Origin of the sequence: Pseudarthrobacter sp. NamE5 (genome assembly GCF_005796225.1) — a bacterium.
Classification (GTDB): Bacteria; Actinomycetota; Actinomycetes; order Actinomycetales; family Micrococcaceae; genus Arthrobacter.
In genome coordinates, this window is sequence record NZ_VAHO01000004.1 from 115,344 (window position 1) to 229,547 (window position 114,204).

Sequence of the window (114,204 nt, forward strand, 5' to 3'; positions counted from 1 at the left end):
CTGGTTGCCTGCCTTGGCTCCGCCACGGGCTTCGGCCAGCTGCAGCGCTGCCTCGAGCGCGTACTCGTCAAGCTCTGACAGGATGCTCTCGTCGCGGTCAGTGGTGTAGCCCTCACCGTTGAGGTGGCGGTCAAACTGGGCGTCCGGTACATGCTTGACCAGGACGACGATGTTCAATGTATCTTCCACTGTATTTACAGCAGCCTTCCATGCTTGTGGACAGCCAGCCGGGTGAGGTCATGGCCGCGGAATGCCCCGGCATACGGGTAGGTCCTAGCTAACCACATAGACGCCCCGCTGCGCCCTCTTCCGTTAACGCCTGTGTCAGGGCGCCGATTGAACTTCCACGGCAGGCCACGCGGGATGCAATAACGGCGGCGCCCCCGCCTTCTGTGGGGACGCCGCCGTCGTCCTGCCCAGCCTTGGAGAGGGAGAAGCGCTAGCTGGCTGCTGCGCCCAACGTGACGTCAAGCGTCTGTTCCTGGCCGTTGCGCAGGACGGTGATCTTCACCTTGGAACCGGCCGGCTGTTCGCGGACCGCCGCCGTCAGTTGCTCCGGTTCACCGACGGTGAGGTCATTGAACCTGGTGATCACGTCGCCCACCCTGATCCCGGCCTTGGCCGCTGCGGAATCGGGTTCCACAGTGGCGACATCCGCCCCCACCGAGAACTCCGACGACGAGTTGGACGCCGTCTTCGGCTTCACGCTGACACCCAGCTGGCCGTGGGAGGCCTTGCCGGTGTCGATGATTTCCTGAGCCACGCGCTTGGCGTGGTTGATGGGGATGCTGAAGCCGACGCCGATGTTGCCGCTCGTGGAGGACAGCGGGTTGGATCCTGCTGAGGCGATGGCCACATTGACGCCGATGACGTCACCGTTGCTGTTGACGAGGGCACCGCCTGAGTTGCCCGGGTTGATGGCTGCGTCGGTCTGGATCACGTTGATGGAAATCTCGCCCTGTCCCGCCGACTGTTGGTTCTGACCGCCATTTGGAGGCGCGAACTGGAAACCGCTTTCGCCGTCGCCTTCGGCGTTGTCGCCCTCCTTTGGGGCTGCTGCAGAGGCAACGCTGATGGTCCTGTTGAGCGTGGAGACAATGCCGTCAGTCACGGTTCCGGTGAGGCCAAGGGGTGAGCCGATGGCGATGACGGTATCGCCCACGTTGAGCTTCCCGGAGTCACCGAGGGTGGCGGGGGTGAGTCCGGAGGCGTTGTCCACCTTGATGACGGCCAGGTCGGACAACGGATCGGTGCCGACGAGCTTGGCGCCGATGACCCGGCCCTCGCTGGTCCGGACCTGGAGCGCGGCGTTGGCGGTCTGCCCGTCGAGGGTGACCACGTGCGTGTTGGTGAGGATGTGGCCGCGGTCATCCAAAATGATCCCCGATCCCGTACCGCCGGATTCTCCGCTTGAAGCGCTGATGGTCACGACACTGGGCGAGGCCTTCACTGCCGCTGCAGTGATTTCGTTGACGGAGTCCTGGTTGTTGACGATCACGGTGCCGGGCTGGCTGTTGCCGGTGGCAGTGGTGGCGGCGCCGGCATTTCCGAAGAGCTCGGCCGACCCGACCGTGGCTACGCTTCCTCCCACCAGTCCCGCAGCGAGGATGCTGGCCACGAGGGTTCCGACGCCGAACGTCGCCTTCCGCCGGGGCGCATCCTTGGGGTTGTAGGCAAGGCCGGGCGTGCTGTTGTAGTCCTGGCCGCTCTGCCAGCCCGCCTGATGAGCACGGCCCGAATAGCCGTAGCCGGGTTGGTTGGGGTGGGTCCCGCCGTGCCCGGGGTGGACTGGCTCCTGCTGTTCCGGCGTGTGCTGCTCCGGGGTTTGCAGCTGGCCGTAAAAGGGCTGGCGTTGGGGGTAAACAGGGCGCGCCCCGGGAAGTACCTGGGTGGGATTGTCACCCTGCTGATCCAGCCGCTCCGTTGGACTATGCCGCCGGCCGTTCGCAGCGCTGCCGTCGTCGGCCGCGTCCGCCCGCTGCGCCCCGAATGCGGCTTCCTCCGGCGCACCCTGCTGCTGAGCCCAGGGATCCTGCCGCTCATGGCCACCGTTCCGGGGAGCCGGCCCGGGCGTCTGGTTCTCGCTCATGGGACTTCCTTTCATCCTTGTCTGCTTTAACTATGGACTCCCCGGCTGGAACAAGCTCGGATGTTTGCTGAGAGCTTGCTGAAGACCTGCCGCTGCGTTGATTGAGTCTCCTGCTGCACCTTTGTTTCGGCCCCTGCAGCGTTTCGCTTTTGGCATATTCCACTCGTTGGACGGGTTGTGGGGTGCACCATAGAATCAAGATGAATTGCCACAGCGACCTGCGGCTTCACACCAAGCGTGGGGGCGCTGTTGGATTCTGAGACGACTGATTCGTCCCGAATCGGTGTCAGGCGTGCTGAAGGGTTGCACATGCGGTCAAAGTTCATACGTATCCTCGCCGTGATCGGCCTTACCGGCCTGCTGGCGGTACCCGCCGGCGCGGCATGGGCTGAGCCTCCGGTCACCTTGGATCCGGCCACCAAAATTGTTGATTCCGCTGGCGTCCTCGGCTCCCAAAAGGGCGAGGTCCAGGAAGCCATCAAGAAGCTGGGAACCGAGCATGCCACCGTGCTGCATGTCGTTACGGTCAAGAGGTTTGAAAACCCCGCAGACCGTGAAGCGTGGACGGATGCCGTAGCCGAGAAGGCCGGCCTGGGTTCCAATGCCTTGATCTTTGCCGTTGCCACGGAAACACGCCAGTACACCCTGAACAAGGGTGGCAGCAAGATCACCAATGCCCAGCTCGAAAACATCAAGAGCAAGGCCATTGGTCCGCAACTTGCCAACGAGGATTATGCGCAGGCGGCGATCAACGCTGCAGCTGCCATCGGTGATGCCGCGGGCGGCGGAAGCGGCAATGTTCCCGGTGACGGTGCCGGGGCGGCAGTCCTGGTGGGTGCCGGTGTCGTGGCGGCTGGTGGCGCGGGTGCTTACCTGTACCTCCGGAACAAGCGCAGGAAGGCAGCCGGACAGCAGCCCACGGCCGGCTTTGGCCAGCAGGAGGGCCTGGTGGATCCCCTGGCCTCGCTCAGCATCGAGGAACTGCGCCGTAAGAGCGGCTCACTCCTGATCGAGGCCGACGACGCCATCAAGTCCAGCGAGCAGGAACTGATGTTCGCCCAGGCACAGTACGGGGACTCCGCCGTCGGAAACTTCACCAAGGCGCTGGCTGAAGCCAAAGCCCACCTGAGCGAGTCCTTCAAGCTGCAGCAGCAGCTGGATGACCACATTCCTGACACTGAAGAGCAGCAGCGGGCATGGTTCGGGGAGATCATCCGCCGGTCCGAGGCCGCGCTGGCCTCCCTCCAGGAACAGAAGGCCGATTTCGATTCCCTGCGCGAACTTGAGAAGAACGCTCCGCAGGCATTGGCAACCGTCAATGCCGGAGCCCGCCAGGCTGACGCAAAAATCGCCAGCGCTGAGAGCTCACTCGGCAACCTGCGCTCCAGATATGCCGAGAGCGCCCTGGCGCAGGTTTCGGACAATATCCTGCAGGCCAAGGAGCGCCTGGCCTTCGTGCAGAACGCCACCGCCACCGCCCAGCAGAAGCTCAGCGAGGGCGAAGGCAGCCTGGCAGCAGTGGCCGTCCGGGCCGCCGAAGAGAGCCTCCACCAGACCAACGTCCTCCTGGATGCTATCGCCAAAGTCTCGTCCAACCTGGATGAAGCGCGCACCCGTCTCGACTCCGCGGTCGTGGACACCTCCCAGGACCTTGCGCAGGCACGAGCCATGATCCAGTCGGGCGCCCACGCCCACCCGGAGCTTGTCGGGCCGGTCGCAGGAGTGGAAGCGGCCCTGGCCCAGGTCAAGTCGGAAATTCAGGGCGGAAAGATCGACCCCATCGCCACTCTGCAGCGGGTGGAAACAGCACACCAGTCGCTGGACCAGGCCCTCACCGGCATCAGGGACCAACAGGAACAGTCCCGCCGGGCACAGGCATCGCTGCAGCAGACCATCATGTCCGCACAGGCACAGATCAGCGCCACCTCCGACTACATCACCGCCCGGCGAGGCGGCGTGGGAACCGAGGCGCGTACCCGGCTGGCAGAGTCGCAGCGGAATCTGGACTACGCACTGTCCATCTCACGCACCGATCCGGTGACGGCACTTACCTACGCCCAGCAGGCCCACGCTCTCGCGGCACAGGCAGCCCAGTTGGCCCAGGCTGATGTGGACCACTTCGGCGGCTACGCAAACCAGGGCTACGGCCGCGGCGGCATGTTCGGCGGAGGCGGCGGCGGTGGCCTGGGCGGTGCCATCCTGGGCGGCATCCTCATCAACTCGATCCTCAACGGCGGCGGACATGCCGGCTGGGGCGGCGGCCACAGCGACGGCGGCGGCGACTTCGGCGGCGGCGATTTCGGCGGTTGGGGTGGAGACTCCGGCGGCGGCGGCGACTTCTAGGTTTCCAAGGCCCTGCCCTTCAATTCGGCGGCAGGCACACGGCAACACCACAACTGTTCACTGATTTCAGTGGTCACCACAGAGCAGGACGAAAGGGTAACACCATGGTTAAGCAGTCCATTTTCGGCCGGATCGCGCAACTGGCAAAGGCGAATGTCAACTCCTTGCTGGACAACGCTGAAGATCCCCAGAAGATGCTGGACCAAATGGTCCGGGACTACACCAACAACATCGCCGAGGCTGAATCCGCCGTCGCGCAGACCATTGGCAACCTCCGGATGCTTGAGGATGACTACAACGAGGACATCAAGAACGCCCGCGACTGGGGCAACAAGGCTCTTGCTGCGTCCCGTAAAGCCGATGAATTCCGCGCCAGCGGCGACATGGTGGACGCCGAGAAATTCGACAACCTCGCCAAGGTGGCCCTGCAGCGCCAGATGGCTGCTGAGAACGAAGCCAAAGGTGCGGAGCCTGCCATTGCGTCCCAGCGCGAGGTGGTGGAGAAGCTCAAGACCGGCCTTGACCAAATGAAGAACAAGCTGAACCAGCTGACCAGCAAGCGCAATGAACTGGTGGCCCGGTCTAAGACCGCAGCAGCGCAGTCCCAGGTCCATGACGCCATCAAGAGCATCGACATCCTGGATCCCACCAGCGAGGTGGGACGCTTCGAGGAGAAGATTCGCCGCGAGGAAGCAAAGGTCCGCGGCCAGCAGGAGCTGGCAGCCTCAAGCCTGGACGCCCAGTTCAACCAGCTGGAGGACCTTGGTGAGCAGGTGGAAATCGAAGCCCGCCTGGCCGCGCTGAAGTCGGGTAATTCGTCAAAGCCCGCTATTGGCGCATCCGGAACTGTCGGCTCCGCGTCCACGGTGGAAGAAGCCGACTTCGACAAGCTGTAACAGCACACAGGTGAGGGCCAGGACCGGAGGTCCTGGCCCTCACCCGTTCTCCCGGTGTGTAGCGTGGAGGCATGGCTCCCCCCATTAAGACGTCCCTGGTCTGGCTCCGCGACGATCTTCGCTTGGACGACAACCCGGCACTGGCCGAAGCCGCAGCCATCGGCCTGCCGCTGACCGTCGTCTACATCCTTGATGAAGAGTCCGAAGGAATCCGGCCGCTGGGAGGAGCCACCAGATGGTGGCTCCATCACTCCCTGGCTGCACTAAGCGCTTCGCTTGAGGCCAGTGGCTCACGGCTGCTCCTTCGGCGCGGACCGTCCGACGTAGTGATCGCGGAACTGGCGGCCGAAACCAATGCCAGGCACCTGTTTTGGAACCGCCGGTACGGGCGGCCGGAGCGCACTATCGACGCCGGCATTAAAGACTGGGCCGGCGGGAACGGAATTGACGCCTCCACTTTCCAGGCCAACCTCCTGTTTGAGCCCTGGACCATCCGCACCGGAGCCGGAGGACCGTATAAGGTCTACTCGCCGTTCTGGCGGGCCTGCCTCGCATCCGGCGACATACGTGAACCCTTGCATGCCCCTTTCAGCCTGCCCCGACCGGCTGCCTCAGGACCTGGCCTCCCGGCCAGTGACGCCCTCAGTACCTGGAAGCTGCTGCCCTCCTCCCCCGACTGGAGCGGCGGGCTCGCCGCGACCTGGGAGCCCGGCGAGGAAGGCGCCCTCCGCCGGCTTGAAGACTTCCTGGCCGGCCCGATCGAGCACTACGCCACCGGCAGGAACACTCCTGGCACCGAAGGAACCAGCCGGCTGTCCCCACATCTGCGTTTCGGTGAGCTCAGCCCGTTCCGGGTTTGGCAGGAAATCAGCCGCCGGTTTCCCCGGAAGGTTCCGGCCGACGTCGCAACTTTTCGTTCCGAGCTGGGCTGGCGCGAGTTCAACTGGCACCTGCTCTACCACAACCCGGACCTTGCCACGCGCAACTTCCGCCCCGCCTTCGACAACTTCCAGTGGGGATCCCTGAGCGGGGAGGAACTTGCCGCCTGGCAGCAGGGCAGGACCGGCTACCCGTTGGTGGACGCCGGAATGCGCCAGCTCTGGCAGACAGGGTGGATGCACAACCGCGTGCGGATGGCCGCAGCGTCCTTCCTGGTCAAGAACCTCCTGACTGACTGGCGGGTTGGGGAGGAATGGTTCTGGGACACGTTAGTGGACGCGGACGGGGCCAACAACCCCGCGAACTGGCAATGGGTGGCAGGTTCCGGCGCAGATGCCTCACCGTACTACCGGATCTTCAACCCGGTGACGCAGAGCAGGAAGTTCGACGCCGACGGCAGCTACCTGCGCGCCTTCCTACCGGAATTGAAAGCCCTCTCAGGGAAGGAGATCCACGAACCGTGGACCGCAGAGACGGACGGCTACCCCAAGCCCCTGGTAGAACTGGCCGGGTCGCGGGAACGCGCGCTGGCGGCTTACCAGAAGCTCAAGGACGGGTAGCTGGAGCTAGCGGCTGACCTTGCCCATCAAGGAAGCAATGGGGCGAAGGAAGAGCGGCCGGGCCAGGAACCAGGCAGCCACCATCACAGCAACAGAGGCCAGGAAAACCCAGAAGCCAAACCAGCCGTCGTCATCCCGTGCGCCGTACATATGGTTGAGGTTGCGCAGGGCCCCGGTGGCGAGCACCAGGAACACGTGCACCACAGTGAAAGCAACGAAGTAAATCATCACCGGGAAGTGGACAGCGCGTGCCCATTCAATGGGGAAGGCCCTATTGAGTCCTGCCGCCTTTTTGGGCCATGCACCGGACATACGCAAACCGGTGATGAAGGCCAGCGGCGCCGCGATGAAAACCGTCACGAAGTAGGAAAGCAGCTGGAGCGCGTTGTAATTGATCCAGCCGTTCTCGGTGGGCCAGTCAAGGGATGCGTACTGCAGGGCTGCTGAGAGGGCGTTGGGGAAGACATCCCAGTTGGTGGGAACGATTCGCATCCACTGCCCGGTGGCAAACAGCAGGACTGCGAAGATCAGTCCGTTGAGGATCCACAGGGCATCCAGCGTCAGGTGGAACCACAGCTCAAGGGTGATCTTTGTGGGCGGGTTCTTCGTCTTGATCAGGCCCTTGTTGTTCCGGGTCCAGTGCCCGCTGGGCCGGGTGGTTGTCCGCACCTGCCACCCGGTGCGGATTATCAGCAGCAGGAAGAACGCGTTCAGGAAGTGCTGCCAGCCCAGCCAGGCGGGAAAACCAACAGGGGCGGTGTCCGGAAGCTCCGAGTGGCCCGGATGGTCGGCCACGAAGGATGACACGGCGGGCAGGCCCATCAGCCACTTGGCGACCAGCACCACGAGGACCAGCCCTGCCAGGACGGCAGGAACTCCCCAGTAGAGTCGCGACCGCTTGCCCGCCGCGGTACCGGGCTTCTTCGTGGGTGTGGACATCGAACAACATTCCTCTCGAGAATGACTGGCCAAGTGCTCACGAGGTGTGAGGCTCTGCGAAAGAGAATACTAGGAACTGCCCGTATCCAAGGAAACAGAAGACCCCGGCCGGCTGCTGGCCGACCAGGGTCTTCATATAGTTGCGGGGACAGGATTTGAACCTGTGACCTCTGGGTTATGAGCCCAGCGAGCTACCGAACTGCTCCACCCCGCGTCGCTCAACCAACACTACCTTATTTCACGCGCCGGTTTTTCCACTTGGCTTTCGGCCCTGGGGAATCCTCGAGAGTGTTGCGTCACCTGCCGGCCCGGGCCCGGCAATAAGCAGAAAGTCCGGACACTGTTCCAGTGTCCGGACTTCTATCAGTTGCGGGGACAGGATTTGAACCTGTGACCTCTGGGTTATGAGCCCAGCGAGCTACCGAACTGCTCCACCCCGCGTCGCAAGAACTACTTTACCGGCACGCGAACACCAGGCCAAATCGAATAGGGGTGATCTCCGTCTCGAAAACGGAAACGGCACCTGCTCCCCGGAAGGAGCAGGTGCCGTGTGCCGTCGTCGTGATCAGCTGGTTGGTGAGGGCGAGGGAGCAGCCTCAGGCGCGCCTGTGGCTGCTGGAGCCGGGGTCGCCTCCGGTGCGGCGACCGGGATCTTGGCTTCCGCCTCCGTCGCCCGCTTCAGTGCTGCCGAAATGCGCTCCTGTGCCTCGCCGTAGGCGGCAAAGTCGCCGGCTGAAAGGGCTGCCTGGCCTGCCTGGATGGCGGCATTGGCTTCGTCCAGCGCCGCCTTCAGTTCAGCCTTTGCGTCAGCGCCCGCCGGTGTTGTCGGCGCGGCGGGATCAGCAGGCGCCTGTCCGTTGTTGTCCGAGTCACCCGCGGCGGCCCCGGAGTCGCCGCCGAAGAGCTGCTTCAGGGCCTCGTCGAGCGTCGGGGCAAAGCCCACCTTGTCCCCGAAGGCCACCAGGACGCGCTGCAGGGTGGGGTAGGACGTCTCACCGGTGGACTTGAGGTATACCGGCTGGACGTAAAGGATGCCGCCGCCTACCGGAAGGGTGAGCAGGTTTCCGTTCAGGACGTCGGAAGCGCCCTGGCGCAGCAGGTTCAGGGCTTGGGACACCGTGGGGTCCGAGTTGAACTTGTTTTGCGCCTGCCCGGGGCCGGGGACCTGGATCTCCGGCGGAATCTGCAGCAGCCGCAATTTACCGTAGCTCTCGGCCTTGACGCCGGCCTGGTTACCGGCATCCGAATCTGCCGCGAGGAAGCCGTACAGGACGTTGCGTGCGTTTCCATTGACGATCTGCGGAATGAACGACGATGTCAGCTGGAAGGCCGGCTTGTCCTGGTCCGGCATTTGCAGGGACATGTAGAACGGCGGCTGCTTGACCCCGCTTTCCGAGTCAACGGTGGGATCGTTCGGCACGCTCCAGACATCCTTCGTCTGGTAAAAGCTGGAAGGATCCGTCACGTGGTATTCCCCCAGCAGCTGGCGCTGGACCTTGAACAGGTCCTCCGGGTAGCGGACGTGGCTCATGACGTCGCCCGACATCTCGGAGTAGGGCTTGAGCGAGGTGGGGAACACCTTCTGCCAGGACTTCAGCAGCGGGTCCTGGTCATCCCACGCGTAAAGCGTTACCGAACCATCGTAGGCATCGACGGTGGCCTTCACGGAGTTCCGGATGTAGTTGACCGTGCTGTTGGGCAGCGCGACAGTACGCCCGGATGTGGTCTGCGAATCCGCGGTCGCATCCGAGAGCTGTTCCTGCTGCGAGTACGGGTAGTACTGGCTGGTGGTGTAGCCGTCCACAATCCATTTGACCCGGCCGTCGACCACTGCCGGGTAGGCGTTGCCGTCCACCGTCAGGTAGGGAGCAACCTTTTCCACCCGCTCCCGCGGGTTGCGGTCGTACAGGACCTGCGACTCGGGGTTCACACCATCGGACAGCAGCAGGTCGGAGGACTGGAACTTGATGGCGTAGAGCACCCTGTTGAAGAAGCTGCCCACATTGGGCCCGCCGTTGCCCTTGAAGGTGTACTGGGTCTCCCCGCCTTCCCGTCCGGACGGGCGGTCCAGTTCACGCGGCGCCGCACCATCGGGCGCGCCGACGATTGAGTAGTCCGGCGAGGACTCACCGAAGTAGATCCGCGGCTCGTACGTGGAATCGTCACCAAGCACGCCGTTTGACGGGATGCCGGACTGCAGGAAGTCCGGCTTGCCGTCCACGGTGAACTTGTTGCCCTTGGCCGCCACCACCCCATAACCGTGGGTGTAGACAACATGCTGGTTAAGCCAGCCCTGCTGGTTGCTGGTGACGTTTGCCGGGTTGAGCTCCCGGACAGCGATCACGGTGTCCTGGATCTTGCCGTCCACTTCGTAGCGGTCCACGTTGAGCGCCTCCGGGAACTGGTAGTACGGGCGGTACTGTTCCAGCTGCGAGAAGGCATCAGAGATCAGGTTTGGGTCCAGCAACCTGATGTTTGCCGTGGTCTGGGCATCCGGTGCCAGGGCTCCGGTGCTGGCCGTGTTGGTGGCCTCGTACCGGTCCACCTGGATCTTGTCCAGGCCGTAGGCAGCACGCGTGTTTTCGATGTTGCGCTCGATGAATTCCCTTTCCAGCGTCTCTTCCGAGGGCCGGACCTGGAACTGCTGGATAACCCACGGGTAGACACCGCCGGCCAGGATCGAGGTGATGACCAGCATGGCGGTTCCGATGACGGGCAGGCGCCACTTGCCGATCACAGCGGCCACGACGAACAGGATGGCAACGAGTACCGCAGCCACCGCAAGGATGGCCTTGGTGGGGATCACGGCATTGACGTCTGTATAAAGTGCGCCGGCCCAGCGGCCGCTGTTGCTCTGCACTGCTGTGTAGCGGTCCAGCCAGAAGTTGATGCCTAGAAGCACCAGGAATGCTGCGCCTGTGACTGCGATGTGGATCTGTGCGGCGCGGCTGGTGAAGACGCCGCGTTCCATCAGGCGGATGCTGCCGTACAGGTAGTGCGTGAGGATACCCGCTATTCCTGCGATAACCACAACGCTGATCAGGAACCCGGTGACGAAACCGAGGAACGGAAGAGTCATCAGGTAGAAGCTGATGTCCAGGTTGAATTCCGGGTCCGGCTGCCCGAAGGGCTCCTGATTGAAGAACAGGAGGACCTTCTGCCATTGGCTGGCGGCCGCGCTCCCCGCAAAGAGGCCGAAGAGGACGGGCAGACCGACCATGACAACGCGGCGGACCGGTTCCAGCTGCGCCTGGTACCGGTTGAGGTTGTCCCGGATCTCGGAATCGGGGGCGTATACCGGCCTGGCGTTGTAGGCGATGCGGATCGCAAAGAAGACCGCAAGGAACATGACGGCAAAACCGGCAGCGAAGATGCCGATCCGGACGAGGTTTTCCGTGAGGAAGACCTCGATGAATCCGAGCTGCCGGTACCAGAGGACATCGGTCCAGACGTTGGCAAAGAAGATGAAGCCCACTACCACCAGGGCGACAACGATCAGGGTGGGCGTCAACGCCCCGCGTCGTGAAGGGGGCCTGCCTGTGGACATGGTGCTGGCGGGACGGGACAAACTGGGTACCTCATAGCTGGTCGTCAGATTATTCGAAGCGTGTGTGCGAGCGACGTCCGGCACCGGTCAAACGGCTGGTTTCGTCCGTCATTATTTGCCACGAGTGGCGGTAAAGCTTAGTTCCTGTCGAATCTAGTTGCGCCCAGTCTAGTTGCTCGAGCACGCCGGGAGGCCTGACGTGTCCTGGCCGCTGGCAACCCGTTCGACGGCGTCGCGCGCCCCGGCCAGGTTCTCCACCTTGACCACCTGCAGCCCTTCGGGGATGCGCCCCACCACTTCCCCGCAGTTTGCGGCCGGCGCGAGGAACAAAGTGGCGCCCGCGGACCTTGCCCCCTGCAATTTCTGTTCAATTCCACCGATAGGCCCGACCAGTCCGTCCGGGGAGATGGTGCCGGTCCCGGCGACGTGCTTGCCGCCGGTCAGGTCGCCCGGGGTAACGGTGTCAATAATGCCAAGGGAGAACATCAGCCCGGCGCTGGGACCCCCTACTTTCTCCAGGGATATTTCGACGTCGAACGGGAAGGTGAAGAGGTACTTCAGCATCACTCCAAGGATAAAACGGCCCTCGCCGTTGTCCTTGGGAGTGACGTCCACGGTGACCGGCTGTCCGCCACGCTCCACCATCACAGACACGGGTGCGCCTTTGCCTGCCGCCAGCTCTTCCTGCACAACGGCCAACGACGTGATGTCTTTGCCGTTGATGGTTTTCAGGATGTCCCCGGCTTCGATTTTCCCGGCCGACGCCGAGCCCTCCGAAAGGTCCGCGGCCTGGAGCTGCTGGCCGAAGGGAATATCGAGTTCGTTGAGGGCGGAGGCCACCGCATTTTCCTGGCTGGTGGTCATGGCCACCGAGCTCTGCTCCTCAGCCTCTTCCTTGGTGGTGCCGGTGGGATAGATCAGCTCCACCGGATGAACGGCCTTTGCCGGGTCAAGCCAGGCGGAGAAGGCGTCCATGATGTTGACCGGCCCGTTGGGTCCGCCGTCCACGTAGACCGTGGTCAGATCCAGGTTCCCTTTGGCGGGGTAAATCTCCCGGCCCGTGATGCTGATGACGGGGCTCCCCTGGCTCTGCCCCAGGGTGTTGTAGGTGGGGCCGGGCGACTCGACGACGTAAGGGACAGGAAGTGTACCGACGGCGATCCCCAGCCCCAACGCGGCCAGGCCCGACAGAAGCATTGCCGACACCTTCCTGTCCCGCGGCTCTAATGCCTCTGGAGCCGAACCATGCGAAACCTCTTCGCCGGCAGGGCCGCCGTCGACCCTTACTTCTGCTGTTTTCGCAGGTAAAGGGTGTGTGAAGAGTTCAGGAGCGTGGTCCTCGGAAGGGTGGCCGCCGCGGGTTGTAGTCACCCAACCAAGACTACGCGGTGCCCCGTGGAACAACGCCCTTGCCCTGGTCTTTGCCCAGAGCGAACGGCAACGCCGTGCGGCAGACAGCCGGGTGCGGCCGCGGTACCGTGAAGGTTGACAGTCACACCGACGATCGGCGGGATCATGACCTCCAATCCACTCAATCCATCCAACGGGGATGACACCCCCAAGGATCCGTTGACCGAGATGCTGCAGAACCTGATGGGCGGCAAGGGGATGGAGAATTTCGACCCCGCCGAGCTGGCCAAAGCCGCCGGCCTGCCAAATGATCCCAACCTGCTGGCGCAGATGTTCTCCCAGGTGCAGGCGATGATGAGCGCCCCGTCCGAGGGCCCGGTGAACTGGACTCTGGCGCACGACAATGCGCGCCGTGTTGCTGCCGCGAGCTCGGATCCCTCGGTGACGTCCCAGCAGTCCCGAGACGTTGATGAGGCCCTTCGCCTGGCTGAGCTTTGGCTGGACCCCGTTACGGACCTTCCCGCCACTGGCCTGATCGGACGTGCCTGGTCCCGGGCGGAATGGGTTGAGGCCACGCTTCCCACCTGGAAGAGGCTGACGGAGCCGGTGGCCAACAGCATCGCCAACGCCCTCTCCTCAGCCATGACGGAGCAGATGCCCGAGGAAATGAAGTCCATGATGGGCGGCGCCTCCTCCATGCTCCAGAACATGGGCGGCGCCATTTTCGGGATGCAGCTGGGCCAGGCCATCGGTGCCCTCTCCGCGGACGTCGTCAGCTCGACTGACATCGGCGTTCCCCTCGCGGACCTTGAAATGGCCCTGCTGCCGGCCAACGTCGCCGCCTTCGGCGAAGGCCTGTCCCTTGCCGAGAACGATATCCTCCTCTTCCTCGCCGTGCGGGAAGCAGCCCACGCCCGCCTCTTTGTCCAGGTTCCATGGCTTCGCGGCCACCTCCTCGGTGCCATTGAGGCTTATGCCCGCGGAATCCACATCGACACCTCCCGGATCGAGGAACTTGCGCGGGACCTCGATCCCAGCAACCCGGAGGGCATCCAGGAGGCCCTTTCCCAGGGTGTGTTCATGCCCCAGCGGACCCCTGCGCAGGAACAGGCCCTCGAAAAACTGGAGACGGCGCTGGCACTGGTGGAGGGCTGGGTGGATGAGCTCACCGCAGCAGCCACGGAGCAGGTGTTGCCGTCCGCGGGCGCGCTGCGGGAAACCGTACGGCGCCGCCGCGCAACAGGGGGGCCGGCCGAGCACGCCTTTGCTTCACTCGTGGGCCTCGAGCTGAGGCCCCGCAGGCTGCGTGATGCGGCGACTCTGTGGGCCACCTTGAAGGAAGAGCGCGGCATCGACGGCCGGGACGCCATCTGGCAGCACCCGGACCTGTTGCCTACTGCCCAGGACCTGGACGATCCCAAGGGCTTCAGCGGACGCCGCAAACTGGCCGAGGCAAGTGACAGCGAAGTGGATGACGCCCTGCAGAAACTGCTTAACGGCGGCTTCGACGCTGCTCCGGCCGCAGGCGCGGAAAGGGAAAGCAGCGCCGGGGGCCAGTCTGAGGACGGTACCGGCAAGGACGACGGCGGCGATGGGCTTCCCGACGAAGGTCAGGCAGGCCAGCCGAAGGGTTAGGACGCGGCGCCGGCGCCCTGCACTGTTGCCTGCTCTGCTTTAGTCGGCATCAGTGCCGGGCAAGCCGCGCCCCGTGGCAAAGGAAACGCCTTCCAGGAACGCCTTGGCCCGCTGCGTTTCGGGGTAGGCATCAAGCAGCTTCCAAAAGGCGGCGTTGTGCGCGGCAACCAGCAGGTGGGCCAGCTCATGCAGCAGGACGTAGTCGATCACCCATTGGGGCATCGGGCGGAGCTTGTCCGACAGTCGAATGGTCCCCTCCGCGGGGGTGGCTGACCCCCACCGCGAGTTCTGGTTGCTGACCCAACGGACCGATGTGGGCACGGCGCGTCCCCCGAGGTACCGTGCCGATAAGTGCGCGGCGTGTTCGGCGAGGGCGAGATCGGAGGCTGGGCGCCTCCTGCCACCAGCGGCCCGCCGCTCCCCCTGGCGCTGCAGCTTGGCGACCATTTTGTGCACCCAATCGGCCTCCTGGGCGGCCGTAAACCGCGCAGGGATGGCAACTACCGCCGTACCGTTTTCCCAGAAGGCTGCCACAGTGCGGGTGCGCCGGGCGGAACGCCGCACCACCACGGGCGCTCCGCCGTCGGTGGTCAAGGGAGCTCGTCCTGGTTGCGCCCCTTTGGTCCTGTCGGCGTGACCGGCCCTCACAGGGCGGTGCTTTCCGAGAGAACCCGCAGAACGTCTTCCCCGTAGCGTTCCAGTTTTGACGGTCCTACCCCCGCCAGCGACGCGAGCTCTTCAAGGGAGGCGGGCCGCGCCTCGGCGATGGCGGTCAGCGTTGCATCGGTGAACACCACGAAGGCCGGCACCTCCGCGGAAAGGGCAACTTCCCGGCGCCAGTTCCTTAGTGCATCGAAGGTCTGTTCCTCATAACTGGGCGGACAGGAGTTGCAGCGCCCCACCTTGCGTTCGGCGCCTGTGGCGAGCATGCTCCCGCAGACCCTGCACACGGCAGGAGCGGCAGCCTTGCGGCGGGACACCGTTACTTTTCCCCTGGCGCCTGAGACCGCCACCGAGTCAGGACGCAGCCCGTCAAGGAACCTTGAGGGTTTCCGATTGGCCCTGCCGCCCGGCGTTCTGGCAGTGGACCACGAGAGATGCAGGTGCTCACGCGCACGGGTAATTCCGACGTACAGAAGCCGGCGTTCCTCATCCACGGATTCGGGTGAATCAGCAAAAGAGATTGGCATCAGTCCTTCGCTGAGGCCTACCAGGAAAACCGCGTCCCACTCCAGGCCCTTCGCCGCGTGCAGGGAGGCAAGCGTCACGCCCTGAACCGTAGGGGCGTGCTGGGCAAGCGAACGTTCCTGGAGCTCGTTCACGAAGTCGGCAAGACCAAATTGCGTGCCGCGGGACTGGACCAGTTCATCGGCAAGTGCCACCAGCGCTGCCAATGACTCCCAGCGCTCCCGGAGGGCGCCCCCGCTGTGGGGTGGTAAGTCCGTGTAGCCGAGTGAGGAAACGATGTCCCTGACCAGCTGGCCGAGGGGTTCAAGAGCGTCCGTTTCTGCAGCCGCCCGGGTGGCCGCGCGCAGCTGCAGAATGGCGTCCCGGACCTCCTTGCGGGCGAAGAAACGCTCTCCTCCCCGCAGCTGGTACCCGATACCGGCGGCAGCCAGGGCCTGTTCGTACGCCTCGGACTGTCCGTTCGTGCGGAACAGCACAGCCACCTCGCTGGCGGCGGTGCCGGCGTCAAGCAGTGCCTTGATCTTCTGCGCAACAGTGGCGGCTTCTGCTTCATCGTCGGCGCACTCTGTGAACTGCGGTGCGGGACCGGCCGGCCGCTGGGCAACGAGCTGGAGCGGAGATGCCCAGGCGGCGTCGGCCGTCGGGCCGCCGCTGCGGCGGTTCGCAAGCAGGTCATTGGCGAGTTTCACCACCTGGGGCGTGGAACGGTAGTCCCGGACCAGCTTGACGACGTTGGCCTTCGGGTAGCGGGCCTTGAAGTCCAGCAGGTGCTTTGGCGAAGCCCCTGTGAAGGAGTAGATGGTCTGGCTGGCATCACCCACCACGCAGAGTTCGTCCCTGCCCCCGAGCCAGAGTTCCAGGAGCCGCTGCTGCAGCGGGGAAACGTCCTGGTACTCGTCAACCACAAAGTGCCGGTACTGTTCGCGGACTGTAGCAGCCACCTTCTCGTCCTCCTGCAGGATGCCCACCGTGATGAGCAGAACATCCTCGAAGTCGATGACGTTGCGGTCCGTCTTCACGTCCTCGTAGGACTGGAAGACACGCGCCACGGCAGTGAGGTCGAATCCTCCCGGGGTTCCCCTCCCCTGGGCGTTTTCGAGATAGTTGGCCGGTGTCAGCATGGACACCTTGGCCCACTCGATTTCCGAGGCAAGGTCCCGGATGGAGGCTCTGTCGGTGCTGAGCCGGAGCCGGCGTGCAGCCTCGGCCAGCATCTGCGCCTTGTGGTCCAGGAGTTGCGGCAGGGTTCCGCCCACCGCCTGCGGCCAGAAGAACTGGAGCTGGCGCAGGGCTGCGGCGTGGAAGGTCCGTGCCTGCACGTTTCCGGCGCCGAGGTCCCGGAGCCGGCTGCGCATCTCGGCGGCCGCACGGGCTGTAAAGGTCACCGCCAGCAGCCGCTGGGGTGTGTAGACGCCGGAGTGGACACCGTAGGCGATGCGGTGCGTGATGGCGCGGGTCTTGCCTGTCCCCGCGCCGGCCAGGACACACAACGGGCCGTTCAGCGTGCTGGCAACTTCCCGCTGCTCCGCGTCCAATCCCCCAAGGATGCGGTCCTCCAGGGAGGCTGCCGCGTCTAAATGTTCTGTAGTCACTTCTGCTGCTCTTTGTCTCGACTACCGCATGCTGGAGTCTGGTGGATTAGTGCTGGTCTCAGGCGCCGGCGCGGTCCTGGATCCGGCCGCCGTACCAGTGCTCTATCAAAGAGCGGGCAATGGAGAGCCGGCTGGAGATGGTGATCTCACCGCTGAGCACAGCATCCTGGAGTTCCTCCCGGCTGAACCAGCGCGCCCTGGTGACCTCAACGCCGTCGGGCCTTGCCTCGGCGTCTTCGGTGACGGCGGTAAATCCAAGCATAAGGGAGGCAGGGAAAGGCCAGGACTGCGAGCCGAGGTACTGGCACGCGGTGACCCGCACTCCCACCTCCTCGTAAATTTCGCGGACCACTGCCTGCTCAAGCGACTCGCCGGGTTCCACAAAGCCCGCCAGCAGGGAGTAGTTCCGGGCATCCACCGGCCCGCCGCCGCCCAGCAGCAGCCTGCCGTCCGGGCCCACCACGGTGACGATGATGGCGGGATCTGTCCGGGGGAAATGTTCCGACGAGTCTGCCGGGCACCGCCGGACCCAGCCGCCGGACTCCACCTTCGTGGGCGTTCCGCAGCGCGGACAGTGCGTGTGCCCGGCGTGCCAGTTGGCGATGGCGCTCGCTTCAACAAACAACGCGGTATGGGTTTCAGTCAGCGCTGCAGCCACATCGCGGAAACCGGCCCAGCGCGCGTCCGACGGCACGCCCGCTGTCCCGGGTGCAGCCGGCTCAGGCAGGACGAACAGCAGCAGGCCCGTTCCGGCCGGAAAGTCTGAATCCGGGAGGGCGGATCCCAAGTAGATGATGAATTCCGGGGCACAGTTGGCAGCGGTGAGGTTGTCCAGCAGTTGCCGTGCGCCCGTGACGAACAGGCCCCCGCCCTGCACCAGGCCCTGCCGCCCGGACAGGGCAACCGCCTGCGTTCCTGCTTGGGCCAGCAGGTCGTCCACGAATCCCGGGGCCGCGCGCTCAGCCGATGCACGGTCCAGCAACGCCGGCCTGACAGGAAGCAGGGTGTCCATGAGGTGGTTGGCGGGCAGCGTTGCCGGCTGCCCCTGCTGGACGGGTGAAACAGACTCCGCGTGGCTCATAGATCCACCGTACTGACTGGGGCTGACAATTGATATTTTCGTCCCTGCCCCTGTGGGCGTCGTCTCCCCTATTTCCAGGTATCTGGAGACTCGCCGCCGCCGGACCGGCTTCTGGGACTGCGGGCAATCTACCGTGGAAACGTGAGAAGAAAACCGATTGAACTGGCAGCCGTTGCAACCGCGGCAGTCCCCGGACTGACCCCAACGGCCGTTAGCTCTGCCCCGGACGACCCCGCGGACTTCGACTCTGCACTGCTCCTGGACTCGGAGGGCAAGCGCTGGCGGGTGAGGTCGCCGCGGCATGCCGAGGCCAGTGCCCGGCTGGAAACGGAATACCTGGTTCTGCGGGCCTTCTCCCCGGCCATCCGCGCGGAACTGCCCTTCCTCATGCCCACGGTGGCCGGCAGCGTGCGGCTGGGGACCTTGAGCACCTTCGTGTACTCCCACCTTGCCGGGAGCACCCGCAGCGTGGAAGAACTCACCGCGGGCCCGGCCGCGCTGGCCCGGGAAATCGGCGTCGCACTGGCAGCGATCCATGACCTGCCCCGGGAACTGGTCAGCAACGCCGACCTGCCCAGCTACACCCCGAACGAATTCCGGCAGCGCAGGCTGAATGAACTGGACCAGGCCGCCACCACCGGAAAAATCCCTCCCGCACTGCTGCTTCGGTGGGAACATGCGCTGGAGGATGTCTCCTTGTGGCGCTTCAACCCCTGTGTGGTGCACGGGGACCTGCACGAGGACAACCTCCTGGTGGAGGGCCACCGGGTCACTGCGGTGACGGGTTGGACCGACCTTAGGATCGGTGACCCTGCGGACGATTTTGCCTGGCTTGTCGCTTCAAACGAGCAGGACTTCGTGGACGCCGTCGTGGATGCCTACACCTCCGGCCGCCGCGACACTCCCGACAAGCACCTTCTGCGGCGGGCAGCACTGTCAGCTGAGTTCGCCCTGGCGCAGTACCTCGTGAAAGGAATAGCCGCCGGCGATGCCTCCATGGTTGCCGAGGCTGAAGAAATGCTGACTACCTTGGCGGGCGACATCGAGGAGCACGGCGGGCAACCGATCAGCGTGGAACCCCTGCCCACCACGGCGGCTGCTGCCGCAGCTGTCACGCCGGTCCATGCGGCGCCGGCAGTGCCTGCAAGCGCCGCGCCCGACAGCGTCCCGGGCATGCGCGCTGCCGACGAAGCGATGCCGGCTTCGGTGCCGGCCGTGACCGTCCTTCACGTCCCGGCCCAGCCCGCAGTACACGTAACGCCCATTCCGGTGACCCCGAGTCCCGCGGCACCGGGTGCCGGACAAGTGGCGCCCGTACGGAATGCCGGCGAAGGGTCCGACGGCAACGACGGCAACGACGGCAACGACGAGAAGGGCGGCGCGGCCGGCAGCAACGCCGGTGGTACCAACTCCGGCACGAAGACCGACGTTGCCGCCTCCCCCGGGGGCTCGGATGATACTTCCACTGCCGTCCTGACGATCGTCGACTCGAAGAAGACCTGACTAAGTCAGCATGAAGTACCGGTTCAGGGCCCCGTGAGGGCAGCCGCGACGATCTCCTCCAGTTCAGCGGCAGTGCCCAAATCGTGGGGCCGCACGACGTCGTTGTCAGCAACGTAGAAGAAGGCCGCCCGAACCTCTTCCAGCGGCACGCCCTTCAGCCGTGACCACGCCAAGCGGTACACGGCAAGCTGCACCGCCCTAGTTTTGAGCCGGGCACCGGACGGGCGCCTTCCAGTCTTCCAGTCCACCAGGTCCCAGCGGCCGTCGGCGTCCTGGAAAACGGCATCAATCCTTCCGCGGACCACAACGTCTCCCACCCGCGTCTCCACGGGCACCTCGACAAAGGCAGGCGAGCGGTCTGCCCAGGGGGACGAACGGAAGGTGGCAACCATGGCGTCCAGATCGTATGCCGCATCGATGTGGTCGTCCGAGCCCGGCGCCTCATCGAGGTCGAGCATGCCGGCTTTACCAAAGTACTCTTCCACCCATGCGTGGAAGGCCGTCCCCTTCCGGGCAGACATGCCAGGTTCCCGCGGCACCGGCCTGCGGAGCCGGGCCAGCACCGCCGACGCGTTCTCGTCCAGGTCCACCAGGGTGGAAGCGGAGATGTGAGTGGGAAGGTGGACGTCCTGGCCGGCCGACCTCCTGGCCCGGCGTTCCAGCAGCAGCGCTGCTTCCCGCGCCCAGCCGGCAGCCGGCCCCGGGAGATCGGGGGTCGGGACAGGCGCCGTTCCTCCGGCAGTTCCGGCGCCGGGCAGGGCCGCAGGCAGCCCCTGTCCGTCAGCCTTTATTGCCTGGAGTACCCGCGCAGCGGCCAATTCCATGGCAACGCGACGGCCACCTGCCAGGCGCAGACGCTCCCCCGTACGGGGATTCACTGGCCCCTCCAAGGGGTCGTAAGGCCACCCCGCCGCCTCCACGTCCAGTGTCAGCGGGCTTGTCTCAGGCAGCGAGGACTCCTCCATGGACAACAGATGAATTACCGCGGATGCTTTTGAGAGTTCACTGGCCTTTGTTGCCAGCGGCTCCAGCTCAGCAAGGAAGGGGGACATGTCCGCCCGCCCTGACCTGGATCCCACCCAGGCAGCACTTGAGGCCCACAGCACGTGCTTTGCCCTGGTGTAGGCAACGTAGGCCAGCCGCCGTTCCTCCGACTCCGCATGCGCCTGGACAGCGGCCTTGAAATCCTTTTCCGCATCGAGCCAGCCTTTCTGGTCAGGCTGGTCGAGGTCCCACTGTGGCAGGTCGGCACGGTCACCGCGCAGCGGCCAGGGCAAGGCGGCGGCACCGCTGCTCCAGCGCGAATCACGGTCACTGGGAAAATCCTTGGCATTCAGCCCGGGCACAAAAACCACATCCCACTCCAGGCCCTTGGAGGCATGGACGGTAAGGAGCTGCACGGCTTCACGGTTGACGTCGCTCGGTGGCGCTTCCAATCCGTTCTCTTCGGCAGCCGCGGCTTCGAGCCACGACAGGAAGGCAAGGATGTCCACGCGCTGGGATGTCCGCAGGAACCCGGCGGCCGCGTCCTGGAAAGCATCAAGGTTGCGCCGTGCCTGATGGATGCTGATACCGGGCCTGGCGGCTACCTCGATGTCGAGCAGCATGGCCCGCTCCACTTCGCCGAGCAGCGTGGTGAGGTCGTCGCCCAAGTAGCCCCGCAGCTGGCGCAGCTCCGCCGCGAGCCGGATCAGCCGTTCCCGCGCCATGGGCGTCAGGGACCTGCCGTTGGAGGAGGTCCAGTCTTCCCGCGGCAGCCAATCCAACGCCTCCACCAGGCTGGCGCCGTCAGTAAGATCACCTTCCAGCACGGCCGGCTCCATGTCGGAAGGCTGGTTGTCATCGGGTGCCGCCTGGCCGCGCCGCCGCGCCAGCTGGCTGGACCAGTCACGCAGTGCCATGAGGTCGGCCGGGCCTATGCGCCAGCGCGCCCCCGCCAACAGGCGCATCAAGGCGTCTGAACGGCCGGGGTCTGCGAGGACCCGGAGTGTTGCCACAAGGTCCATGATTTCCGGCGTATCAAGAAGTCCCCCGAGACCGACGATCTCGTAGGCAATCCCGCGGGCCTCCAGTTGGCGCCGAATAGGCTCCATCTGCGCCCGCCGTCTGCAAAGGACAGCAATTGCCGGCGGAACAGGTGAACCGTCGGGCTTCAGGTCGAAGTCCGTCACCCGGTACTTCAGGACGTCGTCTGCGAGCGCGGCGGCTTCCTCAGCATCGCTGTTGAACCGCCCCAGCACCACCGCTCCCGCCACGGCATGCGGGCTCGGCTGCAGTGGCGGCACGTCAGGTACTGCCTGCCCTCCCCCGCCGGCCGGTCCGCGCTGGGCCGCTGCCCGCGCCAGCGTTTCGGACATTACATTGGCAGCGGCAAGGATGGACCGGCCGTTCCGCCATGCAGTTGTGAGGTACGACGTGGGCGCAGGGGACCAGCTTCCAGCGGCCCCTTCCCTGCCGTCCCCGGCTGTTGAAGCCTCTGCTGTCCCATTCCCTGATATCCCGTTCCACACGGGGAACTCACGCACGAAATGGAAGAGCTGCCCTGCCGATGCGCCCCGGAAACCGTAAATCGACTGATTGGGGTCACCCACTGCGGTTACGGCGTGGCCGCCGCCGAAGAGCCGCGAAAACAGGACCAGCTGGGCGTGGGATGTGTCTTGGAATTCGTCCAGCAGTACCACCTTGTAGCGCTGCCGCTCCATCTGGGCAGCCAAGGGAACGTCCTGCGCCACACGGGCGGCAAGGGCCACGAGGTCACCAAAGTCCAGGGCACCACGCGCCCGTTTGGCGGCGGCGTACCGGCCAACCATGTCAGCCACACTGGCCCTGGTCCTGAGCATTCCAGCGAGCTCGGCCGCCGCCTGTGGAGGATTCTTTTTCTTGGCTGCAAGGTAAGGGACGGATTCGAAGTCGGAAAGCCGCGCCATCAACCAGGCTTCGACGTCCTCAGGTTCCTGAAGGTGCTCAGCACATTCTCCGGCAAGCTGGATGACTGCCTTGACCAAAGTGGACTTGGCTGCACGGAAGTGCCCGTACTCGCCGTCATAGGCCTCGACAACCTCGCTGGCCAACTGCCACGCCTGGGCGCCGCCGAGCAGGACTACATCCCGCTCCACTCCAAGGCGCAGCCCGTAGTCTGACACGATGCCGCTCGCAAACGAGTGGTAGGTGGACACTTTCGGTTCCAGGGCGTCACCGTTGACAACTCCCTCCGGAAACAGCTTGTGCCCGCTGTCCGGCCCCCTCCCGTCCCGCGCGGCCAGTTGCTGGAGGGCAGCCAGCTTTGCCCGGATCCGGGAGGCCAGTTCGCCGGCAGCCTTCCTGGTGAAGGTCACACCCAGCACTTCTTCCGGCCTGACCCAGCCGTTGGCCACCAGCCAGACCACGCGGTCAGCCATGGTGGCCGTCTTGCCGGACCCTGCCCCTGCGATGACCAGCCGCGGCGTCAACGGGGACGAAATAATCTCCGATTGCTCCGGTGTTGGCACATTCTTCTCGCCAAGGAGGACAGAAAGCTCCTCCGGGCTGAACCACGGTTCCGGCGGGGCATCCGCCCCACCGGAGCCCGGAGCGGACAAGATCTGGCCGGAAGGGAGCACAGCAGCAGAGCCGGCGGCGGCAGGGACTCCCGCGGAACGGCGCGCCGCGGAAGAGGACTTTACGGTGAAGGCATCCTCCGGATTCCGCACGTCCTGCCTCATTCGGTCACCTGCCTTCCGCGCACGCACAACGGGCATACCTCGGGCAACCGGCAGCCGCGGCCGCCGTGGCTGCCTTTTGCGGGATCATGCCGCGCTTCAAACGAACTGCCTGCCATCAGGGCGGCAGCTTCCGTCACCATGTCCATGGCCCAGTTCTCCTGCGGGTCGATAGGGTCCTGCTGCTGGATTGAGGGGTTCTTGGCCCCGGTTCCGAGTTGGGCCAGTACAGCCCCGCCGGGAAGCGGGTCACCCGGGCTGCCCTGAGCGTCCGTGAAGCCCCCCGCCAGTACCGCAGCCTGGTACGCGCCCAATTGGGGATGCCGTGACAATTCCCCCTTGCCCGGTTGGCGCTTCCCTGTCTTCAGGTCCACGATGACCAGCCTTCCTTCGCGGTCGATTTCCAGGCGGTCCACCTGGCCCCGCAGCACCGCTTCCCGCTCGGCAGCATCATCAACCGGAACCTTTCCCAGTGCCACTTCGAAGTCCTGTTCCACGCCCAGCAGGCTTCGGCCCTCGCTCCGCATGAGCACCACGTACTGGGCCAGCTTGCGCACCATGGACTCCGCGCGCTGGAAATCCAACCGGCCCTCCCAGTTGTCCTTCATTCCCAGCGCAGGCCAGCGCCGGACCAGCTCCTCCACGTACTCGGCCCCGGAAGCGTCAGGCATCTCCTGGGCGATGGCGTGCACCAGGGTTCCAAGGCTTCGCGCGAAATCCGTTGCTGCTTCGCCTCCGGCGGCCTGGATAAACCAGTCGAGTGGAGACTTCTGTACCGTTTCCACCTTCGAAGGCGAAACGAACACTGTCCCACCCGGCGGAACCACTGCTGCCTCTGTCGTCAGGGGCAGCAGCCCCCACCAGCTCTGCGGATGGGCCCCCGGCACGGGTGGCTCAGCCCTTGCCAGGAATGCCAGGACCCTGGCAGCTTCCCCGGCCTGCGCCGCATCCCTTCCTTCCAGCTGCGCGTGCTGTCGAAGCTCGGCAACAAGGGCCCGCAGGGTCATGGGCCGCTCCACGGCGGTGAAGGCCCTGGCTTCCTGTCCCGGCTCCAGCGGTGCAACGTAGTCGAGGAAGGAGGAGGGCTGGTCGTCCTCAGACGAAACCGCAGTGCAGACAAGCAGTTCCCGCGCCCTGGACACTGCGGTGGAAAAGCTGCGGAGTTCGTCGTAACGGATATCACGCAGCCTGCTCAGCGGGTCCCGCTGCAGGGCATACTCCGCTCCGTGCTCCACGGCATCGCTGTACAGGGTGCTTCCCAGGAGTTCACCGCGCAGCCTGGTATTGGGCCAGACACCTTCCTGCAGCCCTGCCACGATGACCACCGGCCACTCCCGGCCTGCTGCGCTGGCGGGAGTCAAAAGCTCCACGGCGTCGTCCACCTGTGCCCGGGCCGCAAGCGTGTCCATTGGAAGCTCCTGGTTCAGGAGATATTCGAGGAACTGCTCGGGTCCGGCGCCGGGCATTTGGTCCACGTAGCGCTCAGCGGTGTGGAAGAGGGCCATCATGGCGTCCAGGTCACGGTCCGCCCGCGCTCCGTGCGGACCGCCGGAAAGCGCTGTTTCGGTCCAGGCACCTGCCAGTCCGGTGGAGTGCCAGAGTGCCCAGAGGACCGATTCAGCGTTTGCGCCAGGTTCCGCAGCAGCGCGCCTGCCGGCCTGGATCATCCTCGCCGCGCGGCGCGCCGCCCTGCCCTCGATTCCAAGGGTGGAAAGGGCACCGGGTTCCAGCAGCGCTTCCACCAGCAGCGCGTCACTGGTCCGGCCGCCGCCGCCCTGGATCTCTTCCTTCCGCAGTGATTGCCGGAGGCGGCGGAGCTCGATTGAGGTGGCACCGCCGATCCGGGAGGTCAGAAGCGATACCGCGGCCTCAGGAGTCAGCAGGTCCGGATCCAGGGCGATGGCGAAGGCGTCAAGCAGCGGCCGGACCGCCACCTCATCCCGGACGGCGGATTCGGCTACAGGTACCCGGACTGCGATTCCCTGCCCCGAAAGGTAACGCTGGAACTCGCTCACCTGGGCACCGTTGCGCACAATGACGGCGAGGTCCGCCAGGTCGCGGCCGTGATTGATGTGCTGGTCCAGGATGCGCTGGGCAACGTACCGCAATTCGTGCACAGCGGAAGGAACCAAGTGTGCCTCAACTGCCCCCTGCTGCCGGCCGTTGTGGACCTCTCCCCCCGGAAGCTGTTGGCAGGGAAGCTGCTCCAGGCGCCTGGCCAGCTGCCCGCCGGCACGCTGTGATATGCGGTCGGCAACTCCAAGCCAGGCCCGGGCAACCGCCGGAGCGTGCCGGTGGGCGTACTGCAGCGGGCGTTCCAGTACAGGGGACTGCGGCGACAGCAGCTGGGGCAACTCAGCCACCAGATCGGGCCTTGCCCCGCGGAAGCCCTGGACAACAGTGTCCGGGGAAAAAGCAACGAAGCAGTCCTTTCCGGCTGCGATGTCAGCGAGCAGTTCAAAAATCGCAGGGTTGGCTTCCTGAACGTCGTCCACCAGGATTACCTGCAGCCGGTCCCGTTCCGCGGCCAGGAAAGCGGGAGACTCCTGGAAAATCTGCCGGGCGGCTGTGATGATTCCGGCAGGGTCAAAAGCCTCGGGCATCCGCAGGTCCAGAACATCCCGGTACTCCGCGTAGAGGGCGGCAGCAGCAATCCAGTCAGGCCGGCCGCATTCCCGGCCGAGCCGCACGAGGTCGCCCGGGGTGCGGCCTGATTCGATGATGCGGTCGAACAGCTGGCGGACTTCCTGGCGGAAACCCCGGGTTTCCAGTGCTCCTTCAAGGTCGGCGGGCCAAGGCAGCTCCAGTCCGGGAAGGCGGTGCCCCTCGAGGAGTTCCCTGATGATAAGGTCCTGCTCAGGACCCGAGAGGAGCCGCGGGGGCCGGGCCAGGGGAAGGATGCCTTCCGCCTTGGCGCGCCGGATCAGGTCAAAGGCGTAGGACGCCCAGGTCCGTGCGGGCGTGGTGCTCAGGCTCCTGTCCAGCCTGGCCGTAAAACGGTCACGCAAGGCGTCCGCCGCCAGCCGGCTCGGGGCCAGGATAAGCACCTTTTCCGGATCCACGGCGTCCCGTACGACCCGTTGGACTGCCGCCTCCACGAGGACGGTGCTCTTCCCCGTACCGGGAGCCCCAGGCAGCAGCACCGGGCCGCTTCCTTGGATGACGTCAACCGCGGACTGCTGGTCAGGCGAAAGCTGCGGCTGTACGGCATGCACCTGGCGCGGGGGCAGCAATCGAAGCCCGGCGGCGAAATGCCCGGCAGGATGGGCTGCAGGACCTTCTTCTGCACCAGCGCCTGTGCAGCCGGCAGTGACCGGGACTGCCAAGGGGCCGTCCCAGGATTCGTCACGAGGGCCGGTAAAGGGCATTGTTACTGTCACAGGGATATTCCACCATCGGGCACTGACAATCCGTGCAGCCGCCGCTCCAGCGTACCGGCAACGTCGTCGATCCTGTCCAGGTCGGCCTCTGTTGGTGCCCAGCGGGCAGTCGAAAGATCAACCCACCAGTGCCCTTCACCTGTCCGTTCGTCGTCGGCGTAGTCTCCCCGAAGGGGTGTTCCTTCGGCAAGGTAATGCCGGAGAGCTTCAACGTCATGTCCCTCAGGCGGATGCCCGCTCGCTTTGAGAATCCGCCACCACGGGACGCCGCTCCCATAATGGCTCATCACTGCCCCAACCTGCCGGGGACCGCCTGAGCCCAGCAACTCAGCGACGTCCCCGTATGACACAGCGGACCCGGCGGGAACCATCCTGACGATCGCCAGCACCGCCTCCACGTAGTCCATCCGCATTGATCCAATGTAGCCGCAGTGGCGCTCCCCGGAATTGTCGGTGGTGCCCTTTAGCGTTGAGGCATGAGCACTTGGAACACCCTCCCCCGCGCCGCCTTCGACCTGGAAACCACCGGCCGGAACTCCCGGGCTGCGCGTATCGTCACAGCTTCCGTGACAGTGGTGGACCACAAGGGCGATGTCATCAAGGAGCATGAGTGGCTGGCCGATCCCGGTGTGGAGATTCCCACGGAAGCCAGCGATGTGCACGGTATCACCACCGAGCAGGCCAGGCGGGAAGGAAGACCGGCCGATGAGGTCACAAGGGAGGTCGCGGCCGTCCTGCAGGGCCTTTTCGACGACGGCATTCCAGTGATTGCCTTCAATGCCAGCTACGACTTCACTGTCCTTGCTGCAGAATCGGCCCGTTACGGCGTCCGTCAGCTCTCCCGGTTCCCTGTCCTGGACCCGTACGTCATGAACAAGCAGGTGGACCGCTACCGCAAAGGAAAGCGGACCCTGACAGCACTCTGCGAGGAATACGGAGTGGTCCTGGACAATGCACATACCTCGGCTGCGGATGCCCTGGCCACCCTGCGCGTTCTGGATGCGATGGCCGGGAAGTTCCCAAAGCTCATGATGCCGGCCAGCCAGCTTCATCAGTTGCAGGTGGATTGGGCGGTGAGCCAGGCGGCGGATTTCCAGGGTTACCTTCGCAAAACCAAGCCGGCCGCCGTCATTGAAGGCGATTGGCCGGTACTTCCGCCGCAGGATGCGGAAACGGGAGGGTTCTAGCTTCCCCCGGAACTTTACTTTGCGAGGCAAGTCACAGTAATAAGAGTTCACGAAGCAGCAACGAGTTCAGGGGTATCAGTTCGCCGGCAACGGGTTACGGCATCCATTGCAAAGGCGCAAGCGGGTCAACGCCGAATTTGATTCAAAGGATCGGCGCTCCTGATGTTTTTCGTTCAGACAGGAACGCGCTTCGCCTGAGGTGAGAGAATAAAGTTTTGCGGTCACCCGTGACTTGCCGCGCTCGAACAGCGCCGGGCAGGTGCCAGGCGCCACCAGCGCAGCCTTGCGGCCCGGTTGACTTATGACTCAATGAAAGTGACAACCTGATGAAAATCAAAGCGATGAAGTGGCTGACTACCGCTCCCGTTGCACTTGCCCTCGCCGTTTCCCTGGCGGCCTGCGGCTCAGGATCCTCGCAGCCAAGCGGCTCCCCCACTGATGCCCTCGCGGGCAGCGACCAGCAAACGCTGGACAAGTACACCACTGACAACGTCACACCGATCGACCAGATCGACAAGACCAAGCTCGGCCTCAACACTGAGGGCAGGCTCGAGGTAGGCACCCTTTCGGACGCCCCGCCGAACATCTTCATCGACCCCTCGGGCAAGTTCACGGGCTATGACAATGAACTGCTGCGCGCCATTGCCGGCAAGCTCGGCCTCGAGGTCGAATTCGTTGCCACGGACTTCTCGGCCCTCCTTTCCCAGGTCCAGACCAAGCAGTTCGACGTCGGATCTTCCTCCATCTCCACCACCGAGGCCCGGCGCCAGAACGTCGGCTTCACCAACGGCTACGACTTCGGATTCATGGCTGTCGTGGCCAGGACCGACAGTGACATCAAGGGCTTTGACGATCTCACTGAGGACCTCCGCGTTGGCGTGGTCCAGGGCACGGTCCAGGACGACTACGTCACCAACACCCTGAACATGGAACCGATCCGCTTCCCGGACTACGCCACTGTTTACGCCAACGTGCGCAACGGCCAGGTTGACGCCTGGGTGGCCCCGTCCCAGCAGGCCGAGGGCCAGGTCAAGGAAGGCGACGGTACCGCCATCGTCGAGTCGAAGGTCAACACGGAGAACTTCACCGCGTACGCCGTGGCGAAGGACAACCAGCCGCTGATCGACGCCCTGAACTCCGGCCTGGACGCTGTGATCGAAGACGGGACCTGGTCCAAGCTGACCAAGGAATGGTACCCGGATCGCGAGATGCCCTCTGACTGGAAGCCGGGCAGCAAGGCCGCCACGGTTCCCCAGAGCTGATTGAGCCGGGACGTTTATGGATCTCTTGGACCAGCTGGCCGACACCTTCTTCAACTGGGAGGAAATGGCCAAAGTCATCCCCGCCCTGCTGATGGTGGGCTTGCCCAACACCCTGATACTTGCCGTTGCTTCCGGCGTCTTCGGATCGCTGCTGGGGCTCGGGCTGGCCATGATGGGGATATCCCGCAATGCGGGTGCACGCTGGGTCGCGCGCATCTACACTGATATCTTCCGTGGCCTGCCCGCCATCCTGGTGATCCTGGTGATCGGTATCGGCCTGAGCCCGATAGCGCGTGAAATCACCGGTTCTCGTAACCCGTACCCCCTGGGCATCCTGGCCCTGACGCTGATCGCGGCCGCCTACATCGGTGAAATCTTCCGCTCCGGTATCCAGAGCGTGGAAAAGGGGCAGCTGGAGGCGTCCCGGGCGCTGGGGTTCAGCTACGGCAGTTCCATGCGCCTGGTAGTGGTGCCGCAGGGCATTCGGCGGGTCCTGCCCGCCTTGGTGAACCAGTTCATCTCGCTGCTGAAGGACTCCTCGCTGGTGTTTATGCTCGGGCTCGCTGCCTCGGACCGGGAGATCTTCCGGATCGGCAACGACGCCATGGCCAACACAGGCAACCTGTCCCCGCTGGTGGCCGCGGGCGTGCTGTACCTGATCCTGACCGTCCCGCTCACGCACTTCGTCAATTTCATCGACCACCGGCTGCGTACCGGCAAGCCGGAGAAGAAGGAACCGGATGAGCTGGCAGCACCTATCGGCAAGGGGGCACAGGCATGACGGAATTCGCATCCGGAACCCTGACCGGCAAGAACCTGCACCTTTCCTTCGGCCACAACCACGTTCTCCGCGGCATTGACCTGCACGTGGAGAAGGGCACGACGGCTTCTGTCATCGGTCCGTCCGGCTCCGGCAAGTCCACCCTGCTGCGGGTCATGAACCGGCTCATCGAGCCGGACCAGGGCGACATCCTCCTGGATGGCCGCTCGGTCCTGAAGGACAACCCTGACGAACTCCGGCAGCGGATCGGCATGGTGTTCCAGCAGTTCAACCTGTTCCCGCACAAAACGGTGGAGGAAAACGTCTCGCTGGCCCTCCGCAAACTGCGGAAGCTGCCCAGGGAGCAGGCCCGGGCCGAAGCCTTGGAGCAGCTGGACCTGGTGGGTCTTAAGCACAAGGCCGACTCGCGCCCGGCAAACCTTTCCGGCGGGCAGCAGCAGCGCGTGGCCATCGCCCGTGCGCTGGCCATGAACCCGGAGGTCATGTTCTTTGATGAGGCCACCTCGGCCCTGGACCCGGAGCTCGTCAAGGGCGTCCTGGCGCTGATGACCGACCTCGCCAAGGGCGGCATGACCATGGTGGTGGTAACCCACGAAATGGGCTTCTCCCGCAACGTCTCGGACAACGTGACGTTCATGGATGCCGGTGTGGTGGTGGAGTCCGGACCTCCGGAACAGATCTTCACCGCTCCGCGGACGGAACGGCTAAGGGGCTTCCTCTCGGACGTCCTCTAGCCCCGCACATGGGCATAAAGAAATCCCCGGTTGCACTGCAACCGGGGGTTCCTTTGTCTGCGCCGGGATGAGCCCGCCCGCAGGATTCCCTGGCCAGCCTTGCGAGGCCAGTGTGGGGACCGACGGCGGGGACTAGCCTTGCGCCGCAGCCGCAGCCTTCGCGGCGGCCGGCAGCGCGTCGTAGATCCGGTTCATGGCAGCGTCGTCATGGGCGCCGGAGAGGAACCAGGCCTCGTACACTGACGGCGGCAGGTAGACGCCGGCTTCCAGCATCGAGTGGAAGAACGGTGCGTAGCGGAAACTTTCCTGGGCAAGGGCGTCCGCGTAGTTGTGCACCCCGTGGGCGGAGGTTCCGAACGCCACCGAGAACAGGTTGCCGGCGAACTGGATGGAATGGTCCACCCCGGCGGCGTCCAGTGCGGTGGACAGGGCGGAGGAGAGTTCCAGTGACCGGACATCGATGTAGGAGTACACATCGCGGGTGGCGTGGGTCAGGGTGGCGACGCCGGCCGCCATGGCCACCGGATTTCCGGACAGGGTGCCGGCCTGGTACACCGGCCCGGTAGGGGCGAGATAGTCCATGACGTCGGCACGCCCGCCGAGGGCCGCCGTCGGCATTCCCCCTCCGATGACCTTGCCGAAGGTCAGCAGGTCAGGGGTCCAGGGGTCAGCTGCGTCCGGTGCCCCGCCGGTAAGGCCCCAGTAGCCCGAGTAGCCTGTGCGGAAACCGGTAAGGACCTCGTCCACGATGAGTAGTGCACCATGTTCGCGGGTGATGCGGGACAGGCCAAGGTTGAAGCCTTCTGCGGGTGTGACGACGCCCATGTTGGCGGGCGCGGCCTCGGTGATCACGGCCGCGATGTTGGGACCGTGGGTGGCGAAGGCTTCCTTGACGGCGGTGAGGTCGTTGTAGGGCAGCACCAGCGTCTCGGCTGCCGTGGCCTCGGTGACACCGGCGGAACCGGGCAGGGCAAGCGTGGCCACGCCTGATCCGGCTGACGCCAGCAGCCCGTCGAGGTGGCCGTGGTAGCAACCGGCGAACTTGATGATGAGATTGCGTCCGGTGAAGCCCCGGGCAAGCCGGACCGCCGTCATGGTGGCTTCGGTGCCAGTGGACACCATGCGGAGGCGTTCAACGGCGGGAACGCGTTCCATCACGATCTCGGCCAGGTTGGCCTCATCCGGGGTGGAAGCACCAAAGGACAGGCCCCGCTCCACGGCGGCATGCACGGCATCCAGCACAGCGGGGTGCGCGTGGCCCAACAGCGCCGGGCCCCAGGAGCAGACGAGGTCCACGTATTCCTTGCCGTCGGCATCCGTGAGGTACGGCCCCTTGGCGGAGACCATGAAGCGGGGGGTGCCGCCCACTGATCCGAAAGCCCGGACCGGCGAGTTGACCCCGCCCGGCATCAGCTGGCGGGCGCGGTCGAAAAGTGCCTCATTGCGAGGGTTGCTGGAAGTCATGTTTCCTATTCTCTCAGTTGGCTGGCCGGTCAATTTTCGAGCAATTCAGCCACACGGGGAGCCACAGCGGTACCCATCAGCTCGATGGAGCGCATCATGGCGGAGTGCGGGAGTGGGCCGTTGCTGTATTTCAGGTCGAAGCGGTCCACCCCCAGGTTCTGCTTGAGCTGAACGATTTTTTGGGCCACGGTCTCCGGCGAGCCCACATACAGCGCACCTTCGGGAGCGCACAGTGCTTCAAACTCGCCGCGTCCGGCGGGTCCCCAACCCCGTTCGGCTCCCAGCTTGTTGCGCAGCTTCAGCCAGTGCGGGAAGAGTTCCTCCCGGGCCTGCTCGTCGGTATCGGCCACATGCCCGGGCGAATGGGTGGCCACCTGCTGCATCGGATGGCCGTACTTGGACATGGCTTCGCGGTACAGATCCACCAGTGGGCGGAAGGCCCGTGGCTGGCCGCCAATGATCGCGAAGATGATGGGGTATCCGTACTGCGCGCAGCGCAGCACGGATTCGGGTGTACCGCCTACGCCGATCCACGTGGGCAGCAAGTGGTGTTCCAGGGGCGGGTAGACGCTCAGGCCGGCAAGGGCGGGCCGGGTCCGGCCTTCCCAGTGCACCGGCTTCTGCGCGCGCACCTTGTCGAACAGCTCGAGTTTCTCCTCGAACAGAACCTCGTAGTCCGCCAGGTCGAAGCCGAACAGGGGAAAGGATTCGATGAATGACCCGCGCCCCAGCATCACTTCGGCTCGGCCGTTGGACATGGCGTCAACGGTGGAGAAGCGCTGGAACACCCGGATGGGATCGTCGGAGCTGAGGACGGTCACGGCGGAACCGAGCCGGATCCGGGTGGTACGGGCAGCGGCGGCCCCCAGGAAAACTTCCGGGGCAGATACCGCGTAGTCCTTGCGGTGGTGCTCCCCCACGCCAAAGGCATGGAGTCCGACCGCGTCCGCCAGTTCCGCCTGTTCCAGCAGCTGGCGCAGCACCTGGGCATGCGCCAGCGGGCTGCCGTCCGGGTTTTCGCCGACGTCGCCGAAGGTGTTCAGGCCCAGCAAAATGCGGTCCCGTCCCACCGGCTCGGCGGGACCGGAAGGGACTCCGGTCATCGGGACTCCTTCAGCCAGCCGGCAAGCGCCGCCGCCCAGTAGGTCAGCACCATGTTTGCGCCTGCGCGGCGGATGCCGAGGACGGACTCGGTGATGGCGGCGCGCCGGTCAATCCAGCCGTTGGCTGCAGCGGCTTCGATCATCGCGTACTCGCCGGAGATCTGGTAGGCGGCCACCGGGACGGGACTCATCGCGGCGACGTCCGCGAGGATGTCCAAGTAGCTCATGGCAGGCTTCACCATCACGACGTCTGCCCCCTCAGCCAGATCCAGTTCCACCTCGCGAAGGGCTTCAGTACGGTTGCCGGCATCCATCTGGTAGGTCCGCCGGTCCCCCTTCAGCTGGGAATCTACGGCTTCGCGGAACGGTCCGTAGAAAGCGGACGCGTATTTGGCTGCATAGGCGATGACGGAAGTGTTGGTGTGGCCCGCCTGGTCGAGGGCGGAACGGATTGCTGCCACCTGCCCGTCCATCATTCCGGAGGGCCCCAGCATGTGGGCGCCGGCGTCTGCCTGGGCTACCGCCATCTGTGCATAGATCTCCACGCTGCGGTCATTGTCCACGTAGCCGTCGGCGTCGAGCACTCCGCAGTGGCCGTGGTCGGTAAATTCGTCCAGGCACACGTCACTCATGATCACCATGTCATCACCTACTTCTCCGCGGACGTCCCGGATGGCCTTGTTCAGAACGCCCTCCGGATCCAGGGATGCCGATCCCTCGGGATCCCTGCTTTCCGGGATGCCGAACAGCATGATGCCGCCCAGGCCCAGCTCCACAGCTTCCGCCGCCGCCCGCTTCAGGGTGTCGGTGGTGTGCTGGACAACGCCCGGCATGGACGTGATGGGATTTGGTTCCTGCAGGCCTTCGCGGATGAATGCCGGAAGAATGAGTTCCGCCGGCGCCAGGCGGGTTTCGGCGGTCAGCCGGCGCATGGCCGGCGTGGTGCGGAGGCGGCGGGGGCGGTGGCTGGGAAAGGTCATGGTTTGTCCTTCGCGTTGGTGTCGGGAAGTTCGGCTGAAGCGGTGGCGGGGCGCTGCGCTCCTGGTCAGGGCGGAAGTGGCCCCGGCCGCGGCAACGGTTTGACCAGGGGTTTCGGCTCGGCCTGCGCCGGAGGTTCAAGGCCTGCCACCGCTTCCGGGACGAGTGCTGCTGCAGCGGCGGCAACAAGCCCTTCGGTGGACGGCTCTGCCGCGATGGCAGCCACGGGAATGCCGAGGACGGAAGCCTGGTCCGCCGTCGACCGTCCAATGGCCACGAAGCGGCAGCCATGCAGCGGGGAAAGTCCGTGGATGCGCCGTGCGGCACTCGGCGAGGCGGCGATCACTGCGTCGATCCGCCCCGCTGCCAGTTCCGCAGCGGCGGCTGCAGGGGTCAGCAATGAGTACGACGGCGGGTGCACCCCTGCTTCCCCATCCTCCGCTGGGATGGCCAGCCTGCGCTCCGCTGCCGCCGGGTAGTCGACGATCCGGTAGGCGGTCACGACAGTAACGCTGCTGCCTGCAGCTTCCAGCCCCTCCGCAAGGCGCGGGGACGCAATGTCCGCCTGGGGCAGGAGGACATTGCCGGCTCGGTCAGGCCAGGCAGCGAGCAGGCCTTCGGCGGATTGGTCCTCCTCCCCGGGGGTCAGTGCCACCGCCAACCCGCGGTCCTCCAGCTGCCGGCGCGTTGCCGCCCCCACGGCTGCGACGCGGGTAGCCCTCGGAACCCACCGGGGCAGCGTCAGTCCCCGTTCGGCGGCCTTGTCCGCAAGCACGTAGACCGTGGTGGCGCTGCTGGCCACCAGCCAGTCGAAGGCCCCCGCACCGAGGGCGTCGAAGGCCACGTCGAGCGAGTGCTGGTCCGGGGCGCGCTCGAAGTCGATCAGGGGAAGCAGCAGGACCTCGGCACCCGCACTGCCCAGCGCGGCGACCAGTTCCAGCGAGCGCTCCGGGCTGCGCGTCACCAGTACCCGGGCACCGGCCAATGGCCGACGCGGCGACTCAACCTGGCCCTGCATGCTACTGGCGCCCTGGACCGGAAGGCCGGGCCGGCGGGTTAGGCACTGGCATCGGCGGAATCAGGAAGCCTGCAGGTCCGCGATATCGGCAGCGCCGGCGGCGAGGAGCACCTCGGCCAGCTCAATGCCCAGCAGCGTGGCACCCACTTCCGTCAACCCATCGGTGGCCCGCTTGTTCCGAACCGACGCTGTCCCGTCCACGGCGCAGACCACCGCCTCAAGGTGCAGCAGGCTGCCTTTCCGGTAGGCGTAGGCGCCCACGGGAGCGGCGCAGCCGGCTTCAAGCCTTGCCAGGAGGGCACGTTCGGCGGTGACTGCAAGCCGGGTGTCGGGGTCGTCAAGGGCGGCGAGGGCCTGCGCAAGGACTTCCCGTGAACCTTCGGCCGAGCCTGCCCTTGGCGGGGCGTCGGCGGTGCGGCACTCGATGGCGAGCGACCCCTGTCCCGCGGCGGGCAGCATGATGTCCGTCTCCAGGAACTCACTGACGGTGTCCAGCCTGCTGATCCGCTCCAGGCCTGCAGCGGCGAGCACCACTGCATCCAGGTCGCAGGACTTGCCCGGAACCACCTGGGTGGTTGAGTTGCCGGGCAGTCCCGGTACCCGGCCCAGCCGCGTGTCCACGTTGCCCCGGGTATCCACGATGTTCAGGTCCGGCCGGGCGCTGCGAAGCTGGGCTGCCCGACGGGGCGATCCGGTGCCCACCATTGCGTTGGGTGGCAAATCTGCCAGCTTCAGTCCATTGCGGGCGCACAGGACATCACGGACATCCACCCGCCGCGGGGTGGCCGCGAGGCTGAGCCCCACCGCCGGCCCGGTGGGCAGGTCCTTGAGCGAGTGGATCGCAACATCGCATTCATTCCGCAGCAGCGCGTCACGCAGGGCGGCAACGAAGACGCCGGTACCCCCCATCTGGGACAGGGAGCCGGTGAGGACGTCGCCGTCGCTTTTGATGTGCACGAGCTCCACCGGAAAGCCTCCGACGGCGGCCAGCTGGTCCGCGGTCTGCTGCGTCTGGGTGAGCGCGAGCTTGCTTGCCCGGGTACCGATGCGGACCGTCACTGCTGCGGCGCTCCCGCAGCAGGCGCCGGCTGCCCGGCCCCGGCTTCGCCGGGGTAGGGATCGTGGCCGGTTCCCACGGTGGTGTCGGCCCCGGCAATGGTGGGCTTTTCGCCGCGGAAGTTCCCGCAGCAGCCCGGCCGGCAGACGTCGTACCAGGGGCCGAGCGCGGTCACGGCCGGGCGGTCGCCGATGTTGTTGGCGACGGTACGTTCCGAGATGAGGTCCACCAGGCCGTTCACGAACGAGCGGTGGGTGCCCGGTGTGGGGACGCGGGTGGCGGCGAGTCCAAGGTTGGCGCAGGTTTCCAGGGCCTCGGTGTCCAGGTCCCAGACAACTTCCATGTGGTCGCTGACGAAGCCCAGCGGCACGATGACAATGCCTTTGACGCCGTTGCCGGCCAGTTCCTCAATGGCATCATTAATGTCCGGTTCGAGCCACGGCACGTGCGGTGCGCCGGACCTCGACTGGTACACCAGCGACCACGGGGCAGTCATGCCTGATTCCACTTCCACCCTCTGCATGACGGCCGCAGCGGTGGCCAGGTGCTGGGCAACGTAGGCCGAGCCCTCTTCGAATTCGCGGGGTTCGCCTTCGGAACGGCCTGCCGCTTCCGCATCCCGGGTGGGGATGGAGTGCGTGGCGAACAGGACCTGGACCTTTGCGTCGGGGGTACCTGCGGCGGCCAGCTTCGCCTGTACTTCGGCCATGCCCGCAGCAGTACCCTCGATGAAGGGCTCCACGAAGCCCGGGTGGTCGAAGTACTGGCGCACCTTGTCCACCTCAAGCCGGCCGTCGAGTCCGGTTTCCGTCAGGGCCATGCCGATGTCCTCGCGGTACTGGCGGCAGCTGGAGTAACACGAGTAGGCACTCGTGGTGAGCATCAGCAGGCGGCGGTGGCCGGCGTCGTACGCATCCTGGAGCGTCTGCGGGATAAACGGAGCCCAGTTGCGGTTACCCCAGAGCACCGGCAGGTTGATGCCCCGGGCTGCGAGCTCTGCTTCCAGGGCAGCCTTAAGCTCGCGGTTCTGCTGGTTGATGGGGCTGATGCCGCCATTGGCCCGGTAGTGGTGCGATACCTCTTCAAGCCGCTCGTCCGGGATGCCCCGGCCGCGGGTGACGTTCCGGAGGAACGGGATGACGTCCTCCTGGCCTTCCGGCCCGCCGAAGGAGGCGAGGAGAACGGCATCGTAGTTTTTGGGAGCCATTCGTCCCGCTTCGGTCACCGGGTTCACGGCCGTGCCGGGCGTGCCCTGCTGTCCTGGCTGGCTCATGCGAGCACCTCGGCTACCTCTGCCGCGGAGATCCGGCGGCCGGTGTAGAAGGGGACTTCCTCACGGACGTGGTTGCGGGCCTCCGTGTTGCGAAGATGGCGCATCAGGTCCACGAGGTCCACGAGCTCGGGCGCTTCAAGGCCCAGGATCCACTCCCAGTCGCCCAACGCGAAGGAAGAAACCGTGTTGGAGATGACCTGCGGGAATTCCCTGCCCAGGAGGCCATGTTCACGGAGCATTGCGCCCCGCTCTTCCTCCGGCAGGATGTACCACTCATACGAGCGGACGAACGGGTAGACGCACAGCCATTCCGCGGGCGCAACGCCGCGGGAATAGGCGGGAGTGTGGTTCTTGGCGAACTCGGCCTCGCGGTGCACTCCCATGGCGGACCAGACCATCTCAGTCCCGGCGAAAAGGTTGCTGCGGCGGATATCGCGGATCGCCTGCTGCAGCGCTTCCGGCTTGGGCCCGTGGAGCCACACCATCACGTCTGCGTCCGCGCGCATGGCGGAGACGTCGTAGCTGCCGCGATGCGTCACGCCGGACTGGGCAAGCCGTTCCAGCAGGGCCTCGAAATCAGTGGCGGCATCGGCACTGCGGATCAGGGTTTCGGAGCGCTTGAATACCGTCCAGAGGGTGAAAAACTGCTCGGCTTGTTCTTCGGTTTTAGTGACAGATTCGGCAGAAGTGTGGCTCATGGTTACAAGTTTGCCCCTTAGTACCCGTCAAGTCGAAACCAGCGACTTCTACAAGCGGTAGAAGTGTCAAACGTCACACTGAGCCCTCCTTCATCTCCCGGCTTCTGCGACCCGCCGCGGCAGCCAGGCTAGGGTTTGCGGACGCGAAGGTAGGCTGCGCCGGCGGCGGCAGCTACGCCCACCAGCCCCACGCCGAGCCCGACCATTCCGCTTTGCAGCCCGGGCTGTGCGCTCGAAAAAGACCCAACGTTTTGCCCGCTGCTCTTGGGAATGCCTGCCGCCTGCGGCGTGCGTCCGGTCTGTTGCTTTTGAGCTGCGGAAGAAGGCGTTCCGGCCGCCGGCGCCGGCAGTTCAGACGGTGCAACTTCCTGTCCGTCCGCATCCGATTGCCCGGCAGCAGTTCCTGGAACAGTTGCTGTTCCAGTGCTCTCGTGGGCCGTGCTGGATTGGCCGGCAGTGGACTGCCCGGCCTCTGAGGGGCTGGTCCCGGTTTCAGGGGAGGACGGCGCACCGGCTGCACTCAACTGCGCCGGGGCTTCACCTGCGGGGGCGCCCTCTGCCGGTGCTTCCGGGGCGGGGGCTGCAGGGGCAGTACGCGCCGACGGGGATTGTCGGGTTCCCAGGGTTACGGAAGGCACGGGTTCAGTCGCTGTCGTAGACGGCGCCGGTACCGGGAGTGCGGGCCCGGACGTTGTTGATACGGCGGGGCTGGTCTCGGGAACCGCGGTGGCGGACGGGGCCGACGAAGCTTTGACTGCCGGGAGCAGCGCCGCCGGAACTGGGAGGGCGGCAGCGGGCGGCGTCTGTTCTGGAACAGGAGAAGGGGCGGCCGTCTTCCGGGAAGGCTTGGCAGCCTTGTCCTTTGCTTCCTTGCTGTCCCGGTTCTGGCCGGGGGCGTCCTGCCTCGCGGAGGCGGAGTTGCCGCTGACAGTGGGTTTCCCCTCGTCACCTTGGGACGCCGGGACGCCTGCTGCCAGGACCAGTACCGCTCCGACCGCAGCAGCTGCAGTGCCGCGTCGGACTCCCCCATGGATACCGGTCCGGGACATGAAAAGTTCGGACCTGTGTTTCGCCATAGTCATCGACCCTAACCAGACCGCAAGGGGAAATGAAAGCCGGCACTCCCCCGTGGGGCCGCATGCCTGCAGGGCATGTGGGAGCTTTTCCGCCGCTGACCAGCGGCAACTCTCAGCTGGCGAGCTTTCTGATCTGTTCCCGGGTGTCCGACACCACGGCGGCCAGCCCGTTGCCCGCCACCCAGCCTCCCACCACGGCCAGGTTTCCAGCCGCCGCGCAGGACTTTCGGATGCCTGCCACGCGGGACTTGTGCCCGACGGCTGCAAATGGCAGGGAGCCCCGCCACCGGACAACGTCCCAGTCCAGCACGTCCTCCTGCGATATGGGGACCGTCAGCAGAGCCTGCGCGTCCCGGAGGGACGCGGCCAGCAGTTCTTCATCCGTCTCCGGGCCGCCGGGCTGCTCTCCGGCCCCGTCTATCCGCCCGTAGGACAGCCGGACAACATGCCGCCCAGGTCCGGCCACCGCTGCCAGCCAATCCCATTTGCCGGTGGCATGGGTCAGTGCCTTTGCTTCGATGCCGGGAGTCTGCGGCGCCACCAGGACGCCTGTGCCGCGGGGCCGCCGATCCAGTTCGGGCTTGTCCAGTACCAGCGTGACGAGCTTGACGTCCGGACCCGGCGTGGGGCGTTTTCCTTCCAAGGCGGGTATCACCTCCTCAAGCAGTCCGACGGCGGCCGGACCGTCCACTGCCACCACCAGCCGGCCGGCGTCGAACGTCTCTCCCGCTGAGCTGACACGCCACCCCTCCTGGGTACGGGCAACAGACGTTGCGGGCGCAGCGGAAAGGAGCGTGACCCCCCGCCCGCGAAGGTCGGCGACCAGCGCAGTGATGAGGGTATGCATCCCGCCTTCCAGTCCGGCGACGGCGGAGCCTGCCTTGGCAGGACCAGTGGGCACGGCGTTGTCCCCGCTGCGGACCGGCGGTCCGCCGGGCGCACGCCGCTGGTCTGAGACAGCGGCGGCCAGGGAGCCGTGGCGCCGCAGCCCGTCCCGCAGCCCGGGGGCCACCATGTCGACGTCGAGCAGTCCGGGATCTGCGGAGTGGACACCGCCCACCACGGGAGCCACCAGTCGCTCCAGGACCCGGCCGCCCATCCGGGCCCTGACCAGGGCGGAGACGCTGATGATGTCCGCAGCTGTGCCCACCGAAGCCGGCAGAAACCTGTCCAGGGACGCCCGGAGGGAACCCGCAAGGCCGAGGGTGCGGCGGACTTCGGGGTCCCAGGGATTCGCAGGAATGCCAAGGACGCCGGTCCTCGGCAGTTCGCGCGGGCCGTCCGGCAACTGCACCCAGGCTCCGCCGGGCCGCGGCGGCACGATCCTGGCGGCGAGGCCAAGTTCGGCGGCGAGCTTCTCCACTGCGTCAGACCGGGTGGCGAAGGATTCTGCGCCACTGTCGAGGGTCAGTCCGGCCACAATGTGGCTTCCCACGCAGCCGCCCCATTCCCGTCCGGCTTCAAGGACGGTGACCGTATGTCCGGCGGCAGCAAGTTCCCGTGCTGACAGCAGGCCGGATATCCCCCCGCCCAGCACCAGGGCGGTTCCTGCTTCTGCCGTCTGGCTGCCCACCGGCCTACTCCGGGGCGATGGAGTGGATGAGCTCCACCACGCGGGTCAGTACCGCGGGGTCGGTCTCCGGAGGAACACCGTGGCCGAGGTTCACCACGTGCCCGGGAGCCGCGGCACCTGCGGCAAGGACGTCGCACACGTGGGCTTCCAGGATTTCCCAGGGCGCGGGCAGCAGGGCGGGATCGATGTTGCCCTGCAGCGGCACCGTGCCGCCCAGGCGGCGGTTTGCCTCGTCAAGCGGAAGCCGGTAGTCGACGCCAACCACGTCCACCCCCACGTCGCGCATGGCCACAAGGAGCTCGGACGTGCCGGTGCCGAAGTGGATCAGGGGCGCGCCAAGATGCCGTACGTGGTCCAGGGCGCGCGTGGACGCCGGGGCCACGTATTTGGTGTAGTCCGCCAGGCCCAGCGAGCCGGCCCAGGAGTCGAAGAGCTGGGCAGCGGAGGCGCCGGCCTCGAGCTGCGCCTGCAGGAACATCCCGGAGGCATCCGCGGCCCAGTTGGCCAGGGCCGTCCAGGTTTCCGGGTCGGCGTGCATCAGGGTGCGCGGGCCAAGGTGGTCGCGGGAGGGCCTGCCCTCCACCATGTACGCCGCCAGGGTGAAGGGGGCTCCGGCAAATCCAATCAAAGGGGTTTTGCCGAGTTCCGCAACAGTGAGGCGTACTGCTTCGCGGATGGGTTCCAGCGCTTCCCAGGTCAGCTGCGGCAGTGCGGCTACGTCCGCGGCGGTGCGGACAGGCGTGTCCAGGACAGGTCCGACTCCCGGCACAATGTCCACGCCGACGCCGGCGAGCTTCAACGGAATGACGATGTCAGAGAAGAAGATGCCCGCGTCAACGTCGTGGCGGCGGACGGGCTGGAGCGTGATTTCCGAGGCCAGTTCCGGACGCAGGCAGGAGTCCAGCATGGCGACGCCTTCGCGCACCTTAAGGTACTCAGGCAGGGAGCGCCCCGCCTGCCGCATGAACCAGACAGGGCGGCGGGAAGGCTTGCCTCCGCGATAGGCCGTGATCAGCGGGGAATCTGCAGTGCGGCCATCCATCAGCGGGTGGTCTGCAGCGAGGGCACCGGCAGCGGACGTGGCAGGGCTGGAAGTCATGCTTTTGATTGTGCCGAAAAACAGCCCTAAAAGATAACGACAACGTGTCATCCCCGACCCCTGCGGTGGCGCCGTGGCAGGAATCACAGGCCGTGCCCGCGCCTGCAGGACCCGGGAGTTGTTCTACCGAGTAACGAAAAAGCTATGATTGTGCTGCTGTGGTTCTTTTTTCATTGGTGGCTACACACGCCGACATCGATCTTGAGACCGTTGCTCAGTTGAGCAACGGTTCCTCCGGGATCGCTACATCCGCCCTCTCCGGATCGCCGGCGGTCACGGGTGCAGTAGTCCTTGCCACCTGCAACCGCTACGAAATTTACGGCGAAGCTCCCAGCGCCGTCGATGTTGAGGCTGCGCGGGCAGCGCTTGTAGCAGAGATCAGCGAAGCCAGCGGGCTCAGTGAGCCCCTCGTCTCCCGTTCGTTCAGCACCCGCACCGGCCCGGACGTCAGCCAACACCTCTTTGCCGTCAGCGCCGGCCTCGACTCCGCCGTCGTTGGGGAACGCGAAATCGCCGGCCAAGTGCGCCGCGCACTTATAACCGCCCAGCACGAAGGTACGGCAAGCGCCGGCCTGGTCCGGCTGTTCCAGGCCGCGTCGAAGACCGCCAAAGATGTAGGCGCCCAAACCGCCCTCGGTTCACGCGGCCTTTCCATCGTTTCCGTCGCCCTGGACCTGGCTACGGACCTTTCCGAGAATCCGGACTGGTCCAGCAAGAAAGTGGTGGTCTTCGGGACCGGCGCCTACGCAGGAGCCACCATGGCGCTGCTGCGTGAGCGTGGCTGTACGGACATCTCCGTCTTCTCTTCCTCCGGCCGGGCCGAAGGATTCGTTGCCACCCGCGGAGGCACTGCCCTGGATGCGGAATCGCTCAGGCCGGCAGTGGCAGCGGCAGACGTCATGATCGGCTGCAGCGGTTCAGATACCAGGGTGGAGGCCGATGAACTGGCCGAAGTCCGCGCCAACTCCCCGCAGCCGCTGATCGCCATCGACCTTGCGCTGACCCATGACTTCGATCCCGGCGTCGGCGAACTCGACGGTGTTGAACTGCTGACCCTTGAGTCGGTCCGCCTCGCCGCGCCGCAGGAGCAGGCCGAGTCGCTGGCCCAGGCAAGCGGAATCGTCAGCGGCGCCGCCAAGGCCTTCGAGCAGGAGCGCGAGGCACGTTCCGTCGATTCAGCCATAGTCGCGCTGCGCCGGCACACCATGAACGTCCTGGACTCCGAAATGGAAAAAGTCAGGGCCCGCCACGGCTGCACCGCGGCCGCGGAGGAAGTCGAGTTCGCACTCCGCCGCATGGTGAAGCAGCTTCTCCACGTGCCCACCGTGCGTGCCCGGGAGCTTGCCGCCAACGGTCAGCAGGACGATTATGTGGCCGCCCTGGAAGCCCTGTACGGCATCACCGTGGAGCAACCTGCAGCCGCCTCCCCGCAGGCCGAGTGCCCGGTGGACCACCGCGGCCGCGAAACTGCCTGACCACGCAGTACCCGGGCAACCCTTTCTCACCCGATGTGCTCTATCCGGCAACCCTCTCTCACCCGATGTGCCCTGTCCGGCAACCCTCGCTCACCCGATGTGCCCTATCCGGCAACCCTCTCTCACCCTCCTTCGGCACAGTGAGGGAGCGTCCTTCAGCAACCAGCGTTAGCTGATAGAGGGTCTGGAAAAAGCCCGCATTAAGTGAGAGAGCGTCGCTTGGTGGGGGTCAGTAGACGGGCTTGTCGGGTTCCACCTCGCGCACCCACGCGAGGATACCGCCGTCGAGATGGCTGACCCGCTGATAGCCGGCCTTCCGCGCCGCCGCGAGCACGTTCGCCGAGCGGGTGCCGGCCTTGCAGTGAAACACGATGTCCCGGTCCTGGGGAAGTTCATTCCACGCCTCCCCGGCCAGGATCCGTCCCTGCGGGATAAGCTTTGCGCCGTCGATCCGGACGATGTCGAACTCGCCGGCTTCACGCACATCGACCAGCTCGAAATCCTTGAGGCCGGCCTTGCGGGACGCGAGCATGGTGGCCAACTGGGTTGCGGTCACGGTGTGCTCGGTGTCCGCCTGTTCCGCCGGTGCTGTGCCGCAAAAAGCGTCGTAGTCCGTCAGTTCGGTGATCGGCTCCGCGGCCGGGTCCTTGGAGACGCGGATTTCCCGCCAGCTGCCGCCCAGGGCGTCGAACAGCGCCACGCGGCCCAGCAGGGAACGTCCGACGCCGGTAATCAGCTTGACTGCCTCCGTCACCATCAGCGATCCTACGGCAGCGCACAGCATCCCGAAGACGCCTCCCTCGCCGCATGAAGGAACGGAGCCGGCAGGCGGTGCTTCCGGGTACAGGTCCCGGTACGTGGGTCCGTGCTTCTCCCAGAACACGCTGACCTGGCCGTCGAAACGGAAAATGGATCCCCAGACGTAGGGCTTCCCCAGGATGGCTGCAGCATCGTTGACCAGGTAGCGGGTGGCGAAATTATCCGCGCCGTCAAGGATGAGGTCGTATTCCGCAAACAGCTCCAGAGCGTTTGATGCCTCCAGCCGGAGGTTGTGCAGCCGGACATCAACCAGCGGATTCAGCTCCGCGATGGCGTCGCGTGCCGATTCGATCTTGGGACGGCCCACATCCGCCACACCGTGGATAACTTGGCGCTGCAGGTTGGTGAGGTCCACGGCGTCGTCGTCAACGATTCCCAGCGTTCCCACTCCCGCGGCGGCCAGGTACAGGAGCGCCGGCGACCCGAGACCACCCGCCCCGATGACGAGCACTTTCGCATTCTTGAGCCGCCGCTGTCCGAGTGCGCCGATCTCGGGAATGATGAGGTGCCGGGAGTAGCGCTCCACCTCTTCGGGAGTGAGGCCGGCTGCCGGTTCCACCAGTGGATCCAGGGAAACAGTTGAAACATTTGCGGTGAATGTCGAAGCCATACTTCAATGTATGCCCCGGGATACCGCCGGGTCATATTACCCCGCAGTAAAGTGGAGGTAACTGCAACGGAAAGAAGGACAACTGTGGTCCAAGAAGCACGGGCTGACCGCCCGTCCGCCACCGAACCGCAAACTCCCTCGCGTCCGGCAGGCCAACGGTCCGCCCGGCTTCCGCGTGATGAGCGGCGTGCCCAGCTCCTCACGGCGGCCCAGGAGGTCTTCGTGGCCAACGGCTACCACGGTGCAGCCATGGACGAGATCGCCGAGACGGCACACGTCAGCAAACCCGTCCTTTACCAGCATTTTCCGTCCAAGCGGGAGCTGTACCTGGCCCTGCTGGAAAGCCACCTCGCGTCCCTGACCGAGCTCATGCTGGGCGCCCTTAACTCCACTACAGACAACAAGCAGCGCGTCCAGGCCGTCATGCGTGCCTACTTCCAGTTCATCGCCAATGACGACCAGGCCCACCGCCTGGTTTTTGAATCGGACCTCATCAATGATCCAGATGTCAGTTCACGTTTGGAGACGTTTAACAGGACGTTCGCTGACGCCATCGCCAGGGTCATCGCGGAGGACACCAAGCTTCCCCACCTGGAGGCGCAGCTCCTGGGGCGCGGGCTGGCCGGGATGGCGCAGGTCAGCGCGAGGTACTGGCTTGAAACGGACGGCAACCTGGACCTGGATGTGGCCAGCGACCTGATCTACCGTTTAGCTTGGCGCGGAATCTCTCGCTTCCCCAAAGAGTCCTAGACTACAAATAAGACATCATCAACGAACTTTGACTGGCTGGGAGGCCCCTGTGGAAATTAAGATCGGCGTGCAGAATGTCGGCCGCGAGATTGTACTTGAGTCAGCCCAGGATGCTGAGTCGGTGGCCAAGGTTGTGGGAGAAGCCATCAACGAAGGCAGCGAGCTGCGCCTGAAGGATGACAAGGGACGCGTGATCATTGTTCCCGGCAATGCACTGGGCTACGTGGAGATCGGTGCCGAGGAAGTCCGACGCGTAGGGTTCGGCCAGTTCTAGTCCCCCTGCCGACGTACGTCCACGCATTCCGAGGAGACCCATGCTGTCGCTGACCATCGTTGTACTGGCCGCCGCAGCCGCAGGCTTCATTGTCTGGGCAAACGACAAGCGTCACGCCAAGTACGGGGCAGGCCTGCCCGCCGGAATTGCTGTAGCGACCGCGGTGTTGACCTGGATCATCCTGATGGCCGCCGGTTTCGGCTACCTGCCGGGGCTGACCTGGCTTCCCTGGGTCCTGCCCATCGTCACGGGAGCTGCGGCGGCAATAGCCGCTGCCGTTTATTGCGGCCGCACCCGTGCGCGCCGTGATACCGAGCGGCTTACGGCTATCCTCCGCGGATAGGATTCCGGCAAAGGGCCGGCGCCCATTGGGAGCGCGGGCAACATATGCATAAAGCAGTGGCCGCCGCCCCAGCCGGGGCGGCGGCCACTGCTTTATGAAATTCGGGAAACCCGGACGTCAGAGGAACTCCGCCCGGCCTTCCATGGCTGAGGACGCCAACGCGTGTTCGCGGCGGGGTATCCTGCCGGCGGCCCTGGCCAGCCTGCCGGCGATGACCGCATGCTTGAAGGCCTCCCCCATCAGGGCCGGGTTTTGCGCCCGGGTCACCGCGGTGGCCAGCAGCACGGCATCGCATCCCAGTTCCATGGCGAGGGCGGCGTCCGAGGCCGTGCCGATGCCCGCGTCCAGCACCACCGGGACGGATGCGCGGGACACGATCAGTTCGATGTTGTGCGGGTTGAGGATGCCCAGGCCGGTGCCGATGGGAGCTCCGAGCGGCATCACGGCGGTTGCTCCAAGGTTCTCGAGCCGGAGCGCCAGAACCGGGTCGTCGTTGGTGTACGCGAAGACTTTGAATCCCCGGTTGACCAGCTGCTCGGTGGCGTCCACGAGCTCAACAGCGTCCGGCAAGAGGGTGTGTTCGTCGGCGATGACCTCCAGCTTCACCCAGTCGGTTTCAAGGGCCTCACGGGCAAGTTCTGCGGTGAGGACAGCGTCCCGGGCCGTAAAGCATCCTGCGGTGTTGGGCAGCACCCGGATGCCGTGGTGCACGAGCAGCTGGAAGAGCGAGCCCGTCTCGCTGGGCGAATAGCGCCGCATGGCCACCGTGGTGAGCGAGGTGCCGGAGGCCAGGAGCGCGGCGCCCAGGCCGTCCAGGCTGGGGGCTCCGCCGGTGCCCATGATGAGCCGCGACGGCAGGTGGACGCCGTCGATCATCAGCGCATCCTGAAGGTCCGGCAGGTTGCCGGCGGTAATGGTGCGGGTTCCAGTCATGGTGGTCAGCCTCCCTGTACTGCAGTGACAAGTTCAACGTCATCGCCCTCGGCGAGCGCCGTGGTGGACCACTGGCTTCGGGGCACCACCTGGGCGTTATGTGCCACCGCCACGCCAAGCTTGCGGCCGTCTGTGGCCTGGCCGTCGGCAGCCAGGCTCCGCCCGGTCACCTCGCTGACCAGGGTGGTGATGGAGGCGCCCGAAGCCACGGTATGCCCGGTTCCATTCAAAGTGATGTTCATGCTGTCTCCTTGGTGTTGAGCCCGGTGCCTGCTTCCGTCCGGCGGACGGCGCCGCCGGAAAACCGGGCCGGGTTGAAGGGGGCCCAGCGCTGGTCCTCCGTGCCGTACAAAAGATCCCGGCAGATCGCGGCCGCGGCGGGGGCGAGCAGGACGCCGTGACGGAAGAATCCCGTGGCGATGATTAGCCCTGCCACGTAAGGGGGCTCTGCAGGGCCTTGCCGGGCCCGCCCAGGCTGTCGCCCTCCGGCACTCCCGCCGGCCGGTACCCGGCCCAAGAGCGGGGCATTGTCGGGTGTGCCCGGCCGTGCGCGGGCCGTGCATTCCATCAGTTCAAGCTCAGCGACGGCAGGCACCAGGACCTGCGCATCCCGGAGAAGCTGGTACACACCGCCTGCCGACACTGCGCCGGCCGAGGAACCGCTCTCCTGCCCCATCGCATCCTCCCGCTGGGTGGCCCCGATGACCACGGTGCCGTCCTGCCGCGGGACGATGTAGACCGGAACGCCTCGGACCAACCCCCGGACCGTGGCTGTCACCAGTGGCCGGAGGTGCGCGGGCACCGTCAGCCGCAGGATATCCCCGTGCACCGGCCGCAGCGGCAGGTGGAGGTTATCAGGAAGCCCGGCCAGTTCCGCTGCCTGCAGTCCGTTGGCCACCACAGTCTCGCTGGCCAGGACGGCCGCCCCGCCCTCCAGGTGCACCCCGGCAACGGCTCCGTCCTGCCACAGCAGGCCCGCCGCCCTGTCCAACACGGCATAACCGTCGACGGCGCCGGCCATGAAGGGTGCGCCTCGTCCGGTTCCGCCGGGGTCCGCGCTGAGAACACGGCGGAGGCACTGCAGCAGCAGCCGGGGATCCACCTGGTGGTCCGCGGGCGTATCCAGGGCACAGGCAATGGCCGGGCTCAGCAGGGCTTCGCGCCGCCGTGCTTCTCGGATGGTGAGGGGTTCAACCGCGAGCCCGTTGGCCTGCTGGACGGCGCGCAGGTCCAGCAGCGCCTGCCTGTCCGCGGCGTCGGCACCCACGGCGAGGGTCGGCGTCGCGAGGTATCCGGGGTCGGTGCCGGCAGCACGGGCGAGGTCGGCGGCGAAGCGGGGCCAGCGGGCGGAGGCGTCCAGCATGAGTTCCAGGAGGTCCTCCTCCTGGTAATGGAGCTCGCTGACGGGGGCAAGCATCCCTGCTGCAGCCCAGCTGGCGCCCGAGCCCGGGGCATCATCGATGACCACCACCGACCGGCCGGATCTCTTCGCCTCCCAGGCGATGCTGTGTCCTATGACTCCGCCGCCAATTACTGCCACATCGGCGGAGATCGTGCAGCCGGGTTGGTTAAGGTTGCGGCTCGGCATGACTGTTCCTTCCCTACGCCGGTATTAGCCGGATCAGGTCAAGCGGTCGGCTCTGACGCCCTCTCAGCCCGGCGCTTTATGACAGCCGCCGCGGCTCCCGCAGTACGAGGCAAGTCTAAAGGAACTAGGCTGGCTCCCATGAATGTGTCCCACTCCCCTGCCGCTTCCGCAGCCCCCGGCACCGACGCCTTTGTCAGCGCGGAAGGCAGCTCCAGCCTGCACGCGGCCCGCCTCTATCTCTGCACTGACGCACGACAGGACCAGGGCGATTTCGGGCAGTTCGTCAATGCTGCCTTCGAAGGCGGCGTCGACATCATCCAGCTCCGGGACAAATCCATTGAGGCAGCCGAAGAACTGGAGCTGCTGGCCGTACTAAAGGAAGCCGCCCTGCGCCACGGACGGCTGTGGGCCGTGAACGACCGGGCGGACATCGCAGTGCTGTCCGGGGCACCGGTGTTCCATATCGGCCAGAAGGACCTGCCCCTGCAGGCAGCCCGTACGCTGCTCAACGGCAATGCGGCCATCGGCCTCTCCAGCCACAGTCCGGAGCAGGTGGACGCTGCACTGGCCGCTGCCGCGGGACCGGCAGCACTGGACTACTTCTGCGTGGGACCGCTTTGGGCAACGCCTACCAAACCCGGCAGGGCCGCCGTCGGGCTTGACCTTGTGAAGTACGCCGCCGCAGCGGCTGCAGGGGTCGAAGCTGCCGGGACAGCTGCTGCGCGGGCAAAGGGCCGCGAAGGACAGCTCGACGGCGGTGTCCCCTGGTTCGCCATCGGAGGGATTGACCACGGCAACGTGGAACAGGTGGTGGAGGCCGGGGCCTCCCGCATAGTCGTGGTGCGGGCCATCACGGAAGCGGACGATCCCGCAGCCGCGGCCGGTTCCCTCTGCGCGGTGCTGGACGCCGCCCACGCCTAGTGTCCAGCTGGAAGCGAACACCCGGCCGGCCCGGGTCCATGCATTATCCGGACAATTCGGGCTAGTCTGATTTTCGTGTCACATCATCGGCTGGCTCCCAACGTCCATGAGCACACGAACGCCCTCGAGGAGGCGTTGGGTGCGCTGCGGACAGAGCTTGAGCTGCCGGGCGAATATCCTGCGGACGCCGTGCGGGACGCCGAGGCCGCTGTGTCGGCTCTGCAGCTGCCGGCCTACGACCTGACGGCGGTGGAGTTCATCACCATCGATCCTGCCTCCTCCACGGACCTGGACCAGGCGCTTTTCATCGAACGGGACGGCAGCGGCTACCGGGTGCTGTATGCCATCGCCGATGTTCCGGCATTCGTTTCACCCGGCGGGCCGCTGGACGCGGAAACCCGGCGCCGTGGCCAGACCTTCTACACCCCGGACGGCCGGATCCCCCTGCATCCGGAAGTCATCAGCGAAGGCGCCGGAAGCCTCCTGCCGGGGCAGGACTGTTCAGCGTTCGTGTGGGACTTCAGGCTGGACGATGGCGCCGAGGTCACCGTCGTCAATGTGAAGCGCGCCCGGATGCGCAGCCGCGCCAAAATGAGTTACAAGGGTGCGCAGGCGGAACTGGAGTCCGGCAACGCCTCCGCCGTGCTGCTCCTCCTTAAGGAGGTGGGGCTCAAGCGCGTGGAGCTGGAGCGCGCGCGGGACGGCGCAAGTCTGAACATGCCGGAGCAGGAGATCGTCCAGCTTCCCGACGGCGGCTACCGGATCGCCGCTGCCCCGCAGCTGCCGGTGGAGGACTGGAACGCACAGATCTCGCTGATGACCGGGATGGCCGCCGCCCAGCTCATGCTGGCCGGAAAGGTGGGGATCCTGCGCACGATGCCTGCGCCGGATGAACGTTCCCTGAACCACTTCCGGCTGCAGACGGAGGTGCTGGGCAGGCCATGGGACGGTGAGGTCAGCTATGGCGAGTACCTGCGCAGCCTTGACCCCACCGATCCCCGTCAGCTCGCGATCCTGCACTCGGCGGGGATGCTTTTCCGCGGGGCCGCCTACACCGCTTTTGACGGAACTGTCCCGGAAGATGCCGTGCAGTCGGCGATCGGCGCCGCTTATGCCCACACCACTGCGCCTCTGCGCCGCCTCGTGGACCGCTTCGTGCTGGTGGCCTGCGAGGCACTGAGCAACGGTGGAGAGGTACCGGGCTGGGTCCGCGACGCGCTTCCGTCGCTTCCCGAGATTATGGCGGGCTCGGACCAGCTGGCATCCCGTATGGAGCGGCTCGCCTTGGACACGGTGGAGGCGGCGCTGCTGGTTAACCACGTCGGGCAGGAGTTTGATGCCCTGGTGATCTCGGGGTCAAAGCCGCAAAAAGAGAACGGCAACGGTGGCAACGGCCGGAACGGCAACGGAAACAGCAACGGCAACGGTGGCTGGGGGATCATCCAGATTGCAGAACCTGCCGTCACCGCCCGTTGCGCGGGTGAACTCGAGGCCGGAACCAGGGTCCGCGTCCGCCTCATCTCCTCGGACATCGCAACCCGGAAAGTCCATTTCGAACTGGTTGCGCCCCCGGCGTGAGTCGCGGCGGCTGCTCCGCCTGCCGGCGGGCACCGGGGAAAAGCCGGGATTCCGGGCGGTTGCGGCTAGACTGAAGGGGTAGATATGGATGCCCGGTCGTTGATTTCCCTTATTTGAAACCAACAAGCCCGCCCCTACGCGATCTTGAGTACCACCCGCTGGTCACCAGTGCCAGCATTTAGATAGCCCGCGATCGGCTTCCACTGGAATTGCTTGCGCGCTCGAGCATGCTCCGGGACGGCTGCCCAGCCGCTCCGTTGAGCAGGCAGCGCCCTGGCCCAAATGAATAAGGAAACTCCCCAGTGAGTGAATTGCACACCCACCAACTTCTGACCGACGAGACCGGCACCGAGACCATTGAGCCGGAAGAAACCATTATCTCGGATGAGAAGCCCCACGAGATCGCGGAAAAATCCTTTGCGGACTATAACGTGCGCGCAGACATCGTGGAGTCCCTGGCTGACGCCGGAATCACGCACCCGTTCCCCATCCAGGCCATGACCCTGCCGGTGGCCCTGTCCGGGCACGACATCATCGGCCAGGCCAAGACGGGAACCGGCAAGACCCTGGGCTTCGGCATTCCCGCGCTCCAGCGCGTGGTGGGCCAGGACGACCCCGGCTACGAAAAACTCGCAGTCCCCGGCGCGCCGCAGGCCCTGGTAATCGTGCCCACCCGTGAACTCGCGGTGCAGGTGGCCAACGACCTGCAGACCGCCTCCCGCAAGCGCAATGCCCGAATCGCCACGATCTACGGTGGCCGGGCCTACGAGCCCCAGGTGGAGGCACTGAAGAAGGGCGTGGAGGTTGTGGTGGGCACCCCGGGCCGCCTGATCGACCTCTATAAGCAGAAGCACCTGAGCCTGAAGAACGTCAAGATCGTCATCCTCGACGAAGCGGACGAGATGCTGGACCTGGGCTTCCTGCCTGACGTTGAAACCCTGATTGCGGCGACCCCGGCAGTCCGCCAGACCCTGCTGTTCTCCGCCACAATGCCCGGCCCCGTCATCGCCATGGCACGCCGCTACATGACGCAGCCCACCCACGTCCGCGCGGCCGATCCGGAAGATGAAGGCCTGACCAAGCGCGACATCCGCCAGCTGATCTACCGCGCCCACAGCATGGACAAGATCGAGGTGGTGGCCCGCATCCTCCAGGCGAAGGGACGCGGACGCACCATCATCTTCACCAAGACCAAGCGCACCGCAGCCAAGGTTGCGGAGGAACTGGTGGACCGCGGCTTCGCTGCCGCCGCCATCCACGGCGACCTGGGCCAGGGCGCCCGCGAGCAGGCACTCCGGGCCTTCCGCAACAACAAGGTGGATGTCCTCGTTGCAACGGACGTCGCCGCGCGCGGCATTGACGTTGAGGACGTCACCCACGTCATCAACTACCAGTGCGTTGAGGACGAGAAGATTTACCTGCACCGCGTGGGCCGCACGGGCCGCGCCGGCAACAAGGGCACCGCCGTCACCTTCGTGGACTGGGACGATGTACCCCGCTGGGCGCTGATCAACAAGGCACTTGGCCTCAATGTCTCCGAGCCGGTGGAAACGTACTCCTCATCGCCTCACCTGTACGCGGACCTTGACATTCCCGAAGGCACGAAGGGCCGCCTGCCCCGTGACAAGCGCACCCTGGCGGGCGTTGACGCCGAAATGCTGGAGGACCTGGGCGAGACCGGCAAGAAGAACAGCCGCGGCGGACGTGACGCCGGCAGGTCCGCCGAGCGCGGCGGACGCGAGCGTGATGGACGCGAGCGCGCCGGACGGGACCGTAAGCGCGAAGGCAGCCGCAGCGGTGACTCCGATGCCCGCTCAGGTGAGCGCCGCCGTCGTACTTCCGAGTCCGCGGCGACCTCCACGGCAGCAGCCGGCGATGCCCCAGCCGCCGCGGACAGCGAGCAGCCCTCACGCACCCGCCGCACGCGCACCCGCACGCGCCGCCGGAACGGGGAAGTGGTTGCAGGTGCGGACGGGACCGCGCAGCCAGGCACCGAGGCTTAACCCGCTCAATGACTGACACCGTCTGGGCGCCGGACGGCAGCAGCCTGGTGGTACACGCGGACAACGCGGATTTCCTCCCTTCGCTGCCGGACGGCGCCTTCACACTGATCTACGTGGATCCTCCGTTCAACACCGGCCGGGCCCAGCGGCGCCAGCAAACCACCATGGTGGTGAACGCGGACGGCACCGGGGACCGCGTCGGGTTCAAGGGACGCTCCTACGACACCATCAAGGGCGCCCTCCACCGCTACGACGATGCCTTCAGCGATTATTGGTCCTTCCTTGAGCCGCGGCTGGTGGAGGCATGGCGGCTCCTGGCGGACAACGGCACCCTGTACCTGCACCTCGACTACCGTGAGGTGCACTATGCCAAGGTCATGCTGGATGCAATCTTTGGCCGTGAGTGCTTCCTGAACGAAATCATCTGGGCCTACGACTACGGTGCCCGGGCCAAAAACCGCTGGCCCACCAAGCACGACAACATACTGGTGTACGTCAAAAACCCCACCAAATACCACTTCGACAGTGCCGAGGTGGACCGCGAGCCGTACATGGCGCCGGGCCTGGTCACTCCGGCCAAGCGCGAGCTGGGCAAGCTGCCCACGGACGTCTGGTGGCACACCATCGTCTCCCCCACCGGCAAGGAGAAGACCGGCTACCCCACGCAGAAGCCTGAGGGCCTGGTGCGGCGGGTAGTGGCGGCCTCGAGCCGGCCCGGCGACTGGTGCCTGGATTTCTTTGCAGGTTCCGGAACCCTCGGTGCCGTGGCCGCCAAGATGGGCCGCAGGTTCGTATGCGTGGACCAGAACCAGCCCGCCATCGACATAATGGCCCAGCGGCTGGGTGCCCACGCCCGGTTCACGTCCTTCCCGCCGAACTAGCCCAGGGGCGGGGTCAGGGGCGGACGACGGCGGTCCCTGTCCCCATCTCCTCGATCCGCGCCAGCGCCTCGGGCGCGGTGAGGTTCTCCCCCAGCAGGTTGAGCTTGCCGGTCCCGTGGTAGTCCGAGGATCCGGTTACCAGCAGGTCGTGCTTAACCGCGAGCCGGCGCAGGAACGCCCTGCCCTCCTCGGGATTGTCCCGGTGGTCGATCTCCAACCCCGCCAGGCCGGCATCGATCATCTCCTGGTAGACGCGCTCCCCCACAATGCGTCCCCGCGCGGAGGCCACAGGATGGGCAAAGACCGGCACCCCGCCGGCAGCACGGACCAGTTCGACGGCGGTCGCGGGAGCGGGTGCGTAGTGCTGGATGAAGTAGCGCGAGCGTGAGGTGAGGATGGAGGCGAAGGCTTCGGAGCGGTCCTCCACCACGCCTGCGGCCACCAAGGCGTCCGCGATATGGGGCCTGCCCAGCGTTGCGCCGGGAGCCACGTGGTGGATGACGTCATCCCACGTCAGGGGGTAGTCCTCCGCCAGCAGGGTGACCATCCGCTCGGCACGGGTGTGGCGGGCGTCCTTGGCCTTAGTAATCTCCTCCAGGAGCCCCGGATGGTTTGGATCGTGGAGGTAGCTGAGCAGGTGGACGCTGATGCCCTCCTCCGTGCGGCAGGAAACCTCCATTCCCGGCACCAGGGCCACTCCTTGTTCGACAGCGGCGGCAGATGCTTCAGCCCAGCCCGCGGTGGAGTCGTGGTCGGTCAGGGCCACCACGTCCAGGCCGGCGCGGGCAGCAGAAGCCATGACGTCTGCGGGCTTCTCGGTGCCGTCCGAGACATTGGAGTGGGCATGCAGGTCGATCCTCACCTGTCCAGACTAGTTGACCTTCCGTTCACCCTGCGTATGCCCTGCCGCGCCCGGGGTACACACCCTGCGTCCGGGACAAGCGGCACCGCTGCCGGTCCACCTGTTCGCGCCGCCGCGGACCTGGTGAGACGATGGTGCCGTGAACGATGCCGAAAACACCCAAAACTCTGCTTCCCAGCCCCTGGACGAGCGCGTCAACAACCGCTCCCAGCGGCCCAGTTCCGACGCCTTCAAGGCCTTCATGGCCAGCAACTGGGCGCCCTCCCGCCAGGAACTCCCGGCCCGTGACGCCGTGGCCGATTTCGCCGCAAACCGGCGCAAGGCCATTTCCGACCAGTTCAAGGGCGAACGTTTGGTAATTCCCGCGGGGCCGCTGAAGGTCCGCTCCAACGACTGCGACTACCGCTTCCGCCCGCACTCAGGGTTCGCGCACCTTACCGGGCTCGGCCTTGACCACGAGCCGGACGCGGTGCTGGTCATGGAGCCGGTTGCGGAAGGAAAGGGCGACGACGGCGGGCACCACCGGGCCACGCTCTACTTCCGGCCCTTGGCCGGCAGGGACACAGAACAGTTCTATGCCGACGCACGCTCCGGTGAATTCTGGATCGGCGCACGCCCCACGCTTGCCGAGTTCGAGGCGCGCCTTGGCTTGGCCACGGCCCACATCGACCAGCTGGAGACGGCCATCACCAAGGATGTGGGTGCCCCGGAAATCGGTGGTATGTCCATCCGCCTGGTCCGCAAGGTGGACGAAAATATTGATGCACTGGTGGACACCGCACGCTACAACACCGCCAGGGACCCCGAGAACCTGGACCTGGGAGTCCTCGATGCCCTGGACGAGAAGCTGAGCGAAGCCCTCTCCGAGCTCCGGCTGCTCAAGGACGGCTGGGAGATCGAGCAGATGAAGCTTGCGGTGGCGGCCACTGTTGAAGGCTTCGAGGAGGTAGTGAAGGTCCTGCCCCGCGCCCTCACGCATGCACGGGGCGAGCGGGTGGTGGAAGGTGCCTTCTTCGCCAGGGCGCGCGAAGTGGGGAACGATCTCGGCTACGACACCATCGCCGCCTCGGGCAACAACGCCACGGTGCTGCACTGGACCCGCAACACCGGAAGGATCCATGCCGGCGAGCTCCTCCTGCTGGACGCCGGGGTGGAAGTCGATTCACTGTACACGGCCGACGTCACCCGCACCCTTCCCGCCAGTGGAGCGTTCAGCGACGTCCAACGCAAGGTTTATGAAGCGGTCCTGGACGCCGCCGATGCCGGATTCGCGGCCGCCCGGCCCGGTGCCAAGTTCCGCGACGTACACACCGCGGCCACTACAGTGCTGGCTGAACGGCTTGCCGCATGGGGCCTCCTGCCGGTGTCGGTCGAAGAAGCCATCAGTCCCGAGGGCCAGCAGCACCGCCGGTGGATGCCGCACGGCACCAGCCACCACCTGGGCCTGGACGTCCATGACTGCGCCCAGGCCAGGCGCGAACTCTACCTGGACGGCATCCTGACCGAAGGCATGGTGTTCACCATCGAACCCGGCCTTTACTTCAAGGACGAGGACCTTGCCATTCCGGAGGAATACCGCGGGATCGGAGTCAGGATTGAAGACGACGTCCTGATGACCGCCGACGGACCCGTCAACCTCAGCGCGGGCCTGCCCCGCACGCCCGGCGAGGTAGAGGACTGGATGGCCGGAATCTACCGGGAAGCCGAGGCAGCCAAAGACGCCTAGCCCGAAGTCCCCGCGCCGCTCTACGGCATTCGCGCGTACACAAAAGAGGCCTTCTGCAAGGGAATAAGAAGCGGGGCGGCCGGAGGAATCCTCCGGCCGCCCCGCTTTTTCTTTATTCGAGGGTGCCTGCTGCCGCTACTGCCGGCCCTCGCCGGGGCGCTGCTGGTCAGACCCGTGCTCGCCGTCCCCGCGCTGGCCTTCCGCATGCTCCTCATGCCCGCGGTACTGGTCCTGCGCCGGCTCCTGGTCCTGCGTCATGTGCTGGCCCTGCCCGCCCTGCAGCCCGCCGGCGCCGGCAGCAGGAGCCTGCGGAAGTCGGATGCCGTATTGGGGCCGGCCGTCCGGCAGGTCCGGGTAGCGGACGGAGCGAACCGGCGCAGCCGGTTGCTGCGGGACATCGTGATGGCCGGCGGGTGCGCCCTGGCCCGGGTTGTTTCCCTGGCCCGAGTTGTTTCCCTGGCCGAGGTTTTCCTGCACGGAAGAACCGGAGTGCTGGCCGTAGGGATCGTTCCACCCGGAGGGACGGGCCGGTCCTTGGCCCTGCTGGTATGGCTGGTTGTGATAGTCCCGCTGCGTGTAGGCACCGCCGCCGGCTGCTGCGTCGGACCGGGTCATCGGCAACTGCTGAAGAAGCCGCCGGGCTTCGTGGGCTGCTTCCGGCGACACCACGACGTCATAGCTGGTAGCCACCACCTGGCTCGTGGAGGTGAAGTCCCGCTTGCCCCGCTGCATCGCATAGGTGACGATGCCGAACAGCATGAAGAACGCTGCGCCCATCAGCACGGACGTAAGAATCGAGAAGTACCCCGGCGACGGCGCAAAGAAGGACAGCATGACGCCCACGAACAGGCCAAACCACATGCCGCTCAACGCTCCGGACAGCGCCACCCGCGGGTAGCTGAGGCGCCCCGTGACCCGCTCCACCATCTTCAGTTCGTTGCCCACAATGGAGACCATGTGGACCGGGAACTGCTGGTCCGCGAGATAGTCCACCGCTTTCTGGGCATCCAGGTAGGAGGTGTAGGAACCCACGGTATCGCCGGTGGGAACGGCACGGGCCTCGTCCATTCCACCGGGCCCGCCAGCCTTGGGAGCACCAAAAATGTTTGCCATACCCCCATTCTTGCCCATGAGTATGGATGCTGCCTGTAAATTCAGCTAAAAGAGAGCAGACTCGGTAGCCTGTAGGAGTGAGCACAACACCTACCCGCGTCTTCGTCGCCCGCCTCTTGGGCCTCGATGTCTTCGACCCGCTGGGCGACCGGCTGGGCCGCCTGCGCGATGTGGTTGTGCTCTCCCGGGGGACCCAGGGCCCGCCGCATGTGGTGGGCATCGTCGTCGAGGTTCCTGGGAAGAAGCGGGTGTTCGTGCCCATGACCCGGATCACCTCCATCGACCAGACCCAGATTATCTGCACCGGACTGGTCAACCTCCGCCGGTTCGAACAGCGAGGGGCCGAAACGCTGGTGGTCGCCGAAATGTTCGACCGCCGCGTCACGCTGCGGGACGGCAGCGGCGATGCCACCATCGAAGACATTGCCATGGACCAGACCCGTTCCGGTGACTGGTTCGTCAGCAAGCTCTTTGTCCGGCGCGGGCATTCCGTGTCCCCGCTGAGCCGGCTGCGCCGGAACAACGAAACCCTGATCATTGACTGGGCCGACGCCCTGCAGGGTCCGCGTACCGAACCGCAGGCAGCCACCCAGTTCGTGGCAAACCACGAGGACCTCAAGCCCGCGGACTTCGCCGAAGCGCTGCAGGAGATGAGCGACAAACGCCGCTTCGAAGTGGCGAGCGAGCTGCAGGATGAGCGCCTTGCCGACGTCCTCCAGGAGCTCCCGGAGGACGACCAGGTGGAGATCCTCTCTGCCCTGGACCTCCAGCGCGCCGCGGACGTCCTGGAGGAGATGGATCCCGATGACGCCGCTGACCTCTTGGGAGAGCTCCCCTCTGCCCAGGCCGAGGAGCTCCTGCAGCTGATGGAGCCGGAGGGCGCAGAGGACGTCCGGCGGCTGCTGGAGTATGACGAGGACACTGCGGGCGGGCTCATGACCCCTGTCCCGGTCATCCTGCCACCGGAAGCCACGGTGGCCGAAGCGCTGGCACATGTGCGCCGGGAGGAGCTCTCACCCGCCCTTGCTTCCTCAATTTTTATCGCCAGGCCGCCGCTGGAGACGCCCACCGGCAGGTTCCTGGGCGTGGTCCATATCCAGCAGCTGCTCCGGTTCCCACCGTTCGAGTCGCTGGGGAACCTGGTGGACAAGAACCTGGAGCCCCTGTCCGACCAGGCGCATATCAGCGAAGTGGCGAGGACCCTTGCCACCTATAACCTGAACTCCCTCCCCGTGGTCAATGACGCCGGCCGGCTTGTGGGGGCGGTGACTGTTGATGACGTCCTGGATCATCTGTTGCCGGATGATTGGCGCGCCCACGATGGCGAAGCCCCGATAAGAAGGCTTGGTGGCCGCATTGGCTGACAGCAGCGCCCCGAAGAACCCCCAGCAGCGCAAAGGCGGGAAGGCGGCGCAGAAAGGCAGCCTGGACACACCCCTGAGCGGACGCCAGCGGATCCTGCCGAAGCTGTCCCCCGATCCGGACGCATTCGGGCACGCCACCGAGGGTTTTGCCCGGTTCATGGGCACGCCGCAGTTCCTCCTCTACATGACGGTGTTCTGTATCTTCTGGCTGGCCTGGAACACCTGGGCCCCGCTGGAATGGCAGTTCGATTCCAAGGACCTGGGGTTTACCCTGCTGACCCTGATGCTGTCCCTGCAGGCCTCCTACGCGGCCCCGCTGCTGCTGCTCGCGCAGAACCGGCAGGACGACCGTGACCGCGTCTCGTTGCAGCAGGACCGCCAGCGCGCTGAACGCAACCTGTCCGATACCGAATACCTCACCCGCGAGCTCGCCTCGCTGAGGATCGCGTTGCGCGAGGTTGCCACGCGCGACTACGTCCGCGCCGAGCTGCGCTCGCTCCTGGAAGACATGCTGGAAGCCCAGGAGGAGCTCCGCGCCCACGAGCCTGACGGGCATGGGCAGCACGAGACCCCCAAGGACAAGGTGCGGGAAAAGCTTCGCGAGCAGCGTGACCGGCAGCGCAGTCCCCGTACGCAGCAAATTCCCCGGATCAAACCCGGCCATTCCAACCAGGACCGTTAATGAACGAACCCACCGCCGGCCCCGCGCTGGCCGATGCAGTGAATGCTGCCCTGGCCACCGTCATCGACCCCGAACTCCGCCGGCCCATCACGGAGCTGGGGATGGTGGACTCCGTCAGCATTTCCGACGACGGCTGTGTAAGCCTGGTGGTCCTGCTCACCATCGCCGGCTGCCCCCTCAGGGACACCATTACCTCCGACGCCACCAAGGCGCTGCTGGCAGTGCCGGGCGTCGCCGCCGTCGACGTTGAACTGAGGGTGATGACGCAGGAACAGCGGGACGCGCTCAAGGAGTTGCTCCGCGGCGCCGGGGGCCAGCGCGGCATCCCCTTCAACCAGCACGATTCCCTGACCAAGGTTTACGCGGTAGCCAGCGGCAAAGGCGGAGTGGGAAAGTCCTCGGTGACCGTCAACCTCGCCTGCGCGCTGGCGGCCCAGGGCCTTCGGGTGGGCATTGTGGATGCCGACGTATACGGCTTCTCAGTGCCTGCGCTGATGGGCATCACCCAGCCGCCCACCCGCGTGGACGACATGATTCTTCCCCCGGTTGCCTACGGCGTCAAAGTAATTTCCATCGGAATGTTCGTCAGCGGCAACCAGCCCGTGGCCTGGCGCGGCCCCATGCTGCACCGTGCCCTTGAACAGTTCCTCACGGACGTCTATTTCGGCGACCTGGACGCCCTCTTCCTGGACCTGCCGCCGGGCACCGGGGACATCGCGATATCCGTAGCCCAGCTGCTGCCCAAGGCCGAAATCCTCGTGGTCACCACACCGCAGGCAGCCGCCGCGGACGTCGCCGAGCGGGCCGGCGCGATCGCCACCCAGACAGGCCAGAAAGTGGCAGGCGTCATTGAGAACATGTCCTATCTTGAAATGCCCGACGGCGGCAGGATGGAACTGTTCGGAAGCGGCGGAGGGAAGGTGCTCGCCGAGCGGCTGACAGCGACAGTGGCGGCAGAAGTGCCCCTGCTGGGACAGATCCCGCTCGACATACAGCTTCGCGAAGGCGGCGACACCGGCGTCCCGATAGTCCTGGGCCAGGCCGGAACACCGGCGGCTCAGGCGCTGTCAGCCATTGCGGGGCGCCTGGCGGCGACACCTCGCGGACTTGCGGGGATGAAACTGGGGCTGCAGCCGCGCTGAGGCCGCAGTTTGTCAGCAGACGGCCGGGCAGCGGGTGTCCGGGCTATGTGGCTTCAGTGTCGAACGGCGCAGCCTCGCCCGGAGGCAATGACTGGACTGCCCGTGCCGGCCGCTGGGCGGCAGCGATCCCTGCGGCGCCGGCGGCGGCTCCTGAAACGGCGGCAACAGCAGCCGGAGCGCCTGCGCTGACAGGCTTCGACTCGTCGTCGAGCAGTGCCTCTTTGATGATGCGCCGCGGATCGTACTGGCGGGGATCGTACTTCTTCCAGTCGACATCGTCGATATCGATGCCCACTTCTTCCTTGATCTGCTCACGGGCACCGGAAGCCATGCGGCGTACTTCCTTGACCAGGTTTGCCAGCTTCTGGGTGTATTCGGGCAGCCTTTGGGGGCCGATCACCAGTACGCCAATGATCAGCAGAAGGAAGAACTCCGGGCCGTTGATTCCAAACACTTTAGGAAGATTACCCTCTCCGGGCTGCCAGTGACGATTCCCGCCCGGGGGCTGCGGAAACTGCTCGTCCTATGGGGTGAAAAAGGCCACGATGCGGTTGGCCCCGCGCTGCAGGCGGGCAGCGAGTGACTCTTCGGCTGCTTCCCTTTGGGCAGCCGGCACTCCGGCCGCCACGCCCTCCTCGGCCAGCGTCCCCAGCCGCTGGAGGATCGGAACGGCGTCGTCGGCCTGCTCGGCCGGCAGGTTCGATTCATAGGTGAAGGTGTGGCCCGGGGTCCGGTAGGTTGCCGACCAGGGCGAGGACCGCCACACGTGCAGGGGGTTGTCCTGGCTGGCTCCACCCTGCCCAGCGGCACGCTGTTCCACCACAGTTGCATAGTGGGTGCCGTCGGTGAGCCGTATCTCCACGGCGGGCCGGCCGTCACGCACCGTGGCTCTTGCTGATTCAAGGCGGAATCCCATTGCTTCCAGGTCCGGACAGGCCCAGCCCTCTGAGCGCAGCCGGTTGAGCTGTTCCCCGCTCAAGAGCCGGCCGTCGGCTGGGGTCTGGGACGAAACCTGCGACAGCGCGGCCGCATCTGCTGCGGCACCGGGCAGCGGATCTCCCGCGGCTGCGAAGGCACCCGCGGCCAGCACACCTGCTGCAGCCACGCTGCTTACCGCCGTAACTGCCAGGAAGCGGGCAGCCCTCCGGGGAGCAGCCTGACTCTGGGGGGCCGCCGGTGCCGTGGCTGCCAGCTCCTGTGTCCGGGCCAGCAGCCGGGCCGTCAGGTCAGCGCTGGCGGGCGGGATCGGGGCATCACGAAGCCGCTCCAGGTACTGGCGTTCCCGCCGCATGGCCGAAGAGCATTCGTGGCAGGACTGAAGATGGCTGCGGGTGCGCTCATGCCTGCGTCCGAACGGAAACCGGGACCTCATGCGCCGTTCAGAGGATGCCGGCGATGCGCGGCATGGACAGTTTCCGGCGGGCCTGCTGTGGACGCGGGTCACGGTGGGCAAGCTTCTCGCGCAGCATGGTGCGTCCGCGGTGGATCCTTGACCGGACGGTGCCGAGCTTTACCCCCAGCGCCTCCGCAACCTCGTCGTAGGAGAGGCCTTCAAGGTCGCACAGGACCACGGCAGCGCGGAAGTCGGGCGGGAGTTCCTCCAGAGCCGCCTGCACGTCAACATCGAGGTTGTTCAGCTCGAAGCTTTGCTCGGGCCCCGGCTCACGGCCCGGGAGACGGGACTCAGCGTCCTCGGCAAGGGCATCGAAGCGGATGCGGGTCTTGCGCCGCGCCTGGTCGAGAAAGAGGTTGGTGGTGATGCGGTGCAGCCAACCGTCGATGGTTCCAGGCTTAAAGTTTTCCAGCGAGCGGAAGACGCGGACGAACACCTCCTGGGTGAGGTCCTCGGCGTCGTACTTGTTTCCTGTCAGGCGGTAGGCAAGCCGGTAGACTTTCGCGGAGTGATTGGTGACCACTTCTTCCCAGGTGGGACGGACCCACTCGCTCTCAGGATGGTTTGCTGCAGGGACAGGTGCCACAACTGATGATGACATCGTCCACTCCCCTCGTGGAATGCTAACGCCCGGATACTGTTGACATCTCTTATTCGGCGCCGGTCACCTTGCGGATGAGCGGATAATTATCATTTCAAACTTGTCTGTGAATTTCCTGACTGCGCAAAAGTTCAGCCGTAGGCGCAACCGCCCGGCTCCGCCGCTGCTGCCGCCGGACACAGTAGGCTGTAGAGGACATCCCCTGCCGCCCAGAAAGCGAATCCCATGAGTGCCGACAAGTCCACCAGCTGGTCCTATGCAGAAGATCTGCCCGCTGAGGATGAGGTCATGCTGCGGGCCCGGGAGCGGTCCTTTGAGCTGGGAGTCACCCCGGTAGGGCCGGGGGTTGGAGCGGTCCTCACTGTGTTGGCCGCCTCGTCAAAGGCCCAGACCGCCGTCGAAGTCGGGACGGGAGCCGGAGTGTCAGGTGTGTGCCTGCTGCGGGGCCTGGGCCGCCAGTCCGTCCTTACCACCATCGACGTGGACGTCGAACACCTCAAGGCCGCCCGCGAGGCATTCGCGGAGGCAGGCAGCCCCGCCAACCGCACCCGCACCATTTCCGGCAGGGCGGGTGACGTTCTGCCGCGGCTTACAGACACCGCCTACGACCTCGTGTTCATCGACGCCGACAAGCCCGGCCTTCCCGGCTACGTGGAGCAGGCCATCCGGCTCCTCAAGCCGGCCGGGCTGCTGATCATCAACGACGCCCTGGACAAGGACAAGGTTTCCAACCCTGCGGGGCGGGAAGCCACTACCGTGGTACTGCGCCAGGTAGGCAAGGCGATCCGCGACGACGAGAGGCTGGCCTCTGCCATGCTTCCCACCGGTGACGGACTGCTGGTGGCAGTCAAGAAATAGCCGCAAAAAAGGGCAGGGTCTGCAGCATGGTGGCTGCGGACCCTGCCCGCACATTTATTCGGTGACGCCGACGAGGCATTCCTTGAGGTTGGCTGCCTCGGCCGCATTCAGCTCGACCACCAGGCGCCCGCCGCCTTCGAGCGGGACACGCATGATCAGGCTGCGGCCCTCCTTGGTGACTTCCATTGGGCCGTCGCCGGTGCGTGGTTTCATAGCCGCCATGAGGAATTCCCCTCCATTTTGTCCAGGACTGATCAGCCCGGGCGGGCTGTGTCCGCATGTCGATCAAGCCGCTATGGCTGGGTGGATGTACACCGCCAAGGCTGCGCGTATTCTGAATGCTTTTTGTCCTTGCTTACTTACCATTATCGCGGAATTACCCGTACGTAGCTAATCGATGGACATTTCCATCGTCTTGGTAATCCAGTCCTGACCTGCGCGGAAGTGCAGTAGGTCAAGGCGGATAATCGCCGCCGCCGGGCAATGGTGCCCACGCCCACAACCACACAATCCAGACGATCTGCAGCAGCAGGAACATCAGCACCACCGTCCCCCGGTAGGCCCTGGAACGCGACAGGAGGGCCGCTCCCAGCGCCAACGGAAACAGCGGCAGCAGCAGGCGGAACGTACTGGTCTGCGGATGCAGGAACACCACCAGGTAGCCCATGTAGCAGGCGCACCACAGGCGGAGTTCGACGCCGAGCTGCCGCACGGGCGGCAGGAACAGCATGGCGCCAAAAAGCGCCACGAAAACGAAGGGAGCCAGCACGCCCAGGACCGGGCCGAAGAGGTCCACGCCGGTGTCGAACCAGGGCTTGAACGGCACCAGGTCGTGGCCCCGCCACGCAGTTTCCGTCTTGGTGTAGGCACGGACATCACCTGTTGCCGCCCACGCCGCCGCCGGCCAGGCAAGTGCCATTGCGCCCCCGACGCCGGTCAGGGCAGCAAGTGCCACGAGGTCGCCGCCCGAGTGCGTCCCGTTGAGTGGGAGCCCGCCGGCTTTTCCAGCCCGGAACCGCTCCCAAAAATGGTGCAGGAAGATCAGCCCCAGCATGGCAGCGAAGGGCACCCCCACGGGGCGGGACAGGCACAAAAGCACCACCACCGGCATGGCCCACCAGTACTGCCTCCTCACCACCAACAGCAATGCTGTCGCCAGCAGCAGCAGCGACAGCGACTCTGCATAGGGCACCTGCAGGACCGCTGAGACCGGGAAGTTCGCGAAGAAAGCCACGCCCCAGAGTGCCGGACCGTGGGAGGCCTTGTGGCGGAACAGGACATAGGCCACCAGCGCCGCAGCCCAGCCGGCCATCATGGCGATCATTGTCAGGGATGCTGCAGGAGACAGGCCCGTCAGCCCGCTCAGTCCTTTGGCCAAAGCCGGATACAAGGGATAAAACGCCCACGTGTTTTCCTGCACGTTGCCGGCAGCGTCGGTAGGCAGGATTGAGGGATAGCCGCTGGCGATGATCCGGCCGTACCAGCCGGCGTCCCAGATGTTAATGAAGTTCCAGTAATCGGGCTTCGCCGGAAACCAGGGGTTGGGGCCCTGGTGGAGGGCTGCCGCCATGAAGATGCAGGCACTGACCAGCCGGGCGCCAAGGTAGATTGCCGTGACCTGGAGCCACCATGGCCAGCGGCGCACGGCGGCCGGCACCTGCACGGCCCAGTCCTGAAGGGACGGAACCAGCCCGGCTTTTCGGCGCGCCACCGTGCTCACGGCACGTCCTTTTCGTGCGCGGAGGTCCCGCCACGTTCGGCGCCGGGGTTTCCGGCTTCCGGCAGCGCTGCCCGCAGCGCGTCGATTTCCTTTTGCTTAGAGTCCAGTTCCTCCTGCTTGGCGGCCAGTTGGTCCCGCAACTCGTCCAGCACCTGGTCCACCTGGTCCATCCGGTAGCCGCGAAGTCCCAGGGAGAAGCGCACGCGGTCCACATCCTCCGGTGCGGCCCGGGCCGGCAGCAGGACAGGCGGCAGGTTGGCGGGCGGCTGTTCCAAACCGCCGTCCACCAAGCCGGGCAACTTACGGCTGCCTGCCGTGCCGGACCGCAGCCCGAGGCTGACCCAGATGACACCTCCGAGCAGCAGGACGGCCAGGAAAACCAGAAAAAAGCTCACGCTTCCATCGTGCCAGAACCGGCTGTGGGGGGCCCGTTCCCACGCCCGGCTACTCAGGCCGCTGCTCTCCGTTGAGGGAGGGAGCCGGGGGCACGTGCAGTACGCGGTCCACTGCCTCGGCGGGATCGTCAACAACCTGGATCAGGTCCAGGTCCTTCTCCGAGACCATGCCTTCGGCCACCAGGGTTCCCCTGATCCAGTCGATCATGGGACCCCAGAAACCGACGCCGAGAAGCACGATGGGGAACGATGTCACCTTCCGGGTCTGCACCAGCACCATTGCCTCAAACAGCTCGTCCAGGGTACCCAGACCGCCGGGCAGGACGATGAAGCCCTGTGCGTACTTGACGAACATGGTCTTGCGGGCGAAGAAGTACCGGAAGTTGATGCCCAGGTCCACCCATTGGTTCAGGCCCTGTTCAAAGGGCAGTTCGATGCCCAGGCCGACGGAGACGCCGTTGCCTTCAACGGTGCCGCGGTTGGCAGCTTCCATGGACCCGGGCCCGCCGCCAGTGATGACGGCGACACCGGCTTCGGCCAGTTTCCGCCCAACTTCGACGCCCATCTCGTAATAGGGACTGCCCGGCTTGGTGCGCGCTGAGCCAAAGACGCTGACGGCCTTGCCGATGTCAGCCAGGGCGCCGAAGCCTTCCACGAATTCACTTTGGATGCGCAGTACCCGCCAGGGATCGGTGTGGACAAACTGTCCCGGACCCTTGGTGTCGAGCAGATGCTGGTCAGACATCTCCACCGCAGCCTGTTTGCGGCGGAGTTCGAGGGGCCCCTTACGGCGTGGCTGGGTATTTCTGGCCGGATCTGCATTGATGCTCATTCACCAAGGCTATCCTCCCGCAGCAGGTATCTCTTGAATCACGATCCGCAGGAAGTTGGGGTGATTCGCATCATAATGAGCCGGTTGTTCGCTAGATTCTTTCTTATGACTACTCATGTGCCCGGCGATACCCTCGTCTCCCTGAACGGCGTAAACAAGCACTACGGCCAGCTGCATGTTTTGAAGGACATCAACCTGCAGGTCCGCAAGGGCGAGGTTGTCGTGGTCATCGGGCCCTCCGGCTCCGGTAAGTCCACCCTCTGCCGCGCCATCAACCGCCTGGAGACCATCGAGGGCGGAACCATCAGCATCGACGGGAAGGTGCTTCCGGAAGAAGGCAAGGAACTCGCCCAGCTGCGCGCCGACGTCGGAATGGTTTTCCAGTCCTTTAACCTCTTCGCGCACAAAACCATCCTGGAAAACGTCACCCTCGGCCCCATCAAGGTCAAGGGTGTTCCCAAGGCGACCGCGGATAAGGACGCCATGGCACTGCTCGAGCGGGTCGGCGTTGGCCACCAGGCCCCCAAACTGCCGGCGCAACTGTCCGGCGGGCAGCAGCAGCGCGTTGCAATTGCACGGGCCCTGGCAATGAAGCCAAAGGTCATGCTGTTCGACGAGCCCACCTCCGCGCTTGATCCGGAAATGATCAACGAGGTCCTGGACGTCATGGTCCAGCTGGCCAAGGAGGGCATGACCATGATCGTGGTCACGCACGAGATGGGCTTTGCCCGGAAAGCCGCCGACCGCGTCGTCTTCATGGCCGACGGCCAGATCGTCGAGGACGCCACCCCGGAAGAATTCTTCACCAACCCGAAGAGCGACCGGGCCAAGGACTTCCTCTCCAAGCTCCTCACCCACTGATTTACCCGAACGATCACACTCCAGTTCGCACCCAGGCCGTGATCCACGGCCACCAATGAAAGGAATGTCATGAAGGCATTTATGACCCGGCGGAAGTCATTCTTCGTGGCGGCTACCGCTGCCCTCGCCCTCTCCCTGAGCGCCTGCGGCGGAGGTGGCGCCGGAACCACCAGCGATCCCACCGTCGAGGAGAAGCCCACGTTCGCCGCCGGCACCACCATGGAGAAGCTGTCCTCGGCCGGCACCATCAAGATCGGCACCAAGTTTGACCAGCCGCTGTTCGGCCAGGTGGGCCTGGACGGCAAGCCTGTTGGTTTCGACGTCGAGATCGGCAAACTGATTGCCGCGAAGCTCGGCATTCCCGCGGACAAGATCGAATGGTCGGAAACAGTCTCCGCCAACCGCGAACCCTTCATCGAGCAGGGCAAGGTGGACCTGGTCATCGCCACCTACACCATCAATGACAAGCGCAAGCAGGTCGTCGACTTTGCCGGCCCGTACTACGAAGCCGGCCAGGCCCTGATGGTGAACAAGGACAACGACACCATCAAGACCCCCGAGGACGTCAAGGGCAAGAAGGTCTGCTCCGTCACCGGTTCCACCCCCGCCGCCACCATCGTGGACCAGTACGGCGCCGAACTCGTCCCTGCAGCCACTTACTCTGCCTGCCTGGAGCCGCTGCGCAACAAGCAGGTTGAAGCTGTCACCACGGACAACGTGATCCTCGCAGGCTTCGTGGACAAGGAGCCCGACGCCTTCAAGCTCGCCTCGGACGAGACCTTCACCAAGGAGCCGTACGGCATCGGCCTGAAGAAGGGCGACACCGAGTTCCGCAACTGGATCAATGACCAGCTGGAGGCATTCGAGGAGGACGGTTCCTACAAGGAGGCCTGGGAAGCAACCGCAGGCTCAGTCATCAAGACTGCGCCCGAGCTGCCCGAGATTGACCGTTACTAAGTAACTTCAGTGGTTGCCGGGGCTGCTCCGCTGCCCCGGCAACCGCCGTCTCTGCTCCCGTCCACGCCCACAGCCGAAGGATCCTATGGACGTCATTTTTGAAAACCTCCCCCTGTACTGGGAAGGTTTTCTCCGCACACTTTTCCTATCCGCCGTTTCGGGGGTCATAGCGCTCGTACTCGGCACCCTGCTCGCGGCAGCCAGGGTTTCCCCGGTGGCAGCACTCCGCGGCTTCAGCATGGTCTACGTGGAGGTCCTCCGTAACACTCCGCTCACCATCGCCTTCTTCTTCGCAGCCATCGTCCTTCCCCGGCTCGGCGTGAAATTCGAGCAGTTCGAAGTCGCCGCCATCATTGCACTCAGCACCTACACCGCAGCGTTCATCGCCGAAGCTGTCCGCTCGGGTGTCAACAGCGTCCCGGTGGGACAGGCTGAGGCGGCCCGCAGCATCGGCATGAACTTCGGGCAGGTCCTGAACCTCATCATCCTGCCGCAGGCACTGAGGACGGTGGTCCCGCCCTTGATCAACATCCTGATCGCCCTGGTGAAGAACTCCTCTGTTGCCGGCGCCTTCTTTGTCCTGGAACTGTTCGGCTACGGCCGGCAGCTGGCCAACGCCAACGGTGACGCCGTCATCGCCGTGCTGCTGGGCACAGCATTCTTCTATCTGCTCCTCACCGTTCCGCTGGGCATCCTGGCCAGCACGGTGGAACGAAAGGTGGCGATCGCCCGATGAGCTCAGTCCTTTATGACGTTCCGGGTCCCAAAGCCCGCCGGATTTACCTGATCGGCTCGATCGTGGGGTCCCTGCTGATCCTGGGCCTGCTGGCCTGGATCGTGATGACCCTCGCCCAGCAGGGCATTTTCGAAGGCCGCCGCTGGCAGATCTTTACCCGGGCAGATGTCTGGACCCTCCTGGGCAACGGCTTGGGTGCAACCCTGAGCGCCGCTGCCATCGCCGCTGTGATTGCCTTCCCACTGGGACTGGTGCTTTGCCTGCTGCGCATCTCGGACGCAGCGGCCATCCGCATTCCCGTCCGGGTGGTCCTGGAGTTCCTTCGCGGCATGCCTGTGGTCCTGATGATGCTGTTCATCCTGCTGGGTTTCGGCACCTCACCCTTCATTGCCGTTGTCACGGGCCTGGTGCTCTACAACTCGGCAGTGTTCGCGGAAATTATCCGGGCCGGTATCCAGTCGCTGCCACGGGGGCAGCGTGAAGCCGGGCTGGCCATCGGCCTGACAAGCTTCAAGTCCCGGATGCTCATCGAGCTGCCGCAGGCCATCCGCCGCATGATGCCCTCCCTGGTGGCCCAGATGGTGGTGCTCCTGAAGGACACCTCCCTCGGCTACATCGTGGCGTATGGCGAGTTGCTGCGTGCGGTCCAGGTGATGGCGGACTTCCTGGGCACCCAGTTCCTGTTCCCCATCTTCTTTGTTGCGGCGGCGATCTACATCGCCATCAATATCCTCGTTTCAAGGATCGCTGTCTGGATTGAGCGCCGCGGATCCAGGAAGGCTGCCGGTGGTGTGGCCAAGGCTGAACCGGAAAAGGCCAATGCCCCAGTTCCCTGACCCCCTGCAGGTTATTTCATGACGAGGATGGCCCGGACCTTCTGATGAACTGGTCCGGGCCGTCCTCTTTAACATCCGGGCTTCCTGAAGTTCAGGCAGCGAGCCATTCCTTGAGGGCCCGCAGGCACCTGCGGACCGCGTCGGCATGCACATGCTCGTTGTCCTTGTGGGCCAGCAGGGCATCGCCCGGCCCGAAGTTCACCGCCGGGATTCCCAGCTCACTGAAACGTGCGACGTCGGTCCAGCCGTACTTGGGCTTCGGCTCGGCCCCCACGGCGGCAACGAAGGAAGCCGCCGCAGGGTGCTGCAGCCCTGGCCGGGCCCCGGCAGCAGCATCCGTACGCACGACGTCGAAGCCGTCCAGAAGCTCCCGCACCACCGTTTCGGCCTGGTCCGGGGTCTTGTCCGGGGCAAAGCGGTAGTTGATCTCCACCACGCACCTGTCCGGAATCACGTTGCCGGCAGTTCCGCCATTGATCTTCACAGCATTCAGGCTCTCGCGGTATTCCAGCCCGTCTACGGTCACTGTGCGCGGCTCATAGGCCGCCAGCCTCGCCAGGACGGGAGCCGCCGCGTGGATGGCATTGCTGCCCATCCATGCACGGGCGGAGTGCGCCGCCTCCCCCACTGTTGTGACCTCGAACCGGCTGGTGCCGTTGCACCCGCCCTCCACGGTACCGTCGGTGGGCTCCAGCAGGATGGCGAAATCACCATGAAGCAGATGACCGTGGTTACGGACCAGGCGCCCCAGGCCGCTCTTCACCGCTTCCACTTCCTCATGGTCATAGAAGACAAAGGTGACGTCACGCTTCGGCGCAGCGCCGCCGTCGAACAGGGTAGCGGCAAGCGCCAGCTGCACGGCCACGCCGCCCTTCATGTCCGTGGCTCCGCGGCCATACAGGATCCCCTCCCCCGGCACACGGGATTCCCAGGTGGACGGCACTGTCCCCCGGGCACCTTCGGTCATGGGCAGGGGTACTGTGTCCAGGTGCCCGGCCAGGATGACGCGTTCGGGGAGGCCCAGCTCCGTTCGGGCAACGATCGAATCACCGTCCCGCACGACGTGCAGCTCCGGAATGTTCCGCAGGGCCGTCTCGACGGCGTCGGCAAGTTCCGTCTCATTGCCGGACACGCTGTTGATGTCCATGATGGCGGCGGTAAGGAGCGCAACATCCTGGCGGAGGTCAAGGGCAAGGAGGGAAGATCCCGGGGAGGTTTCGGCAGTCACGAAGCCAGTCTAGTTCGGAGGCTGTCGCTGCCCGTCGATAGACTGGGGAAATGACTGAAACTGCTTCTTCCGCCATGCCCGAAACCTCGAATACAACCAGTGGCGAACGTTCCGCCTACGGTTTCGGCGTAGCCACCATCACCACCGCTGACGCCACCGTCCTGGACGTCTGGTTCCCCACTCCAGCCCTCGGTGCGGCCGCCGACAACCTGCGTTCCGTGGAGGATGCTGACGAGTCCCTCACCAGGATCGCGGACAACGGAGCTGACGAGGACCGCGGCACGGAGCAGAAAGTGGTCTTTGTCCAGATCAACCTCGATGAAGCCCCGGCCGACACCGCCGATGCCTACCTGCGCCTGCACCTGCTCTCACACCGGCTGGTCCAGCCCAACACCATCAACCTGGACGGAATCTTCGCCAAGCTGCCCAACGTCGTCTGGACCAACTTCGGCCCGGCGGCGGTGGAAGGCTTCGAGCTGACCCGCGCACGGCTCCGCCGCCGCGGCGCCGTCACCGTCTACGGCATCGACAAATTCCCCCGCATGGTGGACTACGTAGTGCCGTCGGGTGTCAGGATCGCCGACGCCGACCGCGTGCGCCTGGGTGCGCACCTGGCCGAGGGCACCACGGTGATGCACGAGGGATTCGTCAACTTCAACGCCGGAACGCTGGGCACCTCCATGGTCGAAGGCCGTATTTCGGCAGGCGTGGTGACGGGCAACGGCAGCGACGTCGGCGGCGGTGCGTCCATCATGGGCACCCTTTCCGGCGGCGGCAAGGAAAAGATCACCATCGGCGAACGGGTCCTGTTGGGGGCGAACTCCGGCGTCGGCATCAGCATCGGCGATGACTCGGTGGTCGAGGCCGGCCTGTACGTGACGGCCGGAACCCGGGTACGTGTACCGGGCCCGAAGGACGAGGTGGGCGAGGACACCACCAAGATCGTTAAGGCAGCCGAGCTCTCCGGCGTTCCCAACCTGCTGTTCCGCCGCAACTCCACCACCGGCGCGGTGGAGGTGCTTCCCCGCCAGGGCCAGACAGTGGAACTGAACGACGCCCTGCACGCCAACTGACCCTTCTATGGCACAAAGACGCGGTCTGCGCCGCCTTGCAGTCCTGGTGCTCACCCTTGCACTGGTGGCGGGAGGCATCTACTCCGCCGTGTTTTTCCTGCAGCGTTCCGAAACCCTGGTTTCGGAGCGCTGCAGGGCAGTCATTGATGAGCGGACGGCGGAACTGGCTCCGGACCAGGCCGTGTACGCATCATTGATCGCCGCCGTTGCGGTCCAACGGGGCCTTCCCCCGCGTGCCGCAAGCATTGCAATCGCCACTGCCATGCAGGAGTCGAAGCTGCGGAACATAGACCACGGGGACCAGGCCGGCCCGGACTCGCGCGGACTGTTCCAGCAGCGTCCGTCGCAGGGGTGGGGAACCGAGGCACAGATCATGGATCCCTACTACGCCGCGAACGCCTTCTACGACGCTCTCGTGAAAATACCCGGCTATGAGGCCCTGGAAATAACGGACGCCGCCCAGCGGGTCCAGCGCTCCGCCTACCCCACCGCCTATGCCCAGCATGAGGACATGGGCCGTACCTTCGCCTCCGGCCTTTCCGGCCAGACGCCCGAAGCCGTTCAATGCACCCTTCGTGCCGCCGGCACGGGCGGGGACACCAGCGCGCTGTCCGCGGAACTGCACCAGGCCTACGGGGCGCTGGAGTCGATGGTGGACGGTGAAACGTTAGTAGTCCTGGCCACCGGCAGCGAGGCCTGGTCCGTGGCCCAGTGGGCGGTTGCCAATGCCAAGGGCTTCGACGTCACACACGTCGAGGTGGCAGGCCGAAGCTGGACCCGTAGTACATCACGTGACGGCTGGCAGGAATCCGCAGCCCCGGACGGCCAGGTCCGGATTACGGTCGCTACGGAAAACTCCGGCAGCTGAAGGACCTCCCGCTGGCTAGGGGATGACCGGGCCGCAGCTAGACGAGGATCTCCACCACAGGCTGCACGTAACTGCGGAAGAGCTCGGGCTCACCCATCAATTGGTTGCTCATGATGATCTTGTCAGGCTCCAGGTACCACGCCCGGAGTTCGTTCAGCGGCAGCTCAATAATGGTCAGCTTGAAATCACGCGAATCGCGACCCACTTCCATCAGCCTGTCATCCACCATGTCCTCGAGCAGCTGGTCCGCACCGCTCGCGGCACGCTCCGCTTCCAGCTCGGCATATTCGCTCCGGCGCTCCCGAGCCCAGGTGAGGGCAGCACCGAAGTGCGCCTGCAGCACCCTTTGCAGCGCCGGCGAATTGCCGAAAGCCCCAAAGTCGGGCGGGGACAGTTCCGGTGAAGTCTGGGGATGGGCCTTGAGGAGCTGGTCCCACCATGCCTCCCACTCAGTCTTCAGGGCGCTCAGGCCGCCAACATCCGCGGTCAGGTGTGAATGGTCAACGCGCCGGACCTTGGGTGCTGCGTGCGACAGGACCGGATGCCCGGCGCCGTCGAGCCCTGCAGTATCCCGGACGAACAGGGCGATCATCATGGGTCCGGAGGTGTCCGTAGTGATTTGCCACCTGGTACCGCTTGTTTGATGCATCCGACGTCCTTCCGTGGCGTGCTGTGCCGGTGCCCGGTGATCGGGCAGGCGCCCCGCCTATCAGTCTATGCCCCGGCCTTGCCCACGTTAACGGCACTCAGTGGATGCTGTCGAGGTGCCGCTCCAGGACATCGAGGCACATGCCGCGTGTCATCCACTGCGGCTGCAACATCGCGTGCATGCACAAGCCGTCCACGGTGGCCAGGAGCCGTTCCGCTTCCACCACCAGGCTTTCCCGTGGCGTGTCTTCAGGCGAGAGAGCGCTGATCACCTGTCCCATGACCGCGGCCACCTCCCGGTGGCTGCGGCCTGCCTCAACAGCAAGGAAGGGCCGTACCCTTGCGGCGTTCCTGAACGCCAGCCACGCACACGCCTCAACCGCCCGCGGTTCGTCCAGGGGCAGCAGCCCGCACAGCAGGGTTAACACCGCCGCACGCTGCCCGGGAGTACCGGCTGCCTCAGCCTGCACGACCGGCAGCGAGGCTGCGACGCGGCCGACGATGCGGTCCACCACGGCGCCAAATGCATACGAGAGCAACTCTTCGCTGCCCGAAAAGTAGTGCCGCACAGAGCCGACAGCCAGTCCCGCTTCATCCGCTACTTCCCGAAGGGATGCCCGCTCAAGCCCGTCAACCGCGATGATTCTGAGGACCGCATCAACTACGTCCTGCCGCCGGGTCCGGGCATCTACAATTTTGGGCACTCTTCTATTTAGCACGGATGTGTTCTTTCGAGGGCCCGGCATGCCGTGCTGCGCGGCCGCTGCCCGGGATCCGGAACGCGCGGGCGGCGTCAGGTGTTGGTGGGATAGCGTTGAGGCATGAAAATTCTGGTCACCGGGGGCACCGGCTACATTGGTTCCCACACTGTTCTTTCCCTGCAGGAAGCCGGCCATGACGTGGTGGTCATCGACAACCTGGTCAACTCCAGCGAGGAGTCGCTCCGGCGGGTTGCTGAACTCAGCGGCAAGACCGCCGAGTTCCACCACGTCGACCTGGTGGACGAGGCCGCCGTCGAGAAGGTCTTTGCCGGCGCGGCGATTGATGCAGTCATCCACTTTGCCGGCCTTAAGGCTGTCGGCGAATCCGTGCGCGAACCGCTCAAGTACTACTACAACAACCTGGTGGGGACCCTGAACCTCATCCGCGTCATGGACCGGCACGAGGTCCGCTCCATCGTCTTCAGCTCCTCTGCCACCGTTTATGGCGAGCACAACCCCATCCCCTATGTGGAGAAGATGGAGATCGGTGCAAACAACCCCTATGGCCGCACCAAGGAACAGATTGAAGACATCCTTGCTGACCTTGGGTCAGCCGACAGCCGGTGGCATATAGCCCTGTTGCGCTACTTCAACCCGGTAGGTGCACACCCGTCCGGCCGGATCGGCGAGGACCCGCAGGGCATCCCCAACAACCTCGTGCCCTTCATCGCCCAAGTGGCAGTGGGCCGCCGCGAAAAGCTGATGGTGTTCGGCGGCGACTACGACACCCCCGACGGCACCTGCCTGCGCGACTACATCCACGTCGTCGACCTCGCAGAAGGCCACGTGGCCGCGTTGAACCACGTGGCAGACCGGACCGGCGTCTTCCGCTGGAACCTCGGCTCGGGCAAGGGCTCTTCCGTCCTGGAGGTGCTGCGCTCCTTCGAGAAGGCAGTGGGCAACCCCATCCCCTACGAAATCACCGGGCGGCGCGCAGGGGATCTCCCCGCTTTCTGGGCCGACGCAACATCCGCCCTGGCCGACCTCAGCTGGGCCACCACCAAGACTGTCGACGAGATGTGCGAGGACCACTGGCGGTGGCAGAAGAACAACCCCAACGGCTACAACTCCTGATGTCTAGAGGCTGATTCGCCCAGCCAACGCAAAAACGGCCGCCCACCTGGAAAGGTGGGCGGCCGTCGTCGCCATGACTGCTGAGGAAACGGGTACCGGCGTCAGCGGACGGGGTAGTCGCGCTCCGGCTCACCGATGTAGAGCTGGCGGGGGCGGCCGATCTTGGTGTTGGGATCATTGATCATCTCGCGCCACTGGGCAATCCAGCCCGGCAGTCGCCCGATGGCAAAGAGCACCGTGAACATCTTCTCGGGGAAGCCCATGGCCTTGTAGATCAGGCCGGTGTAGAAGTCCACGTTGGGGTAGAGCTTGCGCTGGATGAAGTAGTCATCACTGAGCGCCTTCTCTTCCAGGCGAAGGGCGATATCCAGCAGCTCGTCATTGCCTCCGAGCTTGCTGAGGATCTCGTGCGCTGTCGCCTTGACGATCTTGGCGCGCGGATCGTAGTTCTTGTAGACGCGGTGCCCGAAGCCCATGAGCCGGACGCCGTCTTCCTTGTTCTTGACCTTCTCCATGTAATCCTCGGGCTTGAGGCCCTCGGCCTGGATCTGGCGGAGCATTTTGAGCACGGCTTCGTTGGCGCCGCCGTGGGCAGGGCCGAAGAGGGCGTTGATGCCGGCAGAGACGGAGGCAAACAGGTTGGCGTTGGAGGAGCCTACCAGGCGCACTGTGGAGGTGGAGCAGTTCTGCTCGTGGTCCGCGTGCAGGATGAGGAGCAGGTCAAGTGCCTTGGCCACGACCGGGTCAACCTCGTACTGCTCGGCCGGCAGGCCGAAGCTGAGGCGCAGGAAGTTCTCCACGAGGTTGTGGGAGTTGTCCGGGTACAGCATCGGCTGGCCGATGGACTTCTTGTGCGCGTACGCGGCGATGACGGGAAGCTTTGCCATCAGGCGGATGGTGGAAACCTCCACCTGCTCCGCGTTGAACGGGTCCAGGGAGTCCTGGTAGAAAGTGGACAGCGCCGAGACGGCCGAGGAGAGGACGGGCATGGGGTGTGCGTCGCGGGGGAAGCCGCCAAAGAAGCCTTTCAGCTCCTCGTGCAGCAGGGTGTGGCGCCGGATCTTCTGGTCGAACTCGTCCAGTTCAGTAGGCGTGGGCAGGTTGCCGTAGATCAGCAGGTAGGAGACCTCGAGGAAGCTGGAGTGCTGTGCCAGCTGCTCAATGGGGTATCCGCGGTAGCGCAGGATGCCCGCATCGCCATCGATGTAGGTGATGGCCGAGGTGGTGGCTGCGGTGTTCATGAAGCCGGGGTCAAAGGTGACTGCACCCGTCTGCTTCAGCAGCTTGGAAACGTCGTAGCCTTCGTTCCCTTCAATAACCTGGATGCGCGGGAGCTTGAGCTCGCCTCCTGCGTGGAGCAGGGTCGCCGCGTTGTTGGTCTCAGTCATGGAGTCCCCTTCATGAGGCTTCTGGGCCTCTGTCGAAAGCTTGATCCAGCATCAGGTGAGCCGCGCACTGACCCTGAGAACACAGGTTCCAACACCCGGGCTGCCTTCTTGTAGAAAGCCACCATTGATAGTCACTTAAAAAGTACCGCTCCTTGGCGGGTGCCACTAATCCAAGACGTCCGGGAAGGCCCTAAAACAGCGCCATTGTGGCGCGAGTCACGTGATTGTTACGGGGCGGTAGCCAGTCGGGACACGGCGGCGTCAATGCGCTCGTCGGTGCCGGTGAGGGCAACCCGGACGTAGCCATTGCCGGCCTCGCCGTAGAAAACCCCGGGACCGACGACGATGCCGCGCTCCGCGAGCCGGGCAACGGTATCCCACGTACTCTCCCCCGCCGTGGACCACAGGTACAGCCCGGCGTCGGAATCCTTGATTTCCAGGCCGAACGCTTGCAGGGCCGGAAGCAGCCGTTCCCGGCGGCCCCGGTACAGGTTCTTTTGAGCTTCCACGTGGCTGTCGTCGCCGAGCGCAATACGCATGGCTTCCTGCACCGGGTAAGGGACGATCATACCGGCGTGCTTGCGGCTGTTGACCAGGTTGGGCATCAGGTCCGGGTCACCGGCCACGAATGCTGCCCGGTAGCCCGCAAGGTTGGACTGCTTACTGAGCGAGTAGACGGCGAGGAGCCCTTGATGGGACCCGCCTGCCACCCTGGGGTCCAGGATGGAGGGAACAGCCTGGCCGCCGCGCTGGACGTCCCACGTTCCCCAGCCAAGTTCCGCGTAGCACTCATCCGAGGCAACCACGGCGCCCAGGCCGCGGGCTTGTTCCACCAGCACCTTCAGCGAGCCGGCGTCGCGGACGCTGCCGGTGGGGTTTCCAGGGGAATTGACCCAGATGAGCCGGACACGTGAGCGGATTTCGTCGTCGAGCTCGTCCAGGTTGTCCGCGGCCACCGAAGTGGCGCCGGCGAGGGTAGCCCCGATGTCGTACGTGGGGTAAGCCACTTTAGGACGTACGACGACGTCTCCCGGCTTCAGCCCCAGCAGGAGCGGCAGCCACGCCACCAGTTCCTTGGAGCCAACGGTAGGCATGATGTTGCGCGGATCGAGTCCGGCAACGCCGCGCCGCCGTTCAAACCAGCCCGCGATGACTTCCCGGAGGGCCGGGGTGCCATGGACGGTAGGGTATCCAGGGGCATCGGCTGCGGCCCTCAGCGCGTCCTGGATCAGGTCAGGGGTGGGGTCAACCGGGGTGCCGATGGACAGGTTGACGGCTCCGCCGGGATGCTCCGACGCCTTCGCCAGGTAGGGGGCCATGGCCTCCCAAGGATAGTCCGGCAGATCCAGGCCAAACGCTTTCGCTCCTGCGGTCACGGTGTCTGCCCGCGTCAGTGGTCTTGGTTCTGCGGCGGCAGCGCGGCGATCATCGGATGGTCCTTGCCGGTGTTGCCAACCTTGGCTGCCCCTCCGGGTGAGCCAAGATCATCGAAGAACTCCACGTTTGCCTTGTAGTAGTCCGCCCACTCTTCAGGAGTGTCGTCCTCGTAGTAAATGGCTTCAACAGGGCAAACGGGCTCACAGGCACCGCAGTCCACGCATTCGTCCGGATGGATGTACAGCGAACGCTCACCCTCATAGATGCAGTCGACGGGGCACTCCTCAATACATGCCTTGTCCTTGACATCTACACACGGCTGCGCGATTACGTACGTCACGTCCCTGGCCTCTCCACGTTGGGTCCGGCTGGCCGCCGGTTCTTGCATCCGGCAGCTGCGGCCGGACTCTTGACATCTGAGCCTATTATCTCCCGGCCCGTTCCCGCGAACCTAGCCGGGGCGCCTAGTATGAACTGGTGAGTCAGCCTGCCCCCTCCCCTGCCCGATTCCTGTTGGCCGCGGGGGCTGGAACGCGGGTGGTGGTGCGGTACCGGATCCCGGACGGCTTTACTGATGCCCTGGGCCACCTGGTCTCCTGCGACGCCGGTGCCTGCACCATCCGCACGAGGCAGGCCGACGTCGTCATCCGGCTTGCGGACGTCGTGGCCGCCAAAGCTGTGCCCCCTGCCCCCGAGCGCCGCCGCACGCGCGCTTAGGGCCCCTCCCGCTGCGCGGCTGGCTCAGCCTGGGGAAGAAAAAGCCGGAACGACGGCGGGAAGTTCCGCCAGCCGTTCCGGCTCTTCAATGAAGTTTTTGTCCAGCTACGCGGGGCTCACATGCCCTGAAGCCAGCCTATCCGGATAAAAACCCTAGGCCTTGGCGCGGGCGCGGTTGGCCTTGGCACGCTCATTGGTGTCCAGGATGACCTTGCGGATGCGGATGGCCTCCGGAGTCACCTCGACACACTCGTCCTCGCGGGCAAATTCCAGCGACTCTTCGAGGGTCAGGTCGCGCGGCGGCGTGAGGTTCTCGAAAGTATCGGAGGAAGCGGCACGCATGTTGGTGAGCTTCTTTTCCTTGGTGATGTTGACGTCCATGTCGTCGGCGCGGGAGTTCTCGCCAACGATCATGCCCTCGTATACCTCGGAGGTGGGCTTGACGAAGAAGGAGCCGCGTTCCTGCAGGTTGATCATGGCGAACGGGGTCACCACGCCGGCACGGTCCGCAACCATGGAGCCGTTGGTACGGTACTCGATGGGACCGGCCCACGGCTCGTAGCCCTCGGAGATGGAGGCCGCGATGCCGGCGCCGCGGGTGTCCGTGAGGAACTTGGTGCGGAAACCGATCAGGCCACGGGCCGGAACAATGAATTCCATCCGGCACCAGCCGGTGCCGTGGTTGGCCATGTTGGTCATGCGGCCCTTGCGGGCGGCCATCAGCTGGGTGACGGCGCCGAGGTACTCTTCGGGCACGTCAATGGTCATGTGTTCCATCGGCTCGTGGATCTTGCCGTCGATCGTCTTGGTGACAACCTGCGGCTTGCCCACGGTCAGCTCGAAGCCCTCGCGGCGCATCTGCTCTACCAGGATGGCCAGGGCGAGCTCGCCGCGGCCCTGGACCTCCCAGGCGTCGGGACGCTCGGTGGGGAGCACCTTGATGGAGACGTTACCGATCAGTTCCTTGTCCAGGCGGTCCTTCACCTGGCGGGCCGTGACCTTGGCACCCTTGACCTTGCCGGCCAGCGGGGAAGTGTTGATACCGATGGTCATGGAGATTGCAGGGTCATCCACGGTGATCAGCGGCAGCGGCTGGGGGTTTTCGACATCGGTGAGGGTTTCACCGATGGTGATGTCCTCAATGCCGGCGACGGCGACGATCTCACCGGGGCCTGCGGACTCGGCCGGAACCCGCTCCAGTGCCTTCGTGGCCAGGAGTTCGGTGATCTTCACAGTCTTGAGCTCACCGTTCTGGCGGGCCCAGGCAACCTGCTGGCCCTTGCGGAGGGTGCCATTGTAGATGCGGAGCAGCGCGAGGCGGCCCAGGAACGGGGAGGCGTCCAGGTTGGTGACATGCGCCTGCAGCACACCTTCCGGGTTGTACGTGGGCGCCGGGATGTGCTCGATGATGGCCTTGAACAGCGGCTCAAGGTCCTCGTTGTCAGGGGCGGAGCCGTTGGCCGGCTGCTCCAGGGAGGCACGGCCAACCTTTGCCGCGGCGTATACCACCGGCACTTCGAGGACCTTGTCCAGGTCCAGGTCCGGCACCTCGTCGGCGAGGTCGGAAGCCAGGCCCAGGAGCAGGTCCATGGACTCGTGGACGACTTCGTCGATGCGGGCGTCGGGGCGGTCGGTCTTGTTGACCAGGAGGATAACCGGGAGGTGCGCGGCCAGTGCCTTGCGAAGCACGAAGCGGGTCTGCGGGAGCGGGCCCTCGGACGAGTCCACGAGCAGCACAACACCGTCGACCATGGACAGGCCGCGCTCCACCTCCCCGCCGAAGTCGGCGTGGCCGGGGGTGTCGATCACGTTGATGGTGATGGTTTCGCCGTTGGAGGACGGACCGTTGTAGGCCACGGTGGTGTTCTTGGCCAGGATGGTGATGCCCTTTTCACGCTCAAGGTCACCGGAGTCCATCACGCGGTCTTCGAGGTGGTTGTGCTCGGCAAAGGAATTGGTCTGCTTGAGCATGGCATCGACCAGGGTGGTTTTGCCGTGGTCAACGTGGGCCACAATCGCGACGTTGCGCAGGTCACTGCGCGATGCAGTGGCTACCGCGGTGTTGGTGGTGGTTTCAGACATGCGTAATGGCTCGATTCAGTGGTGAAAGTCAGCTGTTGTATCGCGACATTTCCAACTGGAACGCACGACAGATTAGTCCCTTGCACAGGGCTCCTCACCCCAGTCTACCGGCAGTGGCATTTAATGACCTAAAAGAGGAAACCCAACCTGCGGTTGGCGGGGCGCCGAAGCTGGTACGCGGTTTCCCGGCTTGCCCTACAGTTACTGGATTAAATCCTTGCCGATGCCCCATGATTGCTCTTGATGAGCAGAGAGAATCCCGGAGACGGCAGATCCGCCCCGTCCAGGGCACTGGCGCGCATCCTGGTCCTGGGAATCACGGCCGGCGTTCTCCTTGCTGCCCCAGGCCAGCCCTTGCAGCATGTGCTGCCCGGTTCGCTCGCCCAATCTGCAGGCTCCGCTCCCGCCTTCAAAGACCGGCCGCCCAGCGTAGTGGTGACCCCGTCGGCTGCGGGCCGAGCGGCGGCCGCCCCATCCGGGTTTGATCTGGCGAACGTCCTTGAGCGTCCCGCCCTGCTCCCGGGCGACATCTACCGGAACCCCGTCTTCGGCCGGGACGAGGTGGTGATTGCAAACGTCAGCAAAACCGCCGTCCTGATCGGCGACTCGCAGTCCGCACCGGCTGACGGCTGGCCCAGGCTAGCACTAGGCGCCCTCGGCTACAACGTCCATTTTTGCGGCTACGGCGGCACCGGCTTCACTGCCGCCAACGGCAGGATGGGCAGCTATATCGATGCCTTGGAACGCGGGGACTGGCTGCTGCCCGTGGGGACGCCGGGACTGGTGGTGGTCCAGGGCGGCGGAAATGACGCATCCCGGGGAGCAACGGACGCCCACATCACCGCCAACGCCAACCGCCTGCTCAAAGCGTTGAAAGACCGTTATCCCGGCACGCAAATCGTGATGGTTGGCACTCTTGGCCGGGGAGCAAACAACGGCGGAGGCCGCCGCAGCCAGGTGGACAGCCTGCTGGCTGCCATCGCCGCGAAGCAGGGCATCCCCTTTGCCAGCGTCGGGGATTGGCTGACCAGGTACAAGTTGACCCACCGGCTGGCCGATACCGTCCACATGGACAGCGAGGGACGCAAGACCCTGGGCGTTCTTCTGGAGCGCCGGCTGCGGGAGCTCCAGATCCGGGATCTTAAGGCAGCCACGGGCACCTCAGCGGCGCGCACGGGGGACGACAAGACGATGGGCTGAAGCGGCTGCTCCCAAGGAGCAGCGGCTTCAAGCCCATCAATCGTTTTTTAAGCCACTTCCGGCGGCAGCATAAGCTTTGCACCGGGAATGGCGTTCAGCAGCGCCTTGGTGTAGTCCTGCTGCGGTGATTCAAAGACCTCGTCCGTAGTCCCTGTCTCGACCAGGCGGCCCTTCTCCATCACGCAGACGTGGTCCGCGATCTGACGCACCACCGCGAGGTCGTGCGTGATGAAGAGATAGGTCAGCCCAAGGTTGGACTGCAGGTCTGCGAGCAGGTTGAGCACCTGGGCCTGGACCAGGACATCCAGGGCGGAAACTGCCTCGTCGCAGATGATGACTTCGGGATCCAACGCGAGCGCACGGGCGATGGCTACTCGCTGCCGCTGCCCGCCGGACAGCTCATTCGGGTACCGCTGCATGGTGGATTGCGGCAACGCCACCTGGTCCAGCAGCTCGCGTACTTTCTTCTCCCGGCTGGCTTTGTTCCCCACCTTGTGCGTCCGCAGGGGTTCCTCGATGGTCCGGAAGATGTTGTACATCGGGTCCAGGGAGCCGTATGGGTCCTGGAAGATCGGCTGCACCCGGCGCCGGAACCTGAAAAGCTCAGCCGGCTTCAGGACTGAAGTATCCACGCCGTCGAACAGGATCCTGCCCTCCGTCGGCTTCTCAAGCTGGAGCACCATCTTCGCCACCGTGGACTTGCCGGAGCCCGACTCCCCCACGATCGCCGTCGTGGTCCCACGCTTGACGTCGAAACTCACGCCGTCAACTGCGGCAAAATCGGTTGACTTCCCAAAGCCCTGGCGGAGCCTGTACACCTTGCGGAGGTCCTGGATCTGCAGGACATGATCCGCCGCCACCTCCTCGGCAGCCGGAGCCAGGAGGTCCGCTGCTTCAACGCCCTGTTCCTTGGCTACCTGGATCCGCCGGCTCGCCAATGACGGCGCAGACTCAACGAGCCTTTTGGTGTACGGGTGCTGGGGGTTCTGCAGCAGTTCCAGTGAGGGCCCGGACTCCACCACCTGGCCGCGGTACATAACCACTACCTTGTCGGCGCGCTCGGCTGCCAGGCCAAGGTCGTGCGTGATCAGGAGGACTGCCGTGCCCAGCTCAGAGGTCATGCCTTCGAGGTGGTCCAGGATCTGCCGCTGCACGGTGACGTCAAGTGCCGACGTCGGCTCGTCCGCGATAAGGAGCCTCGGCTGGCAGGACAGTCCGATCGCGATGAGGGCGCGCTGGCGCATGCCGCCGGAGAACTCGTGCGGGTACTGCTTGGCCCGGCGGTGCGCATCAGGAAGCCCCGCCTCGGACAGTACCTTCGCGATGTCGTCGGGGCCGCTCGGCCGGCCATTGGCCTTCAGCGTCTCTTTCACCTGGTAGCCGATTTTCCACACGGGGTTGAGGTTGGACATAGGGTCCTGCGGCACCATGCCGATGGTGTTTCCCCGCAGCTCGATCATGCGCTTCTCCGGCGCATGCGAAATGTCCTCGCCGTCGAGCAGGATCTGCCCGCCCGAGACGCGGCCGTTCGAGGGAAGCAGGCCGATGGCGGCCAGGGCGGTGGTGGACTTGCCGGACCCGGACTCGCCCACGATCGCCACGGTTTCCCCAGGCATGATGGTCAAGTGGGCGTTCCGTACAGCGTTCACCTCACCGTTGCTGGTGTTGAACGTGATGGCCAAGTCCCGGATTTCCAGGAGGGGCCGGTTGCCCCCTGTTCCGGCTTCGTCGATTATGACGTCGGACGTTGTCATCTGTGCCTCCTTCATCGCTGGCGGCTCTTCGGATCCAGGGCATCGCGCAGGGCGTCGCCCAGCATGATGAAGCTCAGGACGGTGATGGACAGGGCGGCAGCCGGGTACAGCAGCACTGCGGGATTGGTGCGGATGGATGACTGCGCTGCGGAAATGTCGTTGCCCCAGGACATGATGCTGCCCGGCAGGCCGATGCCGAGGAAGGACAGCGTTGCCTCCAGCACAATGAACACGCCCAGTTCCATGGTGGCCAGCACGATGATGGGCGCGAGGGCGTTCGGCAGAACGTGGCGCAGCAGGGTTTGGATCCGTGAGACGCCGAGTGAACGGGCGGCCGTGATGAAGTCGGCATTGCGGACCTCAATCACCGCACCGCGGGTCAGCCTGGCCATCTGCGGCCACGCAAGCAGGACAATGATCATGATCACCGTCCACACGCTCTTGTTTTCCCTGAAGAACGGCAACTGGGTGACCACCAGCGCACCGAGCACCAGGGGCAGCGCGAAGAAGATATCGCCGAGCCGGGCAATGACGGCGTCGATCCATCCGCCGTAAAAACCGGCAAGCGCACCGAGGGTCACACCGACGAGGAGTACGCCGATGACGGCGAAGACGCCAACCATGACGGAGGCCTGCGTGCCGTAAATGACGCGCGCGTACACGTCGCAGCCCTGGAACGTGAAACCAAACGGGTGTCCGGGCGACGGGGCGCCGTCCGAATTCGCCAGCTGGCAGTTGTCATTGGGCGCGGTCTGCGTGAACAGTCCCGGGAAGAACGCCACAACCAGGATGACCAGGATCATCACCGCGGAGACGATGAACAGCGGACGACGGCGGAGCTTCTTCCAGGCGTCCGCCCACAGGCTCAGGGGCGCGTGGTCCGTCTTGACGGCATCCGTTGCCAGCAGAGGGGTCTCCTCGAGGGGGGCAACGAAGTGGGTGGTGTCTTGGTTACTTTTCATAGCGAATCCTCGGATCAAGCCAGGCGTACAGCAAATCCACCAGCAGGTTGGCGACAACAAAGACCAGCACCAGGACGCTGACGATGGCGACGACGGTGGGGCCCTCGCTGCGAAGAATCGCCTGGTAGAGCTTTTGCCCAACACCGGGGACATTGAAGATGCCCTCGGTCACAATGGCACCGCCCATCAAGCCGCCCAGGCTGGCGCCGAGATAGGTCACCACGGGAATCATGGAGTTGCGGAGGATGTGGGCCATGACCACGCGGGGCCGGGACAAGCCCTTGGCGGTGGCGGTCCGGACATAGTCCGCAGTGGAGTTTTCGATGACGGAGGCACGGGTAAGGCGCAGCACATAGGCGAAGGACACCAGGGCCAGCGCGAAGGCCGGCAGCAGCAGGGTGCCCCAGCTGACATCCGTGCCCACCGTGGGCTTGGCCCAACCGAGATACACCCCAAAGACAAGCTGCAGGACAAAGCCGAGCACAAAGATGGGGATTGCGATGACCACGAGCGAGGCCAGCAGCACCGTCGAGTCGAAGATCTTGCCTTTCCGCAGGCCGGCGATGAGGCCAAAGCCGATGCCGAAGACTGCCTGGATGACCAGGGCTTCGAGTGCCAGCATCACAGTGACGGGGAAGACCCTGCCGAGGGTGGCGGCGATGGGCTGGCCGGTGAAGTCGACGCCCAGGTTAAAGGTGAAAAGGTTTTTGAGAAACAATCCGTACTGGACCCAGAACGGCTGGTCCAGGTTGTACTGCCGGCGAAGGGCCGCGATGACGGCTTCGCTGGGCGGGCGGTCTCCGAAGAGCGCCCTGATGGGGTCTCCTGGGAGGGCAAACACCATGAAGTACACCAGCAGCGTGGTGCCCAGGAAAACGGGGATGACTTGGAGCAGGCGCCGAAGAATGAACCGGATCACAGCGCACCCTCCGGAGCTCGTGAGGAAAGTTGGGATTTCATGTGGGACAGCTTCCTGCCGGTATCAAGGCTATGGGGGCCCGGCTGGCGCCGGACCCCCACACTAGCCACTTAGTTGAACGGTCTCAGAACTACTTTGCGGTGATGTTGTAGTACTGGATGACACCGTTCCAGCCGCTGTCCACATTGGTGACGTTCTGGCTCCACACGACCTGCCGTGCGGAGTACCACAGCGGGAGGTTGGGCAGGTCCTGGAACAGGATTTCCTGGGCCTCGGTGAACTTTGCGTTGGCATCGTCCGTGGACTTGGAACCCAGGCCCTCGTCGAGGAGCTTATCGAACTCGGGGTTTGAGTAGCCCTCGTAGTTGGCGCTTGCACCGGTCCTCAGGAGCGGGCCCAGGAAGTTGTAGAGGGACGGGTAGTCGGCCTGCCAGCCTGCCCGGGCGAAGCCGGGGAGGGTCTTGGACTTGCGCAGGTCCAGGAGTTCAGCAAACTTGGCGAAGGGCTGGCCTTCAACCTGGATGCCGAGGTTGTTCTTCAGGTTGTTGGCAACCGCGTCGATCCATTCCTTATTGCCGCCATCGGTGTTGTAGCCGAGCTGCAGGGTCTTGTCCGCCGGCCACGGGCTGATCTCGTTGGCCTTCTCCCAGGTTTCCTTGGCCTTGGCTGCGTCGAACTTCAGGACCTCAGAGCCTTCAACGTTCTCGTTGTAGCCGTCCACTGCCGGGGAGGTGAAGTCCTTGGCAGGGATGCGGGTGCCGCTGAAGATGACCTTGGTGATCTCATCGCGGTTAATGGCCATGGAAATGGCCTGGCGGCGGAGCTTGCCGGCCTCGCCCTGGAACTCCGGCAGGTAGCCCGGGATGTTCAGGGTGGAGTTGCCCGCGTACGGCTTGTTCAGGTGGTTCTCCGGGAAGTCCGTGGTGTACGTCTTCAGGGCGTTGGTGGGAAGAACGTCGGTCACGTCCAGGTTGTTGGCCTGGATATCCGTGTAGGCGGGAGCCGGATCGGTGTAGAACTTGAAGGTCACCCCGCCGTTCTTGGCTTCGCGGGGACCGGAGTAGTCCTCGTTCTTGACGAGCTCGATCTGGCTGTCGTGCTGCCAGGCGCCTTCCTTGGCCATCTTGTACGGGCCGTTGCCTACCGGGTTCTCGCCGTAGGCCTTGGGATCAGCGATGGCCTGGGACGGAAGCGGCATGAAGGCGGTATAGGCAAGGCGCAGCGGCCAGTCAGCTTCCGGCTGGGCGAGCTTGACTTCGATGGTGGTGTCGTCCTTGAGCACCAGGCCGGACAGGGTCTGCGCGGTGGGGGCGGGAACTTCGTTCTCGCCTTCCTTTTTGGTGGCGCTTACGGCGTCGTAGCCCTCGATGGATTCGAAGAAGCTGCTGTTGGCCTGGGCGTTGGTGCTCAGCGCGGCGAAGTTCCAAGCGTCAACGAAGCTCTTGGCCGTGACCTCCTCGCCGTTGGTGAACTTGGTGCCGCTCTTGACCTTGATGGTGTAATTCTGTCCGTCCGGCGACTCAATGGACTCTGCCAGCGCGTTAACTGACTCCCCGCTGGGGCTGTAGCTGGTGAGGCCTTCGAACAGAAGCTCCACCACCCGGCCGCCATAGACTTCGTTGGTGTTCGCCGGCAGCAACGGGTTCTGTGGTTCGTTGCTGTAGGCAGTGATGATCTTGCTGGGATCGCCGGCGGCGTCGCTGGCTCCGTCAGTGCTGCCGCCTCCAGCGCCGCAGCCGGTCAGGGCAAGTGCGGCGATTGCCACGATGCCCAGTGCTTTGGAAGTGCGCGTAAAACGCATTCCGCCTCCTATGAGTTGTGGGAGATAACGAGGGAAATCTTGTGCTTCCCCGCAGGCGGCACGCAGCCGTTCCGCTGTGACGCAACCTACATATTTGAGTAGCCTAGCCGCACAAGGTCCAGATACTGGTACTCCGTTGCCAAACCGTGACCGGCCTGGTCTGAACGCTTAGTCGGTCAACAGAAGTTGTGCAAGTCACATGCTACTCGCCGGTAGCCGTGACTGCGAATCAGGACAACTGAAAGCTGCCTCTCCCATAAGGGCAGGACATGGCAGGTTATGCCAGGCGCCAATCCCAGACGTTCCACCACACGCCCAAGGGCCCCGAACTGGTTTTGACGCCCGTCACGCGGGCGTTGAAGGCGGTGGTCCCAATGGTCTGGTACAGCGGGAGCCCATAGGCGCTCTCCCAGATCTGTTTGTCAATCTCCGCGAGGAGCTCATCCTGCCTGGCCAGGTCCGCGGTGCCGGCCAGCTGTTCCATCGCTTTGTCCGCATCGCCGTCGGAGAAGCCGTTGAAGTTGCTGCCCGCCCCGGTACGGAAAATCTGTGGAATGCGGCTGACTCCCGCCGCCGTGCCGATCCAACCCAGCAGCGCGGCGTCGTATCCTTCGCCACCGAGGGCCCGGGCCCAGTCAGCGCTCCCCAACCCGGCATCGATCACCTGGAAACCAGCTAACGCGGCGGAATCCCGGATCATGGAAAATGCCCTGGCGCGGTTGGGGTTATCGCGGTTGTAAAGAATCCGGACAGTGGGGGTTGCGCCCTTCAACAGGGCCTTGGCCGCGTCGATGTCCACCTCTGCGTAATCCGAGGAGCCGTTGTTCTTGACGGTGTCGTTGTACTTGGGCTGGGCGGGGAGGAAAACGTGCGAATCGAGGGGCTTCGCATCGGGCAGGAGATCACCCACCACGGCGTCGACGATGGCCTGGCGGGGAACGGCTTTGAGGAACGCCTCGCGCACGTCTTCATCGGCAAAAGGCCCGGAAAACCTGAGGTCCAGATGGTCGTAGCCGGATTGGCTGTAGCGCTCAACGGTGGTGCCCTGGCCAGCCAAGCCGGCGAAGAGTTCTTCTGTCCCCGCCGAAGGCTGCGGTGAAATGATGTCGGCCTGGCCGTTCCGGAGCGCATCAACTGCCGCAGGCACAGCGCCGGTGAAGCGCACGTTGATCTCATCAAGCCAGGGTTCCTGTCCCCAGACGTAGTCGCGGTTGCGGACGAGCTTCATGGAGACTTCAGGAACGATGTCCCTGACGATGTATGGGCCACTGGAAAGGTACATCGCAGGATCATCGGGGAGGCCGGCGGAATCAAACCCGGAATTCCAGAAATCGCTGACCCGCTTGAGCGGCGCATTGACCGCCGGCTCTTCCGCATTGCCGCGCGGCGAATCCCGGAGCAGGTCAACCAGGTCCTCTTCGTCGTTCAGGCCGCTTTTCGCCGCAATGACGTGGGCAGGGAGTCCGACGTCGAAAGCGACTTCCCAGTCAGCGTAGGGGATGGCGTATTCCAGGGTGATGGAGCGGCCGTCTCCACCGATCTCAGGGAAGACGGTGCCCGCGAGGCCGCTGGTGTCAGAGGCAACCGAGAAGTACTTTGTTCCCGTTCCGGCTGTAAGGTCAGCGTCGTCGAAATAGCCTGAACCGGCCGCCCAGCCCAGGAGGAGGTCCCCGGCATCAATCGCTTCGCCGTCGGACCATTTGACGCCCTCGTTGACGGTGTACCTCACCTTGAGCGGCTGGTCCGAGACCTTCTCATACCGGCCGAACTTTTCGTTCCGCACCACCCTCGCGCCGTCATCCAGATAGTAGAAGCCCGAATGCGTGATGTAGCCGATCTTCGAATTGATGTCGGTATTGCCGCCGGCGCTGTACGGGTTGAAGGACGAAAAGGCGTTGACCTCCGCGACAGTTACACTGCCGCCGCGTTTGGCCTCACCCACCACCACCGGGGCGGCGCCGCCGCTGCCCGAGCAGCCTGCGAGGACCATGGCAGCCACCACGGCCGCGGTGATGTACTGCATCAGACGCCTGACCGGCATGCCGCCTCCTTGTTTTGCTATTGCGGGAGGGGCTCCTGGCATCGCAGGATCACGCCCTGTTATTCAGGATAAGGCGTCCGGCGGGTCAGCGGCTTGATCAGACGTTGAAGCGGAACTCCACGACGTCGCCGTCGGCCATGACGTACTCCTTGCCCTCGATCCTGACCTTGCCGCGGGACTTCGCCTCCGCCATGGATCCAGCCGCGATCAGGTCATCAAACGCCACCACCTCGGCCTTGATGAAGCCGCGCTGGAAGTCCGTGTGGATGACGCCGGCCGCCTGCGGTGCGGTGTCTCCCTGGCGAATGGTCCACGCGCGTGTTTCCTTGGGACCGGCCGTCAGGTATGTCTGCAGTCCAAGGGTGTGGAAGCCGACACGGGCCAGCTGGTCAAGCCCGGATTCGTCCTGGCCGTTCATCTCCAGCATCTCGCGGGCTTCTTCCTCATCGAGTTCAACGAGGTCGGCTTCGAGCTTTGCGTCCAGGAAGATGCAGTCGGCCGGCGCAACCATCGCGCGCAGTTCTTCCTGCTTTTCCGGGCTCCCCAGGATCCCTTCGTCCACGTTGAACACATAGATGAAGGGCTTGGCGGTCAGGAGGCTTAGTTCCTTGAGGTGTTCCATCTCCAGCTTGTCGCTCTTGATGGAGGAGTAGACGGTGTCCCCGCGCTCGAGCACTGCCTGTGCTGCCTTGATCGCAGCGAGCTCGGCAACCTCGCGCTTCTTGATCTTGACCTCTTTTTCGATCCGGGGAATGGCCTTTTCGATGGTCTGCAGATCGGCGAGGATCAGTTCGGTGTTGATGGTCTCCATGTCGGAGCGGGGGTCCACCTTGCCGTCGACGTGGATGACGTCCGGATCGTCAAACACGCGCACCACTTCGGCGATGGCTTCCGCCTCGCGGATGTTGGCCAGGAACTGGTTGCCCAGCCCCTCCCCTTCGGATGCTCCCTTGACGATGCCGGCAATGTCCACGAACGAGACGGCTGCGGGCAGTACCCGCTGGGAACCGAAGATCTCCGCGAGTTTCTGGAGCCGGGGGTCGGGCAGGTTCACGACGCCGACGTTCGGTTCGATGGTGGCGAACGGATAGTTCGCGGCCAGGACCTGGTTGCGGGTGAGTGCGTTGAAGAGGGTTGATTTGCCGACGTTGGGCAGTCCGACGATGCCAATAGTAAGAGCCACGAGCATTGATTCTACCCGCAGCGCGGGCTCCGGGGCTGCGGGACTTCCTGGCAGAAATGTCGCTTCGGGGAAATGTCGCAGCCCCATGCGACAGTGAGGGCATGGATGCTTTCGCGTTGGTTCTTGCTTTGTTCATGCTGCTGCTGGGTGCCTTTGCGGGCGCTGGAGCGGTGTTCTTCGTGCTGCGGAAAAACGCCCGGGGGCTGGAAGAGGATTTCGACGCCGTATCTTCGCGGCTTTCGGAGGTCAGCGCTCAGTTTGCCGCCGCCGACGCCGAGCGGCGGCTTTTGTCTGCACAGAACCGGGAACTGGGCGAGGCACGCACGCAGGACGGCAGTGTGCTGCGCGCACTGGCGCCAGTGGCGGAGAAACTCACTGCGGTACAGCAGCAGGTGGCGCTGCTGGAGCGCGACCGGGTGGAACAGTATGGCCAGCTGGCACAGCAGCTTCAGGAAGCCCGGCTCTCGGATGAACAGCTGATCCGTTCCACCCACGCCCTGGAGTCTGCCCTTCGCTCCAACAGCGCCCGTGGACAGTGGGGGGAAGTCCAGCTGCGGCGGGTCGTGGAAGCATCCGGGATGCTTCGGCACGTCGATTTCATCGAGCAGGTGCACAGCGTCGGGGGCGACTCAAGCGTGCGGCCCGACCTGGTGGTCCAGCTGCCCGGCGAAAAACAGCTGGTGGTGGACGCCAAAGTACCCCTCTCCTCCTACCTGCAGGCGCAGGAACTGGGTGCGGGACAGGAACGCCGCGACCAGCAGGCCCTGCTTACGGCCCATGCCAAGGCGCTGCGTGCCCACGTCGATTCGTTGAGCAACAAAAAGTACTGGGACATTCCCGGCAACTCCCCGGAACTGGTGATTTGCTTCATCCCCGCCGAATCCATTTTGGCTGCCGCGCTCACAGCCGACGCAGGGCTCCTGGATCACGCCCTCTCGAAGAACGTGGTGCTCGCCTCCCCCAGCACGCTGCTGGCCGTGCTGAAATCGGTGGCCTTTACCTGGCGGCAGGATGTCCTGACGGACAGCGCCCGGGAGCTGTTCGAGCTGGCCCGGCAGCTGTACGACCGGATGGGGACGCTCGGCGAGAACGTCAGCAAGCTGGGGTCCTCGCTGAAGTCATCGGTGGACCGCTACAACGCCATGGTGGGAACCCTCGAAGCCCGCGTCCTGCCCACTGCCCGGAAACTGAACTCCCTGGAGGAGTCCGGGCTTTCCGCGCCGCCGGTAGTCGAGGTCACCCCGCGGGCACTGGCCGCGCCGGAGCTGCAGAGCGACGACGAAGCCGCCTGAACAGGGGCGGGTGGAACGAAAGTGGGCCTGGCGGACTGCCAGGCCCACTTTCGTGGGAATCATCCGTGGACGCGAAGAGTAAGTTGCGTGCGAAGAATCAGTTGCGTGCCCGGCGGCCGCCCAGGGCCCGGCTGACGTCGCCTGCCTGCTTGAGGGTGGCGCGGAGTTCCTTGGGCAGCGAGAACAGAAGGTCCTCCTCCGCCGTGACGACTTCCTCGACGGTGCCGTAGCCGTAATCGGCCAGCAGGCGAAGCACGTCCTGCACCAAAACTTCCGGCACGGAGGCCCCGGACGTCACACCAACCGTGGCCACGCCCTCGAACCAGGCCTCGTCAACCTCGTTTGCGAAGTCCACCCGGTACGAGGCCTTTGCCCCGTATTCGAGGGCCACCTCGACGAGGCGGACGGAGTTCGAGGAGTTCGCCGAACCCACAACGATCACCAGGTCTGCCTGCGGCGAAATTTTCTTGATCGCTACCTGCCGGTTGGTGGTGGCGTAGCAAATGTCGTCGCTGGGCGGGTCCTGGAGCGTGGGGAACCGCTCCTTGAGCAACCGGACCGTCTCCATGGTTTCGTCCACGCTGAGGGTGGTCTGCGACAACCAGATGACCCTTTCCGGATCCCGAACCGTGACCTTGTCCACTTCGTGCGGGCCGTTGATGATCTGGATATGTTCCGGCGCTTCACCGGCGGTGCCCTCGACCTCCTCATGGCCGTCGTGTCCGATCAGGAGGATGTCGAAATCATCCTTGGCGAAGCGGACAGCCTCCTTGTGCACCTTGGTCACCAGAGGGCAGGTGGCGTCGATGGTGCGCAGGCCCCGGTCCTCCGCGGACTGGACCACGGCCGGGGATACGCCATGGGCGGAGAAGATGACGAGGGCCCCTTCCGGCACTTCATCTGTTTCCTCCACGAAAATGGCGCCCTTTTCCTCCAGGGAACTGACGACGTGAACGTTGTGCACGATCTGCTTCCGCACGTACACGGGAGGACCGTAATGTTCCAGCGCCTTCTCGACAGCGATAACGGCGCGGTCAACGCCGGCACAGTAACCGCGGGGAGCAGCGAGCAGCACCTTCTTGGTTCCGGTGACGGGGGCTGCGGCAGCTACTTCCTCAGGTGAGCGGCGCCTACGCGGGATGGTTGGCATCGAAAGGGCAACAGCTGAGGGGCTCATTACTCCATGCTACCGGGTTGCCCGTGCCCGCTTTCGCGTGGTGAGGCCGGCCACAAGGCCAAGCACGAGCAGCGCTCCACCGGTCACCGCCGCTGCCACTGTCCAAGCCTGGAAATCCGCCGCCGAGGCAGCCACGAACTCATCCCTGAACATGTTGGCAACCTCATTTCCGCTGTCCGCGGACCCCGCCGCAGCGGAGGCAATACCGGCCCCGAGCGTCCAGATGGCCGCGAGCAGCAGCGCCGCGACTCCCGCGCCGGCAAGGACTGCGGAGCGGCGCCGGGCCGCGACGAGGGCAAGAAGCATTGCGACGGCGGATCCCCCGGCCAGCAGGTAGCCGGCGGGAGCGTAGGTGGCGAGGCGTTCGGTCCATTCCTTGTGCTCAGGCTGGCCCACGTTGATCAGTGTCTGGTCCGGCGGGTCCAGCGGGAGCCCGGTGGCCCGGGAAATCTCTTCGGCGCCCAGCGCCACCAAGGGAGCAACGTCAAGGGTGACGGACGAAGCGGAGGCCGCTCCGCCGTCGTCCGTTCCCTGGGTGGCGAAGCTAAGGCGGTGGCTCCTCCGCAGCGCCTCCTCCCAGGCGGCCGGATATCCGGGCAGGCCGGTCAATGAGGCTGCTGCGTCCGCAAGCACCGGCTGGACCAGGCCGGCGAGGAACCCCGGAACGGCGCTGGTATCAATCGTTCCGATTGCTGCCGTGGCAAGTTGCTGCTGGAACTCCGAGTTGCTTCCCAGCGGTCCCGCCAGTTCCACGAATCCCTCCTCCTGGGCAATGTTGCGGTCCAGCCATATGGCTGGACCGGCCACGGCGGCCAGCAGGACTGCCAGCACAGTGGCGGTAGCGGAGACAAAAGTTCGCACAGCGGATCCTTCGTGGGTTAAGGGCGTCAAACCATCCTAGGCAGGGCAGCCGGGCGGGTTCTGTCAGTCCCCCGTGCTACTGCTTATGGATAAGGTTGAATGACCGTACAGCAGCAGACAGCCGTATGGCAGACACCCGCAGTGGACACCCTCGCAAGAACAGCCGAACAACGGATGAAGGACCCCATGCCCGCAGCCCCAGCCCCGCAAGGGCGTTTGCATGTCTGAACAGGCGTCCCTCCCGGTCCCCGCGCAGCAACTTGCCGCGCCCAGCACGCTTCCTGCCACCGCCGCCGAAACCAGTCCGGACAATCCGTGGCCGCTCCAACTGCTATCGCAAAAGCTGAAGGCGCATATCGACCGCACTCCGTCCGCATGGGTCGAAGGCCAGGTCATCGAGATGAACCGGCGCGGCAGCAACGCCTACCTGACGCTGCGTGACGTCGACGCAGAGGTGTCGCTGCCCGCGTCGGTCTGGACAAAGGTGCTGGAGCGCCAGAATCTTCCGCTGGAACGCGGATCCCGCGTGGTGGCGCTGCTGAAGCCCGAGTTCTGGATGAAGACGGGCCGGTTGAACATGCTGGTCAGGGACATCCGGCCGGTGGGCCTGGGCGACCTCCTTGCCAGAATCGAACGGCTGCGCCAGGCCCTTTCCGCCGAAGGCCTCTTCGCCGACTCCCGCAAAAAGCCCCTGCCGCTGCTGCCGCACCGCATCGGGCTCATCACCGGGCGGGACTCGGACGCCAAGAAGGACATCCTGCGCAATGCCGCCCTGCGCTGGCCTGCGGTTGAGTTTGAAATCCGGGAAGTGGCCGTCCAAGGGAACACGGCCGTCGCCCAGGTGGTGCGCGCGCTGCGGGACCTGGACGCCCGGCCCGAGGTTGATGTCATCGTCATCGCCCGCGGTGGAGGTGCACTCGAGGACCTCCTGCCGTTCAACAGTGAGGAACTGATCCGTGCCGTGGCGGCGGCCGCCACACCGGTGGTCAGCGCCATCGGCCATGAGGCGGACAGGCCACTGTTGGACGACGTTGCGGACCTGCGGGCTTCCACCCCCACTGACGCCGCTAAACGGATTGTCCCGGAGGTGTCCGAGGAACTTGCAGGTGTCCGGCAGGCCCGCGTCCAGCTGCGGCGGTGCATGGAGCGGCTGGTGGACCGGGAATCGGACCGCCTCGCCTCCCTGCATTCCCGGCCCGTGCTGGCAGCGCCCGAGGGACTGGTGACCATCCGTGCGGAGGAGATCGAGCGCCTGCTGAGAAGGTCCTCCGCTGCCGTAAGTTCCTCCGTGGTCCGCGCCGCCGACCAACTGGAGCACCTGAAGGCCCAGGTGCGGGCGCTGTCGCCGCAGAAAACCCTGGACAGGGGGTACGCCGTCGTCGAACTCGCCGCACAGCAGGCGCAACAGGCCGCCGCGCAGGGCCATGCCGTGGTGCGACGGCCTGCTGAGGCCCCGGCAGGCGCGCCTCTGTCCATCCGGGTTGCCGAGGGCCGCTTCGGCGCAACGTCCACCGGAACACTCGAACAGCACAGCACGGAAACCGGAGAACCCAGTGACTGACCAAAAGCCAGGGAACGACATTCAGGCCCTCAGCTATGAGGAGGCCCGCGAACAGCTCATTGCTGTGGTGGGGAAACTTGAGGCCGGCGGCGCCAGCCTCGAGGAATCCCTGGCGCTGTGGGAACGGGGCGAGGCCTTGGCCGCGCGGTGCGAGGAGTGGCTGGAAGGCGCCAGGAAGCGGCTGGCGGCTGCCCGCGACCAGCCGTTGTAAACCGCCTCAGGACCGCGCCACCAGCTCCCGCTCCAGTGCAACGTCGAACTCAGCTTTGGGCCATTGGAGGTCCAGGCCCTCCATGGCACTCAGCAGCAGCTGCTGAACGGCGATCCTGGCATACCATTTTTTGTTCGCCGGGATGACGTGCCACGGTGCATGCGCGGTGTTGGTTTCATCGATGGCCGCCTGGTAAGCGCTCATGTAGTCCTCCCAGAAAGCGCGTTCGTCCAGGTCTCCACGGCTGTACTTCCAGTGCTTGGCCGGGTTGTCCAGCCGGGCCAGCAGCCGCTCTTTCTGTTCCTTGCCGCTGATGTGGAGCATTACCTTTACTACCGTGGTTCCGGACCCGCTGAGCCGCGCCTCGAACTCATTGATGGCCACGTACCGCCGCTTGATTTCCTCGGGGCCGACCCAGCGGTGGACGCGGTGGATCAGGACGTCCTCGTAGTGGGAACGGTCGAACACCCCCACCATGCCGGCGGCAGGCACTTCCTTTTCGATCCGCCAGAGGAAATCGTAGGACTTCTCCTCATCTGTGGGCGCCTTGAAGGCTTTGAACTGGACGCCCTGGGGATTCATGGCTGCCATCACGTGGTGGACAATTCCGCCCTTGCCGGCGGTGTCCATGGCCTGCAGGATCAGCAGGATCCGCTTGCGCCCGCCAAACCGTGACTCGGCAAACAGCTTTTCCTGCAGCTCCGCGAGTTCGTCGTCCATTTCCGCCAGCAGGGCCTGGCCGTCCTCCTTGGTGCCGCTGTAGCCGGGCGTCGATTCAGGATCGACGCCGGCCAGGGAGAAACCCTTTCCCGCCCGCAGGGTCTCGGAAGGGTGCTGATCGAAGCCAACGGTGCCGGCCATGGGGAATCCTTTCCGCGAAGTTCCACGGACCCAAAGCGCCCGTGAGCACAGGCTAGTTCCCCTGGTACCTGCTGAGGAAGTCCCCCATCCGTCCCACGGCCTCTTCGATGTCCTTGACGTTGGGCAGGGTCACCATGCGGAAGTGGTCCGGGCGGACCCAGTTGAACGCCCTGCCGTGGGATACCAGGATCTTCTGTTCTCTGAGCAGGTCCAGGACGAACTTCTCGTCGTCCCGGATGTGGTAAACCTCGGGGTCGAGCTTCGGAAAGAGGTAGAGGGCACCCCGGGCCTGCTGGGTGCTCACACCCGGTATCGCGTTGAGCATGTCGTAGGCCTTGTTGCGCTGTTCCAGCAGCCGGCCGCCGGGCAGGATCAGGTCATTGATGCTCTGGTATCCGCCGAGTGCCGTCTGGATGGCGTGCTGGGCCGGGACATTGGCGCAGAGCCGCATGTTGGCCAGGAGGCTGATGCCTTCCAGGTAGTCCGCGGCATCCTTCTTGGGACCGGAAATGGCCATCCACCCGGCCCGGTAGCCGCACACGCGGTAGGCCTTGGACAGACCGCTGAAGGTAAGGCACAGGACGTCGTCGCCGGTCAGTTTCGCCATGTTCACATGCACGGCGTCTTCGTAAAGAATCTTTTCGTAGATCTCGTCGGCGAAGATCACCAGGCCGTGCTTTTCGGCAAGGGCCACGATCTTCCGCAGCGTCTCTTCCGGATACACAGCGCCGGTGGGGTTGTTGGGATTGATGACCACGATGCCCTTGGTGCGGGGCGTGATCTTGGCTTCCATGTCCTCAAGGTCCGGCTGCCAGCCGGTCTCCTCGTTGCTGAGGTAGTGCACCGGCCTGCCGCTGGCCAGGGCAACGGAGGCGGTCCACAGCGGGTAGTCCGGCGTGGGGATGAGGACCTCGTCACCGTCATCCAGCAGGGCCATGAGGGACATGGTGATGAGCTCGCTCACACCGTTGCCCAGGTAGATGTCGTCCACATGGATGTTCTGGATACCGCGGGTCTGGTAGTACTGCGACACCGCGGTGCGCGCGGAAAAGATGCCGCGCGAGTCGCTGTAGCCCTGGGCATGGGGCAGGTGGCGGATCATGTCCACCAGGATGGCGTCCGGCGCTTCGAAGCCGAACGGGGCGGGGTTGCCGATGTTCAGCTTAAGGATGCGGTGGCCTTCGGCTTCCATCTGCTGGGCGGCCTGAAGGATCGGTCCACGAATGTCATAAAGGACGTTGTTGAGTTTCGTGGACTGCCTGAATTCTGCCATCCATCAAATATGCCACAGGAAGGATGGGCGGCCGTTGAGACATGGGACACATGGCGTCCACCAGGGACGGACGACGGCGGCTGCCGGACTTCCGAAAGTCCGGCAGCCGCCGTCGTACTGCTGAAATGGGCTAAGTAACGGCTACTTAACGATGCCCTTTTCCTTGAGCCAGGTATCCGCCGCTTCCTTGGCACCCTGTTTCTGGCTGCCGCTGACTGCGCGGTTGAGGTTGATCAGGTCCTCCGTGGTCAGCGTGCGGGACACGGAGTTGAGCGCCTCTTTCGCCTTGTCCGTCATCTTGGCTTCGTTGTACAGCGGGACGACCTGCTGGGCAATGAAGTTGTTTTTCGGATCCTCAAGCACCACGAGGTCATTGTCCGCGATGGACGGCGTGGTGGTGTAGATGTCCGCCACCTGCACCTGGTCCTCCAGGAGCGCCTTGAGCGTCACCGGCCCGCCGCCGTCACTGAACGGCTCGAGTTTCTTCGGCTCGCAGTTGTAGTTCTCCTTCAGGCCGGGGAGCCCGTAGGCACGCTCGGCAAAGGTGGCCGGCGCACCCACCACGATCTCGCTGCACACCTTGGCCAGGTCTTCAATGGACTTAAGCTGGTACTTCTCGGCCGTAGCCTTGGTGACCACCATGGCGTCCTTGTTTTCAGCCTTGGATGCTTCCAGCACCGCGAGGCCGTCCGGCAGCTTGTCAGGAAGCGCCCTGGCGATGTCCTCAGCCGACTCCTCCGTGGCTTCCTTGTCCACGTGCAGCAGCAGATTACCGGTGTAGTCCGGAACCACATCCACTGACCCGTCCTGGACAGCCTTGAAGTACACCTCCCGGGAACCGATGTTCGGCTTGGTGGTTGCAGTGACGCCGGCAGCGTTCAAGGCGCCCGCGTACAGCTCAGCGACGATCTGGCTTTCCGGAAAGTCCGCCGACCCGACCACCAGCGACGTCGCTTCTCCGGGCGCCCCTCCCGTCGTTGCCGGAGCATTGCTCAGCGGATCGGATGACCCGCCGCAGGCTGAGAGGGCCACAGCCATGCCCAGGCCTGCGGCCAGTCCGCCGAAGGCCCGCCTGCCCAAACGATGGGGACGGTTTTCTTTCATGGTTTACCTCCTTGTACAACAGTCTCCGTAAGCACGGGGTCTGTGAGATTGACCGCAACCTCCTGGCTGCGGCGGGACTGGGACGAGGCCCCTGTTGCCAGGAACAGCCTCTGGAACAGGGACAGGAAGAGGTCGACGGCGATGGCCAGCGCCGCGATGAGCAGGGAACCTCCCAGCATCTGCGGGAAGTCACTGAGGACCAGCCCGTCGAAAAGGTACCGGCCGAGCCCGCCGAGGTTGATGTAGGCCACCACGGAAACCGTGGCAATGACCTGCAGCACCCCCGTCCGGAAGCCGCCGAACATCACGGTGAGCGCGTTGGGGAGTTCTGCCCGGAACAAAACCTGGAGTTCCGTCATGCCCATGGCGCGGGCGGCATCCACCACATTCCGGTCCACGCTGGAGATACCCGCGTAGGTGCCGGCCAGGAGCGGCGGGACCGTGAGGATGACCAGCGCCCAGATGGGGGGCATCAGCCCGATCCCTGCGAGCAGGACGAAGAGCGTGAGCAGGCCAAGCGTTGGCAGGGCGCGCAGTGCCCCCGCGAGCGCCACCACCGCCACTTTTCCCCGACCTGTGTGGCCAACATAAAGGCCAACGGGGACAGCGATGGCGGCGGCGATCAGCATGACCAGGCCGGTGTATTGGAGGTGCTCCGCCAGCCGGGCGGGTATGCCGGCGCTGCCGGACCACTGCTCCGGATCGGCCAGCCATGCGAAGGTGTCGGAAAAAACGCTCATGGGTTTCCGCCTCCGGTCTTCGCTGCTGACAGGCGCCGGGCGGCGGCATTAACTGCCTCTCCTGCGGTGCCCGCATCCTGTTGCCGGCTTCCCGGCCTGCCTGCCCGCTCCCAGGGGGTGAGAAGCCGCTCCAGCAGGACCAGCAGGGCATCCATGAGCAATGCCAGGACCAGGATGGCGATGATCCCCACCACCACTTCGGTGACAAAGTCCCGCTGCAGCCCCGACGTGAAAAGCATCCCGAGGTTTCCGATTCCCAGCAGGGCTGCCACGCTGACCAGCGAAATGTTGCTCACCGAAACCACCCGGAGCCCTGCGAACAGGACCGGCAGGGACAGCGGCAGGTCCACCCTCAGGAAGCGCGCCAGCGGTTTGAAGCCCATCGCGACGGCGGCCTGGCTCACGTCCTCGCTGACAGAGTCGAAGGCGTCGAGGGCGGCACGGACCAGCAGCGCCACCGCATAGATGGTCAGGGCAACCACCACGTTGAGCGGATCGAGGATCCTGGTGCCCAGAATGGTGGGCAAAATGATGAACAGCGCCAGCGAAGGGATGGTGTACAGGAGCGAGGAGGCTGTCAGCACCACGGAGCGGAGGGCCCTGTTTTGCCGTGCCAGCTGGGCCAGCGGGATGGAGATGACCAGCCCAAGGACCATGGGAATGATGGCCAGCAGCATGTGCTGGCCGGCACGTTCCAGGACCATGCTGCTGTTGGCGAGGAACCACTCCATCAGAGTGCAGCCTGCCGGACCTGGCGTGCCTCTTCGATGAGGGCCAGTACTTCACCGCCCCGGATGACACCCTGCACCCTGCCGTCGCCGTCCACCGCCACACCCAGGCCGGACGGCGAGGAGAGTGCAGCGTCCAGCGCCCGGCGCAGGCTCTCCCCCGTGCGGAAAAGCGATCCGCCCGGGATCAGGCCGGCACCGGCTCCGGGGGCAACCCAGCCCAGCGGGCGCATCTCCTCATCCACCACCAGCTGCCAGCCCCCGGAGGCGGAATCCGTGCCAGCGCCGTCGCGGCCCCGGACGATGGTCGGCACCTGATGGATGGTGACGCCGTTGGACGGGCTGAAGCCCAGGTGGCGGAAGCCCCGGTCCCGCCCCACAAAGGAGGCAACAAAATCACTGGCCGGGGCCCGAAGGATCTCCTCCGGCGTGGCGTACTGGGCCAGCTTGCCGCCCACGGCGAAGACTGCCACCTTGTCTCCCAGCACGGTGGCCTCATCAATGTCGTGGGTGACGAACACGATGGTTTTCGCCAGCTCCTTCTGGAGCCGCAGCAGTTCCTGCTGGAGTTCGTCGCGGACCACGGGGTCCACGGCGCTGAACGGTTCGTCCATGAGAAGGACCGGAGGGTCAGCGGCGAGCGCACGGGCAACACCAACCCGCTGCTGCTGGCCGCCGGAAAGCTGGGAGGGGTAGCGCCCGCCGAGTGACGTGGCCAGGCCCACCACGTCCAAAAGCTCCCCGGCCCGGCGGCGCGCGTCAGATTTCGATACTCCGTTCAGGCGGGGCACCGTGGCGATGTTGTCCAACACGGAACGGTGCGGCAGCAGCCCGGCGGACTGCATGACGTAACCCATGGAACGGCGGAGTTCGGCAGCAGGAACAGAAGTGACGTCCTTGCCGCCGACGGTGATGGTGCCGGTGGTTGGTTCCACCATCCTGTTGATCATGCGCAGGGAGGTTGTCTTGCCACAGCCGGACGGTCCGACGAGAACGGTGATCGTGCCCTTGCCGATGGACATGGAAAGGTTGTCCACGGCCGGCTGCCCGCCCTGGTACCGCTTGGAAACGCTCTGGAACTCGATCATCGCCTGGTCCATGGTGCGGACTTACCTGTTCTGCTCGTCGGCTTCTGTGAGCACCGCGACATTGTCATCAGCACGCTGATAGTTACGGTAACCCAATCCGGGCCTGGCAACACCTGCAATGCCGCCATTTAGGGGAAAAGGAATCCCATCTGTAACCATTCGGAGCCGGGAGCGGACCGGATGGGACATCCCCCTTTCCAACGCATGCGGCAAAGCTCGCGGGCGGTGCCGGCTGGCTCGGACCGGCCTAGAGTGTAGACGTGACCAACCTGGAAATTGCCCCCCAGCAGGAAATCTGCCCGCCTGCAGGAGCGGACGGCGGTTCCGGCCCCTGCCTGCAGTTGTGGCCGGAACGTGAAGTACCGCTCGGCGGTGTCCGTGCCATGAACGTCCAGCGGACGCTGCCGCAGCGAGGCCTTCCCACCATCGGCGCATGGTGTTTTCTGGACAGCTTCGGCCCTGACCGGACGGCGATGTCCGTGCTCCCGCACCCACACACCGGCCTCCAGACGGTGACCTGGCCCCTGGCGGGACACATCCGGCACCGCGACAGCGTTGGCAGTGACGTGGTGGTCCGGCCGGGCGAACTGAACATCATGACGGCGGGGCACGGCGTTTCCCACTCGGAGTTCGCGGTGCTGCCGGCCGCTGGAGAAGTGCTCCCGGTGCAGCGCGGGCTGCAGCTCTGGGTGGCCCTGCCGGACGGTGAACGGCACCGGGAGCCTGCCTTCGAGCAGCACCGTGAACTGCCGCAGGTCAGCGGCCAGTGCTTCACTGCCACGGTCATGGTGGGTGAACTTGCCGGCGCTGCCTCGCCGGCAACCATGTACTCGCCGATCGTGGGGGCTGACGTTTCCTGCAGCGGGCCCGCGGTGCTGCCGCTGAACCCGGCTTTCGAGCATGGCATGCTGGTGCTCGACGGCGGCCTGGCGGTGGACGGCCAGGATATTCCACCCGGCCCGCTGGGATACCTGGGTGCCGGACGGATGGAGCTGCAGCTGCAGGCACTTCCTGGCACCCGTTTCCTCCTGATCGGCGGTGAGCCTTTCCAGGAGGAGCTGCTGATGTGGTGGAACTTCGTTGGCCGTACCCACGAGGAGGTGGAACAGGCACGCAGTGACTGGGAAGCCCAGGCACTCCTGCCGGACACGGAGGAGGCAGGGGCACGCTACGGCCTGGTACCCGGTCACGGGCCCGACGCGGGACCGGAGGCGGGGCGCATCCCCGCGCCCCCGCTCCCGGCCGTTCGGCTCACCCCCCGGAAGCGGGCGTTGTAGGGACTCCGCCCGTCAGGCCTGCTCTGTAACCAGTTGCAGTACGCCAAACACCGGTTCCTGGTCCAGCACCCGGATATCCTCTGCTCCCCCGGCCACCAGGTGGTGGCGGAACGAATCCTGCAGCGGCGCCACGTTCATGCCCAGGCCGCCACCAAGGATCACCGGTCCGGTGAGGTTCAGCTGGCGGAGCACCTGCAGGGCCATGGCGGCAAGATCCTCTCCCGCCTGCTCCAGCAGTGCCTGGCTCTCGGGGTGGCCGGCAGCGGCCGCCTCCACCACGTGCCTGGCCTGCTGAGCCCAAAAGCGCCGGCCGGTGGCGGGCGAATGGAACAGCGCAATAAGCCGGTTGGGATCATCCACCCCGCAGGACCGCAGGAGTGCCGTGGTGAGCATGTCCGCCGGCTGGCCCTGGTTCATCCGGCGCAGGCTGTGCCGGACCGCCTCCCGGCCCAGCCAGTAGCCGCTTCCTTCGTCGCCGAGAAGGTAACCCCAACCGCCCGCCCTGGCCTCGCCGCCGTCGGCGTTCCTGCCCCAGGCCGCCGAACCCGTGCCGGCGATAACCGCAACACCTGTACTGGCATGTCCCGCTGCCAGGAGCAGGCGGGAGTCATGGACCACGGTGACCCGCGCGCCGGGGACGTGCGGCTGGATCAGGGACGCCAGGGCGGCGGCGTCGTCGTCGGTGTCAATGCCGCCGGAGCCGGCGTAGACCTGGGCAACCTGGCCGCCGCCGATGCGCGCGAAGAGGTCGGCGAGATTCCGGGCCGCCTCGTCAGGCGTCACGTTCTGGACATTTGAACTGCCTGCCGACTGATCCGCCACCGGAACGCCATCCTCGAAGCGGACCCCGCGCGTCTTGGTCCCGCCGATGTCCAGGCCAATGATCACGCCGGGGGGCGGGCTGGAGGCGGGAGCCGAAAGAGCAGACGGGCGTACAGAGGGATTCTCAGCGTAGGTCACGTCACAAGGGTAATGGTGCCGGCTGGCGCAAGGCGCCTTCCGCTTACAGGGACCGCTGCCTGACCAGCCCGGCGAGGAGCTCCGGTCCTTCCGTCACCACCATGTCCCGGAACAGCCGGACGGGCACCGGTTCCGAGCCAGGCTTGCGGCGGCGCCAGGACAGGCCCACCTCGCGGAAGGCCAAGGGTGAGTCAAGGGGAATTTCAACCAGGCCCAGGTCCCCGGTTTCGGGGCCGGCGCTCAGGTCCGGGGCGTTCCCGCCGGGCGGCAGGACACTGACGCCCAGTCCGGCGGAGACAAGGCCTCGGACGGTGTGCGAGTCCTGGCTTTCGAACGCAATCCGGGGCCGGCAGCCTGCTTCCCGGAACAGCGCATCGGTCAGGGACCTCAGCCCGTACCCAGGACCGAGCGCCACGAAGGGCTCGGTCCTGATATCGGTGAGGTGGGCAGCAGGCCTCTTGGCGAGCGGATGACGGTGGTGCACCACCAGGCGAAGCGGCTCCCGGTACAGCGGTGCCGAGGCCAGGTTCCTGCCCTGTCCAGCCACGGGGGCCGTCAATGCCAGGTCAGCTTCGCCGGACGCCACCTCGTCCAAGCAGGTGCTGCGGGCGCCTTGGCTCAGCGTAAAGGCGGCGCCTGGGTGCCGGCCACGGAAGGCACTGATCAGCAGCGGCAGGGTTGCCTCGCCAAAGGTGTGCTGGAAGGACAGCGATATCTTGCCCCGGACCACCTCGGAATCGTTCCGCACCAGATCCAGCCCGGCCTGGAACTCCGCCAGGGCCTGTTCGATATATGGCAGGAGGGTCCGGGCAGCCGGGGTGAGACGCACGCCCCTGCCGTCCCTGACCAGGAGCTCCGTACCGACGACGGCGCTGGCACGCGCCAGGGCGCGGCTCACCGTGGATTGGGGTACTCCGAGGAGCTCCGCGGTTTCCGTGACGTGCTCGGTCCGTCCCAGCTCGGCAAGCACCGGGAGGAGCGGCAGAAGCTGCACCAGCTGTTTCTGGTCCGAATCCATGGAAGCTGCCCCTTTCGTTTTTCCCGCATCCTGACCCGGATAGCACTGACGCGCCAGGGTAAGCATCCGTATTTGCTATCAGTGTGGCACGAAGCATGCATTGGAAGCATTTATAAGCCGGAAGCTACGCTTGCCGGATGCAGCACAACGCCCGCCCTTCCGATCTAGGACAGTCCCCGGGGTGGGACGGCCATGCCAGGGGTTCGACGGCGTATGCCAGGGTGCTCGCGGCACTTTCCTTTGCCGGCGTGGCAACCTTTGCCCAGCTGTACTCCACGCAGGCAGTACTGCCGATGCTGGCCGCGGATCTGCACGTCACCGCGGCCGAGGCGGCCCTCACGATTTCCCTTGCCACCGTGGGCCTGGCGGTGACCGTCATCCCTTGGTCCTTCCTCGCGGACCGGATAGGGAGGGTCAGGGCGATGGCCTGGGGCATCTCCGTTGCAACACTCCTGGGCCTGCTGGTTCCGCTGTCCACCAGCTTCGGCATGCTTCTTGTCCTTCGACTGCTCGAGGGCATGGCGCTGGGCGGCATTCCGGCCATCGCCATTGCCTACCTGAACGAGGAGGTCAGCAAGGCCCATGCTGCCCTGGCGGCGGGAAGCTACGTTGGAGGAACGACACTCGGAGGCCTTGCCGGGCGGTTGGTGGCCGGGCCGGCGGGCGAACTCTGGGGCTGGCGTGCGGCCGCACTGGCCGTCTCCCTCCTTGCCACAGTGGCCGCCGTCGCCTTCCTGCTCCTGGTGCCGCGGGCACGGGGCTTCGTTGCCGCCCCGGCGGCCGGCCTGCGCGGCGCCCTCCGGACCCTCGGCGGGCACCTCCAGAACGTCCGGCTGCTGGTCCTTTACGGCCAGGCCTTCCTGATGATGGGCGGATTTGTGGCGGTTTACAACTATTTGGGGTTCCGGCTGTCCGGCGACCCCTTCGGCCTTCCGGGGACGTTGATCAGCCTGATCTTCCTGGCGTACCTGTCCGGGACTGTCACCTCGCGCTGGTCTGCAGGGCTCACCCTGCGCTTCGGCCGGCGCAGCGTCCTGCTCGCCGGGCTTGCCATCTCGACGGCGGGCCTGGCCCTCACGCTGACGCAATCGCTCGCCCTCATACTGGCCGGGCTCGCCATATTCACTGGCGGCTTCTTCGCCGCGCACAGCATCGGAGCCGGCTGGACGGGTGCTTTGGCCAGCACGGCCCGCGCCCAGGCCGCCTCCCTTTACAACCTGGCCTACTATCTGGGCTCCAGCATCATCGGCTGGGCCGGAGGCCTGGCATTTCAGTCACTCGGCTGGAACGCGCTGGCCGCGGCAGTCATGGTCCTTGCCTGCCTCACCGCCGCAGCTGTCGCCGTCGTCCATCCCCGAAACGAACACGCCGGCACATAGGACTGCGGGCGTGCGGAAGGACTGATCGCGAATTAACTGTCCTTGCCGGGAAAGCAGCACGGCAAATATTCGACGGAACTGCATTTCCCGGCGCGGAAGCCCCGCCGGTCGGGACTAGGATGAAAACCCCAGGATTAGTTGAGGAGCTGCAGTGAGCACGAATGCCAGGAATGCCAAGCCGGGAGCGCACCTGGAACCACTCGATGCGATTGACGAGCGGCTGCTGGAAGCCCTGGTGGCTGATGCAAGGATCTCCAACAAGCAGCTCGCCGAACTGGTGGGAATTGCCCCGTCCACCGCCCTGATGCGGACCCGCGCGCTGTCCGAACGGGGCATCGTGAAGGGTTACGAGGCAAAGCTCAACCTTTCCGCGATCGGCCGGTCGGTTCAGGCGCTGGTAGCCGTACGCCTCCGCGCCCACGACCGCGACCAGATCGACCGTTTCACATCCCGGGTACCGCACCTGCCCGCAGTGCTGTCCACGTTCCACACCTCGGGCTCCGTGGACTATTTGCTGCATATCGCCGTCGCCACTACGGAGGACCTGCGGGACTGGGTGCTGGACAACCTGGCAACGGACCCAGTGGTGGGACACACCGAAACCACACTCGTGTTTGAGCACATCCAGGGCAACCACGGTCCGCTGCCGGACTAAAGCTGGCGGCAGGGGCTATGCCGCGCCGCGGCGCCCCCTGGTAGACTGCACCAGCGTCAGGGCAGCCAGGACCAGCGCCGCGCTGCCGCACAGCACCGCAAAGCCGGTAACCGAAGCGGCCAGGCCGAAGGTGCCTGCCGCCCAGCCGAGGCCGAGGACCGGCACAGCGCTGCCGAGGTACGTGATGACGTAGACGGTGCTGACAATCTGGGCGTGCCGGGCCGCTTCGACCCTCGCGGCCACCTCATTGAAGACAGTGCGGAAGGCAACGCCCTGCCCCAGGCCGGCGGCAACGGCGGCCGCCACCAGCAGCACCGGACTGTGCCACTGCCCCGCTGCCCCCAGGAGCAGGACGGACGCTCCCAGCACCGCCAATCCCGCGGGAACCACGTAGCGGCTCCGGAGGGTCAGCAGCTGGCTCAAGGCGGACGAGCCCAGGGCAAGCCCGGCGAGCACCCCCACCAGCGGTCGGGACTCCGTTTCCAGGACCTGCGCAAAGTACCCGGGTGCCAGGGAAAGGCAGAAGCCAAAGACGGCAAAGCTGAGGAAGCCGACGGCGGCAGCGAGCCAGAATGCGCCCCTCGCCTCGCGTGAGACGGAAGGACGGCGGGGCGCCAGGGCCTGCAGCGGCCTGGAGGCTGCAGGTGCATTCATCGCCGGGCGCGCACGCAGCAGGTATAGCGGCACCAGGAGGGCGGCCAAGGCCAGTGAATGGATGTAGTACGGTGCCGTGGTGGCGCCGGGGAGAAGCGAGAGCAGTCCGCCGATCGCCGGCCCGGCTGCCACTCCCCCGGATGATGCCAGCAGTGTGAACCGGGACGCCCACTCCGGGCGGGACGGCAGGAGCTCGCGCAAGGCAGCGGCGCTGGCACCTGTTGCAAGGGCAACGGCCGCCCCCTGCAATGCCCGCCCCACGCACAATGCAACGAGCGTCTGAGCACCGGCAAAGAGCCATCCGCCTGCCAGCCCGGTCACCACAGCGAGGATAAGAGCCGCCCTGCGGCCGATATGGTCCGACCAGTGTCCGGCAAGAATGAGCGTAGCCACCAGTGACAGTACGTAACTGGCGAAGGCTGCGGTCACGCCAAGGGAGGACAGGCCAAGCTCCGCCTGCAGCAGGGGGTACAGCGGCGTTGCCAGGTTGGCCCCCACCAGCAGCACGAAAATGACCGTTCCCGCCAACACGAGCCGGGCAGTGGTGGATGCGTCCCAGCCTGCCGGACCTGCAGCAGGGGCAGGGCGCATCCGGAGTTCGCTGAAAACCGTCACTCTCGCCGCCTTTGGTTCTACCGCGCCGGGTGATCCTTGTGGGAGCCCGGCGCGGAGTGGAAATCCGATGGCACCAGAATGCTTGACTGCTGGCCGATTGCACGGAAATACGTGCAACAATTGCGCACGATCATCAAAAGATGCCTCTTGTTAAGACCGGGAGTGACCATATGGGCAGTTTGGATAGTACGGACCTCAAGATCCTGCTGGCGCTGATCAGGGATCCCCGTATCCAGGTCGGCGAACTCAGCGAATCACTCGGCGTCGCCCGGAATACCGCACAGGCCCGGATCCGGCGCCTCCTGCGCGCAGGAGTACTGCGGCCAGGCGGCCGTGAAGTTGATCTTGAAGCTGTGGGCTATGACGTGGTGGCCTTCGTGACCATCGAGGTCTCACACCGTGAGCTGGACGGCGTGGTGGCTGCACTGCGGCTCATCCCCCAGGTCCTGGAAGTCCATGAGATTTCCGGGCGCGGGGATGTTTGGTGCCGGGTGGTGGCGACGGACACCCACAACCTCCAGTCTTCATTGCGGCAGGTCCTGAGGATCAAAGGTGTGATCCGGACTGAGACTGTCCTCGCCCTGCACACTCACATCCCGTACCGCACCGAGCCCCTGATCAGCGGCCTCGCCAAGGCCTCCGACGCCTGACGTTCCTGCCTGGGCGGCTAGGATTTCTGGAATGGATTGGCTCTTATACGTTTCGCAAATCAACTGGCTCGCCGTGCTGCTGGCCTTCGTCGCAAGCTTGGCCATCGGCTTTGTCTGGTACATGCCGCCAGTGCTGGGAAACCGGTGGATGGCTGCCATCGGCAAGACGGAAGAAGACCTGAAGAACATCAGCGGCGGCGCGGGCCTCTGGCTGCCCATGATGGCGGCTGCGGCACTGACCGCCATCCTGCTTGCCGTCCTGATCGGCAAGCTCGGCCTGGACAGCGCAGTGGCAGGCGGTTCGTTCGCCCTGGTGCTGGGGCTGGTGTTCCGGGCGGGCGGCCACGTAATCCACAATGGCTTTGCCGGCCGTCCCCCTGCCGTGACGCTGATCGATTCCGGGCACGACCTGGTGGCCATGACGGTTTCCGGCGCAATCATCGGAGCGATGTCCTGATGCCGTTGATCCTGACCGCAGCTCCTGTGAAGGGACCGGCCTGCCCATGACCATCATCGACAACGCCGTCTACGTGAATGGTGTACGCCACGTTGAGCCGGAGAGCCTGGAGCAGACCTTCGAGACACTGGCCCACCATGGAGGGATGGCCTGGATCGGCCTGTACCGGCCCACTGCCGAGGAAATGGCCGCAGTGGCCAGCGAATTCGGCCTGCACGAACTCGCCGTGGAAGACGCAATCTCGGCCCATCAGCGCCCCAAACTGGAGCGCTACGAAGACAGCCTGTTCACCGTCCTTCGACCCGCCCGGTACCTGGACGACTCTGAGAGCGTGGAATTCGGCGAGCTCCACGTCTTCACCGGCAAGAACTATGTGGTCACGGTGCGCCACGCCGAAATGGCCGGAGTGGCACGGGTGCGGCGGCGTCTCGAAGCTCGGCCCGACCTCCTGCGCCATGGGCCGGAAGCTGTTCTGTACGCCCTGCTGGACCGGGTAGTGGACGACTATGCTCCGGTGGTTGCAGGGCTTGAAAACGATATCGACGAGATCGAGGACCAGCTTTTCAGCGGTGACACCACGGTGTCCCGGCGGATCTACGAACTGGCCCGTGAGGTTATCCAGTTCCAGCGTGCCATCCACCCCCTGCCGGACATGATGCACCAGCTGAAGCGGGGCTTCGAGAAGTACGGGGTGGAGGCCGACCTGCGGCACAGCCTCCGTGACGTTGAGGACCACGTGGAGCGGGTGATCTCCCGGGCGGATTCCTTCCGGGACCTCCTGCAGAACGCGCTCACCCTGGACGGCACCCTGACCGCCAACCGGCAAAACGAGGCCAGCGCCGAACAGAACGAGCAGGTAAAGAAGATTTCGTCATGGGCTGCCATTTTCTTCGCCCCGTCCTTCGTGGCGGGCGTGTACGGGATGAACTTTGACCATATGCCTGAGCTCCACTGGCAGCTGGGCTACCCCATGGCAATCGGACTGATGATCGCAACAGCGGCACTCATGTACGGAATCTTCAAAAAGAAGGGCTGGCTGTAGTCCATGGACAAGGAGCCGGAACCGCCGGTTCTCCGGGACGGCCGGATCATCGTCCCCGGCACGGCCCGTCAGTTGGCTGTCTACGGCCTGTTTCCGCCGTCGCCCGTCCAGCACCGGGAGGTGCCGGGGGCGGACCGCATTTTCGGCGCGAAGGCGAGAGAACCCGAACTGCTGTGGATCAGCTTTGACGAACTGTGCGCGACGGACGCGTCCCCCGGGGACTACAGAGGCCTGGCTGCCGGAGCGGACCTGTGGGTCATTGACGGCGTTCCGGCGCCGGAGCCCTCCGACGCCGGACGCCAGGCAGAAGCCTGGGAGCGGTTTGCGGAGGTGCTCAGGGAGCTGGCGGCTGCAAAGGTAGCACTCTTTGTGGTGGGCGCCAGCCCGATGGACTGGGCTGCGGCTTCTGCCACTGCCCCCGACGCCGGGCACCGGATTCTCTTCCGGGAGATCGACCGGCTCCTGGCACAGCTGAAGCGGGTCGAATCGGATGAAGCGGTTGCCGTGGAAGGGGTATCCGGGAGCTAACGTCTCTCCTGGCAGGCACCGGATCATCACCACAGCAAAGGAAAAGGCCCCTTAGTGGGGCCTTTTTGTCTTGTGGAGCTAAGGAGATTCGAACTCCTGACCTCTTCGATGCGAACGAAGCGCTCTACCAACTGAGCTATAGCCCCGGAACGATCCGCAACAGCTGGTGCGGCACCGGTGACCCTAGGCTACAAATTTTCCCGCACAAAGCCAAACCGGAGGCACGGCCAGTCCGGACGCCGGCCCCAAACACGTAGGGTCAAGCGCGGCGGCGCTGCAGGACGTCGTCGAGATTGCTCAGAGCGCTCTGTGCTTTGGAAAGCTGAGCGCTTTCCCCGGCAGCAGCAGGGGCCGTGGCTGGAGCAGCGGCAACGCCCTGCTTCAGCGAAGGCCTGCCAACAGCCTTCGGCGGCTCGGGCAGTTCCAGCGGCTCGGGTTCCGGCCGCTCGGCCTTGGCGGCCTCGACGTAAACGGGCTTGGGAACCTGCACAGGTTCCCAAGTGGCGGAAGCAGAGGCCTTGGCTGCTGCTGCACTGGGATCCCCCGCGGCAACGGCGACAGCAAGGGCGGCCTCGCGCAATTCCATTGCCGTCAGCGGCTTGATCCCGGGCTCATGAGCTTCCGCATCAAAAAGCGGGCTTTCCGGCTTTGCCGGTGCTGCTTCGGGTTGTGGCGGGATATTCACCGTGGGCTCGGGCAGCCGGGCCGGCGCCGCCATCGCGGACCGGAAAGCCGCGTTGACCTTGGCCTTCCTGTCCCGCACCGCGAGCCAGCGCAGGAGGACGACGGAGCCGATGGTGAGCGCCAGGGTTGTCAGTGGCAGGAAAGGAGCGCCCAGCCCGAATAGCAGGAGCACGCCGGAAATGAATGCCGTGATGAGGGACAGCAGCCCGACCAGGGCGATTCCCGTCCGGCCGTAATGGATACGAAGCTTGCCCGCAGTTGGGGAGCCGGCAGGGGCCATCCCGGGTCCGGCACTCTTCCTGGTGTCCATGACTTTCTCCTGCTGGGCTGCGACGTTCAGTACCAAAGCGGCTGGCGGTTCAGGTGTTTCATCTGCGGCGGTGCGCGCCGGAAAATCGCCGGCGGGCTGGAACTGGTGCCTGCGGTTCCGGAGGACGTAAGGGGCAACCCATACAATCCAGAGCACGACGGCAACCACGAGGATCACTGAGCTGCTAAGGGGGAAGTCCACACTCAAAACCGTATGAGCATCCGGTCCGCTGTTGCAGCATTAGCCACGGTGTGTCGTGCCACAGCCGGCAAATCAGTGGATTTATGACGGTCTGGAGGCGAGCCAGGGCTTGAGCAGTCCTTCCGGGACTTCTTCTGAGGTCAGGGCGAAGGACCGATGGTCGGCCCATTCGCCGTTGATGTGGAGGTAACGGGGCCGGTATCCCTCATCGCGAAATCCCAGCTTCTCCACCACCCGCAGGCTCGGTCCGTTCTCCGGCCGGATGTTGATTTCCATCCGGTGCAGTCCAAGGGTCTGGAAACAATGGTCCGTCACCATGGCAACAGCGGTGGGCGCAATTCCCCGGCCTGCCCGCGCCTGATCCACCCAGTAACCGAGGGTTGCCATCTGGGCAGAACCCCAGACGATCGAGGAAACGGTCAGCTGCCCAACAATGACAGGGGAAGCGGCGCCTGCCACCCGCTCGGTGATGACAAAGGGCAACGCGGTGGCCTGGGCTGCCTGCAACTTGAGCGAACGGACCATCTGGCGGTAGTCCGGCAGGCCGCCGGAAGGATCCGGGTTCGAGGCTTCCCAGGGCGCCAGCCACTGGCTGTTGCGCGACCGGACCTCGGTCCATTCCTTCTTGTCCCGGTAGCGGATGGGACGCAGGACCAGGTTGCCGCACTCCAGCGTCACGGGCCAGATCGGACCGGCGCGCATGTCTACTCGGACAAGCCGGCGGTGAATCCCGGCAGCCACTCCCGCAGCCCGGGTCCAAGGTCTTCGCTGTCAATCGCGAGCTGCACGCAGGCTTTCAGGTAGCTGAGCTTGTCCCCGGTGTCGTAGCGGCGCCCCCGGAAGACAACGCCGTACACGCCGTGCCCATCGGCGTCGCCCGTTGCCAGCTGCTGAAGAGCATCCGTCAGCTGGATCTCACCGCCCCGTCCCGGGCCTGTCTCCTCAAGGACACCGAACACGGCCGGGTGGAGCACGTAGCGGCCAATCAGGGCCAGGTTGGAGGGCGCTTCATCCGCACTTGGCTTTTCAACCAGCCTGTTGACCCGTACGTAGGCTTCGCCATCGACCTGCTCCACGTCGGCACAGCCGTAGGCGCTGATCTGCGACGGTTCCACCTCGATCAGGGCAATGACAGACCCGCCGGTCCTGGCCTGGACATCAATCATGGTGCTGAGCAGATCGTCCCGCGCGTCGATGAGGTCATCGCCCAGCAGCACGGCAAAGGCTTCGTTACCAACATGCTGTTTTGCCCGGAGGACTGCATGGCCCAGGCCGTGCGGGTCTCCCTGGCGAACGTAGTGGATGTCCCCCAGGTTGCTGGCAGCCTGGATGGACGCCAGCTTTTGCTCATCCCCCTTGCTTTCGAGGGTGGACTCAAGGGACGGCACCCGGTCGAAGTGGTCTTCCAGTGCCCGCTTGTTGCGTCCGGTGATCATGAGGACATCGTTCAGGCCCACGTTCACGGCTTCCTCAACCACGTACTGGATGGCAGGCTTATCAACGACG

Annotated in this window: 102 protein-coding genes, 3 tRNA genes and 1 riboswitch (2 of these 106 running past the window's edge); of the genes, 41 read left to right on the forward strand and 64 right to left on the reverse strand. The window is 65.2% G+C overall.

The window, feature by feature from the left end:
• A protein-coding gene (locus FDW84_RS07150; RefSeq protein ID WP_138608240.1) for an electron transfer flavoprotein subunit beta/FixA family protein crosses the window boundary here: on the reverse strand, positions 1-177 show its start. The gene continues 624 nt to the left of window position 1, outside the view; the window shows 177 of its 801 coding nt (coding positions 1-177); its start codon is at positions 175-177; the stop codon falls past the left edge of the window.
• A 262-nt stretch (positions 178-439) separates the two neighbouring features.
• Positions 440-2,089 carry a S1C family serine protease gene (locus FDW84_RS07155; RefSeq protein ID WP_138607961.1) on the reverse strand — a complete coding sequence of 550 codons (1,650 nt, stop codon included), beginning with the start codon at positions 2,087-2,089 and terminating at the stop codon, positions 440-442.
• A 309-nt stretch (positions 2,090-2,398) separates the two neighbouring features.
• On the opposite strand from FDW84_RS07155, the gene FDW84_RS07160 reads away from it, so the two are divergent.
• From FDW84_RS07160 to FDW84_RS07170, 3 genes are all read left to right on the forward strand, one after another.
• Entirely contained in the window at positions 2,399-4,432 is a 2,034-nt protein-coding gene (locus FDW84_RS07160) for a TPM domain-containing protein (protein WP_138607963.1), read from the forward strand.
• Positions 4,433-4,536: 104 nt separating this feature from the next.
• Complete coding sequence (locus FDW84_RS07165) at positions 4,537-5,328, forward strand: PspA/IM30 family protein (RefSeq protein WP_138607965.1); 792 nt, start codon at positions 4,537-4,539, stop codon at positions 5,326-5,328.
• A 71-nt stretch (positions 5,329-5,399) separates the two neighbouring features.
• Complete coding sequence (locus FDW84_RS07170) at positions 5,400-6,827, forward strand: cryptochrome/photolyase family protein (RefSeq protein WP_138607967.1); 1,428 nt, start codon at positions 5,400-5,402, stop codon at positions 6,825-6,827.
• Positions 6,828-6,833: 6 nt separating this feature from the next.
• On the opposite strand, the gene FDW84_RS07175 is transcribed toward FDW84_RS07170, so the two are convergent.
• From FDW84_RS07175 to FDW84_RS07195, 5 genes are all read right to left on the reverse strand, one after another.
• Positions 6,834-7,766: a cytochrome b/b6 domain-containing protein gene (locus tag FDW84_RS07175; protein ID WP_138607969.1), complete on the reverse strand. Its 933-nt coding sequence runs from the start codon at positions 7,764-7,766 to the stop codon at positions 6,834-6,836.
• 140 nt (positions 7,767-7,906) lie between these two features.
• Positions 7,907-7,980: transfer RNA gene (locus FDW84_RS07180), tRNA-Met, on the reverse strand.
• 153 nt (positions 7,981-8,133) lie between these two features.
• Positions 8,134-8,207 (reverse strand) — tRNA-Met (locus FDW84_RS07185).
• A gap of 124 nt (positions 8,208-8,331) precedes the next feature.
• Positions 8,332-11,313: a UPF0182 family membrane protein gene (locus FDW84_RS07190; RefSeq protein WP_171046707.1), complete on the reverse strand. Its 2,982-nt coding sequence runs from the start codon at positions 11,311-11,313 to the stop codon at positions 8,332-8,334.
• 168 nt (positions 11,314-11,481) lie between these two features.
• The gene (locus FDW84_RS07195) at positions 11,482-12,684 is read right to left on the reverse strand and encodes a YlbL family protein (protein ID WP_240721423.1); all 1,203 of its coding nucleotides are present in this window, start codon (positions 12,682-12,684) and stop codon (positions 11,482-11,484) included.
• A gap of 144 nt (positions 12,685-12,828) precedes the next feature.
• Between FDW84_RS07195 and FDW84_RS07200 the strand changes: the two genes are divergently transcribed.
• Positions 12,829-14,298, forward strand: a complete 1,470-nt coding sequence (locus tag FDW84_RS07200; protein WP_138607973.1) for a zinc-dependent metalloprotease — start codon at positions 12,829-12,831, stop codon at positions 14,296-14,298.
• 39 nt (positions 14,299-14,337) lie between these two features.
• Here FDW84_RS07200 and FDW84_RS07205 read toward each other — a convergent pair whose 3' ends face one another.
• From FDW84_RS07205 to nudC, 3 genes are read right to left on the reverse strand one after another with little or no spacing between them, the layout of a single operon-like run.
• Positions 14,338-14,892, reverse strand: a complete 555-nt coding sequence (locus tag FDW84_RS07205; RefSeq protein ID WP_171046698.1) for a M48 metallopeptidase family protein — start codon at positions 14,890-14,892, stop codon at positions 14,338-14,340.
• Positions 14,893-14,942: 50 nt separating this feature from the next.
• Positions 14,943-17,078 (reverse strand): ATP-dependent DNA helicase UvrD2, encoded by a 2,136-nt coding sequence (locus FDW84_RS07210; protein ID WP_138607977.1) that lies wholly within the window; start codon positions 17,076-17,078, stop codon positions 14,943-14,945.
• Positions 17,079-17,136: 58 nt separating this feature from the next.
• A complete protein-coding gene (nudC, locus tag FDW84_RS07215) occupies positions 17,137-18,159 on the reverse strand; it encodes an NAD(+) diphosphatase (RefSeq protein WP_138607978.1) in 1,023 nt (340 codons plus the stop codon).
• A gap of 141 nt (positions 18,160-18,300) precedes the next feature.
• Between nudC and FDW84_RS07220 the strand changes: the two genes are divergently transcribed.
• Positions 18,301-19,662, forward strand: a complete 1,362-nt coding sequence (locus FDW84_RS07220) for a macrolide 2'-phosphotransferase (RefSeq protein ID WP_138607981.1) — start codon at positions 18,301-18,303, stop codon at positions 19,660-19,662.
• Positions 19,663-19,685: 23 nt separating this feature from the next.
• Here the strand turns inward: FDW84_RS07220 and FDW84_RS07225 are convergent, their stop codons facing one another.
• From FDW84_RS07225 to FDW84_RS07235, 3 genes are read right to left on the reverse strand one after another with little or no spacing between them, the layout of a single operon-like run.
• A complete protein-coding gene (locus FDW84_RS07225) occupies positions 19,686-23,363 on the reverse strand; it encodes an ATP-dependent helicase (protein ID WP_138607983.1) in 3,678 nt (1,225 codons plus the stop codon).
• Positions 23,360-26,740, reverse strand: a complete 3,381-nt coding sequence (locus FDW84_RS07230) for an ATP-dependent helicase (protein WP_240721424.1) — start codon at positions 26,738-26,740, stop codon at positions 23,360-23,362. Before FDW84_RS07230 ends, FDW84_RS07225 begins: the two co-directional genes overlap by 4 nt.
• Positions 26,737-27,153, reverse strand: coding sequence for an MGMT family protein (locus FDW84_RS07235; RefSeq protein WP_138607985.1), 417 nt, complete (start codon positions 27,151-27,153; stop codon positions 26,737-26,739). Before FDW84_RS07235 ends, FDW84_RS07230 begins: the two co-directional genes overlap by 4 nt.
• Positions 27,154-27,216: 63 nt before the next feature.
• On the opposite strand from FDW84_RS07235, the gene FDW84_RS07240 reads away from it, so the two are divergent.
• From FDW84_RS07240 to FDW84_RS07255, 4 genes are all read left to right on the forward strand, one after another.
• Entirely contained in the window at positions 27,217-27,927 is a 711-nt protein-coding gene (locus FDW84_RS07240; protein WP_138607987.1) for a 3'-5' exonuclease, read from the forward strand.
• Between the two features lie 326 nt (positions 27,928-28,253).
• On the forward strand, positions 28,254-29,189 hold the full coding sequence (locus FDW84_RS07245) for a substrate-binding periplasmic protein (RefSeq protein WP_138132084.1): 936 nt from the start codon (positions 28,254-28,256) through the stop codon (positions 29,187-29,189).
• Between the two features lie 16 nt (positions 29,190-29,205).
• Positions 29,206-29,970, forward strand: a complete 765-nt coding sequence (locus tag FDW84_RS07250) for an amino acid ABC transporter permease (RefSeq protein ID WP_138607989.1) — start codon at positions 29,206-29,208, stop codon at positions 29,968-29,970.
• Positions 29,967-30,704, forward strand: a complete 738-nt coding sequence (locus FDW84_RS07255) for an amino acid ABC transporter ATP-binding protein (protein ID WP_138607991.1) — start codon at positions 29,967-29,969, stop codon at positions 30,702-30,704. Before FDW84_RS07250 ends, FDW84_RS07255 begins: the two co-directional genes overlap by 4 nt.
• Before the next feature lie 132 nt (positions 30,705-30,836).
• On the opposite strand, the gene hemL is transcribed toward FDW84_RS07255, so the two are convergent.
• From hemL to hemE, 10 genes are all read right to left on the reverse strand, one after another.
• On the reverse strand, positions 30,837-32,168 hold the full coding sequence (hemL, locus tag FDW84_RS07260; protein ID WP_138607992.1) for a glutamate-1-semialdehyde 2,1-aminomutase: 1,332 nt from the start codon (positions 32,166-32,168) through the stop codon (positions 30,837-30,839).
• Positions 32,169-32,197: 29 nt separating this feature from the next.
• On the reverse strand, positions 32,198-33,271 hold the full coding sequence (locus FDW84_RS07265) for an LLM class flavin-dependent oxidoreductase (protein WP_138607994.1): 1,074 nt from the start codon (positions 33,269-33,271) through the stop codon (positions 32,198-32,200).
• Complete coding sequence (gene hemB, locus FDW84_RS07270; protein ID WP_138607996.1) at positions 33,268-34,251, reverse strand: porphobilinogen synthase; 984 nt, start codon at positions 34,249-34,251, stop codon at positions 33,268-33,270. Before hemB ends, FDW84_RS07265 begins: the two co-directional genes overlap by 4 nt.
• 65 nt (positions 34,252-34,316) lie before the next feature.
• Positions 34,317-35,267, reverse strand: a complete 951-nt coding sequence (locus FDW84_RS07275; protein ID WP_138607998.1) for a uroporphyrinogen-III synthase — start codon at positions 35,265-35,267, stop codon at positions 34,317-34,319.
• 60 nt (positions 35,268-35,327) lie between these two features.
• Complete coding sequence (gene hemC / locus FDW84_RS07280; protein WP_138608000.1) at positions 35,328-36,326, reverse strand: hydroxymethylbilane synthase; 999 nt, start codon at positions 36,324-36,326, stop codon at positions 35,328-35,330.
• Positions 36,323-37,597, reverse strand: coding sequence for a ferrochelatase (locus FDW84_RS07285; RefSeq protein WP_138608003.1), 1,275 nt, complete (start codon positions 37,595-37,597; stop codon positions 36,323-36,325). Before FDW84_RS07285 ends, hemC begins: the two co-directional genes overlap by 4 nt.
• A complete protein-coding gene (hemQ, locus tag FDW84_RS07290) occupies positions 37,594-38,295 on the reverse strand; it encodes a hydrogen peroxide-dependent heme synthase (protein WP_138608005.1) in 702 nt (233 codons plus the stop codon). Before hemQ ends, FDW84_RS07285 begins: the two co-directional genes overlap by 4 nt.
• Positions 38,296-38,423: 128 nt before the next feature.
• Entirely contained in the window at positions 38,424-39,371 is a 948-nt protein-coding gene (locus FDW84_RS07295; RefSeq protein ID WP_138608007.1) for a hypothetical protein, read from the reverse strand.
• A 112-nt stretch (positions 39,372-39,483) separates the two neighbouring features.
• The gene (hemG, locus tag FDW84_RS07300; protein ID WP_138608009.1) at positions 39,484-40,944 is read right to left on the reverse strand and encodes a protoporphyrinogen oxidase; all 1,461 of its coding nucleotides are present in this window, start codon (positions 40,942-40,944) and stop codon (positions 39,484-39,486) included.
• Between the two features lie 4 nt (positions 40,945-40,948).
• Entirely contained in the window at positions 40,949-42,043 is a 1,095-nt protein-coding gene (gene hemE / locus FDW84_RS07305) for a uroporphyrinogen decarboxylase (RefSeq protein ID WP_138608011.1), read from the reverse strand.
• Positions 42,044-42,201: 158 nt separating this feature from the next.
• Here hemE and FDW84_RS07310 point away from each other — a divergent pair, with 158 nt between their 5' ends.
• Entirely contained in the window at positions 42,202-43,518 is a 1,317-nt protein-coding gene (locus FDW84_RS07310) for a glutamyl-tRNA reductase (protein WP_138608013.1), read from the forward strand.
• 229 nt (positions 43,519-43,747) lie between these two features.
• Here the strand turns inward: FDW84_RS07310 and moeB are convergent, their stop codons facing one another.
• Positions 43,748-44,947, reverse strand: a complete 1,200-nt coding sequence (gene moeB, locus FDW84_RS07315; protein WP_138608015.1) for a molybdopterin-synthase adenylyltransferase MoeB — start codon at positions 44,945-44,947, stop codon at positions 43,748-43,750.
• 84 nt (positions 44,948-45,031) lie between these two features.
• On the opposite strand from moeB, the gene FDW84_RS07320 reads away from it, so the two are divergent.
• From FDW84_RS07320 to FDW84_RS07330, 3 genes are read left to right on the forward strand one after another with little or no spacing between them, the layout of a single operon-like run.
• Positions 45,032-45,697 carry a TetR/AcrR family transcriptional regulator gene (locus tag FDW84_RS07320; RefSeq protein ID WP_138608017.1) on the forward strand — a complete coding sequence of 222 codons (666 nt, stop codon included), beginning with the start codon at positions 45,032-45,034 and terminating at the stop codon, positions 45,695-45,697.
• Between the two features lie 49 nt (positions 45,698-45,746).
• A complete protein-coding gene (locus FDW84_RS07325) occupies positions 45,747-45,971 on the forward strand; it encodes a DUF3107 domain-containing protein (protein WP_138608019.1) in 225 nt (74 codons plus the stop codon).
• Between the two features lie 40 nt (positions 45,972-46,011).
• Positions 46,012-46,314 carry a hypothetical protein gene (locus FDW84_RS07330; protein ID WP_138608021.1) on the forward strand — a complete coding sequence of 101 codons (303 nt, stop codon included), beginning with the start codon at positions 46,012-46,014 and terminating at the stop codon, positions 46,312-46,314.
• Between the two features lie 117 nt (positions 46,315-46,431).
• Here FDW84_RS07330 and FDW84_RS07335 read toward each other — a convergent pair whose 3' ends face one another.
• The 3 genes from FDW84_RS07335 to FDW84_RS07345 all read right to left on the reverse strand — a co-directional run bounded on the left by FDW84_RS07335 (position 46,432) and on the right by FDW84_RS07345 (position 48,835).
• Entirely contained in the window at positions 46,432-47,247 is an 816-nt protein-coding gene (locus tag FDW84_RS07335) for a thiazole synthase (protein WP_138608023.1), read from the reverse strand.
• 5 nt (positions 47,248-47,252) lie between these two features.
• Positions 47,253-47,489: a sulfur carrier protein ThiS gene (gene thiS / locus FDW84_RS07340; protein WP_138608025.1), complete on the reverse strand. Its 237-nt coding sequence runs from the start codon at positions 47,487-47,489 to the stop codon at positions 47,253-47,255.
• Positions 47,486-48,835: an FAD-dependent oxidoreductase gene (locus FDW84_RS07345; protein WP_138608027.1), complete on the reverse strand. Its 1,350-nt coding sequence runs from the start codon at positions 48,833-48,835 to the stop codon at positions 47,486-47,488. The genes thiS and FDW84_RS07345 overlap by 4 nt, the downstream gene beginning before the upstream one ends.
• Positions 48,828-48,946, reverse strand: a riboswitch (TPP riboswitch). It overlaps the preceding gene by 8 nt.
• A gap of 27 nt (positions 48,947-48,973) precedes the next feature.
• Here FDW84_RS07345 and thiE point away from each other — a divergent pair.
• From thiE to FDW84_RS07365, 4 genes are all read left to right on the forward strand, one after another.
• Positions 48,974-49,756 (forward strand): thiamine phosphate synthase, encoded by a 783-nt coding sequence (thiE, locus tag FDW84_RS07350; protein ID WP_171046699.1) that lies wholly within the window; start codon positions 48,974-48,976, stop codon positions 49,754-49,756.
• A gap of 75 nt (positions 49,757-49,831) precedes the next feature.
• Positions 49,832-51,334, forward strand: a complete 1,503-nt coding sequence (locus FDW84_RS07355; RefSeq protein WP_138608029.1) for an RNB domain-containing ribonuclease — start codon at positions 49,832-49,834, stop codon at positions 51,332-51,334.
• A 302-nt stretch (positions 51,335-51,636) separates the two neighbouring features.
• The gene (locus FDW84_RS07360) at positions 51,637-53,337 is read left to right on the forward strand and encodes a DEAD/DEAH box helicase (RefSeq protein WP_138608031.1); all 1,701 of its coding nucleotides are present in this window, start codon (positions 51,637-51,639) and stop codon (positions 53,335-53,337) included.
• 8 nt (positions 53,338-53,345) lie between these two features.
• Positions 53,346-54,218, forward strand: a complete 873-nt coding sequence (locus FDW84_RS07365) for a DNA-methyltransferase (protein WP_138608033.1) — start codon at positions 53,346-53,348, stop codon at positions 54,216-54,218.
• A gap of 13 nt (positions 54,219-54,231) precedes the next feature.
• On the opposite strand, the gene FDW84_RS07370 is transcribed toward FDW84_RS07365, so the two are convergent.
• A complete protein-coding gene (locus FDW84_RS07370; RefSeq protein ID WP_138608035.1) occupies positions 54,232-55,080 on the reverse strand; it encodes a PHP domain-containing protein in 849 nt (282 codons plus the stop codon).
• Between the two features lie 139 nt (positions 55,081-55,219).
• On the opposite strand from FDW84_RS07370, the gene FDW84_RS07375 reads away from it, so the two are divergent.
• Entirely contained in the window at positions 55,220-56,806 is a 1,587-nt protein-coding gene (locus tag FDW84_RS07375; RefSeq protein WP_138608037.1) for an aminopeptidase P family protein, read from the forward strand.
• 135 nt (positions 56,807-56,941) lie between these two features.
• On the opposite strand, the gene FDW84_RS07380 is transcribed toward FDW84_RS07375, so the two are convergent.
• Positions 56,942-57,919, reverse strand: a complete 978-nt coding sequence (locus FDW84_RS07380; RefSeq protein ID WP_138608039.1) for a YflT domain-containing protein — start codon at positions 57,917-57,919, stop codon at positions 56,942-56,944.
• A 77-nt stretch (positions 57,920-57,996) separates the two neighbouring features.
• Here FDW84_RS07380 and FDW84_RS07385 point away from each other — a divergent pair, with 77 nt between their 5' ends.
• From FDW84_RS07385 to FDW84_RS07395, 3 genes are read left to right on the forward strand one after another with little or no spacing between them, the layout of a single operon-like run.
• A complete protein-coding gene (locus FDW84_RS07385; protein ID WP_138608041.1) occupies positions 57,997-59,283 on the forward strand; it encodes a magnesium transporter MgtE N-terminal domain-containing protein in 1,287 nt (428 codons plus the stop codon).
• Positions 59,267-59,965, forward strand: coding sequence for a DUF1003 domain-containing protein (locus FDW84_RS07390; RefSeq protein WP_171046700.1), 699 nt, complete (start codon positions 59,267-59,269; stop codon positions 59,963-59,965). Before FDW84_RS07385 ends, FDW84_RS07390 begins: the two co-directional genes overlap by 17 nt.
• On the forward strand, positions 59,965-61,107 hold the full coding sequence (locus FDW84_RS07395; RefSeq protein ID WP_138608044.1) for an Mrp/NBP35 family ATP-binding protein: 1,143 nt from the start codon (positions 59,965-59,967) through the stop codon (positions 61,105-61,107). The genes FDW84_RS07390 and FDW84_RS07395 overlap by 1 nt, the downstream gene beginning before the upstream one ends.
• A gap of 43 nt (positions 61,108-61,150) precedes the next feature.
• On the opposite strand, the gene FDW84_RS07400 is transcribed toward FDW84_RS07395, so the two are convergent.
• From FDW84_RS07400 to sigE, 3 genes are all read right to left on the reverse strand, one after another.
• A complete protein-coding gene (locus FDW84_RS07400; RefSeq protein ID WP_138608048.1) occupies positions 61,151-61,561 on the reverse strand; it encodes a twin-arginine translocase TatA/TatE family subunit in 411 nt (136 codons plus the stop codon).
• 69 nt (positions 61,562-61,630) lie between these two features.
• Positions 61,631-62,479 (reverse strand): anti-sigma factor, encoded by an 849-nt coding sequence (locus FDW84_RS07405; protein ID WP_240721425.1) that lies wholly within the window; start codon positions 62,477-62,479, stop codon positions 61,631-61,633.
• A gap of 7 nt (positions 62,480-62,486) precedes the next feature.
• Positions 62,487-63,101 (reverse strand): RNA polymerase sigma factor SigE, encoded by a 615-nt coding sequence (gene sigE, locus FDW84_RS07410; protein WP_138608052.1) that lies wholly within the window; start codon positions 63,099-63,101, stop codon positions 62,487-62,489.
• 225 nt (positions 63,102-63,326) lie between these two features.
• On the opposite strand from sigE, the gene FDW84_RS07415 reads away from it, so the two are divergent.
• Positions 63,327-63,959, forward strand: a complete 633-nt coding sequence (locus FDW84_RS07415) for an O-methyltransferase (protein WP_138608054.1) — start codon at positions 63,327-63,329, stop codon at positions 63,957-63,959.
• A 54-nt stretch (positions 63,960-64,013) separates the two neighbouring features.
• On the opposite strand, the gene FDW84_RS07420 is transcribed toward FDW84_RS07415, so the two are convergent.
• From FDW84_RS07420 to FDW84_RS07435, 4 genes are all read right to left on the reverse strand, one after another.
• Positions 64,014-64,181 (reverse strand): DUF3117 domain-containing protein, encoded by a 168-nt coding sequence (locus FDW84_RS07420; protein ID WP_009357720.1) that lies wholly within the window; start codon positions 64,179-64,181, stop codon positions 64,014-64,016.
• 232 nt (positions 64,182-64,413) lie between these two features.
• Positions 64,414-65,679 carry a hypothetical protein gene (locus FDW84_RS07425; protein ID WP_371419143.1) on the reverse strand — a complete coding sequence of 422 codons (1,266 nt, stop codon included), beginning with the start codon at positions 65,677-65,679 and terminating at the stop codon, positions 64,414-64,416.
• The gene (locus FDW84_RS07430) at positions 65,676-66,074 is read right to left on the reverse strand and encodes a DivIVA domain-containing protein (protein ID WP_138608056.1); all 399 of its coding nucleotides are present in this window, start codon (positions 66,072-66,074) and stop codon (positions 65,676-65,678) included. The genes FDW84_RS07425 and FDW84_RS07430 overlap by 4 nt, the downstream gene beginning before the upstream one ends.
• 49 nt (positions 66,075-66,123) lie before the next feature.
• The gene (locus FDW84_RS07435) at positions 66,124-66,906 is read right to left on the reverse strand and encodes an LOG family protein (RefSeq protein ID WP_138608058.1); all 783 of its coding nucleotides are present in this window, start codon (positions 66,904-66,906) and stop codon (positions 66,124-66,126) included.
• Between the two features lie 105 nt (positions 66,907-67,011).
• On the opposite strand from FDW84_RS07435, the gene FDW84_RS07440 reads away from it, so the two are divergent.
• From FDW84_RS07440 to FDW84_RS07455, 4 genes are all read left to right on the forward strand, one after another.
• Positions 67,012-67,767, forward strand: coding sequence for an amino acid ABC transporter ATP-binding protein (locus tag FDW84_RS07440; protein WP_138132010.1), 756 nt, complete (start codon positions 67,012-67,014; stop codon positions 67,765-67,767).
• Positions 67,768-67,836: 69 nt separating this feature from the next.
• Positions 67,837-68,724, forward strand: a complete 888-nt coding sequence (locus FDW84_RS07445; protein ID WP_138132008.1) for a glutamate ABC transporter substrate-binding protein — start codon at positions 67,837-67,839, stop codon at positions 68,722-68,724.
• A gap of 85 nt (positions 68,725-68,809) precedes the next feature.
• Positions 68,810-69,460: an amino acid ABC transporter permease gene (locus FDW84_RS07450; RefSeq protein WP_138608060.1), complete on the forward strand. Its 651-nt coding sequence runs from the start codon at positions 68,810-68,812 to the stop codon at positions 69,458-69,460.
• Positions 69,457-70,296, forward strand: coding sequence for an amino acid ABC transporter permease (locus FDW84_RS07455; RefSeq protein WP_138608062.1), 840 nt, complete (start codon positions 69,457-69,459; stop codon positions 70,294-70,296). The genes FDW84_RS07450 and FDW84_RS07455 overlap by 4 nt, the downstream gene beginning before the upstream one ends.
• A gap of 91 nt (positions 70,297-70,387) precedes the next feature.
• Here the strand turns inward: FDW84_RS07455 and dapE are convergent, their stop codons facing one another.
• The gene (gene dapE, locus FDW84_RS07460) at positions 70,388-71,524 is read right to left on the reverse strand and encodes a succinyl-diaminopimelate desuccinylase (protein ID WP_138608064.1); all 1,137 of its coding nucleotides are present in this window, start codon (positions 71,522-71,524) and stop codon (positions 70,388-70,390) included.
• A 50-nt stretch (positions 71,525-71,574) separates the two neighbouring features.
• Between dapE and dapD the strand changes: the two genes are divergently transcribed.
• Both dapD and FDW84_RS07470 read left to right on the forward strand, forming a co-directional pair.
• Positions 71,575-72,597 (forward strand): 2,3,4,5-tetrahydropyridine-2,6-dicarboxylate N-succinyltransferase, encoded by a 1,023-nt coding sequence (dapD, locus tag FDW84_RS07465; protein ID WP_138608066.1) that lies wholly within the window; start codon positions 71,575-71,577, stop codon positions 72,595-72,597.
• A gap of 7 nt (positions 72,598-72,604) precedes the next feature.
• Positions 72,605-73,465: a transglycosylase SLT domain-containing protein gene (locus FDW84_RS07470; protein ID WP_138608068.1), complete on the forward strand. Its 861-nt coding sequence runs from the start codon at positions 72,605-72,607 to the stop codon at positions 73,463-73,465.
• Positions 73,466-73,502: 37 nt separating this feature from the next.
• Here FDW84_RS07470 and FDW84_RS07475 read toward each other — a convergent pair whose 3' ends face one another.
• Together FDW84_RS07475 and FDW84_RS07480 are read right to left on the reverse strand one after the other, a co-directional pair.
• The gene (locus FDW84_RS07475) at positions 73,503-74,114 is read right to left on the reverse strand and encodes a hypothetical protein (protein WP_138608070.1); all 612 of its coding nucleotides are present in this window, start codon (positions 74,112-74,114) and stop codon (positions 73,503-73,505) included.
• Between the two features lie 97 nt (positions 74,115-74,211).
• Positions 74,212-74,817 carry a TetR/AcrR family transcriptional regulator gene (locus tag FDW84_RS07480; protein WP_138608072.1) on the reverse strand — a complete coding sequence of 202 codons (606 nt, stop codon included), beginning with the start codon at positions 74,815-74,817 and terminating at the stop codon, positions 74,212-74,214.
• Between the two features lie 117 nt (positions 74,818-74,934).
• On the opposite strand from FDW84_RS07480, the gene galE reads away from it, so the two are divergent.
• A complete protein-coding gene (gene galE / locus FDW84_RS07485) occupies positions 74,935-75,948 on the forward strand; it encodes a UDP-glucose 4-epimerase GalE (protein WP_138608074.1) in 1,014 nt (337 codons plus the stop codon).
• 101 nt (positions 75,949-76,049) lie between these two features.
• Here galE and FDW84_RS07490 read toward each other — a convergent pair whose 3' ends face one another.
• The 3 genes from FDW84_RS07490 to fdxA form a co-directional block, all read right to left on the reverse strand.
• Positions 76,050-77,336 carry a citrate synthase gene (locus tag FDW84_RS07490; protein ID WP_138608076.1) on the reverse strand — a complete coding sequence of 429 codons (1,287 nt, stop codon included), beginning with the start codon at positions 77,334-77,336 and terminating at the stop codon, positions 76,050-76,052.
• Between the two features lie 227 nt (positions 77,337-77,563).
• Entirely contained in the window at positions 77,564-78,712 is a 1,149-nt protein-coding gene (gene dapC, locus FDW84_RS07495) for a succinyldiaminopimelate transaminase (protein WP_138608078.1), read from the reverse strand.
• Between the two features lie 14 nt (positions 78,713-78,726).
• A complete protein-coding gene (gene fdxA / locus FDW84_RS07500) occupies positions 78,727-79,053 on the reverse strand; it encodes a ferredoxin (RefSeq protein ID WP_026265673.1) in 327 nt (108 codons plus the stop codon).
• A gap of 137 nt (positions 79,054-79,190) precedes the next feature.
• On the opposite strand from fdxA, the gene FDW84_RS07505 reads away from it, so the two are divergent.
• Positions 79,191-79,430, forward strand: a complete 240-nt coding sequence (locus tag FDW84_RS07505; RefSeq protein ID WP_138608080.1) for a putative acetyltransferase — start codon at positions 79,191-79,193, stop codon at positions 79,428-79,430.
• Positions 79,431-79,583: 153 nt separating this feature from the next.
• Here the strand turns inward: FDW84_RS07505 and typA are convergent, their stop codons facing one another.
• The gene (gene typA / locus FDW84_RS07510; RefSeq protein WP_138131986.1) at positions 79,584-81,512 is read right to left on the reverse strand and encodes a translational GTPase TypA; all 1,929 of its coding nucleotides are present in this window, start codon (positions 81,510-81,512) and stop codon (positions 79,584-79,586) included.
• 243 nt (positions 81,513-81,755) lie between these two features.
• On the opposite strand from typA, the gene FDW84_RS07515 reads away from it, so the two are divergent.
• Complete coding sequence (locus tag FDW84_RS07515; RefSeq protein WP_138608082.1) at positions 81,756-82,712, forward strand: SGNH/GDSL hydrolase family protein; 957 nt, start codon at positions 81,756-81,758, stop codon at positions 82,710-82,712.
• Positions 82,713-82,759: 47 nt separating this feature from the next.
• On the opposite strand, the gene FDW84_RS07520 is transcribed toward FDW84_RS07515, so the two are convergent.
• From FDW84_RS07520 to ychF, 6 genes are all read right to left on the reverse strand, one after another.
• Complete coding sequence (locus tag FDW84_RS07520; RefSeq protein WP_138608084.1) at positions 82,760-84,466, reverse strand: dipeptide ABC transporter ATP-binding protein; 1,707 nt, start codon at positions 84,464-84,466, stop codon at positions 82,760-82,762.
• 11 nt (positions 84,467-84,477) lie between these two features.
• Positions 84,478-85,428, reverse strand: a complete 951-nt coding sequence (locus tag FDW84_RS07525; protein ID WP_138608086.1) for an ABC transporter permease — start codon at positions 85,426-85,428, stop codon at positions 84,478-84,480.
• The gene (locus FDW84_RS07530; RefSeq protein WP_013601711.1) at positions 85,418-86,347 is read right to left on the reverse strand and encodes an ABC transporter permease; all 930 of its coding nucleotides are present in this window, start codon (positions 86,345-86,347) and stop codon (positions 85,418-85,420) included. The genes FDW84_RS07525 and FDW84_RS07530 overlap by 11 nt, the downstream gene beginning before the upstream one ends.
• Before the next feature lie 130 nt (positions 86,348-86,477).
• The gene (locus tag FDW84_RS07535) at positions 86,478-88,148 is read right to left on the reverse strand and encodes a peptide ABC transporter substrate-binding protein (RefSeq protein ID WP_138608089.1); all 1,671 of its coding nucleotides are present in this window, start codon (positions 88,146-88,148) and stop codon (positions 86,478-86,480) included.
• Positions 88,149-88,425: 277 nt separating this feature from the next.
• Positions 88,426-90,189 carry an ABC transporter family substrate-binding protein gene (locus tag FDW84_RS07540; RefSeq protein ID WP_138608091.1) on the reverse strand — a complete coding sequence of 588 codons (1,764 nt, stop codon included), beginning with the start codon at positions 90,187-90,189 and terminating at the stop codon, positions 88,426-88,428.
• Between the two features lie 97 nt (positions 90,190-90,286).
• Positions 90,287-91,372 carry a redox-regulated ATPase YchF gene (gene ychF / locus FDW84_RS07545; RefSeq protein ID WP_138608093.1) on the reverse strand — a complete coding sequence of 362 codons (1,086 nt, stop codon included), beginning with the start codon at positions 91,370-91,372 and terminating at the stop codon, positions 90,287-90,289.
• Between the two features lie 101 nt (positions 91,373-91,473).
• Here ychF and FDW84_RS07550 point away from each other — a divergent pair, with 101 nt between their 5' ends.
• Positions 91,474-92,664: a DNA recombination protein RmuC gene (locus tag FDW84_RS07550; RefSeq protein WP_138608095.1), complete on the forward strand. Its 1,191-nt coding sequence runs from the start codon at positions 91,474-91,476 to the stop codon at positions 92,662-92,664.
• Positions 92,665-92,761: 97 nt separating this feature from the next.
• Here the strand turns inward: FDW84_RS07550 and FDW84_RS07555 are convergent, their stop codons facing one another.
• Together FDW84_RS07555 and FDW84_RS07560 are read right to left on the reverse strand one after the other, a co-directional pair.
• Positions 92,762-93,841: a 4-hydroxy-3-methylbut-2-enyl diphosphate reductase gene (locus FDW84_RS07555; protein ID WP_138608097.1), complete on the reverse strand. Its 1,080-nt coding sequence runs from the start codon at positions 93,839-93,841 to the stop codon at positions 92,762-92,764.
• 9 nt (positions 93,842-93,850) lie between these two features.
• Positions 93,851-94,702: a hypothetical protein gene (locus FDW84_RS07560; protein WP_138608099.1), complete on the reverse strand. Its 852-nt coding sequence runs from the start codon at positions 94,700-94,702 to the stop codon at positions 93,851-93,853.
• A gap of 220 nt (positions 94,703-94,922) precedes the next feature.
• Between FDW84_RS07560 and xseA the strand changes: the two genes are divergently transcribed.
• Together xseA and FDW84_RS07570 are read left to right on the forward strand one after the other, a co-directional pair.
• Positions 94,923-96,263, forward strand: a complete 1,341-nt coding sequence (gene xseA / locus FDW84_RS07565; RefSeq protein WP_138608101.1) for an exodeoxyribonuclease VII large subunit — start codon at positions 94,923-94,925, stop codon at positions 96,261-96,263.
• Positions 96,256-96,474 carry an exodeoxyribonuclease VII small subunit gene (locus tag FDW84_RS07570; RefSeq protein ID WP_138131962.1) on the forward strand — a complete coding sequence of 73 codons (219 nt, stop codon included), beginning with the start codon at positions 96,256-96,258 and terminating at the stop codon, positions 96,472-96,474. The genes xseA and FDW84_RS07570 overlap by 8 nt, the downstream gene beginning before the upstream one ends.
• A 6-nt stretch (positions 96,475-96,480) precedes the next feature.
• Here the strand turns inward: FDW84_RS07570 and FDW84_RS07575 are convergent, their stop codons facing one another.
• From FDW84_RS07575 to FDW84_RS07600, 6 genes are all read right to left on the reverse strand, one after another.
• Positions 96,481-97,335, reverse strand: a complete 855-nt coding sequence (locus FDW84_RS07575) for a polyphosphate kinase 2 family protein (protein ID WP_138608103.1) — start codon at positions 97,333-97,335, stop codon at positions 96,481-96,483.
• 52 nt (positions 97,336-97,387) lie between these two features.
• Positions 97,388-98,608, reverse strand: coding sequence for a pyridoxal phosphate-dependent aminotransferase (locus FDW84_RS07580; RefSeq protein ID WP_138608105.1), 1,221 nt, complete (start codon positions 98,606-98,608; stop codon positions 97,388-97,390).
• Between the two features lie 141 nt (positions 98,609-98,749).
• The gene (locus tag FDW84_RS07585) at positions 98,750-99,712 is read right to left on the reverse strand and encodes an ABC transporter substrate-binding protein (RefSeq protein WP_138608107.1); all 963 of its coding nucleotides are present in this window, start codon (positions 99,710-99,712) and stop codon (positions 98,750-98,752) included.
• Positions 99,709-100,452, reverse strand: a complete 744-nt coding sequence (locus tag FDW84_RS07590) for an ABC transporter permease (protein ID WP_138608109.1) — start codon at positions 100,450-100,452, stop codon at positions 99,709-99,711. The genes FDW84_RS07585 and FDW84_RS07590 overlap by 4 nt, the downstream gene beginning before the upstream one ends.
• Positions 100,449-101,183: an ABC transporter permease gene (locus tag FDW84_RS07595; RefSeq protein WP_138608111.1), complete on the reverse strand. Its 735-nt coding sequence runs from the start codon at positions 101,181-101,183 to the stop codon at positions 100,449-100,451. Before FDW84_RS07595 ends, FDW84_RS07590 begins: the two co-directional genes overlap by 4 nt.
• Positions 101,183-102,280: an ABC transporter ATP-binding protein gene (locus FDW84_RS07600; RefSeq protein ID WP_138608113.1), complete on the reverse strand. Its 1,098-nt coding sequence runs from the start codon at positions 102,278-102,280 to the stop codon at positions 101,183-101,185. Before FDW84_RS07600 ends, FDW84_RS07595 begins: the two co-directional genes overlap by 1 nt.
• A 248-nt stretch (positions 102,281-102,528) precedes the next feature.
• Between FDW84_RS07600 and FDW84_RS07605 the strand changes: the two genes are divergently transcribed.
• A complete protein-coding gene (locus tag FDW84_RS07605; protein WP_138608115.1) occupies positions 102,529-103,545 on the forward strand; it encodes a pirin family protein in 1,017 nt (338 codons plus the stop codon).
• 12 nt (positions 103,546-103,557) lie between these two features.
• On the opposite strand, the gene FDW84_RS07610 is transcribed toward FDW84_RS07605, so the two are convergent.
• Both FDW84_RS07610 and FDW84_RS07615 read right to left on the reverse strand, forming a co-directional pair.
• On the reverse strand, positions 103,558-104,505 hold the full coding sequence (locus FDW84_RS07610) for an N-acetylglucosamine kinase (protein ID WP_138608117.1): 948 nt from the start codon (positions 104,503-104,505) through the stop codon (positions 103,558-103,560).
• Positions 104,506-104,548: 43 nt separating this feature from the next.
• Positions 104,549-105,523, reverse strand: a complete 975-nt coding sequence (locus tag FDW84_RS07615; RefSeq protein WP_138608119.1) for a LysR family transcriptional regulator — start codon at positions 105,521-105,523, stop codon at positions 104,549-104,551.
• A 137-nt stretch (positions 105,524-105,660) separates the two neighbouring features.
• Between FDW84_RS07615 and FDW84_RS07620 the strand changes: the two genes are divergently transcribed.
• Complete coding sequence (locus FDW84_RS07620; protein ID WP_138608121.1) at positions 105,661-106,902, forward strand: MFS transporter; 1,242 nt, start codon at positions 105,661-105,663, stop codon at positions 106,900-106,902.
• 151 nt (positions 106,903-107,053) lie between these two features.
• Complete coding sequence (locus FDW84_RS07625) at positions 107,054-107,557, forward strand: Lrp/AsnC family transcriptional regulator (RefSeq protein WP_138608123.1); 504 nt, start codon at positions 107,054-107,056, stop codon at positions 107,555-107,557.
• A gap of 15 nt (positions 107,558-107,572) precedes the next feature.
• On the opposite strand, the gene FDW84_RS07630 is transcribed toward FDW84_RS07625, so the two are convergent.
• Complete coding sequence (locus tag FDW84_RS07630) at positions 107,573-108,826, reverse strand: MFS transporter (protein WP_138608125.1); 1,254 nt, start codon at positions 108,824-108,826, stop codon at positions 107,573-107,575.
• A gap of 170 nt (positions 108,827-108,996) precedes the next feature.
• On the opposite strand from FDW84_RS07630, the gene FDW84_RS07635 reads away from it, so the two are divergent.
• Genes FDW84_RS07635 through FDW84_RS07650 form a run of 4 tightly spaced genes read left to right on the forward strand, consistent with a single transcriptional unit; the run spans position 108,997 to position 111,503 of the window.
• The gene (locus tag FDW84_RS07635) at positions 108,997-109,476 is read left to right on the forward strand and encodes an Lrp/AsnC family transcriptional regulator (RefSeq protein WP_138608127.1); all 480 of its coding nucleotides are present in this window, start codon (positions 108,997-108,999) and stop codon (positions 109,474-109,476) included.
• Positions 109,477-109,507: 31 nt separating this feature from the next.
• Positions 109,508-109,933: a DUF1761 domain-containing protein gene (locus FDW84_RS07640; RefSeq protein WP_138608129.1), complete on the forward strand. Its 426-nt coding sequence runs from the start codon at positions 109,508-109,510 to the stop codon at positions 109,931-109,933.
• A 46-nt stretch (positions 109,934-109,979) separates the two neighbouring features.
• Positions 109,980-110,975, forward strand: a complete 996-nt coding sequence (gene corA / locus FDW84_RS07645; RefSeq protein WP_138608135.1) for a magnesium/cobalt transporter CorA — start codon at positions 109,980-109,982, stop codon at positions 110,973-110,975.
• Between the two features lie 3 nt (positions 110,976-110,978).
• Positions 110,979-111,503, forward strand: coding sequence for a P-loop NTPase family protein (locus tag FDW84_RS07650; RefSeq protein WP_138608137.1), 525 nt, complete (start codon positions 110,979-110,981; stop codon positions 111,501-111,503).
• A gap of 73 nt (positions 111,504-111,576) precedes the next feature.
• Here the strand turns inward: FDW84_RS07650 and FDW84_RS07655 are convergent.
• The 4 genes from FDW84_RS07655 to galU all read right to left on the reverse strand — a co-directional run.
• Positions 111,577-111,649 (reverse strand) — tRNA-Ala (locus tag FDW84_RS07655).
• Between the two features lie 113 nt (positions 111,650-111,762).
• On the reverse strand, positions 111,763-112,698 hold the full coding sequence (locus FDW84_RS07660; protein WP_240721426.1) for a hypothetical protein: 936 nt from the start codon (positions 112,696-112,698) through the stop codon (positions 111,763-111,765).
• An 81-nt stretch (positions 112,699-112,779) separates the two neighbouring features.
• Positions 112,780-113,400 carry a GNAT family N-acetyltransferase gene (locus FDW84_RS07665; protein ID WP_138608252.1) on the reverse strand — a complete coding sequence of 207 codons (621 nt, stop codon included), beginning with the start codon at positions 113,398-113,400 and terminating at the stop codon, positions 112,780-112,782.
• A gap of 2 nt (positions 113,401-113,402) precedes the next feature.
• Positions 113,403-114,204, reverse strand: the 3' portion of a protein-coding gene (gene galU / locus FDW84_RS07670; RefSeq protein WP_138608139.1) for a UTP--glucose-1-phosphate uridylyltransferase GalU. 104 nt of this gene lie beyond the right edge of the window; 802 of the gene's 906 nt are visible here — the last part of the coding sequence; its start codon lies beyond the right edge, outside the window — the gene reads right to left on this strand; the stop codon is at positions 113,403-113,405.

Coding starts and splice junctions, on each gene's coding strand:
- FDW84_RS07155 (WP_138607961.1), bottom strand. CDS start 2,089: ATGAGCGAGAACCAGACGCCCGGGCCGGCTCCCCGGAACGGTGGCCAT.
- FDW84_RS07160 (WP_138607963.1), top strand. CDS start 2,399: ATGCGGTCAAAGTTCATACGTATCCTCGCCGTGATCGGCCTTACCGGC.
- FDW84_RS07165 (WP_138607965.1), top strand. CDS start 4,537: ATGGTTAAGCAGTCCATTTTCGGCCGGATCGCGCAACTGGCAAAGGCG.
- FDW84_RS07170 (WP_138607967.1), top strand. CDS start 5,400: ATGGCTCCCCCCATTAAGACGTCCCTGGTCTGGCTCCGCGACGATCTT.
- FDW84_RS07175 (WP_138607969.1), bottom strand. CDS start 7,766: ATGTCCACACCCACGAAGAAGCCCGGTACCGCGGCGGGCAAGCGGTCG.
- FDW84_RS07190 (WP_171046707.1), bottom strand. CDS start 11,313: ATGTCCACAGGCAGGCCCCCTTCACGACGCGGGGCGTTGACGCCCACC.
- FDW84_RS07200 (WP_138607973.1), top strand. CDS start 12,829: ATGACCTCCAATCCACTCAATCCATCCAACGGGGATGACACCCCCAAG.
- nudC (WP_138607978.1), bottom strand. CDS start 18,159: ATGAGCCACGCGGAGTCTGTTTCACCCGTCCAGCAGGGGCAGCCGGCA.
- FDW84_RS07225 (WP_138607983.1), bottom strand. CDS start 23,363: ATGAGGCAGGACGTGCGGAATCCGGAGGATGCCTTCACCGTAAAGTCC.
- FDW84_RS07235 (WP_138607985.1), bottom strand. CDS start 27,153: ATGCGGATGGACTACGTGGAGGCGGTGCTGGCGATCGTCAGGATGGTT.
- FDW84_RS07240 (WP_138607987.1), top strand. CDS start 27,217: ATGAGCACTTGGAACACCCTCCCCCGCGCCGCCTTCGACCTGGAAACC.
- FDW84_RS07245 (WP_138132084.1), top strand. CDS start 28,254: ATGAAAATCAAAGCGATGAAGTGGCTGACTACCGCTCCCGTTGCACTT.
- FDW84_RS07250 (WP_138607989.1), top strand. CDS start 29,206: ATGGATCTCTTGGACCAGCTGGCCGACACCTTCTTCAACTGGGAGGAA.
- FDW84_RS07255 (WP_138607991.1), top strand. CDS start 29,967: ATGACGGAATTCGCATCCGGAACCCTGACCGGCAAGAACCTGCACCTT.
- hemL (WP_138607992.1), bottom strand. CDS start 32,168: ATGACTTCCAGCAACCCTCGCAATGAGGCACTTTTCGACCGCGCCCGC.
- FDW84_RS07265 (WP_138607994.1), bottom strand. CDS start 33,271: ATGACCGGAGTCCCTTCCGGTCCCGCCGAGCCGGTGGGACGGGACCGC.
- hemB (WP_138607996.1), bottom strand. CDS start 34,251: ATGACCTTTCCCAGCCACCGCCCCCGCCGCCTCCGCACCACGCCGGCC.
- FDW84_RS07275 (WP_138607998.1), bottom strand. CDS start 35,267: ATGCAGGGCCAGGTTGAGTCGCCGCGTCGGCCATTGGCCGGTGCCCGG.
- FDW84_RS07285 (WP_138608003.1), bottom strand. CDS start 37,597: ATGAGCCAGCCAGGACAGCAGGGCACGCCCGGCACGGCCGTGAACCCG.
- hemQ (WP_138608005.1), bottom strand. CDS start 38,295: ATGAGCCACACTTCTGCCGAATCTGTCACTAAAACCGAAGAACAAGCC.
- FDW84_RS07295 (WP_138608007.1), bottom strand. CDS start 39,371: ATGGCGAAACACAGGTCCGAACTTTTCATGTCCCGGACCGGTATCCAT.
- hemE (WP_138608011.1), bottom strand. CDS start 42,043: ATGACTTCCAGCCCTGCCACGTCCGCTGCCGGTGCCCTCGCTGCAGAC.
- moeB (WP_138608015.1), bottom strand. CDS start 44,947: ATGGCTTCGACATTCACCGCAAATGTTTCAACTGTTTCCCTGGATCCA.
- FDW84_RS07330 (WP_138608021.1), top strand. CDS start 46,012: ATGCTGTCGCTGACCATCGTTGTACTGGCCGCCGCAGCCGCAGGCTTC.
- FDW84_RS07335 (WP_138608023.1), bottom strand. CDS start 47,247: ATGACTGGAACCCGCACCATTACCGCCGGCAACCTGCCGGACCTTCAG.
- thiS (WP_138608025.1), bottom strand. CDS start 47,489: ATGAACATCACTTTGAATGGAACCGGGCATACCGTGGCTTCGGGCGCC.
- FDW84_RS07345 (WP_138608027.1), bottom strand. CDS start 48,835: ATGCCGAGCCGCAACCTTAACCAACCCGGCTGCACGATCTCCGCCGAT.
- thiE (WP_171046699.1), top strand. CDS start 48,974: ATGAATGTGTCCCACTCCCCTGCCGCTTCCGCAGCCCCCGGCACCGAC.
- FDW84_RS07365 (WP_138608033.1), top strand. CDS start 53,346: ATGACTGACACCGTCTGGGCGCCGGACGGCAGCAGCCTGGTGGTACAC.
- FDW84_RS07380 (WP_138608039.1), bottom strand. CDS start 57,919: ATGGCAAACATTTTTGGTGCTCCCAAGGCTGGCGGGCCCGGTGGAATG.
- FDW84_RS07395 (WP_138608044.1), top strand. CDS start 59,965: ATGAACGAACCCACCGCCGGCCCCGCGCTGGCCGATGCAGTGAATGCT.
- FDW84_RS07405 (WP_240721425.1), bottom strand. CDS start 62,479: ATGAGGTCCCGGTTTCCGTTCGGACGCAGGCATGAGCGCACCCGCAGC.
- sigE (WP_138608052.1), bottom strand. CDS start 63,101: ATGTCATCATCAGTTGTGGCACCTGTCCCTGCAGCAAACCATCCTGAG.
- FDW84_RS07415 (WP_138608054.1), top strand. CDS start 63,327: ATGAGTGCCGACAAGTCCACCAGCTGGTCCTATGCAGAAGATCTGCCC.
- FDW84_RS07420 (WP_009357720.1), bottom strand. CDS start 64,181: ATGGCGGCTATGAAACCACGCACCGGCGACGGCCCAATGGAAGTCACC.
- FDW84_RS07435 (WP_138608058.1), bottom strand. CDS start 66,906: ATGAGCATCAATGCAGATCCGGCCAGAAATACCCAGCCACGCCGTAAG.
- FDW84_RS07440 (WP_138132010.1), top strand. CDS start 67,012: ATGACTACTCATGTGCCCGGCGATACCCTCGTCTCCCTGAACGGCGTA.
- FDW84_RS07445 (WP_138132008.1), top strand. CDS start 67,837: ATGAAGGCATTTATGACCCGGCGGAAGTCATTCTTCGTGGCGGCTACC.
- FDW84_RS07450 (WP_138608060.1), top strand. CDS start 68,810: ATGGACGTCATTTTTGAAAACCTCCCCCTGTACTGGGAAGGTTTTCTC.
- FDW84_RS07455 (WP_138608062.1), top strand. CDS start 69,457: ATGAGCTCAGTCCTTTATGACGTTCCGGGTCCCAAAGCCCGCCGGATT.
- dapD (WP_138608066.1), top strand. CDS start 71,575: ATGACTGAAACTGCTTCTTCCGCCATGCCCGAAACCTCGAATACAACC.
- FDW84_RS07470 (WP_138608068.1), top strand. CDS start 72,605: ATGGCACAAAGACGCGGTCTGCGCCGCCTTGCAGTCCTGGTGCTCACC.
- FDW84_RS07475 (WP_138608070.1), bottom strand. CDS start 74,114: ATGCATCAAACAAGCGGTACCAGGTGGCAAATCACTACGGACACCTCC.
- galE (WP_138608074.1), top strand. CDS start 74,935: ATGAAAATTCTGGTCACCGGGGGCACCGGCTACATTGGTTCCCACACT.
- FDW84_RS07490 (WP_138608076.1), bottom strand. CDS start 77,336: ATGACTGAGACCAACAACGCGGCGACCCTGCTCCACGCAGGAGGCGAG.
- typA (WP_138131986.1), bottom strand. CDS start 81,512: ATGTCTGAAACCACCACCAACACCGCGGTAGCCACTGCATCGCGCAGT.
- FDW84_RS07515 (WP_138608082.1), top strand. CDS start 81,756: ATGAGCAGAGAGAATCCCGGAGACGGCAGATCCGCCCCGTCCAGGGCA.
- FDW84_RS07520 (WP_138608084.1), bottom strand. CDS start 84,466: ATGACAACGTCCGACGTCATAATCGACGAAGCCGGAACAGGGGGCAAC.
- FDW84_RS07525 (WP_138608086.1), bottom strand. CDS start 85,428: ATGAAAAGTAACCAAGACACCACCCACTTCGTTGCCCCCCTCGAGGAG.
- FDW84_RS07535 (WP_138608089.1), bottom strand. CDS start 88,148: ATGCGTTTTACGCGCACTTCCAAAGCACTGGGCATCGTGGCAATCGCC.
- FDW84_RS07540 (WP_138608091.1), bottom strand. CDS start 90,189: ATGCCGGTCAGGCGTCTGATGCAGTACATCACCGCGGCCGTGGTGGCT.
- FDW84_RS07550 (WP_138608095.1), top strand. CDS start 91,474: ATGGATGCTTTCGCGTTGGTTCTTGCTTTGTTCATGCTGCTGCTGGGT.
- FDW84_RS07555 (WP_138608097.1), bottom strand. CDS start 93,841: ATGAGCCCCTCAGCTGTTGCCCTTTCGATGCCAACCATCCCGCGTAGG.
- xseA (WP_138608101.1), top strand. CDS start 94,923: ATGTCTGAACAGGCGTCCCTCCCGGTCCCCGCGCAGCAACTTGCCGCG.
- FDW84_RS07575 (WP_138608103.1), bottom strand. CDS start 97,335: ATGGCCGGCACCGTTGGCTTCGATCAGCACCCTTCCGAGACCCTGCGG.
- FDW84_RS07580 (WP_138608105.1), bottom strand. CDS start 98,608: ATGGCAGAATTCAGGCAGTCCACGAAACTCAACAACGTCCTTTATGAC.
- FDW84_RS07585 (WP_138608107.1), bottom strand. CDS start 99,712: ATGAAAGAAAACCGTCCCCATCGTTTGGGCAGGCGGGCCTTCGGCGGA.
- FDW84_RS07590 (WP_138608109.1), bottom strand. CDS start 100,452: ATGAGCGTTTTTTCCGACACCTTCGCATGGCTGGCCGATCCGGAGCAG.
- FDW84_RS07595 (WP_138608111.1), bottom strand. CDS start 101,183: ATGGAGTGGTTCCTCGCCAACAGCAGCATGGTCCTGGAACGTGCCGGC.
- FDW84_RS07600 (WP_138608113.1), bottom strand. CDS start 102,280: ATGGACCAGGCGATGATCGAGTTCCAGAGCGTTTCCAAGCGGTACCAG.
- FDW84_RS07615 (WP_138608119.1), bottom strand. CDS start 105,523: ATGGATTCGGACCAGAAACAGCTGGTGCAGCTTCTGCCGCTCCTCCCG.
- FDW84_RS07620 (WP_138608121.1), top strand. CDS start 105,661: ATGCAGCACAACGCCCGCCCTTCCGATCTAGGACAGTCCCCGGGGTGG.
- FDW84_RS07635 (WP_138608127.1), top strand. CDS start 108,997: ATGGGCAGTTTGGATAGTACGGACCTCAAGATCCTGCTGGCGCTGATC.
- FDW84_RS07640 (WP_138608129.1), top strand. CDS start 109,508: ATGGATTGGCTCTTATACGTTTCGCAAATCAACTGGCTCGCCGTGCTG.
- corA (WP_138608135.1), top strand. CDS start 109,980: ATGACCATCATCGACAACGCCGTCTACGTGAATGGTGTACGCCACGTT.
- FDW84_RS07650 (WP_138608137.1), top strand. CDS start 110,979: ATGGACAAGGAGCCGGAACCGCCGGTTCTCCGGGACGGCCGGATCATC.
- FDW84_RS07665 (WP_138608252.1), bottom strand. CDS start 113,400: ATGCGCGCCGGTCCGATCTGGCCCGTGACGCTGGAGTGCGGCAACCTG.